General features: G+C 58.3%; 115 protein-coding genes and 2 pseudogenes (1 of these 117 only partly in view). 57 read left to right on the top strand and 60 right to left on the bottom strand.

What is annotated here, in order from left to right; genetic code table 11:
• Positions 1-252: 252 nt before the first annotated feature.
• The 3 genes from ccoM to BLQ41_RS11775 form a co-directional block, all read right to left on the bottom strand.
• The gene (ccoM, locus tag BLQ41_RS31205) at positions 253-366 is read right to left on the bottom strand and encodes a cytochrome c oxidase subunit CcoM (protein WP_010462558.1); all 114 of its coding nucleotides are present in this window, start codon (positions 364-366) and stop codon (positions 253-255) included.
• Between the two features lie 144 nt (positions 367-510).
• On the bottom strand, positions 511-672 hold the full coding sequence (locus BLQ41_RS30660) for a hypothetical protein (protein ID WP_007935839.1): 162 nt from the start codon (positions 670-672) through the stop codon (positions 511-513).
• A 72-nt stretch (positions 673-744) separates the two neighbouring features.
• On the bottom strand, positions 745-1,086 hold the full coding sequence (locus tag BLQ41_RS11775; RefSeq protein ID WP_090180963.1) for an aspartate-semialdehyde dehydrogenase: 342 nt from the start codon (positions 1,084-1,086) through the stop codon (positions 745-747).
• 218 nt (positions 1,087-1,304) lie between these two features.
• Between BLQ41_RS11775 and rapA the strand changes: the two genes are divergently transcribed.
• A complete protein-coding gene (gene rapA, locus BLQ41_RS11770) occupies positions 1,305-4,151 on the top strand; it encodes an RNA polymerase-associated protein RapA (protein ID WP_090180961.1) in 2,847 nt (948 codons plus the stop codon).
• 179 nt (positions 4,152-4,330) lie between these two features.
• On the opposite strand, the gene BLQ41_RS11765 is transcribed toward rapA, so the two are convergent.
• Positions 4,331-5,680: a spinster family MFS transporter gene (locus BLQ41_RS11765; protein ID WP_090180958.1), complete on the bottom strand. Its 1,350-nt coding sequence runs from the start codon at positions 5,678-5,680 to the stop codon at positions 4,331-4,333.
• Positions 5,681-5,961: 281 nt separating this feature from the next.
• On the opposite strand from BLQ41_RS11765, the gene BLQ41_RS11760 reads away from it, so the two are divergent.
• On the top strand, positions 5,962-6,327 hold the full coding sequence (locus BLQ41_RS11760) for a YkgJ family cysteine cluster protein (RefSeq protein ID WP_090180955.1): 366 nt from the start codon (positions 5,962-5,964) through the stop codon (positions 6,325-6,327).
• Positions 6,328-6,455: 128 nt separating this feature from the next.
• Positions 6,456-8,738, top strand: coding sequence for a putative bifunctional diguanylate cyclase/phosphodiesterase (locus BLQ41_RS11755; protein WP_090180952.1), 2,283 nt, complete (start codon positions 6,456-6,458; stop codon positions 8,736-8,738).
• On the opposite strand, the gene BLQ41_RS11750 is transcribed toward BLQ41_RS11755, so the two are convergent.
• Positions 8,629-9,525 carry an NAD(P)-dependent oxidoreductase gene (locus BLQ41_RS11750; protein ID WP_197678925.1) on the bottom strand — a complete coding sequence of 299 codons (897 nt, stop codon included), beginning with the start codon at positions 9,523-9,525 and terminating at the stop codon, positions 8,629-8,631. The genes BLQ41_RS11755 and BLQ41_RS11750 overlap by 110 nt on opposite strands.
• A gap of 198 nt (positions 9,526-9,723) precedes the next feature.
• On the opposite strand from BLQ41_RS11750, the gene BLQ41_RS11745 reads away from it, so the two are divergent.
• Entirely contained in the window at positions 9,724-11,925 is a 2,202-nt protein-coding gene (locus tag BLQ41_RS11745; RefSeq protein ID WP_090180949.1) for a hypothetical protein, read from the top strand.
• A gap of 307 nt (positions 11,926-12,232) precedes the next feature.
• On the opposite strand, the gene BLQ41_RS11740 is transcribed toward BLQ41_RS11745, so the two are convergent.
• Complete coding sequence (locus BLQ41_RS11740) at positions 12,233-12,538, bottom strand: DUF2288 domain-containing protein (protein WP_090180947.1); 306 nt, start codon at positions 12,536-12,538, stop codon at positions 12,233-12,235.
• 350 nt (positions 12,539-12,888) lie between these two features.
• On the opposite strand from BLQ41_RS11740, the gene BLQ41_RS11735 reads away from it, so the two are divergent.
• The 9 genes from BLQ41_RS11735 (at position 12,889) to BLQ41_RS11695 (ending at position 20,538) form a co-directional block, all read left to right on the top strand.
• A complete protein-coding gene (locus BLQ41_RS11735) occupies positions 12,889-14,016 on the top strand; it encodes a branched-chain amino acid ABC transporter substrate-binding protein (RefSeq protein ID WP_090180945.1) in 1,128 nt (375 codons plus the stop codon).
• Positions 14,017-14,248: 232 nt separating this feature from the next.
• Positions 14,249-15,172: a high-affinity branched-chain amino acid ABC transporter permease LivH gene (livH, locus tag BLQ41_RS11730; RefSeq protein ID WP_090180942.1), complete on the top strand. Its 924-nt coding sequence runs from the start codon at positions 14,249-14,251 to the stop codon at positions 15,170-15,172.
• Entirely contained in the window at positions 15,169-16,425 is a 1,257-nt protein-coding gene (locus BLQ41_RS11725) for a high-affinity branched-chain amino acid ABC transporter permease LivM (protein ID WP_090180939.1), read from the top strand. The genes livH and BLQ41_RS11725 overlap by 4 nt, the downstream gene beginning before the upstream one ends.
• A complete protein-coding gene (gene livG, locus BLQ41_RS11720) occupies positions 16,422-17,189 on the top strand; it encodes a high-affinity branched-chain amino acid ABC transporter ATP-binding protein LivG (RefSeq protein ID WP_090180937.1) in 768 nt (255 codons plus the stop codon). The genes BLQ41_RS11725 and livG overlap by 4 nt, the downstream gene beginning before the upstream one ends.
• Complete coding sequence (locus BLQ41_RS11715; protein WP_090180934.1) at positions 17,190-17,891, top strand: ABC transporter ATP-binding protein; 702 nt, start codon at positions 17,190-17,192, stop codon at positions 17,889-17,891. It begins immediately after the preceding gene.
• A 215-nt stretch (positions 17,892-18,106) separates the two neighbouring features.
• Positions 18,107-18,412: a BufA1 family periplasmic bufferin-type metallophore gene (locus tag BLQ41_RS11710; protein WP_090180932.1), complete on the top strand. Its 306-nt coding sequence runs from the start codon at positions 18,107-18,109 to the stop codon at positions 18,410-18,412.
• A 25-nt stretch (positions 18,413-18,437) separates the two neighbouring features.
• Entirely contained in the window at positions 18,438-19,292 is an 855-nt protein-coding gene (bufB, locus tag BLQ41_RS11705) for an MNIO family bufferin maturase (RefSeq protein WP_090180929.1), read from the top strand.
• Positions 19,289-20,050 (top strand): HvfC/BufC N-terminal domain-containing protein, encoded by a 762-nt coding sequence (locus tag BLQ41_RS11700; RefSeq protein ID WP_090180926.1) that lies wholly within the window; start codon positions 19,289-19,291, stop codon positions 20,048-20,050. The genes bufB and BLQ41_RS11700 overlap by 4 nt, the downstream gene beginning before the upstream one ends.
• Positions 20,047-20,538: a DoxX family protein gene (locus BLQ41_RS11695; protein ID WP_090180923.1), complete on the top strand. Its 492-nt coding sequence runs from the start codon at positions 20,047-20,049 to the stop codon at positions 20,536-20,538. The genes BLQ41_RS11700 and BLQ41_RS11695 overlap by 4 nt, the downstream gene beginning before the upstream one ends.
• On the opposite strand, the gene BLQ41_RS11690 is transcribed toward BLQ41_RS11695, so the two are convergent.
• Entirely contained in the window at positions 20,529-21,443 is a 915-nt protein-coding gene (locus BLQ41_RS11690) for a LysR family transcriptional regulator (protein WP_090180921.1), read from the bottom strand. The genes BLQ41_RS11695 and BLQ41_RS11690 overlap by 10 nt on opposite strands.
• A gap of 105 nt (positions 21,444-21,548) precedes the next feature.
• Here BLQ41_RS11690 and BLQ41_RS11685 point away from each other — a divergent pair, with 105 nt between their 5' ends.
• Positions 21,549-22,148 carry a short chain dehydrogenase gene (locus BLQ41_RS11685; protein WP_090180918.1) on the top strand — a complete coding sequence of 200 codons (600 nt, stop codon included), beginning with the start codon at positions 21,549-21,551 and terminating at the stop codon, positions 22,146-22,148.
• 17 nt (positions 22,149-22,165) lie between these two features.
• On the opposite strand, the gene BLQ41_RS11680 is transcribed toward BLQ41_RS11685, so the two are convergent.
• Positions 22,166-23,266: an acyltransferase family protein gene (locus BLQ41_RS11680; protein WP_090180916.1), complete on the bottom strand. Its 1,101-nt coding sequence runs from the start codon at positions 23,264-23,266 to the stop codon at positions 22,166-22,168.
• A gap of 134 nt (positions 23,267-23,400) precedes the next feature.
• On the opposite strand from BLQ41_RS11680, the gene BLQ41_RS11675 reads away from it, so the two are divergent.
• Positions 23,401-24,054 carry a COG3650 family protein gene (locus tag BLQ41_RS11675; RefSeq protein ID WP_090180913.1) on the top strand — a complete coding sequence of 218 codons (654 nt, stop codon included), beginning with the start codon at positions 23,401-23,403 and terminating at the stop codon, positions 24,052-24,054.
• A gap of 95 nt (positions 24,055-24,149) precedes the next feature.
• Positions 24,150-25,763 carry an NAD(P)/FAD-dependent oxidoreductase gene (locus BLQ41_RS11670; RefSeq protein WP_090180911.1) on the top strand — a complete coding sequence of 538 codons (1,614 nt, stop codon included), beginning with the start codon at positions 24,150-24,152 and terminating at the stop codon, positions 25,761-25,763.
• 122 nt (positions 25,764-25,885) lie between these two features.
• Here BLQ41_RS11670 and BLQ41_RS11660 read toward each other — a convergent pair whose 3' ends face one another.
• Positions 25,886-26,983, bottom strand: coding sequence for a PLP-dependent cysteine synthase family protein (locus BLQ41_RS11660; protein ID WP_197678945.1), 1,098 nt, complete (start codon positions 26,981-26,983; stop codon positions 25,886-25,888).
• Between the two features lie 235 nt (positions 26,984-27,218).
• On the opposite strand from BLQ41_RS11660, the gene nhaA reads away from it, so the two are divergent.
• The 3 genes and pseudogenes from nhaA (at position 27,219) to BLQ41_RS11645 (ending at position 30,008) form a co-directional block, all read left to right on the top strand.
• A complete protein-coding gene (nhaA, locus tag BLQ41_RS11655; protein ID WP_090180907.1) occupies positions 27,219-28,406 on the top strand; it encodes a Na+/H+ antiporter NhaA in 1,188 nt (395 codons plus the stop codon).
• A gap of 122 nt (positions 28,407-28,528) precedes the next feature.
• Positions 28,529-29,746 (top strand): annotated as a pseudogene (locus BLQ41_RS11650) (S-type pyocin domain-containing protein).
• A 7-nt stretch (positions 29,747-29,753) separates the two neighbouring features.
• Positions 29,754-30,008, top strand: coding sequence for a colicin E3-like toxin immunity protein (locus tag BLQ41_RS11645; RefSeq protein ID WP_090180905.1), 255 nt, complete (start codon positions 29,754-29,756; stop codon positions 30,006-30,008).
• A gap of 79 nt (positions 30,009-30,087) precedes the next feature.
• Here BLQ41_RS11645 and BLQ41_RS11640 read toward each other — a convergent pair whose 3' ends face one another.
• Positions 30,088-30,552 carry an outer membrane lipoprotein gene (locus BLQ41_RS11640; protein ID WP_090180903.1) on the bottom strand — a complete coding sequence of 155 codons (465 nt, stop codon included), beginning with the start codon at positions 30,550-30,552 and terminating at the stop codon, positions 30,088-30,090.
• 166 nt (positions 30,553-30,718) lie between these two features.
• Here BLQ41_RS11640 and BLQ41_RS11635 point away from each other — a divergent pair, with 166 nt between their 5' ends.
• Positions 30,719-30,955, top strand: coding sequence for a hypothetical protein (locus BLQ41_RS11635; RefSeq protein ID WP_090180901.1), 237 nt, complete (start codon positions 30,719-30,721; stop codon positions 30,953-30,955).
• A 5-nt stretch (positions 30,956-30,960) separates the two neighbouring features.
• On the opposite strand, the gene pdxH is transcribed toward BLQ41_RS11635, so the two are convergent.
• The 5 genes from pdxH to dinG all read right to left on the bottom strand — a co-directional run bounded on the left by pdxH (position 30,961) and on the right by dinG (position 38,939).
• Positions 30,961-31,608 (bottom strand): pyridoxamine 5'-phosphate oxidase, encoded by a 648-nt coding sequence (pdxH, locus tag BLQ41_RS11630; protein ID WP_090180899.1) that lies wholly within the window; start codon positions 31,606-31,608, stop codon positions 30,961-30,963.
• 24 nt (positions 31,609-31,632) lie between these two features.
• Positions 31,633-32,745: an OmpA family protein gene (locus tag BLQ41_RS11625; RefSeq protein ID WP_090180896.1), complete on the bottom strand. Its 1,113-nt coding sequence runs from the start codon at positions 32,743-32,745 to the stop codon at positions 31,633-31,635.
• A 114-nt stretch (positions 32,746-32,859) separates the two neighbouring features.
• The gene (locus BLQ41_RS11620) at positions 32,860-34,005 is read right to left on the bottom strand and encodes a serine hydrolase domain-containing protein (RefSeq protein WP_090180893.1); all 1,146 of its coding nucleotides are present in this window, start codon (positions 34,003-34,005) and stop codon (positions 32,860-32,862) included.
• A gap of 183 nt (positions 34,006-34,188) precedes the next feature.
• Positions 34,189-36,699 carry a beta-agarase gene (locus BLQ41_RS11615; RefSeq protein WP_090180890.1) on the bottom strand — a complete coding sequence of 837 codons (2,511 nt, stop codon included), beginning with the start codon at positions 36,697-36,699 and terminating at the stop codon, positions 34,189-34,191.
• Between the two features lie 95 nt (positions 36,700-36,794).
• Positions 36,795-38,939, bottom strand: coding sequence for an ATP-dependent DNA helicase DinG (gene dinG / locus BLQ41_RS11610; RefSeq protein ID WP_090180872.1), 2,145 nt, complete (start codon positions 38,937-38,939; stop codon positions 36,795-36,797).
• A gap of 99 nt (positions 38,940-39,038) precedes the next feature.
• Here dinG and BLQ41_RS11605 point away from each other — a divergent pair, with 99 nt between their 5' ends.
• Positions 39,039-39,503: a CopD family protein gene (locus BLQ41_RS11605; RefSeq protein ID WP_090180869.1), complete on the top strand. Its 465-nt coding sequence runs from the start codon at positions 39,039-39,041 to the stop codon at positions 39,501-39,503.
• A 43-nt stretch (positions 39,504-39,546) separates the two neighbouring features.
• Here the strand turns inward: BLQ41_RS11605 and BLQ41_RS11600 are convergent, their stop codons facing one another.
• The 4 genes from BLQ41_RS11600 to BLQ41_RS11585 form a co-directional block, all read right to left on the bottom strand.
• Positions 39,547-40,305, bottom strand: a complete 759-nt coding sequence (locus BLQ41_RS11600; protein ID WP_090180865.1) for a collagen-like triple helix repeat-containing protein — start codon at positions 40,303-40,305, stop codon at positions 39,547-39,549.
• Positions 40,298-40,576: a DUF1145 domain-containing protein gene (locus BLQ41_RS11595; RefSeq protein ID WP_090180862.1), complete on the bottom strand. Its 279-nt coding sequence runs from the start codon at positions 40,574-40,576 to the stop codon at positions 40,298-40,300. The genes BLQ41_RS11600 and BLQ41_RS11595 overlap by 8 nt, the downstream gene beginning before the upstream one ends.
• Positions 40,577-40,724: 148 nt before the next feature.
• Positions 40,725-41,438: an OmpA family protein gene (locus BLQ41_RS11590; RefSeq protein WP_090180860.1), complete on the bottom strand. Its 714-nt coding sequence runs from the start codon at positions 41,436-41,438 to the stop codon at positions 40,725-40,727.
• Between the two features lie 90 nt (positions 41,439-41,528).
• Positions 41,529-42,224 carry an OmpA family protein gene (locus tag BLQ41_RS11585; protein ID WP_090180857.1) on the bottom strand — a complete coding sequence of 232 codons (696 nt, stop codon included), beginning with the start codon at positions 42,222-42,224 and terminating at the stop codon, positions 41,529-41,531.
• A gap of 191 nt (positions 42,225-42,415) precedes the next feature.
• Between BLQ41_RS11585 and BLQ41_RS11580 the strand changes: the two genes are divergently transcribed.
• The 3 genes from BLQ41_RS11580 to BLQ41_RS11570 all read left to right on the top strand — a co-directional run bounded on the left by BLQ41_RS11580 (position 42,416) and on the right by BLQ41_RS11570 (position 43,988).
• Positions 42,416-42,913, top strand: a complete 498-nt coding sequence (locus BLQ41_RS11580; RefSeq protein ID WP_090180854.1) for a DUF6231 family protein — start codon at positions 42,416-42,418, stop codon at positions 42,911-42,913.
• 3 nt (positions 42,914-42,916) lie between these two features.
• Positions 42,917-43,393: a YchJ family protein gene (locus BLQ41_RS11575; protein ID WP_090180851.1), complete on the top strand. Its 477-nt coding sequence runs from the start codon at positions 42,917-42,919 to the stop codon at positions 43,391-43,393.
• 112 nt (positions 43,394-43,505) lie between these two features.
• A complete protein-coding gene (locus tag BLQ41_RS11570; protein WP_090180847.1) occupies positions 43,506-43,988 on the top strand; it encodes an LEA type 2 family protein in 483 nt (160 codons plus the stop codon).
• Positions 43,989-44,297: 309 nt separating this feature from the next.
• Here BLQ41_RS11570 and BLQ41_RS30845 read toward each other — a convergent pair whose 3' ends face one another.
• The 3 genes and pseudogenes from BLQ41_RS30845 to BLQ41_RS11555 form a co-directional block, all read right to left on the bottom strand.
• Positions 44,298-44,708 (bottom strand): hypothetical protein, encoded by a 411-nt coding sequence (locus BLQ41_RS30845; RefSeq protein WP_090180845.1) that lies wholly within the window; start codon positions 44,706-44,708, stop codon positions 44,298-44,300.
• Positions 44,689-45,854 (bottom strand): annotated as a pseudogene (locus BLQ41_RS11560) (polymorphic toxin type 44 domain-containing protein). Before BLQ41_RS11560 ends, BLQ41_RS30845 begins: the two are co-directional and overlap by 20 nt.
• A 189-nt stretch (positions 45,855-46,043) precedes the next feature.
• Complete coding sequence (locus tag BLQ41_RS11555) at positions 46,044-46,595, bottom strand: hypothetical protein (protein WP_090180842.1); 552 nt, start codon at positions 46,593-46,595, stop codon at positions 46,044-46,046.
• Positions 46,596-46,928: 333 nt separating this feature from the next.
• Between BLQ41_RS11555 and BLQ41_RS11550 the strand changes: the two genes are divergently transcribed.
• Positions 46,929-47,138: an SEC-C metal-binding domain-containing protein gene (locus BLQ41_RS11550; RefSeq protein ID WP_007906737.1), complete on the top strand. Its 210-nt coding sequence runs from the start codon at positions 46,929-46,931 to the stop codon at positions 47,136-47,138.
• 139 nt (positions 47,139-47,277) lie between these two features.
• Here BLQ41_RS11550 and BLQ41_RS11545 read toward each other — a convergent pair whose 3' ends face one another.
• On the bottom strand, positions 47,278-48,114 hold the full coding sequence (locus BLQ41_RS11545) for an IS3 family transposase (protein WP_231997078.1): 837 nt from the start codon (positions 48,112-48,114) through the stop codon (positions 47,278-47,280).
• Positions 48,111-48,413 carry a transposase gene (locus BLQ41_RS30840; protein ID WP_231997079.1) on the bottom strand — a complete coding sequence of 101 codons (303 nt, stop codon included), beginning with the start codon at positions 48,411-48,413 and terminating at the stop codon, positions 48,111-48,113. The genes BLQ41_RS11545 and BLQ41_RS30840 overlap by 4 nt, the downstream gene beginning before the upstream one ends.
• An 866-nt stretch (positions 48,414-49,279) precedes the next feature.
• On the opposite strand from BLQ41_RS30840, the gene BLQ41_RS11535 reads away from it, so the two are divergent.
• From BLQ41_RS11535 to BLQ41_RS11505, 7 genes are all read left to right on the top strand, one after another.
• Positions 49,280-51,331: a putative bifunctional diguanylate cyclase/phosphodiesterase gene (locus tag BLQ41_RS11535; RefSeq protein ID WP_090180839.1), complete on the top strand. Its 2,052-nt coding sequence runs from the start codon at positions 49,280-49,282 to the stop codon at positions 51,329-51,331.
• A 232-nt stretch (positions 51,332-51,563) separates the two neighbouring features.
• A complete protein-coding gene (locus BLQ41_RS11530; RefSeq protein WP_090180837.1) occupies positions 51,564-52,910 on the top strand; it encodes an imelysin family protein in 1,347 nt (448 codons plus the stop codon).
• A 291-nt stretch (positions 52,911-53,201) separates the two neighbouring features.
• Positions 53,202-54,629, top strand: a complete 1,428-nt coding sequence (locus BLQ41_RS11525) for a di-heme oxidoreductase family protein (protein WP_090180834.1) — start codon at positions 53,202-53,204, stop codon at positions 54,627-54,629.
• A 27-nt stretch (positions 54,630-54,656) separates the two neighbouring features.
• Positions 54,657-55,721: an imelysin family protein gene (locus BLQ41_RS11520; protein WP_090180830.1), complete on the top strand. Its 1,065-nt coding sequence runs from the start codon at positions 54,657-54,659 to the stop codon at positions 55,719-55,721.
• A 14-nt stretch (positions 55,722-55,735) separates the two neighbouring features.
• Positions 55,736-56,833, top strand: a complete 1,098-nt coding sequence (locus tag BLQ41_RS11515; RefSeq protein WP_090180827.1) for a DUF1513 domain-containing protein — start codon at positions 55,736-55,738, stop codon at positions 56,831-56,833.
• A 150-nt stretch (positions 56,834-56,983) separates the two neighbouring features.
• On the top strand, positions 56,984-58,132 hold the full coding sequence (locus BLQ41_RS11510) for an efflux RND transporter periplasmic adaptor subunit (protein ID WP_090180826.1): 1,149 nt from the start codon (positions 56,984-56,986) through the stop codon (positions 58,130-58,132).
• A gap of 13 nt (positions 58,133-58,145) precedes the next feature.
• Positions 58,146-61,181: a multidrug efflux RND transporter permease subunit gene (locus BLQ41_RS11505; RefSeq protein ID WP_090180823.1), complete on the top strand. Its 3,036-nt coding sequence runs from the start codon at positions 58,146-58,148 to the stop codon at positions 61,179-61,181.
• Positions 61,182-61,274: 93 nt separating this feature from the next.
• Here BLQ41_RS11505 and BLQ41_RS11500 read toward each other — a convergent pair whose 3' ends face one another.
• From BLQ41_RS11500 to colR, 5 genes are all read right to left on the bottom strand, one after another.
• Positions 61,275-61,502: a hypothetical protein gene (locus BLQ41_RS11500; RefSeq protein WP_090180820.1), complete on the bottom strand. Its 228-nt coding sequence runs from the start codon at positions 61,500-61,502 to the stop codon at positions 61,275-61,277.
• Between the two features lie 2 nt (positions 61,503-61,504).
• Entirely contained in the window at positions 61,505-62,218 is a 714-nt protein-coding gene (locus BLQ41_RS11495) for a lipopolysaccharide kinase InaA family protein (protein WP_090180818.1), read from the bottom strand.
• Between the two features lie 3 nt (positions 62,219-62,221).
• Entirely contained in the window at positions 62,222-62,890 is a 669-nt protein-coding gene (locus tag BLQ41_RS11490) for a class I SAM-dependent methyltransferase (protein ID WP_090180816.1), read from the bottom strand.
• A gap of 164 nt (positions 62,891-63,054) precedes the next feature.
• Entirely contained in the window at positions 63,055-64,329 is a 1,275-nt protein-coding gene (locus BLQ41_RS11485; protein WP_090180814.1) for a sensor histidine kinase, read from the bottom strand.
• Positions 64,319-65,002, bottom strand: coding sequence for a two-component system response regulator ColR (gene colR / locus BLQ41_RS11480; RefSeq protein WP_090180812.1), 684 nt, complete (start codon positions 65,000-65,002; stop codon positions 64,319-64,321). The genes BLQ41_RS11485 and colR overlap by 11 nt, the downstream gene beginning before the upstream one ends.
• 206 nt (positions 65,003-65,208) lie before the next feature.
• Here colR and BLQ41_RS11475 point away from each other — a divergent pair, with 206 nt between their 5' ends.
• Both BLQ41_RS11475 and BLQ41_RS11470 read left to right on the top strand, forming a co-directional pair.
• Positions 65,209-67,158 carry an LTA synthase family protein gene (locus tag BLQ41_RS11475; protein ID WP_090180810.1) on the top strand — a complete coding sequence of 650 codons (1,950 nt, stop codon included), beginning with the start codon at positions 65,209-65,211 and terminating at the stop codon, positions 67,156-67,158.
• Between the two features lie 52 nt (positions 67,159-67,210).
• Complete coding sequence (locus tag BLQ41_RS11470; protein WP_090180808.1) at positions 67,211-67,954, top strand: phosphatase PAP2 family protein; 744 nt, start codon at positions 67,211-67,213, stop codon at positions 67,952-67,954.
• 183 nt (positions 67,955-68,137) lie between these two features.
• Here BLQ41_RS11470 and groL read toward each other — a convergent pair whose 3' ends face one another.
• The 4 genes from groL to BLQ41_RS11450 form a co-directional block, all read right to left on the bottom strand.
• Positions 68,138-69,781: a chaperonin GroEL gene (gene groL, locus BLQ41_RS11465; RefSeq protein WP_090180805.1), complete on the bottom strand. Its 1,644-nt coding sequence runs from the start codon at positions 69,779-69,781 to the stop codon at positions 68,138-68,140.
• Between the two features lie 49 nt (positions 69,782-69,830).
• Positions 69,831-70,124: a co-chaperone GroES gene (locus BLQ41_RS11460; RefSeq protein WP_090180803.1), complete on the bottom strand. Its 294-nt coding sequence runs from the start codon at positions 70,122-70,124 to the stop codon at positions 69,831-69,833.
• Positions 70,125-70,372: 248 nt separating this feature from the next.
• Positions 70,373-70,849 (bottom strand): FxsA family protein, encoded by a 477-nt coding sequence (locus tag BLQ41_RS11455; protein ID WP_090180800.1) that lies wholly within the window; start codon positions 70,847-70,849, stop codon positions 70,373-70,375.
• A 66-nt stretch (positions 70,850-70,915) separates the two neighbouring features.
• The gene (locus BLQ41_RS11450) at positions 70,916-71,647 is read right to left on the bottom strand and encodes a HugZ family pyridoxamine 5'-phosphate oxidase (RefSeq protein ID WP_090180797.1); all 732 of its coding nucleotides are present in this window, start codon (positions 71,645-71,647) and stop codon (positions 70,916-70,918) included.
• A 165-nt stretch (positions 71,648-71,812) separates the two neighbouring features.
• On the opposite strand from BLQ41_RS11450, the gene BLQ41_RS11445 reads away from it, so the two are divergent.
• Positions 71,813-72,571 (top strand): SDR family oxidoreductase, encoded by a 759-nt coding sequence (locus BLQ41_RS11445; RefSeq protein WP_090180794.1) that lies wholly within the window; start codon positions 71,813-71,815, stop codon positions 72,569-72,571.
• A 99-nt stretch (positions 72,572-72,670) separates the two neighbouring features.
• On the opposite strand, the gene apbC is transcribed toward BLQ41_RS11445, so the two are convergent.
• Positions 72,671-73,765 carry an iron-sulfur cluster carrier protein ApbC gene (gene apbC, locus BLQ41_RS11440; protein WP_090180791.1) on the bottom strand — a complete coding sequence of 365 codons (1,095 nt, stop codon included), beginning with the start codon at positions 73,763-73,765 and terminating at the stop codon, positions 72,671-72,673.
• Between the two features lie 199 nt (positions 73,766-73,964).
• Between apbC and metG the strand changes: the two genes are divergently transcribed.
• From metG to BLQ41_RS11400, 8 genes are all read left to right on the top strand, one after another.
• The gene (gene metG / locus BLQ41_RS11435) at positions 73,965-76,016 is read left to right on the top strand and encodes a methionine--tRNA ligase (protein WP_090180789.1); all 2,052 of its coding nucleotides are present in this window, start codon (positions 73,965-73,967) and stop codon (positions 76,014-76,016) included.
• Between the two features lie 142 nt (positions 76,017-76,158).
• Positions 76,159-76,728 (top strand): Rnf-Nqr domain containing protein, encoded by a 570-nt coding sequence (locus BLQ41_RS11430; RefSeq protein ID WP_090180786.1) that lies wholly within the window; start codon positions 76,159-76,161, stop codon positions 76,726-76,728.
• On the top strand, positions 76,725-77,738 hold the full coding sequence (gene rsxB / locus BLQ41_RS11425; protein WP_090180782.1) for an electron transport complex subunit RsxB: 1,014 nt from the start codon (positions 76,725-76,727) through the stop codon (positions 77,736-77,738). The genes BLQ41_RS11430 and rsxB overlap by 4 nt, the downstream gene beginning before the upstream one ends.
• Positions 77,725-78,714, top strand: a complete 990-nt coding sequence (locus BLQ41_RS11420; protein WP_090180779.1) for an RnfABCDGE type electron transport complex subunit D — start codon at positions 77,725-77,727, stop codon at positions 78,712-78,714. The genes rsxB and BLQ41_RS11420 overlap by 14 nt, the downstream gene beginning before the upstream one ends.
• Complete coding sequence (locus tag BLQ41_RS11415; RefSeq protein WP_090180777.1) at positions 78,711-79,322, top strand: RnfABCDGE type electron transport complex subunit G; 612 nt, start codon at positions 78,711-78,713, stop codon at positions 79,320-79,322. The genes BLQ41_RS11420 and BLQ41_RS11415 overlap by 4 nt, the downstream gene beginning before the upstream one ends.
• Complete coding sequence (locus tag BLQ41_RS11410; protein WP_090180774.1) at positions 79,315-79,824, top strand: Rnf-Nqr domain containing protein; 510 nt, start codon at positions 79,315-79,317, stop codon at positions 79,822-79,824. Before BLQ41_RS11415 ends, BLQ41_RS11410 begins: the two co-directional genes overlap by 8 nt.
• A 25-nt stretch (positions 79,825-79,849) precedes the next feature.
• A complete protein-coding gene (gene nth, locus BLQ41_RS11405; RefSeq protein WP_090180771.1) occupies positions 79,850-80,488 on the top strand; it encodes an endonuclease III in 639 nt (212 codons plus the stop codon).
• A 106-nt stretch (positions 80,489-80,594) separates the two neighbouring features.
• Positions 80,595-80,774: a PA3496 family putative envelope integrity protein gene (locus BLQ41_RS11400; RefSeq protein ID WP_007898493.1), complete on the top strand. Its 180-nt coding sequence runs from the start codon at positions 80,595-80,597 to the stop codon at positions 80,772-80,774.
• A 90-nt stretch (positions 80,775-80,864) separates the two neighbouring features.
• Here BLQ41_RS11400 and BLQ41_RS11395 read toward each other — a convergent pair whose 3' ends face one another.
• Positions 80,865-81,491: a response regulator transcription factor gene (locus BLQ41_RS11395; protein ID WP_007943575.1), complete on the bottom strand. Its 627-nt coding sequence runs from the start codon at positions 81,489-81,491 to the stop codon at positions 80,865-80,867.
• A gap of 585 nt (positions 81,492-82,076) precedes the next feature.
• On the opposite strand from BLQ41_RS11395, the gene BLQ41_RS11390 reads away from it, so the two are divergent.
• Positions 82,077-82,658, top strand: a complete 582-nt coding sequence (locus BLQ41_RS11390; protein ID WP_090180768.1) for a hypothetical protein — start codon at positions 82,077-82,079, stop codon at positions 82,656-82,658.
• Between the two features lie 173 nt (positions 82,659-82,831).
• On the opposite strand, the gene BLQ41_RS11385 is transcribed toward BLQ41_RS11390, so the two are convergent.
• On the bottom strand, positions 82,832-84,049 hold the full coding sequence (locus BLQ41_RS11385) for an argininosuccinate synthase (protein WP_007898502.1): 1,218 nt from the start codon (positions 84,047-84,049) through the stop codon (positions 82,832-82,834).
• Positions 84,050-84,178: 129 nt separating this feature from the next.
• Positions 84,179-85,087 (bottom strand): flagellar protein MotY, encoded by a 909-nt coding sequence (locus BLQ41_RS11380; protein WP_090180765.1) that lies wholly within the window; start codon positions 85,085-85,087, stop codon positions 84,179-84,181.
• Between the two features lie 159 nt (positions 85,088-85,246).
• On the opposite strand from BLQ41_RS11380, the gene pyrC reads away from it, so the two are divergent.
• Together pyrC and rnt are read left to right on the top strand one after the other, a co-directional pair.
• Entirely contained in the window at positions 85,247-86,293 is a 1,047-nt protein-coding gene (pyrC, locus tag BLQ41_RS11375; RefSeq protein ID WP_090180762.1) for a dihydroorotase, read from the top strand.
• Positions 86,290-86,967 carry a ribonuclease T gene (gene rnt / locus BLQ41_RS11370; RefSeq protein WP_027922845.1) on the top strand — a complete coding sequence of 226 codons (678 nt, stop codon included), beginning with the start codon at positions 86,290-86,292 and terminating at the stop codon, positions 86,965-86,967. The genes pyrC and rnt overlap by 4 nt, the downstream gene beginning before the upstream one ends.
• 73 nt (positions 86,968-87,040) lie before the next feature.
• On the opposite strand, the gene BLQ41_RS11365 is transcribed toward rnt, so the two are convergent.
• On the bottom strand, positions 87,041-87,643 hold the full coding sequence (locus BLQ41_RS11365) for a peroxiredoxin (RefSeq protein ID WP_090180759.1): 603 nt from the start codon (positions 87,641-87,643) through the stop codon (positions 87,041-87,043).
• A gap of 313 nt (positions 87,644-87,956) precedes the next feature.
• Between BLQ41_RS11365 and BLQ41_RS11360 the strand changes: the two genes are divergently transcribed.
• Positions 87,957-88,175 carry a bacterioferritin-associated ferredoxin gene (locus BLQ41_RS11360; RefSeq protein WP_090180756.1) on the top strand — a complete coding sequence of 73 codons (219 nt, stop codon included), beginning with the start codon at positions 87,957-87,959 and terminating at the stop codon, positions 88,173-88,175.
• Positions 88,176-88,347: 172 nt separating this feature from the next.
• Here BLQ41_RS11360 and BLQ41_RS11355 read toward each other — a convergent pair whose 3' ends face one another.
• On the bottom strand, positions 88,348-88,674 hold the full coding sequence (locus tag BLQ41_RS11355) for a helix-turn-helix domain-containing protein (protein ID WP_090180754.1): 327 nt from the start codon (positions 88,672-88,674) through the stop codon (positions 88,348-88,350).
• Between the two features lie 8 nt (positions 88,675-88,682).
• Positions 88,683-89,024 carry a type II toxin-antitoxin system RelE/ParE family toxin gene (locus BLQ41_RS11350; protein ID WP_090180751.1) on the bottom strand — a complete coding sequence of 114 codons (342 nt, stop codon included), beginning with the start codon at positions 89,022-89,024 and terminating at the stop codon, positions 88,683-88,685.
• Between the two features lie 212 nt (positions 89,025-89,236).
• Between BLQ41_RS11350 and BLQ41_RS11345 the strand changes: the two genes are divergently transcribed.
• Positions 89,237-89,476: a hypothetical protein gene (locus BLQ41_RS11345; protein WP_090180748.1), complete on the top strand. Its 240-nt coding sequence runs from the start codon at positions 89,237-89,239 to the stop codon at positions 89,474-89,476.
• Positions 89,473-89,787, top strand: coding sequence for a hypothetical protein (locus tag BLQ41_RS11340; RefSeq protein WP_090180746.1), 315 nt, complete (start codon positions 89,473-89,475; stop codon positions 89,785-89,787). The genes BLQ41_RS11345 and BLQ41_RS11340 overlap by 4 nt, the downstream gene beginning before the upstream one ends.
• Positions 89,788-89,871: 84 nt before the next feature.
• On the opposite strand, the gene BLQ41_RS30465 is transcribed toward BLQ41_RS11340, so the two are convergent.
• The 10 genes from BLQ41_RS30465 to BLQ41_RS11295 form a co-directional block, all read right to left on the bottom strand.
• The gene (locus tag BLQ41_RS30465) at positions 89,872-90,216 is read right to left on the bottom strand and encodes a hypothetical protein (RefSeq protein ID WP_157695012.1); all 345 of its coding nucleotides are present in this window, start codon (positions 90,214-90,216) and stop codon (positions 89,872-89,874) included.
• 299 nt (positions 90,217-90,515) lie between these two features.
• Positions 90,516-90,704, bottom strand: a complete 189-nt coding sequence (locus BLQ41_RS11330; protein WP_197678924.1) for a hypothetical protein — start codon at positions 90,702-90,704, stop codon at positions 90,516-90,518.
• Entirely contained in the window at positions 90,701-91,153 is a 453-nt protein-coding gene (locus tag BLQ41_RS11325) for a hypothetical protein (RefSeq protein WP_157695011.1), read from the bottom strand. The genes BLQ41_RS11330 and BLQ41_RS11325 overlap by 4 nt, the downstream gene beginning before the upstream one ends.
• Complete coding sequence (locus BLQ41_RS11320) at positions 91,150-91,335, bottom strand: hypothetical protein (RefSeq protein WP_090180735.1); 186 nt, start codon at positions 91,333-91,335, stop codon at positions 91,150-91,152. The genes BLQ41_RS11325 and BLQ41_RS11320 overlap by 4 nt, the downstream gene beginning before the upstream one ends.
• Before the next feature lie 10 nt (positions 91,336-91,345).
• Positions 91,346-91,735, bottom strand: coding sequence for a hypothetical protein (locus tag BLQ41_RS30460; protein ID WP_157695010.1), 390 nt, complete (start codon positions 91,733-91,735; stop codon positions 91,346-91,348).
• A 105-nt stretch (positions 91,736-91,840) separates the two neighbouring features.
• Complete coding sequence (locus tag BLQ41_RS11315; RefSeq protein WP_090180733.1) at positions 91,841-92,797, bottom strand: hypothetical protein; 957 nt, start codon at positions 92,795-92,797, stop codon at positions 91,841-91,843.
• The gene (locus tag BLQ41_RS11310) at positions 92,790-93,062 is read right to left on the bottom strand and encodes a hypothetical protein (RefSeq protein ID WP_090180730.1); all 273 of its coding nucleotides are present in this window, start codon (positions 93,060-93,062) and stop codon (positions 92,790-92,792) included. The genes BLQ41_RS11315 and BLQ41_RS11310 overlap by 8 nt, the downstream gene beginning before the upstream one ends.
• Positions 93,059-93,535 (bottom strand): hypothetical protein, encoded by a 477-nt coding sequence (locus BLQ41_RS11305; RefSeq protein WP_090180727.1) that lies wholly within the window; start codon positions 93,533-93,535, stop codon positions 93,059-93,061. The genes BLQ41_RS11310 and BLQ41_RS11305 overlap by 4 nt, the downstream gene beginning before the upstream one ends.
• 1 nt (position 93,536) lies before the next feature.
• Positions 93,537-94,001: a hypothetical protein gene (locus tag BLQ41_RS30455; RefSeq protein WP_157695009.1), complete on the bottom strand. Its 465-nt coding sequence runs from the start codon at positions 93,999-94,001 to the stop codon at positions 93,537-93,539.
• Positions 94,002-94,087: 86 nt separating this feature from the next.
• Positions 94,088-94,459 carry a hypothetical protein gene (locus BLQ41_RS11295; RefSeq protein ID WP_090180722.1) on the bottom strand — a complete coding sequence of 124 codons (372 nt, stop codon included), beginning with the start codon at positions 94,457-94,459 and terminating at the stop codon, positions 94,088-94,090.
• 126 nt (positions 94,460-94,585) lie between these two features.
• Here BLQ41_RS11295 and BLQ41_RS11290 point away from each other — a divergent pair, with 126 nt between their 5' ends.
• The gene (locus BLQ41_RS11290; protein WP_157695008.1) at positions 94,586-94,867 is read left to right on the top strand and encodes a hypothetical protein; all 282 of its coding nucleotides are present in this window, start codon (positions 94,586-94,588) and stop codon (positions 94,865-94,867) included.
• Positions 94,868-95,088: 221 nt separating this feature from the next.
• Here the strand turns inward: BLQ41_RS11290 and BLQ41_RS11285 are convergent, their stop codons facing one another.
• The 5 genes from BLQ41_RS11285 to BLQ41_RS11265 form a co-directional block, all read right to left on the bottom strand.
• Positions 95,089-95,400: a hypothetical protein gene (locus tag BLQ41_RS11285; RefSeq protein ID WP_090180717.1), complete on the bottom strand. Its 312-nt coding sequence runs from the start codon at positions 95,398-95,400 to the stop codon at positions 95,089-95,091.
• A 48-nt stretch (positions 95,401-95,448) separates the two neighbouring features.
• Positions 95,449-95,739, bottom strand: a complete 291-nt coding sequence (locus BLQ41_RS11280) for a hypothetical protein (RefSeq protein ID WP_090180714.1) — start codon at positions 95,737-95,739, stop codon at positions 95,449-95,451.
• A 274-nt stretch (positions 95,740-96,013) separates the two neighbouring features.
• The gene (locus tag BLQ41_RS11275) at positions 96,014-97,648 is read right to left on the bottom strand and encodes a hypothetical protein (protein WP_090180712.1); all 1,635 of its coding nucleotides are present in this window, start codon (positions 97,646-97,648) and stop codon (positions 96,014-96,016) included.
• A gap of 214 nt (positions 97,649-97,862) precedes the next feature.
• Entirely contained in the window at positions 97,863-98,048 is a 186-nt protein-coding gene (locus BLQ41_RS11270; protein ID WP_090180709.1) for a helix-turn-helix domain-containing protein, read from the bottom strand.
• A 206-nt stretch (positions 98,049-98,254) separates the two neighbouring features.
• Positions 98,255-99,502 (bottom strand): tyrosine-type recombinase/integrase, encoded by a 1,248-nt coding sequence (locus tag BLQ41_RS11265; RefSeq protein WP_090180706.1) that lies wholly within the window; start codon positions 99,500-99,502, stop codon positions 98,255-98,257.
• A 317-nt stretch (positions 99,503-99,819) separates the two neighbouring features.
• Between BLQ41_RS11265 and bfr the strand changes: the two genes are divergently transcribed.
• A complete protein-coding gene (gene bfr, locus BLQ41_RS11260; protein ID WP_090180704.1) occupies positions 99,820-100,296 on the top strand; it encodes a bacterioferritin in 477 nt (158 codons plus the stop codon).
• 78 nt (positions 100,297-100,374) lie between these two features.
• On the opposite strand, the gene grxD is transcribed toward bfr, so the two are convergent.
• The 3 genes from grxD to BLQ41_RS11245 form a co-directional block, all read right to left on the bottom strand.
• Positions 100,375-100,716, bottom strand: a complete 342-nt coding sequence (gene grxD, locus BLQ41_RS11255) for a Grx4 family monothiol glutaredoxin (protein WP_090180701.1) — start codon at positions 100,714-100,716, stop codon at positions 100,375-100,377.
• A 97-nt stretch (positions 100,717-100,813) separates the two neighbouring features.
• Positions 100,814-102,922, bottom strand: coding sequence for a molybdopterin oxidoreductase family protein (locus tag BLQ41_RS11250; protein WP_090180697.1), 2,109 nt, complete (start codon positions 102,920-102,922; stop codon positions 100,814-100,816).
• A gap of 134 nt (positions 102,923-103,056) precedes the next feature.
• Positions 103,057-103,350: a hypothetical protein gene (locus BLQ41_RS11245; protein ID WP_090180695.1), complete on the bottom strand. Its 294-nt coding sequence runs from the start codon at positions 103,348-103,350 to the stop codon at positions 103,057-103,059.
• A gap of 404 nt (positions 103,351-103,754) precedes the next feature.
• On the opposite strand from BLQ41_RS11245, the gene argF reads away from it, so the two are divergent.
• Entirely contained in the window at positions 103,755-104,675 is a 921-nt protein-coding gene (argF, locus tag BLQ41_RS11240; RefSeq protein WP_090180693.1) for an ornithine carbamoyltransferase, read from the top strand.
• Entirely contained in the window at positions 104,672-105,781 is a 1,110-nt protein-coding gene (locus BLQ41_RS11235) for an ABC transporter ATP-binding protein (RefSeq protein ID WP_090180690.1), read from the top strand. The genes argF and BLQ41_RS11235 overlap by 4 nt, the downstream gene beginning before the upstream one ends.
• Before the next feature lie 57 nt (positions 105,782-105,838).
• Here the strand turns inward: BLQ41_RS11235 and BLQ41_RS11230 are convergent, their stop codons facing one another.
• Together BLQ41_RS11230 and ybaK are read right to left on the bottom strand one after the other, a co-directional pair.
• Positions 105,839-106,621: a PhzF family phenazine biosynthesis protein gene (locus BLQ41_RS11230; RefSeq protein ID WP_090180687.1), complete on the bottom strand. Its 783-nt coding sequence runs from the start codon at positions 106,619-106,621 to the stop codon at positions 105,839-105,841.
• Between the two features lie 90 nt (positions 106,622-106,711).
• Positions 106,712-107,182, bottom strand: a complete 471-nt coding sequence (ybaK, locus tag BLQ41_RS11225) for a Cys-tRNA(Pro) deacylase (protein ID WP_090180684.1) — start codon at positions 107,180-107,182, stop codon at positions 106,712-106,714.
• A gap of 371 nt (positions 107,183-107,553) precedes the next feature.
• Between ybaK and BLQ41_RS11220 the strand changes: the two genes are divergently transcribed.
• The 4 genes from BLQ41_RS11220 to glpD form a co-directional block, all read left to right on the top strand.
• Positions 107,554-108,405, top strand: a complete 852-nt coding sequence (locus BLQ41_RS11220; protein ID WP_090180680.1) for an MIP/aquaporin family protein — start codon at positions 107,554-107,556, stop codon at positions 108,403-108,405.
• A gap of 75 nt (positions 108,406-108,480) precedes the next feature.
• Complete coding sequence (gene glpK / locus BLQ41_RS11215; RefSeq protein WP_090180677.1) at positions 108,481-109,986, top strand: glycerol kinase GlpK; 1,506 nt, start codon at positions 108,481-108,483, stop codon at positions 109,984-109,986.
• A 95-nt stretch (positions 109,987-110,081) separates the two neighbouring features.
• Entirely contained in the window at positions 110,082-110,837 is a 756-nt protein-coding gene (locus BLQ41_RS11210; RefSeq protein ID WP_010457697.1) for a DeoR/GlpR family transcriptional regulator, read from the top strand.
• Positions 110,838-111,132: 295 nt separating this feature from the next.
• Positions 111,133-111,899 carry the 5' portion of a glycerol-3-phosphate dehydrogenase gene (gene glpD / locus BLQ41_RS11205; RefSeq protein ID WP_090180674.1) on the top strand. The gene runs 772 nt beyond the window's last position, so only the first 767 of its 1,539 coding nucleotides appear in the window; its start codon is at positions 111,133-111,135; its stop codon lies off the right edge, out of view.

The following is a 111,899-nucleotide window of genomic DNA, read 5'->3' as shown; positions in this document are numbered from 1 at the left end:
ACCGTGAGGTTCGCGCCTTTTTTATTGCCGAGCTTTCACGCCGAACCGGATTCCCTGCAGGAGCTGTCGAGTGAAACGAGGCTGCGATCTTTTGATCTTGGTCTTAAAAAATCAAAGTCAAAAGATCGCAGCCTCGTTTCACTCGACAGCTCCTACAAGTGGACTTTATTGCCTGTCAGATTTTCGTGGGCAAAAAAAAGGGCAACCGAAGTTGCCCAAAATGCCTTGCGTGCTCATTACACCCAGAAAGACCTACGGCTTACGCTTATGCGAATCCTTCCAGATAAAAAATCCAAACCCTGCGAAAAACAGAACCATGAGGCCAACTGTCAGCACTCCGGCGATCACCACGTTATCGAAAAACATGACGTCCCTCCTGCACTTGCCCTGTTGCGATGGGGCTAAGTTAACCAATCAGGCAGAAGAGAAAATTGACCAGGATCAATGTCACCCAAGACAGGGCGTAAAGGAGGGGAAATAACTGACCTGCATCAAACGATGCAGAGTACTTCAACGCTTTTTCGGTTTGTTCTTCGGCTTTTTCTTGGCTTTGCCTAATGGCATCGCCTGCTCAAACGCCTGACGCACTTCATTCAGACGCTTTTCATTGAGGTCATGAACCCGCTTGGCGCGTTCAGAATTAAGATCAATCAACTTGTCATCTTGGCTCATGGTGCTCAATACATCGTTCGGCAGGTTTGTCGCAATAATGCGGCCTGGCGCCAGCGCTGACCAGCCGCAACCTCAAATCTGGATATCGACCCACAACCCCTGACGCGGCTGATCCTCCATCAACGGCGCCACCGGCACAGTATTGTCGGCATTGAGTTCATCACCAGGAACCGCCAAATGCTCCTGCGGATCCTCATCAGCCTCACGACGTCGCCGATCGCGCTCAAGCTTGCGGCGCTGCTCCTCGCGCAGCTGAAAAGCTGCCTCTTCGGGATCGCGCTGTTGCAGGTCGATCGTGCTTTCGTTAGAGCTTTCCTGCACCGGCACGACAGGCGGAATATCCGGGCGCTGGCGGATCGGGTCGTGCTGTGAGGTGATCGGCACGGCACTCAAGGGGAGCATCGGTGGCAGCATAATTAGTAGTCTCCTGTCAGCAGGCTGTCGGCTGAGGGGATGGCGACTTGAGCCATCGGTCGCAAACTGTGACCGGTTTGGCACGGATTGGTGCCCGAACCGACACACGCCGCATCATTGGACTAACGTAAGTCTGCGAGTATTTATGAGAGTCCTTTGGCCCTGAAGCCCTCATTCCGTTAAGATAGCCCGCTTTTTCAAGGTGGGAGTCAGGCAGCATGGCGCAGCAGTATCAACCGGGGCAACGCTGGATCAGTGACAGCGAAGCCGAGCTGGGTTTAGGCACCGTTCTGGCACAGGACGGCCGCTTGTTGACCGTGCTCTATCCGGCCACTGGCGAGACTCGCCAGTACGCGCTACGGAATGCGCCCCTCACCCGCGTGCGATTTTCGCCGGGCGATTCGATCACTCACTTCGAAGGCTGGAAACTGACGGTCCAGGAAGTCGACGACGTCGACGGCCTGCTGGTCTACCACGGCCTCAACGCGCAAAACGAAGTGGTCACCCTGCCAGAAACCCAACTGTCGAACTTCATTCAGTTCCGCCTGGCCAGCGACCGTCTGTTCGCCGGGCAGATCGACCCGCTGCCCTGGTTCTCACTGCGCTACAACACCCTGGAACACACCAGTCGCCAATTGCAATCCTCGCTGTGGGGACTGGGTGGCGTGCGTGCGCAACCGATCGCGCATCAGCTGCACATCGCCCGTGAAGTCGCCGACCGCATTGCTCCACGGGTATTGCTGGCCGACGAAGTGGGCCTGGGTAAAACCATTGAAGCCGGTCTGGTGATCCATCGCCAACTGCTCTCGGGCCGCGCCAACCGCGTGCTGATCCTGGTTCCGGAGAACCTGCAGCACCAGTGGCTGGTCGAGATGCGCCGCCGTTTCAACCTGCAAGTCGCGCTGTTCGACGAAGAACGTTTCATCGAAAGCGATGCCGCCAACCCGTTCGAAGACACTCAGCTCGCGCTGGTGGCTCTGGAGTGGCTGGTAGAAGACGAGAAAGCCCAGGACGCACTGTTCGCCGCGGGTTGGGACCTGATGGTCGTCGACGAAGCGCACCACCTGGTGTGGCACGAAGAAAAGGCCAGCCCTGAATATTCGCTGGTCGAGCAACTGGCCGAAGTTATTCCCGGCGTCCTGCTGCTGACTGCGACCCCGGAACAACTGGGTCAGGACAGCCACTTCGCCCGTCTGCGTCTGCTCGATCCGAACCGTTTTCATGACCTGCACGCCTTCCGCGCCGAGAGCGAAAACTATCGCCCGGTGGCCGAGGCCGTTCAGGAGCTGCTGGACAAAGGGCGCCTGTCGCCTGAAGCGCACAAGACCATTCACGGTTTCCTCGGCAACGAAGGCGAAGCCTTGCTGACCGCGGTGAACGATGGCGACACCGAAGCCAGCGCCCGCCTTGTCCGCGAATTGCTGGACCGCCACGGCACCGGCCGCGTGCTGTTTCGCAACACCCGCGCCGCCGTGCAGGGTTTCCCGGAGCGCAAGCTGCATCCGTACCCGCTGCCGTGCCCGGACGAATACCTCGAACTGCCGTTGGGCGATCACGCTGAGTTGTACCCGGAAGTCAGCTTCCAGGCCCAGCCGGACGCCAACGAAGAAGAACGCTGGTGGAAATTCGACCCGCGTGTTGAGTGGCTGATCGACACACTGAAGATGCTCAAGCGCACCAAAGTGCTGGTCATCTGCGCCCACGCCGAAACCGCCATGGACCTGGAAGATGCCCTGCGCGTACGTTCCGGCATTCCGGCCACGGTGTTCCACGAGGGCATGAACATCCTCGAGCGTGACCGCGCCGCCGCCTATTTCGCCGATGAAGAATTTGGCGCGCAAGTGCTGATCTGCTCGGAAATCGGCAGTGAAGGTCGCAACTTCCAGTTCTCGCACCACCTGGTGCTGTTCGACCTGCCGTCCCACCCGGATCTGCTGGAGCAGCGTATCGGGCGTCTGGACCGGATCGGCCAGAAGCACATCATCGAACTGCACGTGCCGTACCTGGAAACCAGCCCGCAGGAGCGCCTGTTCCAGTGGTACCACGAAGCGCTGAACGCTTTCCTCAACACCTGCCCGACCGGCAACGCCTTGCAGCATCAGTTCGGCCCGCGTCTGCTGCCGCTGCTGGAAAACGCCGACGACGGCGAGTGGCAAGCGCTGATCGACGAAGCCCGCAGCGAGCGTGAGCGTCTGGAAGCTGAACTGCACACCGGCCGTGACCGCCTGCTGGAACTCAACTCCGGCGGCGCTGGCGAAGGTGACGCGCTGGTCGAGGACATCCTTGAGCAAGACGACCAGTTCACCCTGCCGATCTACATGGAAACCCTGTTCGATGCCTTCGGTATCGACAGCGAAGACCATTCGGAAAACGCGCTGATCCTCAAGCCGAGCGAAAAAATGCTCGACGCCAGCTTCCCGCTGGGCGACGACGAAGGCGTGACCATCACCTACGACCGCAACCAGGCGCTGTCTCGCGAAGACATGCAATTCATCACCTGGGAGCACCCGATGGTGCAGGGCGGCATGGACCTGGTGTTGTCCGGTTCCATGGGCAACACCGCCGTGGCACTGATCAAGAACAAGGCACTGAAACCCGGCACCGTGTTGCTGGAACTGCTCTACGTCAGTGAAGTGGTTGCCCCGCGCTCGCTGCAACTGGGCCGTTACCTGCCGCCGGCCGCCCTGCGCTGCTTGCTGGATGCCAACGGCAACGACCTGTCCGCCCGGGTGTCGTTCGAGACCTTGAACGATCAACTGGAAAGCGTGCCTCGTGCCAGCGCCAACAAGTTCATTCAGGCCCAGCGCGATCAGCTGACGCCGCGGATCAACGCTGGCGAAGAGAAAATCTTCCCGCGTCACGCCGAGCGCGTTGCCGAAGCGAAACGTCGCCTGGCAGCCGATACCGAGGAAGAACTGGCGCGCCTGACCGCGTTGCAAGCGGTCAACCCGACTGTACGCGACAGTGAACTGGTTGCCCTGCGCAAACAGCGCGAGCAAGGGCTGGCCATGCTCGACAAGGCGGCGCTGCGACTGGAAGCGATCCGGGTGTTGGTAGCGGGTTAAGCCCCCTGCTCCACCGTTAAACAAGAAGGCCCGCAGAGATGCGGGCCTTTTTTGTCTGCTTGATTATTGTGGTGTTCTTGAGGGCCTCATCGCGGGCAAGCCCGCTCCCACAGGTTATGCGAACGACATAAACCCCTGTGGGAGCGGGTTTGGTCTGGGCGGCATTCCGACGATGGCGATTAAGCGGTCACCGCAGAACCCACAGGCTCAACCACCGCCACCAACCCGTCCTTCATCCGCTTGGCATCCCTTACAAAACACCGCGAAGCCAAGAACAGAAACACCATGGTGAAAAACAGCGCCACCGGGATCAAGTACATCGCGTCGTGCAAGCCCACAGCCTTGAACGCCTCGGTCATCTGTTCGGCACCGGCGGCGAACATCGCGGTATGCGCAAAATGGTCGGACAGGCCACCCACCACCACCGGTCCCAAACCACCGCCCAGCAAGTACAAGCCAGCAAAGAACAGCGCCATCGCCGTGGCCCGCAACCGGGGTTCGACCACGTCCTGAATCGCCGTGTAGACGCAGGTGTAGAAGTTATAGGCAAACAGCCAGCCCAGGCTGAACACCGCCACAAACACCCCGATCTCGATCCGTCCGGCATGCAGCGCCCAAGCGGTGCACACGGTCGAAACGATCAGGCTGAATGCCGCAAACAGCAGTCGCCCATTGGCCACCCGCTGGTGAATCTTGTCGGCAACCCAGCCACCGAGCGTCAGGCCGAACAAGCCGGTCACGCCGACAATTACGCCGGTCGCCACCGCCGCTTCCTGAAGCGGCATCAGAAAATACCGTTGCAGCATCGGCACCAGGAACGAGTTGCAGGCATAGGTCGCAAAGTTGAAGCACAACCCCGCCAACACCAGCCACAGGAAGGTCGGGACCGCCAGCACTCGACGAATCGGCCGGTCGACCCGTTCCTGGGACACCTGCACGCTTTCCGCTGCACCGCGTTTAGGCTCTTTAATGAAGAACATGAAGATCGCCAGGATCAGCCCCGGCACCGCAGCGATGAAGAACGGCGCACGCCAACTGTCGAATGCCTTGACCATCGCGCCAATGGTAAAAAACGCCAGCAGCAAGCCCAATGGCAGGCCGAGCATGAAAATGCCCATCGCACGTGCCCGGCGGTGGGCCGGAAACAGGTCGCCGATCAGCGAGTTAGCGGCCGGTGCGTAACTGGCTTCACCGATGCCAATGCCCATGCGTACGATCAGGAATGACCAGAAACTGCCCACCAGACCGTTGATCGCCGTCAGGCCGCTCCAGGCCGCCAGACCCCAACCCATCAATTTGCTGCGCGAACCGGTATCGGCCATCCGCCCGAGCGGCAGGCCGGCAATCGCATAAACGATGGTGAATGCTGTTCCGATGATCCCCAGCTGAAAGTCGCTGAGGTGCCACTCCATGCGGATCGGTTCGATGATGATGGCGGGAATGGTTCGATCGAAGAAGTTGAACAGGTTCGCCAGGAACAGCAGGAACAGAATGCGCCAGGCATTCGCCGCTTGGGTCGAGTTCTGCATGGGGTCCGTCTCTTTTTATTGTTGTTGGGGCTTTCACTGTCCCCGGAGCCTCCAATCTAGTCAGGCCCGCCAGAGCTGTCTGTCATTATTCGCAAGACTGATATCAGCCCATGACAACCGAGCCCGCCAATCCCCAGAAGACTCTGTGGGAGCAGCGTTTTCCTTTACCCGACCGGCTGCTGAAAAATACCTCTGTGCCCCCCTTCCCAAGCCCATGGCGAAGCCTAGAATAGCGACCTTGCTGCCCCACCGTTCCCCCTATCCCTCTTTGACTATCGCCCATGTCCGAAGCCAGTCCGTGTCTGAATTGTGGTGCCTGCTGTTCCCATTTTCGCGTGTCCTTTTTCTGGGGTGAATGCGCCTCATCCGGGGGAACGGTGCCTGACGACCTTGTCGCGCCGATCAGCCCCAGCCGTGTGGCGATGCTCGGCACGGACTGCAAACCCACGCGCTGCATCGCCCTGTCAGGCGAAGTCGGCAGCACCGTGCAATGCACGATTTACGATCAGCGCTCCAGCACCTGCCGCGAGTTCGATGCCTCCTGGGCCAATGGCGAAGCGAACGTAGACTGCGACGCGGCGCGGGCCGCGTTCGGACTGCCGGCCCTGCAGCCTGAATTCCAAGTGCCATACGAGCAGATCGCCTAAGGCTTAGTACTGACAGTAATAAAGCTAATTCCAAAATCATCGGCGTCAATGTGCCACTACCGCTTGCACTCCTTGTACGGCCTCTATACTCCAACGCACCGGCAGGCTGACCAATACGGGGCGAACGGATGCAGTGGCCTGATGTGTATTTCACTACCCAGCTGCCAGAAAGCGGTCAGGTCATTCTCAATTGCACACATAACCCGTTCCTGGTGCTGCTGGCCTACGTGGTCGCGTGCGCGGCCGGATTCGCCACCCTGGGCATCACCGAGCGGATCGGTCATACCGAAAAGTCAACTTCCCAGCGCATCTGGCGCTGGGTCGGTGCCGGGTGCCTGGCGGGCGGCATCTGGGCCATGCATTTCATCAGCATGCTGGCGTTCCAGGCGCCAATCGAAATCCACTACCAGCTCCCCATCACCCTGATTTCGTTGTTGTTCGCACTGACTGCCTCGTGGCTGGCGATGCAGACGCTCAGCCATGCCCATCTGAGCGTCTGGCAGTACTTGCGCGCGGCGGTGTGGATCGGCCTTGGCATCGCAACCATGCACTACATAGGCATGGCCGCGATGCGCTCGACGGCGACGGCCTATTACGACCCGACGCTGTTGGCCCTCTCCATCGTGATCGCCATCGGCGCCAGCCTGGCCGCGCTGTTGATTTCCAGGCACCTGAGCGAGGGCAGCGGTGTGGTTCATCAGCTGCTCAAGTACACCGCCAGCCTTGTGCTCGGGGCCGGCATCGTCAGCATGCATTTCACCGGTATGGCAGCACTCAACCTGGTGCTTCCAGAAGGCAGCCTTCAGTCGCTTCCCAACGACAACAATCATCTGCAATTGGGCGTGACGGTGGCGGTCATGATGTTGCTGATCATCGGCAGCAGCATCAGCGCGGCAATGGCCGACAAGAAACTTCAACACAAGGAAGGCGACCTGCAACGGGTCAATGCCCTGCTCAGTCAGCTTGATCAGGCGCGCCTGTCGTTGCAACAGGTGGCGCACTACGACGCACTGACCAACCTGATCAATCGCCGTGGATTCAACCAACTCTTCGCCGAAAAGCTGAGCGAGAAAACCAACGAAGGCGGGATGCTGGCAGTGATGTTTCTCGACATCGATCACTTCAAGCGGATCAACGACAGCCTTGGCCATGACGCCGGGGACCTGATGCTCAAGGTTCTGGCCAGCCACATCAAGAGTTCGGTTCGCAGCCACGAAGATGTGGTCGCGCGCTTCGGCGGTGACGAATTTTGCATCCTCATCGGCTTGCATGACCCCGAAGAAGCGCGGCACATGGCCCAGCGCATCATGTTGAAAATGAAAGAGCCTATCGAGCTGGCCGGTCGCAGCATGGTCATGACCACCAGCATCGGCATCAGCCTGTTCCCGCAAGACGGCAAAACGTGCGAAGAACTGCTGAAAAACGCCGACCTGGCGCTGTATCAGTCCAAGGGCAATGGGCGCAACGGGCTGCATTTTTTCAGCCCGCACCTGAAGGCTCGTGCCACGCTGGAACTGCAAGTCGAAGAAGAACTGCGGCACGCCTTGCGCAACGACGACGGGCTGCTGCTGTTTTACCAACCCATCTATGACCTGAAAACCGGCCAGGTCACCAAGCTCGAAGCGCTGATTCGCTGGCAACACCCGGTTCACGGGCTGCTGGCGCCGGATCGATTCATCGCCATTGCCGAAGCCAACGGCCTGATCGCCGAACTGGACAACTGGGTACTGCGCCAGGCTTGCGAGGACCTTGGCGAACTGTCCCGTCAGGGCTGCGAAGAACTGAAAATCGCCGTGAACTGCTCACCGCTGAACCTTGCGCGCGAAGACCTGGCCAATGAAATCGAACAGGCCTTGCGCATCTGCGGAGTCGCGCCGCAACGGCTGGAACTGGAAGTCACCGAGAACGCGTTGATGGGCAACCTCACCGACACCCTGGCGCTGCTGCGCCAGAGCCGGGCGCTCGGGGTCTCCCTGTCGATCGACGATTTCGGCACCGGTTATTCATCACTGGCCTACCTCAAGCGCCTGCCGCTGAACACGCTCAAGATCGACCGCTCGTTCATCCAGGACATTCCCAGGGCGACCCAAGACATGGAAATCGTCCAGGCCATTATCGCCATGGCCCATACCCTGCATTTACAGGTGGTCACCGAAGGCGTCGAAACGTTCGAGCAATATGACTTTCTCGAACGCCAGGGCTGCGACTTCGTTCAGGGCTACCTGCTCAGCCGTCCGGTGCCGCTGGCTGAATTGCGTCCGGTGCTGAACGAAATCAATCAGCGCAAACACGCCTGTCCCGTCAGTCCTCTGCCCCTGGCGCGCGGTACATTTGCACTAGCGTCGACGGATCTTTTTCCAAAAACCCCTGCGCTCCATGCAGGCGCATCAGTTGTGCGGCCAATCCGCTGATCGGGGTGGATGAGCCCTGTTCGCGGGAAAACTTCACAGCGGTGTCGAGGTCCTTGAGCAACGTGCGGACATGCCACTTCACGGGTTCGAAACGGTTCTCGGCCATTTGCGGAGCAAGGATCTGCAAGGGTCTGGAATCGGCGAAACCACCGGCCAGGGCTTCTGCGATCAGACCTGCGTCGACCCCGGAACGCTCGGCCAATGCCACCACTTCGGCGATCACCAGCGCATTGCAGGCGACGATCATCTGGTTGCAGGCCTTGGTCACCTGGCCGGCGCCGACGCCGCCCATGTGCGTCACCCGTTGACCGAGGCTCAACAGCACCGGCCTGACCCGTTCAACATCCTCTGCCGCGCCGCCGACCATTATCGCCAGGCTGCCCGCCTCGGCACCGACCACCCCGCCGGACACCGGTGCGTCCAGCCAATTCATGCCGCACTGGTCGGCAAGCGCCGTGGCCATTTCCCGCGTCGCGGTGGGCTCCAGACTGGAAAAATCCACCAGCAACTGACCACTTTTCGCGCCGCTGGCAATGCCGGCGGGGCCAAAAACCACCTCGCGCACTACCGACGTGTCCGCCAGGCATAGCATCACCACATCGGCGTGTTGGCACAGCTCGGCCGCTGTCGCCACTTGCCGGGCGCCGGCCTCGACCAAGGGCGTGCACTTGGCCGGATTGCGATTCCACACCGTCAGCGGATACCCCGCAGCCAACAGACGCAGGCACATGGGCAATCCCATCAGGCCAATTCCGGCGAAACCCAACGAAGGTAGCGTTGACATCATTTAGCCTCCTTTTGATTAAAGATCGCTGAATACTGGCCGATTCATCATGACTTAGGAAAGGATTCCCCCCGAGCGATGCTCAGGCTTCGGCCATGACGCTTGGGCGAAATACGCGCTGAAAAAGTCGCGAGTTACTATTCCGTGAAGGTTCGGCGACAGCATGTTGCCGGGCCCATCAGCCCAGGTACATGGCGCCCAATGACTTCTAAAAATAATCCGGCCACTGCGGTTTCCGATCTGACACTGAGCCCCGCGGCAAACAGCCCCTCATCGTCGAAGCCATTGGTTGCATCACGCCCGCTGGCCAGTCAGCAATACCTGTATTTCACCGAAACCAACACCGACCGCATCCTCGACAACCTCGACGGGCTGCGCGACATGGTGTTCCCGCGCCCTGCACACCAGGATGGCGACAGCGAACAGCATAGCGATCAGGAATTCCCTTCGGTGTGCCTGATCGGTCTGGGCCGTTGCGGTTCAAACATTGCGCTGGACGTCGCGGAGCTGGTGTACAACGCCCGCAAGTTCTACCTCAACGAATTCAACAACGAAGACCGTCCCTCGGCGGACAAACGCTACGCTGAAAAGGGTTACAGCCCGGCGCAGTGGATCCGCAACAACCTGCGCCTGGGGCCGAACAAAGCCACCAAGCCGGTGTTCCTGGTCGAGCCTCTGGTAATGCTCGGCGACCTGGACAAAGACATCGCCGGTCGCATCCGTTTCTCGCGCAAGGGCGAAAAAAGCGGCTTCCTGCGCGACTACAGCAAAATGAAAATCATGGACTTGTCGGAAGTCCACGCCGGTGGCGCCGGTAACGCGCCGATCCTCGGTCAGTACCTGGCCAAGATTATCCTGAACAAGGACACCCAGCGTTTCTCCAGCCCCGACTGGAAAATGATTCACTCGTACCTGATCGACAGCTGCGGCATCAAGGCCAACCAGTCGCGCCTGTATTTCTCGATTTTCAGTGCCGGCGGTGGTACCGGTTCGGGCATGGCCTCGGAATTCGGCCTGGCCCAGCAGCACTCGTACATGAACAAGACGTTCGACACCAAGCCGATGGACGAGCATGACGGCAAGAGCGGTCATTCCTTTGTCTTCGAGCCGATCTTCACCAGCGGCATCTGTGTGCTGCCGAATATTTCCGATCACCGCAGCGAAATGTCCGAGGCGCTGCACATCAACGCCGGTCGCCTGCTGTGTAAATACCTGTCGGAAGAGTGGGACTTCTCCTACAACTTCGCCAATGAAGACAGCAGCGAAGCCAGTGTCATGGGCCGTATCCGCCCATGGAACGCGATGATGCTGATCTCCAACGACATCATGCGGTACGCCGAAGAAAGCGATGACGGCAACATTCAGAACATCGACGTCAACGCGATGGAAAAGCACGCCAACCAGTACATCTCGCAGCAGATCTTCAACATTCTGACGGCGCAGGCGGTCACGACTGACTACGACCAGAACTATTTCCGTCGTGCCGGCATCGACATCGGCGAGACCATTCGTCTCGACGCCAACGACCTGTTCATGAGCCTGGCCGGCCCGGTGGCGATTGCCTATGCCGAATCCGTGGTGCCGGAAACGCCGCCGCCAAGCAGCGACAAATTCAAGGTGTTCGAGAAAGAGCCGCAGCGCCTGAACATCGATGATCTGTTCTTCCGCTCCATCGACCTGCCGCACTTCAACAAAGTGACGCAAGCGATCGAAGGCATCAGCCTGCTGCCGATCGAGTCCAAGCGTTATCGCGCGTCCCTGGAGCAGTACAAGAATTCCGGTTACGACGCGGCCGCGTTGCACGACCTGCACTTCTTCAAGAACTGCTCGTCGGTGGTCTCGATCGTTTCACTACCGAAAGACTACAAGCTGTCCTACATGGACCTGAACCGGTTGAAGACGCATCTCAACAGCCTGTTCCCGAACACCACGCTCAAGCGCTACGCGCTGGTGATCGGCGCTTCGGCCAACCTGTCGTTGACCACGTTGATCGCAAAGAGCCCGTGCCTGTCGGACGACTTCCTGACCCTGATCGTGGCGTTCATCAAGCGTTGCTTCGCGAAAAATCCGTACCGCTTCGACGAAACGCTGGATAACTCGATCCTGGACTTCATCATCAATGAAGAATTCGATGAGGACCGGATCGACGAGTTGCTCAATGAATTCGAAAACCCGGCGAAGATCCTCGACACCAACTGGTACGCGATCAAACCAATGTACGAGAAGAAGTACCGCGAGCTGATCAATGACAAGGACAAGTTTGTCTCGATCAACGACATCCGCCTGTCGCGCGATTGCGTGAAGAAGGCGATCAAGTACCTGCGCGAGATCTACCGTCACCGGATTGGCAAGACCAAGGTTATTTCGCTGAATAACCATACGGGCAAGACGTTTTCGGTCTGATTGAAAACCGCGTCGCCCCCATCGCGGGCAAGCCCGCTCCCACAGGTTCCGTGTCGTTCACAAATGTTGAGTTCGACATGGATAGTGTGGGAGCGGGCTTGCCCGCGATGGCGCCCCGATTCACCGCAAATCCCAACATCCAGAAACAATTAAGCAGCCCGACGGCTGCTCAATAAACTGTTCCCGTTACGTTTACGTCACCCTCGCCAAGACCCTTCTGTGGCCTTTCTCTACGGCAACATGCCATCACGCTACTCACCTACACACTTTTGCGCGATCAAACGCCGCACCAACAAAGTGCACGACTTCAGTTCGTCGCCCTTTCCTGGATCATAATCCACGGCGAAACGACCACGGCCCACAGCTCGGGGTCACGTTCGAAAAGATCCAGCGCCCGCGTTTCAGACAGCTTGGCGACTTTGTCGGCGGCCAGCCAGGCAGCCACTTTCTCGCCTTCGTCCGTCGCCATTGCCTCAGCGGCGGCGATCAAATCCAGACCCGGGTCGACCCACAATAGGGCACCCTTGGCAAAGAACGGCTCCAACTCTTTCCAGGTAATAGATGCGGTTTCACCAAGCAGCTTGGCATAGAGGGTGCTAGGTTCTTGAGTCATGGGTCCTGTCCGGAAAAGAAATCGACGCGAATGATAACGTCGGTGGTCCGCCAGAAAAACCCGGATGCAATTGAGTCACCGATTGAAAAGAACAGGAGCGCCAGGGAATGCCGCTGAATCAAGCAATTAGCCAGCTAACATCCCGCCGCAATTCTGTCTTTTTCTTTCAATAAAGCGACACCCTCAGGTTTTGCCCCCTGGCGCCAGCTTCCCAGGCTAACAATTGGCGCTCTACACTGTACCGGTACAGTTGCCGGGGGCATTTTCCGGAGGATATCGAAGATATCTGACCCGGTTCTGCTGCTACGGCGCCAGGACTATAAAAACTACAACAGTAAGAGTGGAGCACTATGACTAAGGCTACTAAGCAGATTTCCAAACTGTTTGCCGCTATGGTTCTGGCCGGGGTTGCCAGCCATTCGTTCGCAGCTGACACCATCAAGATCGGCATCGCCGGCCCTAAAACCGGTCCTGTAGCCCAATACGGCGACATGCAGTTCAGTGGCGCCAAAATGGCCATCGAACAGATCAACGCCAAAGGCGGCGTAGACGGCAAGAAACTCGAAGCCGTTGAATACGATGACGCCTGTGATCCAAAACAAGCGGTAGCGGTCGCGAACAAAGTCGTCAACGACGGCGTCAAGTTCGTGGTCGGTCACCTGTGCTCCAGCTCCACCCAACCGGCTTCGGACATCTACGAAGACGAGGGCGTGATCATGATTACCCCGGCTGCCACCAGCCCGGACATCACCAACCGTGGTTACAAAATGGTGTTCCGCACCATCGGTCTGGACAGCGCCCAGGGCCCTGCCGCCGGTAACTACATTGCCGATCACGTAAAACCGAAAATCGTTGCTGTGCTGCACGACAAACAGCAATACGGCGAAGGCATCGCCACCGCCGTGAAGAAGACCCTGGAAGGCAAAGGCGTCAAGGTTGCCGTGTTCGAAGGCATCAACGCCGGCGACAAAGACTTCTCCTCGATGATCTCCAAGCTCAAGCAAGCCAACGTTGACTTCGTCTACTACGGCGGCTACCACCCAGAGCTGGGCCTGATCCTGCGTCAAGCACAGGAAAAAGGCCTGAAAGCCAAGTTCATGGGTCCGGAAGGCGTGGGTAACGACTCCATTTCGCAGATCGCCAAAGACGCTTCCGAAGGCCTGTTGGTAACCCTGCCGAAGTCTTTCGACCAGGATCCGGCCAACGTTGCACTGGCTGACGCGTTCAAAGCGAAGAAAGAAGACCCGAGCGGTCCGTTCGTGTTCCCGGCCTACTCGGCTGTTGAAGTCATCGCCGGTGGTATCACTGCCGCCAAGAGCGAAGACCCTGCGAAAGTGGCTGCTGCCATCCACGCAGGCACTTTCAAGACCCCGACTGGCGACCTGAGCTTCGACGCCAAGGGCGACCTGAAAGACTTCAAATTTGTGGTTTACGAGTGGCACTTCGGCAAACCAAAAACTGAAGCTTCGCCTCAGTAAGGCCTTGCCGAACTGACTGCCTACAAAGCCCACGGCGTGCCGTGGGCTTTGTTTTACGAACGTATTGGGCCGCGCTGGCGTGATCCGCCAGTCTCCCCACCTGAAAATCTCAAAACCGTCATCAGCGGTTCGCTGGCAAACCTCGCGTTCGAAGTGGATGCAGATCCACGGGGCTCGAGCGGGAAAATGACTCCACCAGTGAAATGCGTATCAGGTTTTTAGGAGCGCTGTAATGCCTGACATCTATCACTTCTTCCAACAGCTGGTTAATGGCCTGACCATTGGCAGCACGTATGCCCTGATCGCCATCGGCTATACGATGGTTTACGGCATCATTGGAATGATCAACTTCGCCCACGGCGAGGTGTACATGATCGGTTCCTACGTGGCGTTCATCGCCATCGCGGGCCTGTCCATGATGGGACTCGACAGTGTTCCGCTGTTGATGACCGCCGCTTTCCTCGCGACCATCGTCGTGACCAGTGCCTACGGCTACAGCATCGAACGAATTGCCTACCGCCCCCTGCGCGGCAGCAACCGTCTGATTCCGCTGATTTCCGCCATCGGTATGTCGATCTTCCTGCAGAACACGGTTCTGCTGGCGCAAGACTCCAAGGACAAATCCATCCCCAACCTGATCCCCGGCAACTTCGCCATCGGGCCAGGTGGCGCACATGAAGTGCTGATTTCCTACATGCAAATCGTGGTGTTCGTGGTGACCCTGGTCGCCATGCTCGGCCTGACGCTGTTCATCTCCCGCTCTCGCCTGGGTCGCGCCTGTCGCGCCTGTGCCGAAGACATCAAGATGGCCAACCTGCTGGGTATCAACACCAACAACATCATCGCCCTGACCTTCGTCATCGGTGCCGCACTGGCGGCCATCGCGGCCGTGCTGCTGAGCATGCAATACGGCGTGATCAACCCGAACGCCGGTTTCCTCGTCGGCCTCAAGGCCTTCACCGCCGCGGTACTGGGCGGCATCGGCAGCATCCCCGGCGCCATGCTCGGCGGGATCGTGCTGGGGGTGGCGGAAGCCTTTGGTGCCGATATCTTCGGCGACCAGTACAAGGACGTCGTGGCGTTCGGCCTATTGGTTCTGGTGTTGTTGTTCCGGCCAACCGGCCTGCTGGGCCGTCCGGAGGTTGAGAAAGTATGACTAGGAATCTTAAACAGGCGTTGTTCAGCGCCTTGCTGGTGTGGGCCGTGGCCTACCCGGTACTCGGTCTGAAACTGACCATTGTCGGTATCAACCTCGAAGTCCATGGCACCAGTACCGGTACGCTGATCACCATCGCCGTGTGCTCGGTGCTGATGTTCCTGCGCGTGCTGTTCGACCAGCAGATCAGCTCGGCCTGGAAGTCCTCGCCCAACATGCCGGTGATGCCGGCCAAGGCCAGTAACTTCCTGACCCTGCCGACCACTCAACGCTGGATCATCATTGCGTTGATCATCGGTGCACTGGTCTGGCCGTTCTTCGGCTCGCGCGGAGCGGTGGACATCGCAACGCTGGTGTTGATCTACGTGATGCTCGGCCTGGGCCTGAACATCGTGGTCGGCCTGGCCGGCCTGCTCGACCTCGGTTATGTCGGCTTCTACGCCGTCGGCGCCTACAGCTACGCGCTGCTGTCGCACTACTACGGTCTGAGTTTCTGGATCTGCTTGCCGATTGCCGGCCTGATGGCGGCCACCTTCGGCTTCCTGCTCGGTTTCCCGGTACTGCGCCTGCGCGGTGACTATCTGGCGATCGTGACGTTGGGCTTCGGTGAAATCATCCGACTGTTCCTGCGTAACCTGACCGACATCACGGGCGGTCCGAACGGCATCAGCAACATTCCAAAGCCAACACTCTTCGGACTGACCTTTGATAAAACCGCGGCAGAGGGGATGCAGACGTTCCACGAGTACTTCGGCCTGACCTACAACCCGGTGAACAAGGTCATTTTCCTTTACCTGATCGCGGTGTTGTTGTCGCTGTTCGCCCTGTTTGTCATCAACCGCTTGCTGCGCATGCCTCTGGGCCGTGCGTGGGAAGCGCTGCGTGAAGACGAAATCGCCTGCCGTGCTCTGGGTCTGAACCCGACGGCGATCAAGCTTTCAGCGTTCACCCTGGGTGCGTGCTTCGCCGGTTTCGCCGGCAGCTTCTTCGCCGCGCGTCAGGGCCTGGTGACACCGGAGTCCTTCACCTTCATCGAATCGGCGACCATCCTCGCCATCGTGGTACTCGGTGGCATGGGCTCGCAACTGGGTGTCGTACTTGCCGCCACGGTGATGATCCTGTTGCCGGAAATGATGCGTGAGTTCAGTGAATACCGCATGTTGATGTTCGGCGCCTTGATGGTGCTGATGATGATCTGGCGTCCTCAAGGTCTGCTGCCCATGCAACGTCCTCACATGGAGCTGCGCAAATGAGCCGCGAGATCCTGAAAGTCGAAAATCTGAGCATGCGCTTCGGCGGCTTGCTCGCGGTCAACGGCGTAGCCCTGAGCGTGAAGGAAAAACAGGTCGTGGCATTGATCGGCCCCAACGGCGCCGGCAAGACCACCGTGTTCAACTGCCTGACCGGTTTCTACAAACCGAGCGGCGGCAGCATCCTGCTGGACGGTGAGCCGATCGAAGGCCTGCCTGGCCACAAGATCGCCCTCAAAGGCGTGGTGCGCACCTTCCAGAACGTGCGACTGTTCAAGGACATGACAGCGGTCGAGAACCTCTTGATCGCCCAGCACCGTCACCTGAACACCAATTTCCTGGCGGGCCTGTTCAAGACCCCGGGCTTTCGCAAGAGCGAACGCGAAGCCATGGAGTTCGCCGAGTACTGGCTGGAGAAGGTCAACCTCAAGGGGTTCGCCAACCGTCCGGCCGGCACCCTGGCCTACGGTCAGCAGCGCCGTCTGGAAATCGCTCGCTGCATGATGACGCGCCCGCGCATCCTCATGCTCGACGAACCGGCTGCTGGTCTGAACCCGAAGGAAACCGAAGACCTCAAGGCGCTGATCAGCGTGCTGCGTGAAGAGCACAACGTCACCGTGCTGTTGATCGAACACGACATGAAACTGGTCATGAGCATTTCCGACCACATCGTCGTGATCAACCAGGGCACGCCTCTGGCCGACGGCACGCCGGAACAGATCCGCGACAATCCTGAAGTGATCAAAGCCTACCTGGGGGAAGCGTAAATGCTGCAATTCGAAAACGTTTCCACCTTCTACGGCAAGATCCAGGCGCTGCACAGCGTCAACGTCGAAGTCCGCCAGGGCGAGATCGTGACCCTGATCGGCGCCAACGGTGCCGGCAAGTCGACCCTGCTGATGACGCTCTGCGGTTCGCCGCAAGCCCACAGCGGCAGCATCCGCTACATGGGTGAGGAACTCGTCGGCCAGGACTCGTCGCAGATCATGCGTAAAAGCATCGCGGTCGTGCCGGAAGGTCGTCGGGTGTTTGCCCGTCTGACCGTGGAAGAGAACCTCGCCATGGGCGGATTCTTCACCGACAAGGGCGACTATGAGGAACAGATGGACAAGGTTCTCGGACTTTTTCCACGCCTGAAAGAGCGCTTCGCCCAACGCGGCGGCACCATGTCCGGTGGCGAACAGCAAATGCTCGCCATCGGCCGTGCGCTGATGAGCAAACCCAAACTGCTGCTGCTCGACGAGCCATCGTTGGGCCTGGCACCGATCATCATCCAGCAGATCTTCGACATCATCGAACAGCTGCGCAAGGATGGCGTGACCGTGTTCCTGGTGGAGCAAAACGCCAACCAGGCACTGAAAATCGCTGACCGCGCCTACGTTCTGGAGAACGGTCGGGTGGTGATGTCCGGCACTGGGGAAGCGCTGCTGACGGATCCGAAAGTGCGTGAAGCGTACTTGGGTGGTTGAACCTTTGCGGTAAACAGAAAACGGCCTTCGGGCCGTTTTTTTGTGCCTGTCAAAAGCCTCTGAGGCAACGAACATTCTCTGTGGGATCGGGGGGTTGTTTTGAGGTTCTCAAATAAAATTTCGCCCTGGGCTGTAACGCATCGCGATGCCCCTCCTCTAGTGAGGCAAGCAAGCACAAACGCTTGCCAACCCAAGCTCACTTTCGGAGAAACATCATGACTGCTACCACCCGCACCCTGTCCGCTACCGCCCTGGTTCTGGCCCTCGGTTCCGCGCTGAGCATGGCCGCCGTCTCCACAGCCCAAGCCGCAGCCGGCGATATGGAAAAATGCTTCGGTGTTTCCCTCAAAGGCAAAAACGATTGCGCCGCCGGTGCCGGCACCACGTGCGCTGGCACCTCGAAAACCGACTACCAGAGCAACGCCTGGAAACTGGTCCCTAAAGGCACCTGCACCACCACCGAAAGCATGACCTCGTCGACCGGTTTCGGTCAGACCGAAGCGTTCAAAGCCAAGGCCTGATCCGTTCCCAGCCTGAGTGTCGACCATGAACAATTTACCGTTCGAGCTTCCGCCTCGCGCCGGGCTGGGGCTCAAGACCGAGCACTTTCGTGAAGTGTTCGGCTCACAACCGAACATCGGTTTCTTCGAGGTACACGCCGAAAACTACATGGTGGCCGGCGGTCCTTTTCATCATTACCTGGGATTGATCCGCGAGCAGTATCCGCTGTCGTTGCATGGCGTTGGCTTGTCCATCGGTGCCGAAGGTCCGCTGGACACCCAGCACCTGCAACGCCTGGCCTGGCTGATTGAGCGTTATCAACCCCACGCCTTTTCCGAACACCTGGCCTGGTCCAGCCACGGCCCGGTGTTTCTCAATGACCTGTTGCCATTGGCCTATGACACGCCGACGCTGAACCGCGTCTGCGAACACATCGATCAGGTGCAAACCACGCTCAAACGCCGGATGTTGCTGGAGAATCCGGCGACGTATCTAGCGTTCGAGCGCTCGACGATCGATGAAGCCGACTTCATCCGCGAAGTCATCAACCGCACGGGCTGCGGACTGCTGCTGGACGTGAACAACGTCTACGTCTCGAGCATTAATCATCAACGCGATCCTCTGGCCTATATCGACGCCCTGCCCCTTCACGCCGTGGGCGAGCTTCATCTGGCTGGGTTTGCCGAAGACACCGACAACCTCGGTGACCGTCTGCTGATCGATGATCACGGTGCGCCCATCGATAACGCCGTGTGGGCGTTATACCGGCAGGTGCTGGAGCGAGTCGGCCCGATGGCGACGTTGATCGAGCGTGACAATCAACTACCGGCCTTCAACGTGCTGCACGCCGAAGCGCGTCAGGCCGACAGGCTGTTGCAGTGCGCCGAGGTCCGGTCATGAGCCACCAAGCCGATTTCGCTGCCGCCCTGCTCGATTCGCAACGCCCCTGCCCTGACGGATTGATCAGCGCCAATGGCGCCGATCCGGCCAGCCGTTTCGCGGTGTATCGCAACAATGTGCAGAGCTCGTTGATCAATGCGCTGGCCGACAGTTACCCCGTGGTCCAGCAGTTGGTGGGCGACGAGTTCTTCCGGGCCATGGCCGGGATTCATGTGCAAAACAGCCCGCCGACGAGCCCGTTGATGAGCGGCTATGGCCACGATCTGGCGACGTTCATCGAAGGCTTTGCGCCTGCCGCCAGCGTGCCGTATCTGGCCGACATCGCCCGATTGGAGCGCCTGCGCGTCATGGCTTATCACGCTGCCGATGCGCAACCCCTGAGCCCTGAACGGATCGCCGCCGCACTCGCCGACCCGCAAGGCCTGAGCGAGTTCACCGTCACACTTCATCCCTCATTGCACCTGTTGAATTCAGCCTTCGCCGTGGTCGCGATCTGGGCTGCGCATCAACAGCAAGCAACGCTGGCAGGGATTGATCTGAATCTCGGACAACACGCGCTGGTGTTGCGCAACGGCCTGGAAGTCGAAGTCTTCGCCATCGACCAAGGTGCGAGTGCGTTCATTCAGCACCTGCAAAACGGCCAGTCACTGATGCGGGCACTGCAAGCCGCCCCGACTTTCGACCTTGGCCAGACCCTGGCGCTGCTGATCAGCCGCAACGCCATCACCCACTTACACAAAAACAAGGTATCGCCATGAACATTCGGACTGAATCACTGAACCCCATCGACCGCGCCATCGCATTGCTGGAAAAGATTCCTCGCAGCCTGATCGCCTTTATCGCGCGCTTCTCTATTGCCGCGGTGTTTTGGAAATCCGGGCAAACCAAGGTCGAAGGCTTGGCCATCGACCTGTTCGACGGCTCCTTTCACCTGGGTGTTCCCCGTCTGGCGGACTCGACCATCCCGCTATTCCAGAGCGAATACCACGTGCCGTTGCTGACCCCGGAACTGGCGGCGCACCTGGCAGCCTTTGCCGAGCATTTCTTCCCGATCCTGATCCTGATCGGCTTCGCCACCCGGTTTTCAGCCTTGGCATTGCTGGGCATGACCCTGACCATTCAACTGTTCGTGTACCCCGATGCTTACCCGACTCATGGCACTTGGGCGGCGGTGTTGCTGTACCTGATGACAACCGGGCCGGGCAAACTGTCGATCGATCACCTGATCGCCAAGCGTTATCGCTGAAGCCGATCCAGTGCCTCGCCGCTGCGCTTGAACCAGTCGATCAAGTAATCCGCCAGCACTTGCGTACGTTTCGGCAGGCCACCCTGATAGGCGTGCACCAGGTACATCGGCATGCTCCGGGTCTGATAATCGCGCAGGAGCCAGCGCAATCGACCGTCCGCCAATTCCGCTTGCAACAGGTAAGACGGCAACCGCGCAATGCCGGCGCCCGCCAGCGCGGCTTTTTTCAACAGACTGTAGTGATTGCTGGCGAACGGGCCGGAAACCCGCACTCGCATCAACTCGTGTTGCTGGTGGTAAAGCCATTCTTCGCGACCGCTGTAATGGCTGTTGAGCAGGCAACGATGGTCGGCCAATGCCTGTGGCGTCTGCGGTTCGCCGAAATGTGCGAGGTAGGCCGGGCTGGCACAGGTCATCTCGTGCCAGGCCAATAACGGACGTGCCACCAGGCGGTCGTCGTTGTTCACATCGGAGCGGATCGCCAGGTCAAAACCGTCGCGGGATAAATCCCGGTAGCTGTTGCTCAGATCCAGCTCGATCTGCACCTCGGGGTATTGGCCGGAAAACTCCAGCAGCAGCCCATCGAAGAAGGTTTCGCCCAGTGAAACCGGAACAGTCATGCGCACCGGTCCCGCCATGTCGTCCTTCAACCGCGCCAGTGCCTGACGTGCCTTCTCGACCTGAACCACCAATGCCTGAGCCTGAGGCAACAACGCCGCACCCGCCGCGGTCAGGCTCAAGCGGCGCGTGGTGCGTTGCAGCAGAACCACGGAAAAGCGCGTTTCCAGCAAGCTGATGCGCTTGGACAGCTGCCCTTTGCTGCAACCCAATTGTTGCGCCGCCAGGGTAAAACTCCCAGCTTCGATCAACACTGCAAACGCCGCCAGATCATCCATCTCGCTCATGGATTGTTTCCATTTGAAAACCAAAGGTTGCCTATTAGTGCGCTTATCAATGGAAAAAACCACTCTAGACTTCAACCTCGTTCAACCACTTCGAGGAACAGCACGATGAAAATTCTTTTGATAGGCGCAGGCGGCACCATCGGTTCGGCTGTCGACAAGGAATTGTCCCAGCGTCACGAAGTCATCCGCATCGGCCGTAAGAGCGGTGATTTTCAGGTTGATATCAGCGACAGCGCATCGATCCGCAAGCTGTTCGAAAAAACCGGAAAATTCGATGCCCTGGTCTGCGCCGCCGGCAATGTCACCTTCGCGCCACTGGATGAAATGACCGAAGAAAGCTTCGCGCTGGGCCTGAAAGACAAGCTGATGGGCCAGGTCAACCTGCTGCTGATCGGCCGCGAATTCGCCAATGACGGCGCCTCGTTCACGTTCACCACCGGCGTGCTCAGCCACGACCCGATTCGCAGCGGCGCCTCGGCTGCACTGGTTAATGGCGCGCTGGACAGCTTCGTGCGAGCGGCGGCCATCGAACTGCCTCGGGGTCTGCGAGTGAACTCGATCAGCCCGACCGTGCTGGTCGAAGCAATGGGCAGTTATGCGCCGTACTTCCGGGGCTACAAGGCGGTTCCTGCGGTGGATGTGGCATTGGCCTACGCCAAAAGTGTGGAAGGCCTGCAAACAGGTCAGACCTTTCACGTGGGCTGAGCGTCCTTTCTGACGCGTTACTGACGAGCGATTACACCGCTCGTCAGGCGCCCACCTTCGAACTGCCGCAGCCATTGTTGCATCGGTCGTTCGAACCAGCGATGGCACATCAGGCTGACACTGATCAGCACCGCAAAGTACAACAGCAACGTCCACGGCTGATAGAACACTGCTCGCCCCGGGAAGAATTTATCCGCCAGCAGCGCGGCGATGATTTGCAGCGGGAAGTGCAGCAAATAGGAGGCGTAACTGATATCGCCCAGCCACGCCAGGCGTCTTGCGACCGGTTCAAGGAGTTGATGACACGCCGCGATGGCCATGATCGTCAGCGGAAACAGCAGCGCAAACTTGATCAACGGCTGAGTTGCATCAAACAGCCACCAACCCACCACACACCCCATCGTTAAACCTATCCCTACCCATCGTGCGGGCGCGCGTTGCAGCAGCGCTTCCACCCACATATAGCCAACGCCACCACAGAAAAAACTGAGTACTCCAAGGCTGATTTTGTACTGCGCAGGAAAGACGTAAGCGGCTATAGCGATCAACAAAACGCTGATCAGCGTCGGAAAAGGTGAATAACGCCACAGCAGGAAAAACGCCGCATAGAGCAGCACCTCAACAGAGATCGACCAGGCCGGACCGTTGAATGACCAACCGTGCTCCAAACCCCACGCAGGGGCGAGAAAAACGTTCAACACGCCGTGATAGAGATCGTTGTACGGATAAACAAAAGCGTTTCCCGCATACCGTGTGTAGACCATCTGCAACAGCGCAACAGCGGCAAAGGTTGCCAGGTGCAATGGATAAATACGGCTGAAACGCTCGATGAAAAATTGTTTTCCCGTCAGCTCCCGCCGCGCCACCGCTTGACCGAACAACCAGAAAAAGATGAACCCCGACAGGCTGAAAAACAGCGCGACCGCATCGCCACCGTGTTGATAAAACAATGAGAACACGCTGTAGAAAGGTTGCTGTGCGGTTTGCAGCAACCCCGGCAACGCCCCTTGAAAAAAGAAGTGCTGCCAGTGCCAGAACACCACCGCCAACGCCGCGATACCGCGCAGTGCATCCAATGCGTACAGCCGTTTGGGGAAAACAGAGAGGTGATGTTTCATGCCGTAGTGGGCCCGATCCTGGACAAATGCGCCACTATGCTGGGACGCACCTGGCAACTCAATCCCCTGTACACAAGCCTTGTGATCGCAAGCTCGCCTGCGTAACGTGGCGGCACTTGTCTGGAGAACCGAAGATGCGTGTCGCCCGTTCCTTAGTCCTTGTCGCCCTGCTGCCGTTGTTTGCCGCCTGCCAATTGTTTGATGGCTCGCGTGAAAGTGCCTCCCACGTGGGCCAGACCCGCCTGCAGGGGCAGCTGACGGCGGCGGATGGCAAGCTGCTGTTCCAGCCATGCAATGAACAACGCAGTCTGGTGGTCAACGACACTGGCGGCACTAGCATCCTGCAAGAGGCCGCAAGCCTGGCCGATGATCAAGGCAAGCTGTTCGCCGACGTGCGTGGCCGGATTGACGGTAGTCGCTTCGATCTGGAACAGCTGTACCGCGTCGAGCGCTCGGGCACCGCGTGCGACGACCCCAATTTCAAACTGCTGATCCTGCGCGCCTCCGGCCACACGCCCGAGTGGAACGTCAAGGTCAGCGGCAAGGGCATGGTCATCGACCGCGCAGGCCAACCTCCACTCGCCGTGCCTTATGTTGAAGAACAACTGGGCGATGGCCGTTTCAACCTCAGCACCGAAGCCAATAACCAGCACATCGAATTGTGGGTCGCGCCGCAACGCTGCGTCGACAGCACCACCGGCGCCATCGAGCACATGAGCGCCGAACTGCGCATCAATGGCCAGGTGCAGCGCGGCTGCGGGTATTTCGGCGGATCGCGTAACGACTGATCGTTTTAGCCTCACTGGAATCATCCTTTGAGGCTTATAATCGCGGGCTTCAAACGCCTTGGCGCAGTTGTGCGCCCCGCGAACCGGATCCTGTCATGTTACGAATCACCGAACTCAAGCTGCCGATCGACCATCCCGATGAAGACCTGCGCCCTGCCATCGTGCAGCGCCTGGGCATCGCCAATGATGACCTGCTCGATTTCACCTTGTTCAAGCGCAGCTACGATGCGCGTAAAAAATCCTCCGAACTGTGCTTCATCTACACCATCGACCTCACCGCCAAGGATGAGGCCGCGCTGCTGCACAAGTTCGCCGATGACCGTAACGTCAACGTAGCGCCGGATGTCAGCTACAAAGTCGTCGGCCAGGCGCCAGCCGATCTGCAACAACGCCCGGTCGTCGTCGGCTTCGGGCCCTGCGGGATTTTCGCCGGCCTGATCCTTGCGCAAATGGGCTTCAAGCCAATCATCCTCGAACGCGGCACCGAAGTGCGCCAGCGCACCAAGGACACCTGGGGCCTGTGGCGCAAAAGCGTGCTCAACCCGGAGTCCAACGTACAATTTGGTGAAGGCGGCGCGGGGACGTTCTCCGACGGCAAGCTCTACAGCCAGATCAAGGACCCGAAATTCATCGGTCGCAAGGTCCTGCACGAGTTCGTCAAGGCCGGTGCGCCGGAAGAAATCCTTTACGTCAGCAAGCCGCACATCGGTACATTCCGCCTGACCGGCGTTGTGGAAAACATGCGTGAGCAGATTCGCGCCCTGGGCGGCGAAGTGCGCTTCCAGCAGCGCGTCACCGACGTGTTGATCGAGGACGGCCAACTGGTCGGCGTCGAGCTTGATGGCGGCGAGCAGATTCACTCCAGGCACGTGATTCTGGCCCTCGGTCACAGCGCTCGGGACACGTTCCGCATGCTGCATGGCCGTGGCGTGTACATGGAAGCCAAGCCGTTCTCGGTGGGCTTCCGCATCGAACACCCGCAATCGCTGATCGACCGCGCCCGTCTGGGCAAGTACGCCGGTCACCCGAAACTCGGCGCTGCCGACTACAAACTGGTGCACCACGCCAAAAACGGTCGTTCGGTCTACAGCTTCTGCATGTGCCCGGGCGGCACCGTGGTCGCGGCGACTTCAGAGCCGGGTCGTGTAGTCACCAACGGCATGAGCCAGTACTCGCGCAACGAGCGCAACGCCAACTCCGGGATCGTCGTCGGGATCACCCCGGAAGTCGACTATCCGGGCGGCCCGCTGGCCGGCATCGAGTTGCAGGAACGCCTGGAATCCCACGCTTATGTGCTGGGCGGCAGCAATTACCAAGCGCCGGCGCAACTGGTCGGCGACTTTATTGCGGGCAAGCCTTCCACCGAGTTGGGCAGTGTCGAACCTTCCTACAAACCCGGGGTTGCCCTGGGTGATCTGGCGCTGGCCTTGCCGGCGTTTGCCATCGAAGCCATTCGCGAAGCGTTGCCGGCCTTCGAAAAGCAGATTCGCGGTTATTCGCTGCATGACGCGGTGTTGACCGGGATCGAGACGCGTACCTCGTCTCCGCTGCGCATCACCCGCAACGAATCGATGCAGAGCCTGAACGTGAAGGGCTTGTTCCCGGCGGGTGAAGGCGCAGGTTATGCAGGCGGGATTCTGTCGGCGGGTGTCGACGGGATTCGGATTGCTGAAGCGGTTGCCCGGGATATTCTCGGCCTGGAAGCCTGACCCCGAGATGATCGTTCCCACGCTCTGCGTGGGAATGCAGCCAGGGGCGCTCCGCGTCCCAAAAGCGGACGCAGAGCGTCCGGTGAGGCATTCCCACGCGGAGCGTGGGAACGATCATTGGGTCAGATATTGGCGCGCAGTACGGTGTCCGGCAGAGGCTCCCCGCGCTCGACCGTCGCCGCCACCGCATCCATCAACCCACTCAACTCATACCCCTGAGCCTTGAGCCAGTCCTGATCGTAGTAACTGGTTTCATAACGCTCGCCGCCGTCACACAGAATCGCCACGATCGACCCCGACTCCCCCGCCGCCACCATCTGTTGCGCCGCCATCAAGGCGCCGATCAGGTTGGTGCCGCTCGACCCGCCAACCCGACGACCCAAACGCTGCGCCAGGTAATGCATGGCCGCCAGTGACAACGCGTCCGGCACCTTGACCATCGCATCGATCACCTTGGGCAGGAACGACGCTTCGACCCGAGGCCGGCCAATGCCTTCGATCCGCGAGCCGTGATCCAGCCGCAGCGTGGCATCGCCGGTCTGGTAGTAATCGAAGAACACCGAACGCTCGGCATCGGCGCACAGCACGCGGGTGCAATGCTGGCGATAACGCACGTAGCGCCCCAGCGTGGCGGTGGTGCCGCCAGTGCCGGGGCTGGAAATCAGCCAGCTCGGCTCGGGGTGCTGCTCGAAGCGCATTTGCTGGAAGATCGACTCGGCGATGTTGTTGTTCGCGCGCCAGTCGGTGGCGCGTTCGGCGTAGGTGAACTGATCGACGAAATGGCCGTCATGTTCACGCGCCAGGCGCTCGGACTCGGCGTAGATCTGCGTCGGATCATCAACCAGGTGACTCTTGCCGCCATAGAAAGCGATCTGCGCGATTTTCTCCTTGGAGGTGGTCGCCGGCATCACGGCAATGAACGGCAAGCCCAGCAACCGGGCGAAGTACGCCTCGGAAATCGCCGTCGAACCACTGGACGCTTCGATTACCGGCGCGCCGGGTTTCAGCCAGCCGTTACACAACGCATAAAGAAACAACGAGCGAGCCAGGCGATGTTTGAGGCTACCGGTGGGATGGCTGGATTCATCCTTGAAATACAACTCGATGCCCGGCAAGCCCGGCAGAGGCAGGGGAATCAGGTGCGTGTCGGCGCTGCGCTGGAAATCGGCTTCAATGATCCGGATGGCTTCGCGGGCCCACTGGCGGTTGTCGTTCATGATGGTTTTCTCGTCAAGTCGGCCTTGTTGCAAGGCTCAGCCAATAAGCTTAGGAAAAATCCCACAGCACGCACAGATACAGCTGAGACCCAATACGTCCGGCAACTGCTAGGCTCAGGTCCATCACTCCCTTGACGTTGTAACGACATATAACAAAAAAGAATATAACTTTTGTTTTAACAACTAACGGTACGGGTTAGGGTGTGCCACCTTTTGAATTCATCGATGGAGAGCGACCTTGCCTCTGCGTAGCACTTTCACGCGTTTCTTTCAGTTGGAAGCTGCCAGCGGTCTGTTACTGATCGCCGCCGCAGCCCTGGCTTTGATCATCAACAATTCCCCGCTGTCGTGGCTTTACAGCAGCTTTCTGGACACGCCGGTCGTGGCTCAGGTCGGCGCGCTGCAAATCGCCAAACCAGCGCTGCTGTGGATCAACGACGGCCTGATGGCCTTGTTCTTCCTTCTAATCGGTCTGGAAGTGAAGCGCGAAGTCCTCGACGGTCAGTTGTCGAAACCTTCGCAAATCGTCCTGCCCGGCGCGGCAGCGATTGGCGGCATGGTGGTGCCAGCTTTGCTTTACTGGTTTCTCAACCGTGACAATCCTGCCGCCCTGAGTGGCTGGGCCATCCCGATGGCCACCGATATCGCCTTTGCCCTTGGCGTCCTCGCCCTGCTGGGCAAGCGCGTGCCGGTATCGCTGAAACTGTTCCTGATGACGCTGGCGATCATCGACGACCTCGGCGCGATCATCGTCATTGCGATCTTCTATTCCGGCGCGCTCTCGACCCTTTCACTGTCGTTGGCCGCGGCGTGCATCGTGGCATTGATCGCGATGAACCGGCTCGGGGTGGTCAAGCTCGGACCGTACATGATCATCGGTTTGATCCTCTGGGTCTGCGTGCTCAAGAGCGGTGTCCACGCGACACTGGCCGGCGTGACTCTTGCGTTCTGCATTCCATTGCGCACGAAAAACGCCGAGCCGTCGCCGCTGCTAACCCTCGAGCACGCCCTGCATCCATGGGTGGCCTACGGCATCCTGCCGTTGTTCGCCTTCGCCAACGCCGGCCTGTCCCTGAGCGGCTTGACCGCAGAGAGTTTCACCCACCATGTGCCGATGGGCATCGCAGTTGGCCTGCTATTGGGCAAGACGCTGGGTGTGTTCGGCCTGACCTGGCTGGCGGTGAAAATCGGCATCGCCGCCTTGCCCCAAGGCGCCAATTGGGGCCACGTGCTGGGTGTGGCGATCCTTTGCGGGATCGGTTTCACCATGAGCCTGTTTGTCGGCTCCCTGGCGTTTGAGCCGGGCGTCAGCGAGTACGCCGGGATGGACCGGATGGGAATTTTGACCGGTTCGATTCTGGCTGCCTTGATCGGTTATGCGGTAACGGCGGCGGCAAGTCGCAAGCGCACCGCACTGCAATCCTGAGCGTTAGAGAACACTCTTAACGACATTCAGGATTCGTCCTACAGCCACGATTAGCCTCGTTCGTTAACGTCGCACAGCCCCTTTTCCAGAGGGCTGTCGACGTACGAACGCAAGGAAGATCAGTGGCTGGCAACAAGGAAGTCCCCAGGGTTCAAAACCCACCGTCCGGCGACGGACATCACGTCACTCACCGCTTCATGACGGCCACCGAACTGGCCAAGCGGGAGGCCCGACAGAACGCTTACGACGCCATGCTCAAGAGGCAAGATGCCTTCGAGCGCAGTCGCGGGGGCTCCCAGAAAAAGGCTGAATCCGTTCGCGCGGGCTGCGTCTTCGCCAAGTCCTGCAATCTGCCGGACGCCATCATCGACTACTAGAATCCTTCGGGCATGGTGCCCACCGACAGCCTCAAGGATTACGGCGAAGTCGCCTGGCTCGGCGCTCGCGATGCAGACGATGCCGGGCTGCTGAACCTCGAAACCATCAGCGGCAGCACCCTCTCGCTCGGCATTGGCCGACTTGCACTAAGCGCCCCGGCTCTCTCTGTTCCGATCGCCGCAATTGGCGCCGCTGGAACTGCCGCATTGGCCACTGTGGTCGCGTTGTTCTGGACGCCTAGCCTGGGCGATAGCGCGCTCTACACCGAAGATCAATTGCGCGCCCTGAAACAGGCCAGAACCCGCGTTCGTCTGCAGGTCGAGCAACAGACTGACGGCCGTCTCAAGGGTTACGCGTTTTACACCGGCAAGAACCGCGATTGGGAAATGGTTGATGTTGTGCAGTTCACATTGCGCGGCAGTCAGCAGGTGGCGGATCTGGGGGACGGGGTTGAGCTGATCTGGACACCGGCTGTGGATGCTTCGGACATCCTCGGGATTCCAGCGTTGGAGGCTGCACCACAAGCGCCGCATATCTGGGTGTATCCGCCGACGAAACAGGCTGACAGCATCATCGTCGATCCGGTTTATCCGCCTGAGTACAAGGATTTCATCCTTGTGTTTCCGGCGAATTCGGGGGTGAAGCCGGTTTACATTGTGGTTAGCGTACGCCGCAACGGTACTGCCGAAGCAGGCCACACCTATCACCCGGCTCCCGAAACCGAGGACATAACCGCATTTCCCGGACTAAGGAGAGTAAAAAAGAAAACCCCATACAAGGGAGGCCTCCGGGATCGCTGGATAGACGCAAAAGGCAGAACAATCTACGAGTGGGATTTTCTGCATGGTGAGCTTGAGGCGTATCGCTCAAGTGATGGCAGCCACCTAGGTTCATTCGACCATAAAACGGGTGAGCGACTAGATCCCCCCAAGAAAAATCGCAGTATCAAAAAATACTTATGAGGACGTTATGGGCTTAAAAATAAGACTTGAATGGTATGACAAACAAACTGAGATGGGCCAAGGGGAGGAGTTATCCGCAGATTTTGGTGATGATGGATCCTTGATTGAAGCATTGGGTCTGCCGATAGAAAATAACATTAACAACGGTGGATTTAACGTTACCCCCGATTGGGTCAGTACACTTCAACCTCACTTCAGACATGTCATTCGATTGCCCCTCTACGACTACCAAATATCGTTCGTCTACCGTGACAATTGGTGACTGAAGATATTGGCGGCCATGACACAAAAAACCCCGACCAGTCACCTGATCGGGGTTTTCTTTTACCTTTCGTTCGCGCTTAGTGCGAAACGCGGCTAGTCCCATTAACAGTGGCGATCCGCACACGCTCACCCACACGGAACACTTCGTTTGGCTGAACTTCCTGGACGTAGGCGCGCATGCTGCCATCGTCTTCGCGAACGGTGATTTCGACGCCTTGAGTACGAGTCAGGCCTTCTTCAGCAGCCGAGCCCGCAAGGCCGCCAGCGACGGCGCCGATGACTGCAGCGACGATGCTGCCTTTGCCGCCGCCAATAGCACTGCCGCCAACACCACCCACCACAGCGCCCGCAGCGCCGCCGATTGGGGTCTTGGTGCCTTCGATTTTGACCGGACGCAGCGATTCGATGGTGCCCATGCGAACGGTCTGTACACGACGCGCTTCGTCACGGGAGTAGGAGTCACCGGTCAGGCTCGATTGGCAGCCGGTAAGCAACATCGCCATCGTGGAAAAGGAAGCAACCAGCAGAACAGACTTACGCATAGCATCAACTCCAAAGGACAGGTGTTCATTAAACTCCGCAGCTTGACGCGTGTCACGGCATCGCCCGGATAAAATTGTTTTCATTCAGGCCCGGTACAGGCGCTTCGAAACTCACCACACAGTAGCGGGATATTCAAAAACCTGCGCCACTGACCCTGGGATTCTCATGGATTATTTCATCATTTTCATCACCACGGCCGCCGGATTGTACTTTCACTGGTGGCTTTATGTGCGGATCAAACGCTGGATGGACCGCGATCTGGCGTTGGCCCTGGCGGGTAAAGACGAAAAGAAAAAAGCATTCATGCTCCAGCAACTGAAGAACGCGCATGCACAGAAAATAAAGCGACGGGACCTGCCACAGTGGCTTGAAGCCGCTGCGGCAGGCTATTGCGATCGGTAGACTGTTTAAGGCGCCAGACGTTCAAGCGTCCAGTGGGTGCCTTGCAAGCGATAGTTGAGGCGATCGTGCAGGCGGCTCGGACGACCCTGCCAGAACTCGATGCGCTCGGGTAGCAAGCGATAACCGCCCCAGTGTTCCGGGCAGTGTGGCTGAGTGTCACTGAAACGTTGTTCGGTGGTCTTGAGCAGCGCTTCAAGCTCGGCACGGTCGGCGATCACCCGGCTCTGAGGCGAAGCCCAGGCACCGAGGCGACTGCCCAGCGGCCGGACCTGGAAATAGGCGTCGGACTCTTCAGGGGTGACCTTCACGACCCGCCCTTCGATGCGCACCTGACGCTCCAGGGTTGGCCAGAAAAAAGTCATGGCGGCGAACGGGTTCGCCGCCAGATGCTGGCCCTTGGCGCTGTCGTAGTTGGTGAAGAAGGTAAAGCCCTCCTCGTCCAGCCCCTTGAGCAGCAGAATGCGGCAATGCGGTCGACCGTCCTGATCGACCGTGGCCAGCGTCATGGCGTTGGCCTCCACCGGCGGTTGCTCGGTTTTCACCGCGTCGCCAAACCACTGATGGAACAGCCCGAACGGCTCGGCCGGGGCTTGCGCCTCGGTCAGGCCATCACGGGTGTAGTCGCGACGCATATCAGCCAGGCCCTGTGTCATGGCGCATTCCTTTTAGTTAACGAATCACTTTTTGTCAGCATCGGCGGCAACGACTTTCTTGTCAGCTGCTGCGGCTTTGGCGGGAGCCGTTTTTTTCGCCGGTGTCGCGGTTTTAGCCGGTGCTTTCTTGGCGGTGGCTTTCTTGGCCGGCGCTTTTTTCGCCGCAGGCACAGCAGCCTTCTTCGCCGCTGGCGCAGGAGTGACCGGCGCAGCCACTGGCTGGATGGTCTTGGATGCGACCATTGTCACAGGCGCTGGCGCCGGCATGTTGTACTTGCTCAGCAGCGCGACCATGGTGTTTTGCGGCGTTACCAGCATTTCCACACGACGGTTCAGTGCACGACCTTCATTGCTGTCGTTGGCGGCACGCGGAGCTTCACCGCCCATACCACGCAACATCAGACGATCACGCTGCAGGCCGCTGAGGCGGAAGATCGCGGCCACGGCTTGTGCCCGTTCCTGGCTCAGTTTGACGTTGGCTGGCGCGGCACCCGAGGTATCGCTGTGACCGAGCACCAGCACGGCTGTTTTCGGATCGGCTTCAAGGATTTTCGCGACACGGGTGAACGGGCCGAGGGTCACCGGCAGCAGCATGGCCGGGCGATCCGGGTTGAACGAGCCTTCAACTGGCGCGGTGACGACCAACACATTTTCACGGCGCTCGAGTTGGAGGTTGCTGTCCTTGATGGCCTCGCGCAGGCGCGGCTCGTAATCGTCGAGCCAGGCCTGGGTGACTTTAGGGTCCGGCATCGGCACGACTTTGGCGGCAGGTTGGTCTTTGCCGCCGAACGGCCACCACCATTTGCCACCCGCATCGGCTTGAGCCTTGGCGACTTCGACAGGCTTGGCTTCAGGTTTTACTTCTGGCTTGGCAGGGGTTTTGGCCGCCGCGTCATCAGAGCCGAACGGCCAGTACCAAGGGCTTGCGCTCTCTGTTTTGGCAACAGGTGCCGTGGCGGCTGGTTTCAGGGGTACCGGCGCTGGAGCTGGAGCTGGGGCGGCAGGATCTTTTGCGGCGACTTTGTCGGACGAACCGAACGGCCACCAGCTGCTGCCATCCGAATCATTTTTTGGGGTCTGGGCACAACCAGTGATAGCGAAGCACAGGGCCAAGGCGAGGGTTTTATTGGATGACATTGGATATCCGCAAAATAAAGTAATGAAAAAATCTGACCGGATCGGCCCGCATAAACAGACGCTTTGAAACTGAAAAGGCTTTCAGGTTCCGATACTGGAACCCTTGAGCGGGATTTACAGACAAGTGGCCAGTACTCGCACAAGTTTCTGCGCTCGCGGATCCATCAAGACGTACGGCCCTAAGGTATTGGTCACAAAACCGAAGGCAACATCATGTTCCGGGTCAGCGAAACCGATGGAGCCGCCAGCGCCCGGATGGCCGAATGCCCGTGGGCCGAGGCCATAGGTTGCATTCGGGACATCCGGTTGATCGAGCATGCAACCCAGGCCGAAACGGGTCCGGGTCAATAAAGTCTTGTCTTCGCCAAGGCTGTGTTCGCGAGTCAGCTCATCGAGCATTTCGCTTTCCAGCAGGCTGCCGTCCAGCAGACCGGCGTAGAACCCGGCCAGGCTGCGGGCATTGCCGTGGCCATTAGCGGCGGGTTGTTGCATGCGCCGCCACTCGGGTTTGTTGGTGCTGGTCATGATCGACGGCGGATTGGTGAAGGCCCGGGTCGTCATGGCCGTCGGTTCGCGCATGGTCACTTGCAGCAGGCGCTGGGCCGCGGCATCGCCGACGTTGCCCTTGCCACGGGCGATGTGCGCCACGCGATGGAATTCTTCATCGGCCAGGCCGACATGAAAATCCAGCCCCAACGGCTTCGCGACCCGCGCCACGATCGACTCGCCCGGCCCGCGACCGTCGACACGGCGCAACAACTCGCCCACCAGCCAGCCGTAAGTGATGGCCGCATAGCCGTGGCCTTCGCCCGGCGTCCACCACGGTTCTTCGGCGGCCAGGGCGTCGACCATGGTGTGCCAGTCGTAAAGCGCTTCGGGTGCCAGCAACTCGCGCAACGCCGGCAGGCCGGCCTGATGGCAGAGCAATTGTCGCAGGGTCACGGCCCCTTTGCCGGCAGCGGCGAATTCGGGCCAGTAACGCGCAACCGGGGCGTCCAGTTGCAGCTTGCCTTCGGCCACCAATTGCAGCGCGGTGACGGCGGTGAAGGTTTTGGTGCAGGAGAACAGGTTGGCGATGGTGTCGCTGTGCCAAGCCTCCAGGCCATCCTTGTCGGCGGTCCCGGACCAGAGATCAAGGACGGTTTCGCCACCAACCTTGATGCACAGCGCCGCACCACGTTCCTGAGGATCGTCGAACAGCGCCGCAAAAGCTTCGCGCACCGCTTCGAACTGGAGTTCGTAATGACCCTGAATCTGCACCCGCAACGCTCCTGGATTTACGCTCTACAAAGTGGTCCGCATTGTTCCAGCCCTTGAGGGTTTTGGGAACAGGGTCGGGCTGGGCGGTCGGTTGCCCATGGATTGGATCAAACATTCATGTTGCCTGTCAGGCCGCCATCGCGGGCAAGCCCGCGAAGAAACGGTAACGCGATCTAACAGGACTCAGTGACCATTGGCCGAGTGCCCGCCCGTATGGCCGGCGCCCTGCCCCGCACCTTTGCCGGCATCAGCTTTTCTGCCGCCCGTGGCATCGTGACTGGCTTTATCCGCCTCGGCCTTGGCCTTCTCGGCTTCTTTGCCCAATTGATCGACGATCGCCAGGTTGCTCTTGCGCACGCTGTCGACGAAGCCCTGGAAAGGCAGATCGGTGATGCCGACAAGGCCAAAGTGACCGTTCTCACCATCCAGCAAACGACCGGTCACCGGTTGATCGAGGTACTGGAACCAGTGCACCCCGACAATCGACGGCTCGCTCATCGCCTGTTTGAGGAAGTTGGCGTACGCCGGGCCACGGTCTTCTTCCTTCGCCAGTTGCGTCACGCCGCCCCAGAATGGGCCGCGATCCGCCGAGCCGAAGTTGAATTCGGTGATCAATACCGGTTTGTCGAGGCTGCGCAACCGGGCGAAGTCGTAACCGTCCTGCGGTTGCAGGGTGTACATGTTGAAACTCAACACATCGCAATACTGCGCGCAGGACTCGACGGCTTCAGGGGTGCTGATGGCGAAGCGACCACCCAGCAACAGCTGGTTCGGCGCGTGCCACTTGAGCGAATCGGAGATGGTCTTGAAGTAAGTGTCGGCGAAGACCTTCTGGAAGTATTTGAAGTCGGCTTCGATTTCCGGGTGATCGGCACTTGGCAGCGGCGCCACGAAACCCGGATCTTCCATCAATTCCCAGGCCGGCAAGTCAATGCCCCAGGCTTTGGACAGGCCCGCCTGGTTGCGGTACTTGTCGCGCAATTGCTTGAGGAACGCGCGTTTGGCTGGCACGTCAGTGGTCATTTTCAAGGTGCCATAAGCCAACGCGTACCGAGCCTTGGGATCGTCGCCCGGACCGGCCCAGGCCAGTTCGTTGTCGGCGAAATAACCGATCAGCCACGGATCGTCGCGATGGTCCCGGGCAGCGATGGCCACTGCACGTTCGGTCGCCATGGCGAAACGCGGATCGAACGGGTCGGGCATGGCGCCCCACCAGTCGGTGCCGGTGCTGATGCTGGCGTAATCACCGACGATCGACAGCGGCAAGGTGTATGGCACGCGATCGGCGTTGGCCAGAACCGGGGCGCTCCAGTTACCGACGGTGTTGAAGCCCCAGGCTTGCAAACGGTCCAGCGTATGGCTGGCCCAGCGTTGCTCATCAACCACGGCTTTGCAGGGTTCGGCAGGTTTCTGCTCAACCGTGTTCGCGGCGCTCGCCTCAACCGCGCTGCTCTTGGCGGCTTCGGCGACACCCGATTCAGTGGTTGCTGGAACGACCAGTGGCTCAGCGGTATTCTCGGCCGTCGCCTCAACCGCTTCAGCCTTGGCGGCTTCAGCGACACCCGCCTTGGTGTCACGGCCCGGCTTGCACGGTTCGCCATACAGGCGCTGCAAGTTGGCGCCGTAGAAGTCATACCAGCGACCGGCATTGTAGCTTCGGCCCTGATCCACCCCATTGCCGCCACGGTTGTCGCCTTCGCCAAAGTGACTGGCCAGCGGTTCGCCGGGTTTTGGCAGGGACTCGAACATCCACTCCCGACCCTCGACGTAGGTCTGGTCGATGTCCGGGGTGACTGTATTGACCCCCAGCGAATAGAACGGATGACCTTCAGGCGTCACCAGATACCAGCGACCGTCACGCTTTTCCGTGCGGAAAAAACCGCTGGCCTTGAACGTCGGGCCTTTGTTCAAGCCGCCGAACTTGTCCAGCGACGACTTCTCGCGCTCGGCGAGCCAGGTCTTGGTTTGTTGCTGTTCCTTGGCGGTGGCACTTTTGAGCTGCTCGTCACTGCCGACCTTCTCCGGCCATTTGGCCCGGGTTGATTGACCGTAAGCGTCCACCAGACCGCCGTAAGCCGCCTTGGTCACGGCGTCACCGTCCTGCACGCCGAAGCGCTCAAGCAGGATGCTTTGGGCAACGTTGGGCTGATCCATCGACAGGGTCACAGAGACCACCTGACTGCGATCCAGCTCCCCGCTGCTGCTGGCCAGCAATACGCGCTGACCATCAAAGGTCATCGGCATCGGTGGGCCGGCTTTCATGCCCTGGTTCAATGGCGAAAACGGCTGCAGCGGCACCAGCAGGGTTTGCGCAGGCCCGGCCGGTAAGTCGACACGGCTGATCAGGGTCTTGCCATCGTTGCTCTGGATTTTCACGTACAGGGTCAAGGCCCAGCTCATTGCGCTCTGGACCCGCAAGGTCATGACGCCCGACTGCGACCAGTCCCAGGCGCCCGTTTGCGGGGTCAGACGCACACTCGGTTGCGCGACCGGGTTGAATGTCACCCGACGCAACACTTCGCCGTCGGCTGTTTGCTCAGCATTGGACTGCGGCAGACTGGCATCCTGAGTCGTCACCTGAACCACATCGGCAGGGCGCACAAAGTTGAACAACGTCTGTTGGCCGGCAGGAGCCGCCAGCAAAGGGGTTGCGAACATCAGGGCAAAAACAGCGGGCAACGAACGGCGGATCATAAGAACGAAGTTCTCCCTAACGGCCAACAATGGCCAGTGGAAAAGCGATGGTAGAGAGATAGACAACAGGTTGGGCAAAATTGCCCAGCCTTGTATCAGGAAATTTCACGACGGAATGGCGGCAACGCATTGAGGATCGCCTTGCCGTAACGCTGGGTGACCAGGCGTCTGTCGAGCAAGGTGATGGTGCCGCGGTCTTCTTCGGTACGCAGCAGGCGGCCGCAGGCCTGGACCAGTTTCAGCGAGGCATCCGGCACGGAGATCTCCATGAACGGATTGCCGCCACGGGCTTCGATCCATTCGGCCAGGGCCGCTTCAACCGGATCGTCCGGCACCGAGAACGGAATCTTGGCGATCACCACGTGCTCGCAGTAAGCACCGGGCAAGTCGACCCCTTCGGCAAAACTCGCCAGGCCGAACAGCACGCTGGAGTCCCCGCCATCGACGCGCGCCTTGTGCTTGTTCAGGGTTTCCTGTTTGGACAAGTTGCCTTGAATGAACACTTGCTTGCGCCAGTCGCGGTCGAGCCCGTCGAATACGTCCTGCATCTGTTTGCGCGAAGAGAACAGCACCAGGGTGCCGCGCGAACCTTCGACCAATTGGGGCAGATCACGGATGATCGCCGCCGTATGGGCCGGCGCATCACGCGGGTCGGCCTTGAGGTCCGGCACCCGCAACACGCCCGCATCGGCGTGATGGAACGGGCTTGGGACCACGGCAGTCACGGCTTTTTTCGGCAGCCCGGCGCGCATGCGGAAGCGGTCGAAGGTGCCCAGCGCCGTCAGGGTCGCGGACGTCACCAAGGCGCCGTAGGCCACGTTCCACAAATTGCGTCGGAGCATTTCCGCCGCAAGGATCGGGCTGGCGTTGACCTCGATGTCGAACAACGAACCGCTTTCGGCCAGGGTCAGCCAACGCGCCATGGGCGGGTTGTCTTCCGGGTCTTCGGCGGTGAACGCGACCCACAACTCCCAGTTGCCCGAAGAACGAGACAACAGGCTACCGAACAGCGGATACCACTCTTCGGCCTGGTTGCTGGCGATGCCGATGTTGACCTCGCCGTCCATGCCTTCCTTGAGCAGCTCGGTGAGCCGGGTGAACAGGTCGGTCAAACGGGCAAAGCCCTTCTTCAACTCGACGCCCATCTCACGCATGTGCTCGGGAATCACCCCGCCGACGAACCGGTGACGCGGCCGCTCGCGGCCCTCGACATCTTCGCCGGGCTTGAAATCAGCGACCTGTTCGCAGGCAGTGAACATGAATTGTTGCTGGGTCTTGATCTCACGGGCCAGTTCCGGCACCTGCTCGATCAACTTGCCCAGGTCGCCAGGCAGCGGGTGCTGGGCGAGCAGTTTGGTGAGGTTCTTGGCCGTGGTTTCCAGCCAGTCGGCAGTGGAACGCAGGCGCGTGTAGTGGGCGAAGTGGCCGATGGCCTTGTCCGGCAGGTGATGGCCTTCGTCGAATACGTAGATGGTGTCGCGCGGATCGGGCAGTACCGCGCCGCCGCCGAGGGCCAGGTCGGCCAGGACCATGTCGTGGTTGGTGACGATGACGTCGACCTTGCCCATGCCTTCGCGGGCCTTGTAGAAGGCGCACTGGCCGAAGTTCGGGCAATGACGGTTGGTGCACTGGCTGTGATCGGTGGTCAGGCGCGCCCAATCGGCGTCCTCGAGGGCCGTCGACCAACTATCGCGGTCACCGTCCCATTTATTGCCGGCGAGTTTCTCGATCATGCTGGTGAACAGCTTTTGACTGGCCTCGTCGACTTCGATCTTGAAGCCTTCTTCTTCGAACAACTGCGCCGTGGCGGTTTGTGCGTGGCCTTCCTGGAGCAACATATCGAGCTTGGACAGGCACATGTAGCGCCCGCGCCCCTTGGCCAGGGCGAAGGTGAAATTCAGCCCGCTGTTGCGCATCAGGTCGGGCAGATCCTTGTAGACGATCTGCTCTTGCAGGGCCACGGTGGCCGTGGCGATTACCAGGCGTTTGCCGGCAGCCTTGGCGGTGGGAATCGCCGCGAGGCTGTAGGCCACGGTTTTGCCTGTACCGGTGCCGGCTTCCACCGCGACAATCGCGGGGTCGCCACTGCGCCGGCCTTCATCGTCGGTGTCGATGTCACCGAGGACCTTGGCAATTTCGGCGATCATCAGGCGTTGGCCGTAGCGCGGCTTGAGGCTTTTGGCTTCAAGAAAACGCGAATAGGCGCCCTGGATCGTAGTTTTGAGTTCGGTGCTGATCATGGATTGTCGGGCGCAAAAAACGCTGGATAAATTTTCAGTGGTTCGGTTCGGCGGCTATCATACCGCGCTAATTAATCCCGCGCAGAACGGAGTACCCCAATGACACCTTTTGGCATCGTTTACACCCTGCATGTCCTGTCTGCCCTGGTCTGGGTGGGCGGCATGTTTTTCGCCTGGATGGTCTTGCGACCCGCGGCAATGAAGGCGTTGGAGGGCCCTGCCCGGTTGAAGCTGTGGGTAGAAGTGTTTCAAGGTTTTTTTCGCTGGGTCTGGGTCGCGGTGGTGCTTTTGCCCATCAGCGGAGTGGGCATGATTCATCTGCAGTTCGCCGGGTTCGAGACAGCGCCACGGTATGTGCAGGTAATGATGGGCCTGTACGTGGTGATGACGGCGCTGTTCATCCGGATTCAGGCGTTGCTGCTGCCGCAGTTGCGTACGGCAGTCGTGGCGCAGGATTGGCCGGCCGGCGCAGCGACGCTGGGGCAGATTCGCAAGCTGGTGGGGATCAATCTGATCGTCGGGCTGGTACTGGTGGCGATCGCGGCCGCGCGCCCCATGTTTTGAGACCGAAGTTCCCACGCTCCGCGTGGGAACTATCGGACAGTGCTTACAACCGCTGAACAGTCACCGAACCCGCTGCGCCGGCAGGCCCCGGTTGACCATCGACGCCAGGATGCCCGCTCTTGCCGCCATCGGCCTTGTAAACGAAACAGCCCTTGGCCTTGCCACCCGCGCCCGGCTTGCCGCCGGGACCGGCGAGGCCACCGGCACCGCCAGCCACCTGAACCTTGATCTGTTGCGCAGGGTAGTCACGCGGCACTTCCAGCCTGACCAACGCACCCGGCGCTCCGGGCTGGCCATCACTGCCATCGCTGCCATCGGCACCGCGACCTGCCTGGCCCCAAGTGCATCCCGGGGCCTCACCGTTGGCGCCGTCGAGGCCGACAAACCCTGGCGCACCCGCACCACCGCGAGCATCCACCGACAGTTGCAGCGCATTCAGTGCCTTGATCCGCAAATTCAGGTTACGTCCCGCGCGGGCAGCCTTGAGGTAGGTCCCCGGCGCGCCACGCGCGGTAATCTGGCTGCCCTCAGACAGCTCGGCACGACTGACTTTCAATTCCAGCGGCTGTTCACTGGGCACGATAGCGATCCGCGCTTCACGCCCCAGATGCAATTCGCCGACCGTCAATTCGGTCACGTTTGAAGGAATCAACAAGGTGCCGTAATCGGCGACTTCCAGACGCTCCAGCTGCAAGGTGCTGGCGGTGTTGGGCAAGCGCATCAGCGAGTTGGTCTGGACACTGACCACCTGAGCGCAGGCCAATGGACTGATGAGAGCGGCGAGCAGACAGAGTTTACGCATGGGAAGCCTTCGATGCGGTCGGAGCCGGGAGGGTTTGCAGGTGGAATACGCCGAAAAACAGGATCTGCAGGCGATCGCCCCAAGGATGAGCGCGCCCCCTGAGGCTGCGGTAACAGAACACCGCCTCAAGAAGATGAAGACCCGCCAACAGACCGCCGGCCAGATTGACCAACAGGTGCAGCGGATTGACAAACGGCGTCAGCAGATTGACCAGCACCACCAGCCAGAACAGCAGGGTCAATAACTTCCCCAGGCCCCAAAACACCTTCATACGCTCCCCCGTTGAGAATTATTCTTTGCGCGCACAGTAACGGCTTCCGCGAGGAATACGCCAGTGGGCAACGGAAAATTCTTCATGAAGGCCGCCCAATGGCCGTCGGATCAACTGTCATTGTTGCCCGACGGCTCTATTTCGCGGCTTAGCGATTAATGTGCAATTCCACGCGACGGTTTTTCGCGCGTCCTTCTTCGGTATCGTTGTCGGCCACCGGCTGGCTTTCGCCCTTGCCTTCGCTGGTGAGCTTGCTCGGCGCAATGCCCTGGCTCAACAGATAAGCCGCCACACTGCTGGCGCGACGCTCCGAAAGTGCCTGATTGTATTCATCTGAGCCGACGCTGTCGGTGTGACCGACTACCTTGATGCTCACCACATCGGCAAGTTGCAGTTTGAACATCACCGAATCCAGCTGACTTTTCGCAGAGGGACTCAGGTCAGACTTGTTGAAGGCAAACAGCACATCGCTGGGCAGGGTGATGACTTCGGGTTGCACAACTTCGACAGGTTTCACGCTGGCCGGGTACTGCGGCAGCGGACAGCCATGGTGTTCAACAGGTGTGTTGGCGGGCGTATCGGGGCAACGATCACGTCGATCGAAGACACCATCACCGTCCTCATCGCCATCCTGGGCGTAACAGATCAAACCACCGGTCAGTATCCCGAGCGCCGCACCACCGCCTGCCCAGCCGCCACTTTCAAGCGCGCCCAATCCTCCGCCGACCAGTCCACCAATGAGGCTGCAGATCGGCCAGGTACGTTGATTGAGGGGGGCGGTGCCATCGCTGTGAGTTGCGCAACCGGTCAATAGGCTGCCGAAAAGCAGAACCGGCAAGACGGTCCGTGTGAGAACGCTCATATTGAAAGCTCCTGTGTCACCGGCCCATACCGGTTACACAGGAGTAAAGACCCGCATCCGCGACTGCACAAGCCGCGGAGCGGATAGGGCCTATCGATCGATTTTGATTTCCGTGCGACGGTTCATGGCACGGCCGTCAGCCGTTTTGTTATCAGCCACCGGCTGGCTTTCACCGGCGCCGACCACAGACACGAAGCTGCTACGCGGTACGCCTTGCTGGATGAGGTATTCAACCACCGAGTGAGCACGCTTATCCGACAGTTTCTGGTTGTAGGCATCGCTGCCCACGCTGTCGGTATGGCCGGTCACGGTCAATCTGGCGGTAGGTGCCTCCTGTTTCAGGCGCGTGGCAATTTTGTCGAGGACTTGTTTATCGGAGGGCGTGAGCGTGGCCTTGTCGAACTGGAAGTGAACATCGCGGATGACAATGACTTCTTCCTTGACCACCACAGCCTCTTCGACCACAGGTGCAGGCGCCGGTGGAGGGCAGCCGTTGGCATCGACCTTCACGCCTCGAGGGGTGCCCGGGCACTTGTCGCGACTATCCGGCACACCATCGCCATCCTCGTCGCCATCACCGTGAACCCAGCAATAGGCCGCTGCCGTACCACCTACCAGCAGTGCGCCATACCCTGCCCATGCCGAGCTCTCGGTCGCGCCGAGACCTGCACCCACGACACCGCCGACCGCCGCACAGGTCGGCCAGTCGGTTTTCTGCAAACCTGCGCAACCAGTTAACACACTGGTTAGCAGAACCAAGGGTAATGCTGTCCGAACTATGCTCATCTAGTTTTCTCCTGAGGGATCGGCTAAGAACCGATTCAGGGAGTAAAGACCGGAGTTTTAATCTCCGCCAGCAATAGGCTATTGCTCTTTTCGCCCCGCGTTCACGCCAGATGGCGGCTTTTAGGGCAAACCCGCTCTAGGCCCGAACGTTTGGGCAGGCTAGTCTTGGCGACTCTGATTGAGGATCTTTGATGATTTCAGGTATTTCTTCGCGCACGCCCCAGCAGGCGTTGGCCGCTTTGCTTGATCGTTACGCCCCTGCGCGTCTGCTGTTGATTGGCGCCAGCGAGTTCCCCGCCCTGGAAGCCTTCAAGCTGGCGCACCCTGATAGTTGCGTCGCGCACGCCACCCCCGGACCGTTGCCGGCCGAGTTGGCGGCTCGACGGTTTGATCTGGCGCTGGTGGTCGATTGCCTCGAACACTTGCCCAAGCGCGACGGTCTGAACTTGTTGGGAGGGATCCGCAACCTCAACGCCAGCCGTATTGCAGTGCTGGCGGATTTGCCGGCCAGTGGCTGGCAAGAGACGGACTTTTTTTCCCTGGCCCTGCAAGCCAGCGAACGCTTCCAGCGCGACGATCAAGTGCTGACGCTGTTTACTTACGATCTGCTTGACTACAAACAGGTGCCCGACTGGCTCAATTCACGGTTCTGGGCCAATCCGGAAAACTTCGGGAAATACTGGTGGTAACGGGTGAGTACATCCATTTGCCCTTGCGGCAGCGGCACCCTGCTCGATGCCTGCTGCGGCCATTACCATGCCGGGCATCCGGCGCCGTGTGCCGAAGCCTTGATGCGCTCACGCTACAGCGCTTATGTGCTGGGGCTGATCGACTATCTGGTGGCGACCACCCTGCCCGCACAGCAGCCAGGCCTGGATCGTCAGTCCATCAGTGACTGGAGCGCGCAAAGCACCTGGCTGGGTCTTGAGGTGGAAAGCTCCGAAGTATTCGGCGGCCAGCCGGAACATGCGTTCGTGACCTTCACCGCGCGCTGGCACGACGGCACCGGCGAACACAGCCATCGCGAGCGCTCTTCGTTCGTACAGAACGCCGGCCACTGGTACTTCATCGACCCCACCGTGCCACTCAAGGCCGGGCGTAATGATGCGTGTCCGTGCGCCAGCGGGCAGAAATTCAAGAAGTGTTGCGCGGGGTATTTCGGCGCGTGAGGTGAGTTCAAAGGATCGCAGCAGATCGACAGAGCTGCGCCGCGCCATTGCGCAGCGATCGAAGGTTGCGATCTTTTCCGTCTAGACTGGGGTTCAAGGGAGAAATACCGCCATGATCACCCAGCGATTCGCACGCTATCTGTTCACCTTGTTCCTGCTGTCAGGACTCAGCGGCTGCGCGTCGTGGTTCGGCAACGATGAGCCCGACCCACAAGTGCATCTGGTCCAGGTCGAAGTTGTGCGGGCCAAGCTGATGGAGCAGAAATTCATCCTGCATTTTCGCGTCGACAACCCCAACGACAGCGACCTGACGGTACGCAGCCTCGAATACCGCATTCACTTGGGCGACATGCTGCTGACCGAAGGCGAACACGAACACTGGTTCACGGTCGGCCCCAAACGCAGCGCTTATTTCAAAGTGCCGATCCGCACCAACCTGTGGCCCAAGGTCCGGGATCTGGTGAAAATGCTGAAAAAACCCGATCAACCCATCCCCTATCGTCTGGAAGGTGAAATGGAAACCGGCTTATTCATCGCGCACTACGTGCACCTGGCGCGCAATGGCGTGATAATCCCCGCCGATTTAATTCCGTAAGGCCGGAACCCAATGAACTCAGGTGTTTCAGCGCATGACCAGTATCGAATGTGCCAAGCAAGGCACGAACCTGTTACAAACCATCCTCGCTAATCTGAGTGACCACCTCACTTCCATACATGCACTGATCCCTCCCGTAGGCTCTCGCGCCCGACCCCTTGTCACCTTGAACTGACCAACAAGAGCCCCTGCCAGATTAGTCCAATGAGATGGGACGGCAGGGCTGCTTGGTCGAAGGCCTTGTGGATGTCGTCTGCGTTGTACTTGGTGGCTCCGACGCGTGACCTTGCCGTGGTGCTGGCGGGGCGTTTAAGGCCGGAAAGGATCAGCATCACCCTCACACGCCTTCAAGCGGGCAATAACGTTAGGGGAGGTTTTAGCAGTGTCGATGCGAGCTGTTCCATTGAGGTAAATATCTAACGCGCTCCCCCATTTTGGCGTTATATCGATGCACCTCCTAAGCCCCTTGTCGGACCACCAATCGAACATCATGAAGAATTTCTCATTGGGGAAAATATGCCCAGTATCGAATGTGGCTTGCCCCGGAAGCATCCTTTCTTTATGAATATTGTGCTGCGTGTTCCAGATTAGCCGAAGCTCGTCTGTGCCCTCTTGGGAGTAGTGGACACGGACGACGGGGGTCGCCACGTACCAAAACAGCAATGGGACAATGACGAGTGCCCCAATTACATATCGGGCTTTAATATTTCGCGCATACATGAACACTGACTCCCTCTCCCCATTCTTCCGGTGTGACTGCAAGCACTGCGTCCATGATTGCTTGTGGCGGGACGCCCCCATGTGGATAGTCGTTGAAGAGTTTGATGCCGATACTAATTGAAATTCGATCAGGGACGTCATCCCAGGCTCGTAGCCCTTCTACATCTTCTGTGGCATGAGGCCCTTTGAGCCTTTGCTGATCTTTTGCGACAAATATCTTCTCTTCCCACTGTCGTAATTGATCTGAAACAATCTGCTCAGCCCCAGCGCCATCCAGCAGGACGCCTTCGGTGAGTCCTCCAGCCATACCAACATAGCCATAGTGAATGTTCGACCAAATATCGTAGTAGTAGTCGTACTTGCCTTGCCTGTGGCGATACCTACCAAACTTCGCGTGGATCTTTGGTTTGTGGTCCCAAACTCGGTCCTGACCTACTCGCTCAGTCCAAAGTGCCATCGCAGCCGCGCCATTGGCAGCACCAATAGTTTGAGGGCTGGTCGCACCAATTTGGGCATACCAAGGCTGCTCCATTTGCTTGCGGGTCTCTTCCGCCACGTCATAGCTGAGCAGTTCTTTCATCTTTAAGACCGAGGAGTCGTGAATATTGCGATTCATCTCGTCTGCGATGTAATCCGCAAGCTTCTCCATCATGTTCGGGTGGGTACAACCTTCCGGTCCATCGTTCACCTCAGGCTCCTTAGCGGCTGCTTTAGGGTCTACCAAAGCGTTCGCCGCTAAGGCTTTCTCCTTAAGCTTCGGGTCAGCCAACAATGTCGCCATCTTCTCATCGTCCACGGAACCGTCAGGCCGGAAGGCTCCCAGCGCCATGAAGTTAATAATGGTTGCACCACCAGCGTCACCCATGACGAAGCCACCACCGACATCGCCTGATCCCGTAATGATCGTCCCACCGTGACTGGTAGGGCTCCCTAAGTGGGCCATGGGACGGCCATTCACTTGAATAGAGGGAAAGCCCGTGGTGATGACAGCGCCACATCCACAGGTATCGCCAACACGGGCGGAGCCCATAAAGTTGATGTTGACGTTACTGCTGGCAGACGCAATTGGTGTTGTGCCGTGACCGGGCAATGGGCAATGGGCAATGGGCAGACGTGTTTGTCACCCAATCGAGCAGAAGAAATCATCCAGCATCATCCTTGCGTTTTTTATCCATAGATTTGAACCAGTCTTGCTACTGGGCGCGCGGAAGGCTACCGGAAAGGAAAGAACGGGTCTGTAGGATAAGTCCCATTCTTGAGGCGAAGGCCTTGTGGATGTCGTTTGCGTTATACATGGTGGCTGTGATGGGAGACCTTGCCGTGGTGCTTTCTGGTTCAAAGATCGCCGTTGTAGGTGATGGGGCTTTTATCAATACCAATATCTGCACGGATAGCATTGAACGCCACGAGCGCCTTCTCCCTGACTCTGGCCCATTCGTATTGGTCGGTGTTATTACAAATTTTGAGCAGGTAATCCATAAGGACATCTTGGGCATCCATTACAGCTTGAGGTGCGAGCATGGCGAGATACCCATAGACCCTAATCCGGTGTTCATTAAATTCATCAAAGCGAGCAGCCGCATCGGTGGCGGATAATCTGTTGCTTTCGTAAGAGTCGAACGTAGCAAGAATCCGCGCAATGATTTCTACGACTGCCCGGTATGCAAGGATTTTGTCATTCTGGAAGCGGAGAGTATTTTCCTTGATGAGGTCGAGGCTTCGTTTGGCAGCCTCTACCTCCAAGTTCAGTCGATGCGTTTCTTTCCCCAATATCCGGCCTGCCCAGACCTTCCCTAACCAAGAGGAGAGGCCGAACACAAGAGCCCCGCCGCCTCCGAGTGAGAATATTGCGGCACCTAACAGCTTGAATACGTCTTCCCAGCTCATGGTCAGCACCCCAGCCCCAAAATCCGAGTATGGTCTAAATCACGCTGGGGCCGAGCAAGCCCCTTTGAGAATCTGACAGAAAAATCTGAATGACCACCTCACTACGCATACGTGCGCAGGTTCCCCCGTAGGCCCTCCCGCGTGAACCTTATCGCGTGTCCGCATGGGTCCTTACCGTTCCCGCGCAGGCCTCTGGATGAGGCTTTTGGGTCGGTGCCAAGAATGAGACAATGGTGTAACAAACCGAGTAGACAAAGGGCTGAGTAGGTCCATATCATGCGATCCCCGGCCTACTCGGCTAATCCCCGCCGATTTAATTCCGGAGAAAACCCGATGACCCAGCAACCCCATGTCCATGGCCCTGACTGCAACCACGATCATGACCATCACGACCACCATGATCACGACCATGGCCATGTCCACGGCCCGAACTGCGGCCACGCCCACCAGGAACCGGTGCGCAACGCCCTGAAAGACGTCGGCCGCAACGACCCTTGCCCTTGCGGCAACGGCAAGAAATTCAAGAAGTGCCACGGCGCTTGATGCTTGGGGCGAAGAAACTCTTCGCCTGTTGAATCGCTATCGCGGGCAAGCCCGCTCCCACAGGGATCTACGTCGTTCATAGAACCAATGTGGGAGCGAGCCTGAACTGGTCAAGTAATCTTGGACACCGATTAAGGTTTCACGCCGCCAACTTCTCCCTGGCGACTGGTGACCGATAGTCGTTGTAGCTATGCGGCCTGGTGATGTTGTAGCGCGATACATAGCGCTGCACATCCGCTCGGGCCTCATGTTCCGATCCGTAGCCTGCTTCTGGCACCCACTCTGATTTCAAACTTCCAAAGAAACGCTCCATCGGAGCGTTGTCCCAGCATTCGCCTTTACGGCTCATGCTCTGCCGGAGTCCATGTTCCAGCAGTTCATTTCTGAATTTATGGCTGGTGTACTGGCAACCTTGGTCGGAGTGAAACAGTACGTCTTTTGGGCGACCACGCAGTTCAATCGCCATCCGCAGGGCTTCGCAGGTCAGCGTGGCATCGGAGATCATCGAAAACGACCAGCCCACGATCCGGCGAGCGAACAAGTCCAGAACCGCCGCGAAATACAGCCAACGCTTGCCGACTTTGATGTACGTCACGTCCCCACACCACACCTGATTGACCGCCGTAACATCAAACTTGCGTTTGAGCACATGCGGTGCCACCAAAGCTTCCACGCCGGGTGACTTGTACTTATGGCGCCGGCGTTGACGACTGACAATGCCTGCTTCTCGCATCAAGCTGCGAGCCATGAACCGCCCGACATCATGCCCGCCGGCTTGCAGCTGTTTAGCCAAGGTACGAGCGCCCGCAGACTCTCTCGACGCCCTGTGGTGCTTGACCAGTATGGCCTTGAGCTTCTCTCGCTTAGGGCTCACTTTGCCTTGGCGCTGACGCCATGCGTAAAAGCTACTGCGGTTTATTCCGAACACACGACAGCAATCGTTAACGCCGTACTGCTCGCCCAGCTCACAGATCAACGAGAGTGATCTTTGGCGTCCAAAAGCAGGAGAGCACTGGCCTTTTTTAGGATTTCGATATCCCGGTCTCTTTGCCTGAGCAAGGCTTTAAGTTCCTGAATCTCTCGCTGATCCGCGGTAATCGCCTTGGCTCCCACCGGAGTCGAGCCCAAGCGTTCCTTGCGAACTTGATCGACCCAGCGGCGCAAGGCCGTAGGGCCAATATCCAAACTGGCACAGACCTCGGGAACCGACTGCCCCTCGTCCAGCACCATGCTGGCAGCCTTGAGTTTGAACTCACTTGAATAAGATTTACGCATATCCAAACACCTCAGATTTGGGCGCCATCATAGCGCCCGATTGAGGTGTCCAAAATCATTAGGCCAGTTCAGGCCAGCTCCCACAGGGGATGAGTAAATCTGAAAGAGAGATTGATCGGCTGGCGGGCCGCCAAGGTCAAGATCAAAAGATCGCAGCCTCGTTGCACTCGACAGCTCCTACAGGGGGAAGGTGTACACCCGAGGCTCCTAACCACTCAACAGGCCGAGCGGTAGCTCGCCTGCAGCTCTTGATCTTGATCCACCCGCCCCTTCGGAAGGCTGAGTGGAGGCGTTCATCTGGGGGGCAGGCGCGTAGCGCCGTTCGACGAAGTCGAACACATCGAGAGGAGGTCGAAGCGAAGCCGACCGGAGGCGATGCCCCCAGATGAATGCCGGAACGAAGGAACACCGAGCCCCAGCGAGGGGCCGGACGCCGGGGCAAAGACCTTTGCTTCCTTTGGGGCGTCTGCCAAAGGGAGTCGCCGTAAGGGCGAAACCGCCAGTCGCCGTTACCGCAGCAACGGATATACACCCGGTCAACCCAAAACATGGTCGGCCCAAAGGCCGCCACGACAAACAGCCAAAACCCAGAGACAATTTCCGACAATGAAACCAGCGTTCAGCCCCTTGCCCCAACGCCATACCCGGCTACCATCAACCAGTAAGGAAAAATATCCCAATCCCGCTCAAGTTGAAGGCCCCAACAACCGACACAGTACAAATAGGGCAAAGACTCAAAAACAACAGCAAATCGTCCAAGCCCACAGACACCCCCCTTGTGATTGAATGTCCCTTTGACTGCCATCACAGGATTGCCAATACTCATGGCAACTTGATGCTACCCGCACGGAACAAGGAATAACCCTTTGAAGCTGGAACTCAAGAACAGCTTGTCGGTGAAGTTGCTTCGGGTCGTGCTCCTGTCGGCATTGATCGTCGGCGTAGTCTTGAGCTGCGCCCAGATCGTTTTCGATGCCTATAAAACACGCCAGGCCGTAGCCAACGATGCCCAACGCATCCTCGACATGTTCCGCGACCCCTCCACCCAAGCCGTCTACAGCCTGGACCGGGAAATGGGCATGCAGGTCATCGAAGGCCTGTTCCAGGACGACGCCGTGCGCCAGGCCTCCATCGGCCATCCCAACGAAGCCATGCTCGCGCAAAAGTCTCGCGAACTGCAGCATTCGCATAGTCGCTGGCTGACCGACCTGATCCTCGGCAAGGAACGCACCTTCACCACCCAACTCGTCGGCCGAGGCCCCTACAGCGAATATTACGGCGACCTGAGCATCACCCTCGACACCGCCACCTACGGCCAAGGATTTATCGTCAGCTCGGTGATCATCTTCATTTCCGGCGTCCTGCGCGCTCTGGCCATGGGCCTGGTGCTGTACCTGGTCTACCACTGGCTGCTGACCAAACCGCTGTCGCGCATCATCGAACACCTGACCGAAATCAACCCGGACCGCCCCAGCGAACACAAGATTCCGCAGCTTAAAGGCCACGAAAAGAACGAACTGGGGATCTGGATCAACACCGCCAACCAGTTGCTCGAATCCATCGAACGCAACACCCACCTGCGTCACGAGGCGGAAAACAGCCTGTTGCGCATGGCCCAGTACGACTTCCTCACCGGCTTGCCGAACCGCCAGCAATTGCAGCAGCAACTGGACAAGATCCTGGTCGACGCCGGCAAATTGCAACGTCGGGTCGCGGTGCTGGTGGTAGGTCTGGACGATTTCAAAGGCATCAACGAACAGTTCAGTTATCAGACCGGCGACCAATTGCTGCTGGCCCTGGCCGATCGCCTGCGGGCTCACAGCGGTCGTCTTGGTGCCCTCGCCCGTCTGGGTGGCGACCAGTTCGCCCTGGTCCAGGCCGATATCGAGCAACCTTACGAAGCCGCCGAACTGGCACAAAGCATTCTCGATGACCTGGAAGCGGCGTTCGCCCTCGATCATCAGGAAATCCGCCTGCGCGCCACCATCGGCATCACCCTGTTCCCCGAGGACGGTGACAGCACCGAGAAGCTGCTGCAAAAGGCCGAGCAGACCATGACCCTGGCCAAAACCCGCTCGCGCAACCGTTATCAGTTCTACATCGCCAGCGTCGATACCGAAATGCGAAGGCGTCGCGAGCTGGAAAAAGACCTGCGCGACGCCCTCGCGCGCGAGCAGTTCTACCTCGTCTACCAACCGCAGATCAGCTACCGCGATCACCGGGTGGTGGGCGTCGAAGCGCTGATACGCTGGCAGCATCCCGAGCATGGCCTGGTACCGCCGGACCTGTTCATCCCGCTGGCCGAGCAGAACGGCACCATCATTGCCATTGGCGAATGGGTGCTGGATCAAGCGTGCAAACAACTGCGCGATTGGCACGATCAGGGCTTCCCCGATTTGCGCATGGCAGTGAACCTGTCCACCGTGCAGTTGCACCACGCCGAGCTGCCACGGGTGGTCAACAATCTATTGCAAATGTACCGTCTGCCGCCGCGCAGCCTGGAACTGGAAGTGACCGAAACCGGCCTGATGGAAGACATCAGCACCGCCGCCCAACACTTGCTGAGCCTGCGTCGCTCCGGTGCACTGATCGCCATTGACGACTTCGGAACCGGTTATTCATCACTGAGTTATCTGAAAAGCCTGCCGCTGGACAAGATCAAGATCGACAAGAGCTTCGTACAGGACCTGCTCGATGACGACGACGATGCAACCATCGTTCGGGCGATCATCCAGCTGGGCAAGAGCCTGGGCATGCAGGTGATTGCCGAAGGCGTGGAAACCGCCGAGCAAGAGGCCTACATCATTTCCGAAGGCTGCCATGAAGGTCAGGGCTATCACTACAGCAAGCCCCTGCCGGCACGGGAATTGAGCGCCTACCTCAGACAGGCGCAACGCAGCAATGCGGCCATTTTGTAGAAGATAAAGGATCGCAGCCTCGTTTCACTCGACAGCTCCTACAGGGGTTCATGATTCCTGTAGGAGCTGTCGAGTGAAACGAGGCTGCGATCTTTTTGTCCATGAACAACACCTGTCTGAATAAGAAATATTTCCAACCGCGCCCTTTACACATAATGCGAAAGATTTGCATTATGTCGCAGCTTTGCGCGCTAGCTGCGCCATTCCACCCTCTCGAAGCAGGATGTTCGCCATGATTCGTATGCCTCTGGCTACCGCCAGTCTGTTGGCCATCGCTATTTCCCTCGCCGGTTGTGGCGAAGGCAAAGACAAGACCGCTGCGGCGCCTGCGCCAACGTCGTCTGCCAGCACTGCGGCACCCGCTGCCGCTCCGGCAGCTGCCAGTAAAGTCGACGAAGCCGCCGCCAAGGCCGTTGTCGCGCATTACGCCGACATGGTCTTCGCCGTTTACAGCGATGCCGAATCCACCGCGAAAACCCTGCAAACCGCCGTAGACGCCTTCCTCGCCAAGCCGAACGCCGACACCCTCAAAGCCGCCAGGGCTGCCTGGGTCGCTGCCCGCGTTCCGTACCTGCAGAGCGAAGTATTCCGCTTCGGTAACACCATCATCGACGACTGGGAAGGTCAGGTGAACGCCTGGCCACTGGACGAAGGCCTGATCGACTATGTCGACAAGACCTACGAACACGCACTGGGTAACCCGGGCGCCACGGCCAACATTATCGCCAACACTGAAGTTCAGGTCGGCGAAGACAAGGTCGATGTCAAAGACATCACCCCGGAAAAACTCGCCAGCCTCAACGAGCTGGGCGGCTCGGAAGCCAACGTTGCCACCGGCTACCACGCCATCGAATTCCTGCTGTGGGGCCAGGACCTGAACGGTACCGGCCCTGGCGCCGGCAACCGCCCGGCCTCCGACTACCTGGAAGGCAATGGTGCCACCGGCGGCCACAACGATCGTCGCCGCGCTTACCTGAAGGCCGTGACCCAACTGCTGGTCACCGACCTGGAAGAAATGGTCGGCAACTGGAAGCCGAACGTGGCCGACAACTACCGCGCCACCCTGGAAGCGGAACCGGTTGATACAGGCCTGCGCAAAATGCTGTTCGGCATGGGCAGCCTGTCCTTGGGCGAACTGGCCGGCGAGCGCATGAAGGTTTCCCTGGAAGCCAACTCCCCGGAAGACGAACAGGATTGCTTCAGCGACAACACCCACAACTCGCACTTCTACGATGCCAAAGGCATTCGTAACGTGTACCTGGGCGAATACACCCGTGTCGACGGCACCAAAATGACCGGCGCAAGCCTGTCGTCCCTGGTGGCCAAGGCCGACCCGGCCGCCGACGCCACGTTGAAAGCCGACCTGGCCGCGACCGAAGCCAAGATCCAGGTCATGGTCGATCACGCCAACAAGGGTGAGCACTACGACCAACTGATCGCTGCCGGCAACACCGCCGGTAACCAGATCGTGCGCGACGCGATTGCTTCGCTGGTCAAGCAGACCGGTTCGATCGAAGCCGCCGCTGGCAAACTGGGCATCAGCGACCTGAACCCGGACAACGCTGATCACGAGTTCTGATCAACGCGTGCGACTGAAAAAGGCGACCTCCGGGTCGCCTTTTTCATGCCTGCCTTTTGCGGTGATGCTGATGGCCCTATCGCTGGCAAGCCAGCTCCCACAGGTACCGCGGCGTTCGCAGCATCTGTGTACACAACCAATCCCTGTGGGAGCTGGCTTGCCAGCGATAGCGGCGCCTCGGTCTCAGGGAAAATCCTATACCACATCAAGTAAACGATAATTCCTCTTATTCAAACTCCCGTGCCCTGTTAGACTTTGCGCCCTTGTTTTGCTCGTCTTGCAGGATGTCTGATGCCCTCGCTGCTTCTTCGCTTGTCCGCACTGTTTCTGGCCCTGGGCCTGAGTGCCTGCGATGACGCCCCGCGTTTTACCAAGGCCGAACCCGGTGAATCCCGATCCGGTGGCGCAGCGACCGTGCGCAAGACCGATCAGAACGCCTTTTCCCTGCCCTCTGCCAACCTGCCGCCGTCACGGCGCGTGGACTTCAGTGTCGGCAACAGTTTCTTCCGCAGCCCCTGGGTGATCGCTCCGTCGACCACCACCGCTCGCGATGGCCTCGGCCCGTTGTTCAACACCAACGCCTGCCAGAACTGCCATATCAAGGATGGCCGCGGTCATCCGCCCACGCCTGATGCGCCGAATGCAGTGTCGATGCTGGTGCGTTTGTCGATCCCCGACGCGCCGGCCTATGCCAAGCTCATCGAGCAGCTGGGTGTGGTTCCGGAGCCGGTCTACGGAGGTCAACTCCAGGACATGGCCGTGCCGGGCGTGGCCCCGGAAGGCAAAGTGCGTGTTGACTACACATCGGTCCCGGTGCGTTTCAAGGACGGCACCGAAGTCGAATTGCGCAAGCCGAGCCTGAACATTTCCCAGTTGGGCTATGGCCCGATGCACCCCGACACCCGATTCTCGGCCAGGGTCGCGCCACCAATGATTGGCCTGGGCTTGCTCGAAGCCATTCCCGACGAGGCGATCCTGGCTAACGCCGAAGCCCAGGCCAAGGACAAAAGCGGCATCGCCGGACGCCCGAACCGGGTCTGGGATGACGTGCAACAAAAAACCGTCCTAGGCCGATTCGGGTGGAAGGCCGGGCAACCGAATCTCAACCAACAAAACGTCCACGCGTTTTCCGGCGATATGGGCCTGACCACAAGCCTGAGGCCCATCGACGACTGCACCGATGCGCAAACCGCGTGCAAACAGGCGCCCAATGGCAATGGCCCGAATGGCGAGCCGGAAGTCAGCGACAACATCCTGCGTCTGGTGCTGTTCTACAGCCGCAACCTTGCCGTTCCGGCCCGTCGCGATGTCAACGCGCCCGAAGTGCTGGCCGGCAAGAGCCTGTTTTTCCAGGCCGGATGCCAGTCCTGTCACACCCCCAAATACACCACCGCCGCCAACGCCGCCGAACCTGAACTGGCCAATCAAGTGATCCGCCCGTATAGCGATCTGCTGCTTCACGACATGGGCGACGGTCTGGCCGACAACCGCAGCGAATTCCGGGCCAGTGGCCGCGACTGGCGCACCCCGCCGTTGTGGGGCGTCGGCCTGACGCAGGCGGTCAGTGGCCATACCCAGTTCCTGCATGACGGCCGCGCCCGCAACCTGCTCGAAGCCGTGCTCTGGCATGGCGGCGAAGCCAAAGCGGCGCAGCAACAGGTTTTGTCTTTCAATGCCGAGCAGCGCGCTGCGTTGCTGGCGTTTTTGAATTCTCTTTGAACACTGATAAAGAATCGGGAGCCCGACATGTTCCGTCCCAAGTTGTTATTCACCAGCCTTGCAGCGCTAGCCTTGGGCGCCTGTTCGCCACAGGACCCACAAGCCGTCACCTCCGCGGCGATTGCCAAGTCCGTGATCCTGCCGACCTACACGCGCTGGGTTGAAGCCGACCGTCAATTGGCCGTCAGCGCCCTCGCCTACTGCGAAGGCAAGGAAAACCTCGACACCGCCCGCGCCGACTTCCTGCACGCGCAGAAAGCCTGGGCCGAACTGCAACCGCTGCTGATCGGGCCGCTGGCCGAAGGCAATCGCGCCTGGCAGGTGCAGTTCTGGCCGGACAAGAAAAACCTCGTGGGCCGTCAGGTCGAACAACTGGTCACCGCGCAGCCGCAGATCGATGCCGCCGAACTGGCCAAGTCCAGCGTCGTGGTGCAGGGCCTTTCCGCCTACGAATATATTCTGTTCGACAGCAAGCCGGACGTGGCTAACGATGCTCAGAAAGCCAAGTACTGCCCGCTGCTGAAAGCGATTGGCGAGCGGCAGAAACAACTGGCCGAAGAGATCCTGAAAACCTGGAACAACACCGACGGCATGCTCGCGCAGATGAGCAAGTTTCCGAACCAGCGCTACGCCGATTCCCACGAGGCGATCGCCGATTTGCTACGTGTGCAGGTCACGGCCCTCGACACCCTGAAGAAAAAACTCGGTACGCCAATGGGCCGCCAGACCAAGGGCGTGCCACAACCGTTCCAGGCCGATGCATGGCGCAGCCAGTCGTCCCTGACCGGCCTCGAAGCCAGCCTCGCCGCTGCCAAAACGGTGTGGGAAGGCGTCGACAACAAAGGCCTTCGCGGTCTGTTGCCGAGCGAGCAAAAGCCGTTGGCCGACAAGATCGATGCCGCTTACGCCGCGTCCCTGAAACTGTTTGCCAGCAACCAGCGTTCGCTGAGCGAAATGCTCAACGATGACGCCGGACGCCAGCAACTCAACGACCTCTACGACAGCCTCAACGTCGTCCATCGCCTGCATGAAGGCGAACTGGCCAAGGCGCTGGGCATTCAACTGGGCTTCAACGCCAACGACGGTGACTGATGAGGGCGAGTGCCATGCTGCGACGTCAGGCTCTGACTTTAGGTAGTTTGCTGCTGGGAGCAGTGACACTGGGCGGCTGGACGCTGTTCAAGCAAAAGGATAAAAGCCCGCTGCTGCTCTCGGCACGGGACGATACAGACGGCCAGCACTACGCCGTCGGTTATCGGCTGGACGGCAACCGGGTGTTCGCCACCCGAGTTGGCCAGCGTTGCCACGACATCATCAACCACCCGACACTGCCGATCGCGCTGTTTGTCGCCCGGCGTCCGGGCACCGAGAGTTACCTGATCGACCTGCGCGACGGCGCGCTGCTGCAAACCGTGGTATCGCGGCCGAACCGGCATTTCTATGGTCATGCGGTGATTCACAAGAGCGGTGACTGGCTGTATGCCACCGAGAACGACACCTCCGATCCGGGTCGCGGATTGCTGGGTGTGTACAAGTTCGAGGGTGAACGATTGGTGCACAGTGGCGAGATTTCGACCCATGGCATCGGTCCGCATCAGGTGTCGTGGATGCCCGATGGCGAGACGTTGGTGGTGGCCAACGGCGGCATTCGCACCGAGGCTGAAAGCCGGGTCGAGATGAACCTCAATGCCATGGAACCGAGCCTGGTGCTGATGCAACGCGACGGCACGCTGCTGAGCAAGGAGACCCTCGCCCAGCAAATGAACAGCGTGCGTCACCTGGGGGTCGCCAGCGACGGCACCATCGTCGCCGGCCAGCAATTCATGGGGCCGTCCCACGAGTCTTCTGAGTTGCTAGCGATCAAACGTCCCGGCCAACCGTTCGTGGCGTTCCCGGTGCCTGAGCATCAGTTGCAGGCGATGGGGCATTACACCGCCAGCGTCGCGGTACACAGTGAGTTGCGGCTGGTCGCCTTGACCGCGCCACGCGGCAACCGCTTTTTCATCTGGGACATGGATAGCGGCGAAGTGCGCCTGGACGCGCCGCTTCCTGATTGCGCCGGAGTGGGTGCCGTGGCGGACGGGTTTGTCGTGACCTCGGGTCAGGGCCGCTGCCGGTTCTACGATTGCCGTCAGACAGATTTGGTGGCAAAACCACTTGAGCTTCCCGCCGGGCTCTGGGACAACCACCTTCATCTCATCTAAACACGAACCCTTGTAGCGGCTGGCGCAGCCTTCGGCAGCGGCTACAGGGCGTGACGCTATTTGCCTGTAACTTCTACCAGTTGGAAACCCCTGGCGACTCGGGGTAATGTGCCGGACTGTCTCACCTGATTTCTCCAAGGAACTGGAACTATGCTGCGTCGCCGCATGCTGATCATGTTGGGTGTTGTTCTGCTGATCGTGCCGGTACTGGCCGCTTACAAAGCCTTCTCCATCTACACGATGATTCAAGGCTTTTCCGCGCCGAGACCGCCGATCAGTGTCGCCGTGGCCACCGCGACCGAGCAGCCGTGGCAGGCGCGCCTGCCCACCGTCGGCACGCTGAAGGCACTGCAAGGTGTAGACCTTAGCCTGGAGATTGCCGGTACCGTCACGGATGTGCAGTTCCAGTCAGGGCAGAAGGTCAAGGCCGGTCAACCGATCGTGCAGCTCGACAGCGATGTGGAAAAGGCGTTGCTGGAAACCGCAATGGCGGACCTCGGATTGTCGACGGTCAATTACAACCGCGGCAGCCAACTGGTAGGCAGCCAGGCCATCTCCAAAGGCGAGTTCGACCGACTCTTGGCGATCATGAAAAAGGATCAGGCCACGGTCAACCAGCTCAAGGCTTCGCTGGCGAAGAAGCGCATCCTCGCCCCGTTCAGCGGCACCATCGGTATTCGCCAGGTCGATGTCGGCGACTATGTCGCCAGCGGCACGATGATCGCCACGCTGCAGGACCTCAGCAGCCTCTATGTCGACTTCTTCGTGCCGGAGCAGTCAATCCCGAAGATCGGCATCGGCCAGTCGGTGCAGGTCATCGTCGCGGCGTATCCGAAGGAAACCTTCCCCGGCACCATCAGTGCGATCAACCCGAAAGTCGAAAACACCACGCGCAACGTGCAGGTCCGCGCGACCCTGGCCAACCCCGACGGCAAACTGCTGCCGGGCATGTTCGCCAGCCTGCAGGTGTTGTTACCGGACCCGCAGCCGCGCATCGTCGTACCGGAAAGCGCAATCACCTACACGCTCTACGGCAACTCGCTGTACGTGGTGGCGCAGAAAAAAGCCGAAGACGGCAGCGTCGTAAAAGATGACAAGGGCCAACCCGTCCTGATAGCCGAGCGGCGTTTCATCGAAACCGGCGAGCGTCGCGACGGGCGGGTGATGGTTACCAAGGGTGTGCAGAACGGCGAAAAAGTGGTCACGGCCGGTCAGATCAAACTGGACAACGGCGCCCACATTGCCATCAGCGACGACAAGACTCTAGCCGAGAAGAACAGCCCGCCGCGCGCGGACTGATCAAGGAATCCCCATGGCTTTTACTGACCCGTTCATCCGCCGCCCGGTGCTCGCCACCGTGGTCAGCCTGTTGATTGTGCTGCTCGGCTTTCAGGCCTGGAGCAAGCTGCCGCTGCGCCAATACCCACAAATGGAAAACGCCTTGATCACGGTGACCACCGCGTATCCGGGGGCCAACGCCGAGACCATTCAGGGCTACATCACCCAACCGATGCAACAGAGCCTGGCGAGCGCCGAAGGCATCGACTACATGACCTCGGTCAGTCGCCAGAACTTCTCGGTGATCTCGGTCTATGCGCGCATCGGCTCCAACAGCGACCGCTTGTTCACCGAGCTGCTGGCCAAGGCCAACGAGGTCAAGAATCAGCTGCCCCAGGACGCTGAAGATCCGGTGCTGAGCAAGGAAGCTGCCGACGCCTCGGCGCTCATGTACATCAGTTTCTTCAGCAAGGAGCTGAGCAACCCGCAGATCACCGACTACTTGTCGCGGGTCATTCAACCCAAACTCGCCACCCTGCCAGGCATGGCCGAGGCGGAGATTCTCGGCAACCAGGTGTTTGCCATGCGCCTGTGGCTGGACCCGGTGAAACTGGCCGGATTCGGCCTGAGCGCCAGCGACGTGACCAACGCGGTGCGCCAGTACAACTTTCTCTCCGCCGCCGGTGAAGTGAAAGGCGAGTACGTGGTCACCAGCATCAACGCCAACACCGAGCTCAAGTCCGCCGAAGCCTTTGCCGCGATTCCCCTGAAAGTCGCCGGCGACAGTCGGGTCCTGCTCAGCGATGTCGCGCGGGTTGAAATGGGCGCGGAGAACTACAACTCCATCAGTTCCTTCGGCGGCACGCCGTCGGTATACATCGGCATCAAGGCGACGCCGGGTGCCAACCCGCTGGACGTGATCAAGGAAGTGCGCAAGATCATGCCGGAGCTGGAAGCCCAGCTGCCGCCAAACCTCAAGAGTGAAATCGCCTACGACGCCACGTTGTTCATTCAGGCTTCGATCGACGAGGTGGTGAAAACCCTGTTCGAAGCGGTGTTGATCGTGATCGTGGTGGTATTCCTGTTCCTGGGCGCACTGCGATCGGTGGTGATTCCGGTGGTGACCATTCCGCTGTCGATGATCGGCGTGATGTTCTTCATGCAGATGATGGGCTACTCGATCAACCTGCTGACCCTGCTGGCGATGGTTCTGGCCATCGGGTTGGTGGTGGACGATGCCATCGTGGTGGTGGAAAACATTCACCGTCACATCGAAGAAGGCAAGACGCCTATCGACGCGGCCATTGAGGGCGCACGGGAAATCGCGATGCCGGTGGTTTCGATGACCATCACCCTGGCGGCGGTTTATGCGCCAATCGGCTTCCTGACGGGGCTGACGGGGGCGCTGTTCAAGGAGTTCGCCTTGACACTGGCTGGGGCAGTGGTGATTTCCGGCGTGGTGGCGCTGACCCTGTCGCCAATGATGTGCGCCTTGTTGCTGCGTCACGACGAAAATCCCAGCGGCCTGGCGCACCGGCTGGACATGATTTTCGAAGGCCTCAAGCGCCGCTACCAGAGCCTGCTGCACGGAACATTGAACACCCGGCCGGTGGTGCTGGTGTTTGCAGTGATCGTGCTGTGCCTGATTCCGGTGCTGCTCAAGTTCACCAAGTCGGAACTGGCACCCGACGAAGACCAGGGCATCATTTTCATGATGGCCAAAGCCCCGCAACCGGCCAACCTCGACTATCTGAGCGCCTACACCGACGAATTCATCTCGATCTTCAAAGCGTTCCCCGAGTACTACTCCTCGTTCCAGATCAATGGTTTCAACGGCGTGCAATCGGGGATTGGCGGCTTTCTGCTCAAGCCGTGGAACGAGCGCCACCGTACGCAGATGCAAATCCTGCCCGAGGTTCAGCGCAAACTGGAGAGCATCGCCGGACTGCAGATCTTCGGTTTCAACCTGCCCTCCTTGCCCGGCACAGGCGAAGGGTTGCCGTTTCAGTTCGTGATCAACTCGGCCAACGATTACGAGTCGTTGCTGCAGGTGATGGACCGGGTGAAAAAACGCGCGATGGAGTCCGGCAAGTTCGCTTTCGTCGACGTCGACCTGGCCTTCGACAAACCTGAAATCGTGGTCGACATCGATCGGGCGAAAGCGGCACAGATGGGCGTGTCCATGCAGGACCTGGGCGGAACACTGGCGACGATGCTGGGTGAGGCGGAAATCAACCGTTTCACCATTGAAGGCCGCAGTTACAAAGTCATTGCGCAGGTCGAACGACCGTTCCGGGATAACCCCGAGTGGCTGAATAGCTACTACGTCAGAAACACCAAGGGGGAGTTGCTGCCGCTGTCGACCCTGATCACGGTCAGCGACCGGGCGCGTCCGCGGCAATTGAACCAGTTCCAGCAACTCAACTCGGCCATTCTGTCCGGGGTCCCGCTGGTGAGCATGGGTGAAGCGATCGACACCGTGCGTCAGATCACGAGAGAAGAGGCACCGGCCGGATATGCCGTGGATTATGCCGGTGCGTCACGCCAATACGTTCAGGAAGGCAGCGCACTGTGGGTGACTTTCGCCCTGGCACTGGCGATCATTTTCCTGGTGCTCGCGGCCCAGTTCGAAAGCTTCCGTGATCCGCTGGTGATTCTGGTTACCGTTCCGTTGTCGATCTGTGGCGCACTGATCCCGCTGTTCCTGGGTTGGTCGAGCATGAACATCTATACCCAGGTCGGACTGGTGACCTTGATCGGACTGATCAGCAAGCACGGGATTCTGATCGTCGAGTTCGCCAATCAGTTGCGCAAGGACAAAGGGCTGACGCCGCGCGAGGCGGTCGAGGAAGCGGCGGCGATTCGACTTCGCCCGGTATTGATGACCACGGCGGCGATGGTGTTCGGCATGGTGCCGTTGATCATCGCCACGGGGGCAGGCGCCGTGAGCCGGTTTGATATCGGTATGGTGATCGCTACCGGCATGTCGATCGGAACGTTGTTTACGTTGTTCGTGCTGCCTTGTATCTACACGCTGCTGGCCAAGCCCGACGTCAAAGAAAGCCTCTGATTCCTTTGGGAGCGACAGGCGATTTTTGATAAAAAAAGGACGCAAAAAAAAGGCCTCGAATGATCGAGGCCTTTTATGTTGGCTTGAGTCTGTTCAACTTTGTGGCCTCATTCCTTGAGAAAGTCCGAACATGAACAGCAATAAATCATGATCGGGATGGGTCGCCACGGATGCCTTGGCAACGCGTGGCAACGGACAGTGAGCATCAGCGCTCACTGAACTGATGACCTGCGTGCGGGGCTGCTCCCAGGCAGCCACCGCCAACGAAGCAACTGCCAAGGCTCCTGCTAAAAACAAACCTCGTGCAATTTCGAGTTTCATCGCTATAAACCTTTGATAGCGCTGCCGAACGCCGTCTCATAAAAGTAGACGAGATTTGTCCAGTCCGTATCACTGAACGACGAATGGCGACGCAGTTGTTTCATGTCATGGGCTGCCGCGTGTTGAGCGGTCAGACGCTGGCGGCATTTCTCCAGATCGATCAATGCGACTTCAGCCTTGGCTGAATCACCTTCGCCAGTGACACGCACGAAGACGTGCTTGATATAGATGCAGCTGTGCTGCCAACGGCCCTTGTGCATACGGGCAAGGTTCTCGGCCAGATCCTTCAACACGCGTTCATGGACCGCTTCACCATGACGCTCACGCCCACCGCCCGCGTACCAATGTTCGATTTCCTCGAAACCGTCCAGCGACTTGGTCACCAGCAAGGCGCGCCATTTGTGCACAGGGTCGCGTTGTGCGCCGCAGAACACCATTTCAGGCACGCGCACGCCCAACTCGCGCAAACCGGTCAGGGCGTCACGCTCGCGCAACACCGTCGGTCGGCCAAAGGGGTGAAACAAACTGCGATAAATATGCCCGGTCTGGCGCTTGGTGTAGAGCAGCTGGCCATCGCTGCCATTGACTCGCTGTACGCCACTTTCTCCACCGCGACGGACGTTGGGTTCTTCTACCCACTCACCGCGCTTATTCCAGAAATAGTCGAAGCGGTCCTGGGGAGCGACTTCCGTTTCTGCTGCACATTGCACTGCCATCTGTTACCTCTTGCGTAATACATAAACCCGCCACATGGCATAGAGCGGTAAAAAGTCCAATTGTTCCTGAATACGGAAACCTGCCTGTTCAAACTCCTTTTCTACCGTGGCAGCCGGTAAGACAAATCGGTTTTGGTAACCTTTCTGTCCACGCTGCTTCTCTGCACGCTTGCGTTTCCAGGCCTTGAAATTGCCGTCGACCCACAACGAAATAATGACGCTGTCCCGTGAGACACGTTCGAATTCGCGCAGAATGGTCATTCGGTGTTCGGCGTCGCCGATGTGATGGAGCAAGCGCATGCAGAAAATGCAGTCGACGGCATTGTCGGGCAACTCAATATCGAATGCAGAAGTCTGCAAACGTTTTACCCGCTTTACCACGTCGGCCGGTTGCGACTTGGCGGCGACCTTCAACATTGACTCGGAATTATCGGCCCCGATGATGGCTCGATTGGCCTTTTCCGCCAGTACTGGCCAGAAGCGCCCGGCGCCGCATGGCAGGTCGAGGATCAGCCCAGGTTCGCCAGCCAGTGCCAGCGCCTTACGCACCAACTGCTCGTCACGCCAGTGGGACAAGCGACGCCCCACTCCGTCCTGATGCTTGCGCAAGTACCGTTGCGCATGCTGATCGTCGTATTTTTCAGAGAAATCAAGTTTGATCGGGCCATCCATTTTAGCGGTCTCCTGAGCTTCAGATGACTACCACCATAGGTAGATTGGTGTGAGTCTCAGGTCATCCCTTTGTGAAAAAAGTGTGCCGTAGACACCCAATCATTTCAGGATCTTTCAGGAGAACAACGATGGCTTGGAGTCCCGATCTTTGGCGCCGCCCCAGACTACTTCTGGCTTAACTCCACCTCAAAACGACAGCCATTGGGTTCCATGTTGGTCAGGCTGACACTCCAGCCCTGGTTCTCACAGATCCGCTGTACCAGCGACAGTCCAAGCCCCAGGCCCTCGCCGCGTTTCTCGCTGCCACGTACGAACGGTTCGAACATCGCCTCGCGCTTATCCTCGGGAATGCCCACGCCACTGTCCTCGACAATGAATCCCGTGGCGGTCAGCGTCAGGCGGATGAAACCGTCTTCCGTGTAATGCAGTGCATTACGCAGCAGATTACCCATTACCGCGTGCAAGAGGGTCGCGTTGTAGCCCGTGTCCTGCGGATCGCCCGGCTCGAAGATCAGTTTCAGTCCTTTGGCTTCGATCGGTTCGCGCCACAGATTGAGCAGGCCGTCGGCTATCTGACGGACCGATTGCTGCGGCGACATGCTGGCGTCTTCTCGTTGGGCCCGAGCCAGCATCAGGAACGTTTGCACCAGCTCGCGCATCTCTTCGCACGCGCGGGCGATACGCTCGACCTGGGCGTGACCGCGCTGATCAAGGTGGGGGTTTTCCAGCAGTAGCTCACAGGAACTGGCCAGCACCATCAACGGTGTGCGCAGTTCGTGGCTGACGTCACTGGTAAACAACCGCTCGCGGGTCAATGCCTGGCGCAAACGCCCAAGGGTGGCGTCGAAGGCAACGGCCAGCTCGCCCACTTCGTCGGCGGCATAATCCGGAGCCAGAGGCGGGGCCAGCCCCAACAGTTGATCGCGATGGCGCACCTGGCGGGCCAGTCGTACCACCGGCGCCATCACTTTGCGCGCCAGGATCCAGCCGAGAAAGACCGCCAACGCCAGGCTCAGCACGAAGCCGACCAACACCACGGCAAACAGCACCCGCTCACGCTCTTCGAAATCGCTTTGGTCTTGAAGCAGGACGTAACGCCGGCCATCAACGATTTCGACTATCGCGTGATACGAAAGATTCTCACGAAAAACCTCGTGAAATCCGGCATCAAGGTGCCGCAGATCCTTGGGTAGCGCAAAGTCTCCCGGCCCGCCGCTGAAGTAGAACAATTGGTCTGGCTCGGGGCGATGGCTCCAGTCCGAGACGCTGTCCATCAGCAACAGGCGCTGCAAGTCGCCACCGAGCCCCGCCGAAATCAGCTTTTCTTCCACCAGGTGCACGGTCGCCACAATGCCCATGGCAAAGGCCCCCGCCACCAGCGCGCTCATTAATGCAAAGGCAATGATGATCCGTTGAGCAAGGCTCTGCTTAAACTCCATCACGGCCCTCGGCCAAGCGATAACCGACACCGTGAACGGTTTGCAGCAATGGCTTGGCGAATGGTTTGTCGATCACCTGACGCAGCTGATGCACGTGGCTGCGCAGGCTGTCGCTGTCCGGGCAGTCATCGCCCCACAGGGCTTCTTCGAGAATTTCGCGACGCAGCACATGGGGACTTTTCTGCATCAGCACGGCGAGCAGCTTCAGGCCGACCGGGTTGAGTTTGAGCAGACGGCCTTCACGGGTCACTTCCAGAGTGTCGAGGTCGTAGCTCAAATCCCCCACTTGCAAGGATCGTCGACCGCCACCCTGGGTGCGACGCATGACAGCTTCGATGCGGGCGGCCAGTTCGGACAGGGCAAACGGTTTGATCAGGTAGTCGTCGGCACCGGACTTGAAGCCTTGCAGCCGGTCATCGAGCTGGTCACGCGCAGTGAGCATGATCACCGGCGTGTCACGGCGGGCGTCTTCGCGCAGGCGTTTGCAAAGGGTGTAACCGTCGATGCCAGGCAACATGATATCGAGTACGATCAAATCGTAATGCTCGGTAGCCGCCAGATGCAGACCTGACAAACCGTCCTGCGCACAGTCCACGGTGTAGCCTTTGAGCCCCAGGTAATCGGCTAGATTGGCCAGGATATCGCGGTTGTCTTCAACCAATAGAATTCGCATGAGCACCTCCTCCGTACACAGCAACGGCCGTCATGGCCCGCGCAGCTTAAGGCCAAGAGTGATTCAGGGCTAGGGCCGAACTGTGCGAGAATCCATCCGCTCAACCAAATGAAGGGCTGAACAAGCTTTTCACTATCGATTCACAGAGCGTCTCTCTGCGGTTGAGCGAGACTCTCGCGCGATTGTAATTAAGGGATATTCGCATAATGGACTTCTTCAAGACTGCGCCAATACGATTTCTGCTGCTCGTAACCGGCGCCTGGCTGGCCATTTTCACACTGACCCGAACGGTCCTGCTGCTCACGCACCTGAATGAGGCCGGCAGCGGCTTTCTCTCGGTATTTGGCGTTGGCTTGCTGTACGACCTGGGCTTCATTGCCTACGCGGCGCTGCCGATGGGTCTCTATCTGCTGCTCTGTCCACCCGCCTTGTGGCGCCGCCGTGGTCATCGCTGGTTCCTTCAGGGGCTACTGACCGTCAGTCTGTTCGCCATGTTGTTCGTTTCGGTTGCCGAATGGCTGTTCTGGGATGAGTTCGGTGTGCGCTTCAATTTCATCGCCGTCGATTACCTGGTGTATTCCGACGAAGTGTTGAACAACCTGCTCGAATCCTATCCGATCGGTACGCTGCTGAGCATCCTCGCGGTACTGGCGGTAGCGATGAGCTTTGCCTTGCGCAAACCGTTCAATAGCGCGCTGGATTCGCCACTGCCTGCTTTGCGCAATCGGCTGGTGAATGCCATGGCTCTATTGCTCGTTGCCGGCCTGAGCCTGCAGTTGCTCAGCCAGGACGCGCCGCGCGCTCAAGGCGGGAACGCCTATCAGAACGAATTGGCAAGCAATGGCCCCTACCAGTTCTTCGCCGCCTTCCGTAACAATGAACTGGATTACCCGCAGTTCTACAGTAGCCTGCCGCCCGCCGTCGTTGCCCAGCAGATTCGTACTGAACTGAGCGAACCCAATGCCCGTTTCGTTGGCGAAGATCCGCAGGACATTCGTCGCATGATCGACAACCCGGGCGTGTTGCGAAAACCCAACATCGTGCTGGTGACCATCGAAAGTTTCAGCGCCAAGTACATGGGCAGCAATGGGGACAACCGTAACCTGACCCCTAATCTCGACGCCTTGCGCAAGCAGAGCCTGTACTTCAACAATTTCTACGCCACCGGCACCCGTACCGATCGTGGCCTGGAAGCCATCACGCTGGCTATTCCGCCGACGCCGGGACGCTCGATCGTCAAGCGTGTGGGGCGTGAAAGCGGTTTCGCCAGCCTCGGGCAGCAACTGGCCGCGGTGGGATACGACAGCGTGTTCGTCTATGGCGGTCGTGGTTACTTCGACAACATGAATGCGTTCTTCAGCGGTAACGGTTACCGCGTGGTCGACCAGAGCAGCGTCGATGAAGCCGAGATCCAATTCAAGAATGCCTGGGGCATGGCGGATGAAGACCTCTATGCCCAGACGCTGAAACTGGCCGATGCCAACCACGCCAAACAACAGCCGTTCTTGCTGCAACTGATGACCACCTCCAACCATCGTCCTTATACCTATCCTGACAACCGGATCGACATCAAATCGGGCAGCGGTCGTGACGGTGCAGTGAAATACACGGACTATGCCATCGGTCAGTTTCTGGATCAGGCACGCAAGAAGCCGTGGTTTGATAATACGATCTTTGTCTTTGTCGCCGACCACACAGCCGGCAGCGCGGGCAAAGAGGATCTGCCGATCAGCAACTATCAGATTCCACTGTTCGTCTATGCGCCGAAATTGATTGAAGCTCGTGAAACGGCGCAACTGGCCAGTCAGATCGACCTCGCCCCGACCTTGCTGGGCCTGCTGAATCTGGATTATCAGTCGACGTTCTTCGGCCGTAACCTGCTGCAGGATAATCCGCTGCCGCCACGCGTGGTGGTTGGCAATTATCAGCATCTGGGCTTGTTCGATGGCAAAAATCTGGCGATCCTGAGCCCCCGGCAAGGATTGCGCCGCCACGATGATGCGCTGACCGAAAGTAGCGAGTCACGTGCCACCAACAGCGATCCCTTGATCACACGCGCCATCACGTATTACCAAACCGCCAGTTATGGCTTCAAGCAACAGCTACTTGGCTGGAGAGCGCCCATGGAGGGTGCCGGTCAAGTCAGCGAACGTTAATCGAATGGCCCCGGGCTGATGCCCCGGGGTTTATTCAATTGCAGGATCTGTCATGTCATCATCCGCTGTCCGTCCCACCCCTCGCCCGCTCAATTTCTGGGTATGCCTGGGTGTCCCCGCCGTTGCGGCGATCATTTTGATGTTGCTCGAACTGACATCGCTGGACATGGACCTGGCCAAACTGTTCTACGACCCGGTCGCCGGGAATTTCATCGGGCGCCACAGTTACTTCCTGGAAACCATCGTGCATGACCGCGCCAAGCAAGTGGTCATCGCGTTTTCGGTGTTTGCCATCCTCGCCTTCATCGGCTCCTTTTTCATGGACAGGCTCAAGCCGTTCAAACGTGAACTGGGTTGCCTGGTGCTGTCGCTGGCGTTGGCGACATCGTTCGTGACGCCGATGAAAGCGGTGACAGCGGTGCAATGTCCCTGGAGCCTGGAGCAATTCGGTGGGCATGAGACCTACAGCGAACTGCTCAGCCCTCGCCCGCACACAGAAAAACCAGGCCGTTGCTGGCCGGGGGGTCACGCCGCCACCGGCTTCACGCTGTTTGCGCTGTTCTTTGTCCTGCGTGACCGTCGTCCGCGTCTGGCGCGCCAGGCGTTTGTGTTCGCTTTCGCTCTGGGCTCAGTGTTTTCCATCAGCCGGATGATGCAGGGCGCGCACTTCTTCTCCCACAACGTGTGGACGGCGATTTTCTGCTGGCTGATCTGTCTGGGGTCTTACTACTACATCCTGTATCGACCGGCTTCCAAGGCTGAGCGAGTGGCCCAAGCAGAACGCGTTAGCGCCTGATTTGACGCCATCGCGGGCAAGCCCGCTCCCACAGGGTTTGCGCTGAACCTGTGGGAGCGTGGCTTGGTCCGGGTGGCGATCCGACGATGGCCGCGCCTCGGTCTCTGACATATCAATATGAAGGCAATAAAAAACCCCGCTGGCTCACGCCAGCGGGGTTTTTTCGTACAGGGTAAGGCTGGCTTACATCATGCCGCCCATGCCGCCCATACCGCCCATGTCTGGCATGCCGCCGCCAGCTGGGCCGTCTTCCTTGATCTCGGCGATCATGGCTTCGGTGGTGATCATCAGGCTGGCAATCGACGAAGCCGCTTGCAGAGCCGAACGAGTCACTTTAGCCGGGTCCAGGATACCCATTTCGATCATGTCGCCGTATTCGCCGGTCGCAGCGTTGTAACCGTAGTTACCCGAACCCTGCTTGACCTTGTCGACCACAACGCTTGGCTCGTCACCGGAGTTGGCAACGATCTGGCGCAGTGGCGCTTCAACAGCGCGACGCAGCAACTGGATGCCAACGTTCTGGTCATCGTTGTCGCCTTTGAGCTCGGAGATAGCCTGCAGAGCGCGAACCAGTGCCACGCCGCCGCCAGGTACCACGCCTTCTTCAACGGCTGCACGGGTAGCGTGCAGGGCGTCTTCAACGCGGGCTTTCTTCTCTTTCATTTCTACTTCGGAACCAGCGCCAACCTTGATCACTGCAACGCCGCCGGACAGCTTGGCCAGACGTTCTTGCAGTTTTTCACGGTCGTAGTCGGACGAAGTGTCGGCCACTTGCTGACGGATCTGCAGAACGCGAGCCTGGATGTCAGTCTCAACGCCTGCACCGTCGATCACGGTGGTGTTTTCTTTGGACAGGATCACGCGCTTGGCATTACCCAGGTGTTCCAGGGTAGTGCTTTCCAGGCTCAGACCGATCTCTTCGGAGATAACGGTACCGCCAGTCAGAACAGCGATGTCCTGAAGCATGGCCTTGCGACGGTCGCCGAAGCCTGGAGCCTTGACGGCTGCGACTTTAACGATGCCACGCATGTTGTTCACAACCAGAGTCGCCAGGGCTTCGCCTTCAACGTCTTCGGCCACGATCAGCAGTGGACGGCCGGCTTTGGCAACGGCTTCCAGTACTGGCAACATTTCGCGGATGTTGGAGATCTTTTTGTCGACCAGCAGGATCAGCGGACCGTCGAGCTCGGCAGTCATGGTCTCTGGCTTGTTGACGAAGTACGGGGACAGGTAGCCACGGTCGAACTGCATGCCTTCAACAACCGACAGTTCGTTTTCCAGGCCCGAGCCTTCTTCAACGGTGATCACGCCTTCTTTACCGACTTTTTCCATGGCTTCGGCAATGATGTCGCCGATGGAGCTGTCGGAGTTGGCCGAGATGGTGCCGACCTGAGCGATTGCACGGGTGTCAGCGCAAGGCTTGGACAGTGCTTTGAGCTCTTTGACGATAGCGATGGTCGCTTTGTCGATACCGCGTTTCAGGTCCATCGGGTTCATGCCGGCAGCGACGGCTTTCAGGCCTTCGTTGACGATCGACTGAGCCAGAACGGTAGCGGTGGTGGTGCCGTCGCCTGCGTCATCGTTGGCACGGGAGGCAACGTCTTTGACCAGCTGCGCGCCCATGTTTTCGAAGCGATCTTTCAGCTCGATTTCTTTGGCTACGGAAACGCCGTCCTTGGTGATGGTCGGAGCGCCGAAGCTCTTCTCGATGATCACGTTACGGCCTTTAGGGCCCAGGGTCGCTTTTACTGCGTCAGCCAGGACGTTGACACCGGCGAGCATTTTCTTGCGGGCGGAATCGCCGAATTTAACTTCTTTAGCAGCCATGATCGATATTCCTTAAATACTTTGTAGTAGCGGGAAAATGAGCGGGGAATCAGCCTTCGATAACAGCGAGGATTTCGTTCTCGCTCATTACCAGCAGGTCTTCGCCGTCGACTTTCACGGTGTTGCTGCCGGAGTAAGGACCGAACACAACCTTGTCACCCACTTTAACGGCCAGTGCACGCACTTCACCGCTATCCAGCACTTTGCCGGTACCGACAGCGAGGATCTCGCCGCTGTTGGCTTTTTCAGCAGCCGAACCTGGCAGGACGATACCGCCAGCGGTTTTCTTTTCTTCTTCGCTGCGACGGATGACGACGCGGTCATGCAGAGGACGAAGCTTCATTGTCGATCTCTCCTAATTGTGGTTTTCATCGGCCGGTGTATTCCCGGCGGGTTTAACAAATCCGGCGGTGCCGGGTGCGGCTCGACAAGCGAGACGCGGAAGTCTGTCTGGCGTGATCGCCAGAAACCTTGCGGTGACCGTTACATAAGGGCGTACAAGCTGATTACAAGGGCGAGGAGCAAAAAATTTTCACCTTGACGCCCCAAAAACGAACACGGCACCCGAAGGTGCCGTGTCTTTGAAAGGTGTTACTTGGAATCGCGGTGTTCGAACTCGCCTTCGATCACATCGGGCTCGCGGCCCAGCGGCGCTCGCGGAGCAGGACCGCCTCGGGGTTGAAGATCATCGGCGAACGCTCGCTGACGGATCGCTTGCTCCTCGGCGCGCTGGCGCATTTTATTGGCCAGCAGTCGACGGGAGATCGGCAGCAACATGATTAAGCCCAGCACGTCGGTGACGAAACCCGGCAGGATCAACAGACCGCCCGCCAAGGCCAGCATCAGGCCTTCGAGCATGGTCTGCGCTGGCAGTTCGCCGCGGTTCAGGCTTTCACGAGCCCGCAATGCGGTGGCCAGACCGGCGATGCGCAGCACGAACACGCCGAGCATCGAGCCGAGAATAATCAGCAGCAAGGCCGGGAAAAACCCGATCGCCCCGCTGACCTTGACGAATACGAACAGCTCCAACACCGGAAACAGTACAAAGAGCAATAAAAAAGGGCGCATCAAATGGTTCCTCAACGCAAGAATGCCTTGCCAGTCTTCCCTAGATGACGTCGCCGATTCGTGAATTCAAGCATCGGCCACTTCATTTTTCGGCCAATGTTCGGCGTGAGCCAGGAAAACCAAGGCTTCGCGCACTTGTGTCGGCGTATTACAAGGCGCTTGAAACGGCAGCCAGTACAGGGCCTGACCAATGCGCAGGTGCATGCCTTCAGTATCGATGCCCGCCAATTGTGCCGGCTCGGTTTTCGGCAGGCCTGCCAGATCGACGTAATGGGCGATGGCCTTGGCGTGATCGGCATTCATGTGCTCGACCATACTCGCTTCGGCTTTGCCGGCAAACGGGTTGGCCAAGGTCAGGTGATCGACCCAGTGAATCGCGCCAAAACCACCGATGTAGCGGTGACGCACAGGCTTGAGCACCCAGAAATCGAAATCGTGAGCCTTGTGGTAGCTCTGCGAATCCGGGAAATAGCGGTAGTAACGTTCCGCCGCCGCTTCGATGGCCGCCTCGTCCTCGAGCTTTTCTGCTTCAGCGAGGTAAGTCAGGCGACCAACGGCTTGCACATCATCGGCCTCGCGCTCGCCCACGAACAACGAACATTTCGGGTCTTTTTCCAGGTTATGGGTGTGCTGTGCGATGCGGCTGATAAGGATCAGCGGCCGCCCTTGCTCGTCCAGGCAGTAAGGAACGACGGAGCCGAACGGGAAACCCGGCATCGACTTGGAGTGTGTCGACAGCACTCCACGGTATTCCTTGAGAAGCAATTCTCGGGCATTCTTGGCCGCTTCTACGCTCAATTTATGACTCCTTAAATAGAATCCGTCGAAAAAACGGACAGGCGCCTGGGGATAGTTTCCAGTACGCCATCGGGGCAGTTCTCATGTGCAACCAGGCCACATCCGGTGCAGATCGAGAGGCTCTCTAGAAGGAAGACCACTCCAACCTGCTACTGGGGCATGCGAATGCAACTCACCGACAAAGTAATCATTATCACTGGCGGTTGCCAGGGTTTAGGCCGTTCCATGGCCGAGTATTTCGCCGCTAAAGGCGCCAAGCTTGCGCTGGTCGATTTGAACCAGGAAAAGCTCGACGACACGGTCGCCGCCTGCAAGGCCAAGGGTGTCGAAGCCCGCGCCTACCTGTGCAACGTCGCCAATGAAGAGCAAGTCACGCACATGGTCGCCCAGGTGGCTGAAGATTTCGGCGCGATTCATGGCCTGATCAACAACGCCGGGATCCTGCGCGACGGCCTGCTGCTGAAGGTCAAGGACGGCGAAATGACCAAGATGAGCCTGGCCCAGTGGCAGGCGGTGATCGACGTCAACCTGACCGGTGTGTTCCTGTGCACCCGTGAAGTCGCGGCAAAAATGGTCGAGCTGAACAACAGCGGCGCGATCATCAATATCTCCTCGATTTCCCGTGCCGGCAACGTTGGCCAGACCAACTACTCTGCCGCCAAGGCGGGTGTGGCGGCGGCGACCGTGACCTGGGCCAAGGAATTGGCGCGCTACGGTATTCGTGTGGCGGGCATTGCGCCGGGCTTCATCGAAACCGAAATGACCCTGGGCATGAAGCCCGAAGCGCTGGAGAAAATGACGGCCGGTATTCCGCTCAAGCGCATGGGCAAGCCGGACGAGATCGCCCATTCGGCGGCGTACATTTTCGAGAACGATTACTACACCGGCCGGATCCTGGAAATGGATGGCGGGTTGCGGATCTAAAGCAAGATCAAGAGATCGCAGCCTCGTTTCACTCGACAGCTCCTACAGGGTTTTGCATTGCCCTGTAGGAGCTTGCGATCTTTTAACAGTCGATGCAGATCAATCGTCGCTGATGGTGATGTTCGGCATCGCCGGTGTCGCCGCTTCCTGCAACACAATCCGCGCGCCAACGTGGCGGGCGAGTTCCTGATACACCATCGCAATCGGGCTGTCCGGCTCGGCGATCACGGTTGGCTTGCCGCCATCGGCCTGTTCGCGGATGGTCATCGCCAGCGGCAACGAAGCCAGGAGCTCAACGCCGTACTGGCTGGCCAGCTTCACGCCACCACCCTCACCGAACAGATGCTCGGCATGTCCGCAGTTGGAGCAGATGTGCACGGCCATGTTTTCCACCACGCCCAACACCGGGATGTTGACCTTGCGGAACATCTCGACGCCTTTACGTGCGTCCAACAACGCCAGATCCTGCGGGGTGGTGACGATAACCGCACCGGCCACCGGGACTTTCTGCGCCAGGGTCAGCTGGATGTCACCGGTGCCTGGCGGCATGTCGATGACCAGGTAATCCAGATCGCCCCAGGCGGTTTGGGTCACCAGTTGCAGCAGCGCGCCCGACACCATCGGCCCACGCCAGACCATCGGCGTGTTGTCGTCGGTCAGGAACGCCATCGACATCACTTCGACGCCATGGGACTCGATGGGCACGAACCATTTCTGATCCTTGACCTTCGGTCGGGTGCCTTCGGGGATGCCGAACATGATGCCCTGGCTCGGACCGTAGATGTCCGCGTCGAGAATCCCGACCTTGGCGCCTTCACGGGCCAGGGCCAGCGCAAGGTTGGCGGCGGTGGTGGATTTGCCCACGCCGCCCTTGCCGGACGCCACGGCCACTACATTCTTGACGTTGGCCAGGCCTGGAATTTGCGCCTGGGCCTTGTGCGGGGCAATCACGCTGGTGATGTCGACGCGAGCGGTCGTCACGCCGTCGAGGCCTTCGATCGCCATTTGCAGCATCTGCGACCAGCCACTCTTGAACAAACCGGCGGCGTAACCCAATTCCAGCTGGACGCTGACGCGATCACCCTGGATGTCGATGCTGCGCACACACCCGGCGCTGACCGGGTCCTGGTTCAGGTAAGGGTCGGTGTATTGGCGAAGGACGGCTTCCACCGCTGCGCGATTGACGGCGCTCATGGGCAACTCCGATAGCAGGACTGAAAATCAGGCGGCTATCCTACCTGTTCTAAAGGCCGGACGGCATGCTTTCAGAATGTGACAATAATCCGATGGCCACACGCAATTTGCCGGACCGGGCATAAGGTTCTCGGGGGTGAAAAATATGCGCCGGCGCTTTATAGTGGCCGACCTCCGTTTCATCAAGTAGCCGAGCCCCATGTCCGAGCCACGCAAGATCCTCGTCACCAGCGCCCTGCCCTATGCCAATGGTTCGATCCATCTTGGCCACATGCTGGAATACATCCAGACTGATATGTGGGTGCGTTTCCAGAAGCACCGCGGCAATCAATGCATTTATGTCTGCGCCGACGACGCCCACGGTTCGGCCATCATGCTGCGCGCGGAAAAGGAAGGCATCACCCCGGAACAACTGATCGCCAACGTCCAGGCTGAACACAGCGCCGACTTTGCCGAGTTCCTGGTGGACTTCGACAACTTCCACTCCACTCACGCCGAAGAAAACCGTGAGCTGTCGAGCCAGATCTACCTGAAGCTGCGCGACGCCGGGCACATCGCCCAGCGTTCGATCACTCAGTACTTCGACCCGGAAAAGAAAATGTTCCTGGCCGACCGCTTCATCAAGGGCACCTGCCCGAAATGCGGCACCGAAGACCAGTACGGCGACAACTGCGAAAAATGCGGTGCGACCTACGCACCGACCGACCTGAAGGATCCGAAGTCGGCGATCTCTGGCGCCACCCCGGTGCTCAAGGATTCCCAGCACTTCTTCTTCAAGCTGCCGGACTTCCAGTACATGCTGCAAACCTGGACCCGCAGCGGCACCCTGCAAGAAGCCGTGGCGAACAAAATCGCCGAATGGCTGGATGCAGGCCTGCAACAGTGGGACATCTCCCGCGATGCGCCGTACTTCGGTTTCGAAATCCCGGGCGAACCTGGCAAGTACTTCTACGTCTGGCTGGATGCGCCGATCGGCTACATGGCCAGCTTCAAGAACCTGTGCAACCGCACGCCGGAGCTGGACTTCGACGCGTTCTGGGGCAAGGACTCCACCGCTGAGCTGTACCACTTCATCGGCAAGGACATCGTCAACTTCCACGCCCTGTTCTGGCCAGCGATGCTCGAAGGCGCCGGTTTCCGTAAACCGACCGGCATCAACGTGCACGGCTACCTGACCGTCAACGGTCAGAAAATGTCCAAATCGCGCGGCACCTTCATCAAGGCGCGGACCTATCTGGATCACCTGTCGCCGGAATACCTGCGCTACTACTACGCGGCCAAGCTGAGCCGTGGCGTCGACGACCTCGACCTGAACCTTGAAGACTTCGTGCAGAAGGTCAACTCCGATCTGGTCGGCAAAGTCGTCAACATCGCCAGCCGTTGCGCCGGTTTTATCCAAAAGGGCAACGGTGGTTTGCTGGTGGCCGGCAACGCCGCACCGGAACTGACCGAAGCGTTCCTGGCGGCTGCGCCGAGCATCGCCGAAGCCTACGAGGCGCGCGACTTCGCCCGGGCCATGCGTGAAATCATGGGCCTGGCTGACCGTGCCAACGCCTGGATTGCCGACAAGGCGCCGTGGTCGCTGAACAAACAGGAAGGCAAGCAGGATGAAGTCCAGGCCATCTGCGCCCTGGGCGTCAACCTGTTCCGCCAGTTGGTGATCTTCCTCAAGCCGGTCTTGCCGTTGCTGGCCGCCGACGCCGAGGCGTTCCTGAACGTCGCGCCGTTGACCTGGAACGACCACGCCACCTTGCTCAGCAACCACCAGCTAAACGAATTCAAACCGTTGATGACCCGTATTGACCCGGTAAAAGTGCAAGCCATGAGCGATGCCTCCAAGGAAGACCTGACCGCCAGCGCTACCGACACCGGCGATGCTGCACCTGCCGGCAACGGCGAACTGACCAAGGACCCACTGTCGCCGGAAGTCGAGTTCGATACCTTCGCCGCTGTCGACCTGCGCGTTGCCTTGATCCTCAAGGCTGAACATGTTGAGGGCGCCGACAAGCTGCTGCGCCTGACCCTGGACATCGGTGACGAGCAACGCAACGTGTTCTCCGGGATCAAGAGCGCTTATCCGGATCCGTCCAAGCTCAATGGTCGCCTGACCATGATGGTCGCCAACCTCAAGCCACGGAAAATGAAGTTCGGCATCTCCGAAGGCATGGTGATGGCTGCCGGCCCTGGCGGCGAAGAAATCTACCTGCTCAGCCCTGACAGCGGCGCCAAGCCGGGTCAGCGCATCAAGTAAGATTCGCGGCTAAACCGATCCCACAGTCGTGCGTGACACGACTGTGGGATTTTCATATCTGGCCCACCCTCCATCCTTGCCGGATAATGCCTAAGCTTTTTAGACCGCCGCGTTTAAAAGCCCCGTTCTTGCCGGCACGATCATGACTGAATTTGTTTTTACGCTTATCAGCGCTGCCCTGATCAACAACCTCGTGTTGCACTGGCCGCTGGGCGTCGATCCGCTATTGGGCAGCGAGCGTGAAAGAGTTCATGCCCTGGGCATTGCGACGACGTGCCTGATGCTGATAGTCGGCGTCCTGGGCTACTCGGCCTATCACTGGCTGCTGGTCCCGCTGGAACTGACGTCGCTGCATCTGTTCGTGTTCCTGCCGTTGAGCGTGTTGCTGGCCGGTCCGCTGCTGAAGCTGCTTTCACGATTACTTCCCAAGCGTTCGTTCGATGGCCTCTGGCTTCTGCTGCTGGGTAATGCCGGCGTGCTTGGCCTGACCTTGCTCAACGCCCAGGCCGACCACGGTTTTTTCCACGCCACAGCTCTGAGCCTCGGTGCCGGGCTGGGCTTCTGGCTGGTGCTGAGTCTGTTCAGCGACTTGCGCCAACGCACACTCGATAACGATGTTCCCCTGCCCTTTCGCGGCCTGCCGATCGAGTTGATCGGCGCCGGACTGATGGCAGTGGCTTTTCTCGGATTCAGCGGACTGATCAAAACATGAGTCTGATTCAACGCATCGACGCCCTCTTGCCCCAGACCCAGTGCGGCAAGTGCGGCCACCCCGGATGCAAGCCCTACGCCGAAGGCATTGCCAGCGGCGAACCGATCAACAAGTGCCCGCCGGGCGGCAGCGAAACCATTGCGGCCCTGGCCGACCTGCTGAAAGTGCCGGTGCTGGAGCTGGACGTCAGCCGCGGCTCGGCCCCGGCGCAGATCGCCTATATTCGCGAAGCCGAGTGCATCGGTTGCACCAAGTGCATCCAGGCCTGCCCGGTGGACGCCATCGTCGGCGCGGCCAAGTTGATGCACACGGTGATCGTCGACGAGTGCACCGGTTGCGACCTCTGCGTCGCGCCCTGCCCAGTGGATTGCATCGAGATGCACCCGCTGCCGATTGCCACGGTGCTGCCGATTGTCGGCGGCCTGGCGGTCAGCCTCGATGAACAGCGAGCTCGCGCCGCCAAGCGCAATCACGCACGCCACCGTTTCGAACAGCGAAATGCTCGCCTGCGTCGTGAAGAAGAACACAAACTCGCTGAACGTCAGGCCCGTGCTCAACGCGCTGCGCCGCAAACTGAAGTGGCAGCGCTTGATCCGGTGCAGGCGGCGCTTGAGCGAGTGCGTGCACAGAAAGCGGCGAACATCGATGCGGCAGTGAAAAAAGCCAAGATCGATGTGGCGATGAGTCGTGCGCAACTGAACAAGTCACTCAAGGCGTTCGGGCATCCACCGACCTTCGAGCAGCAGTCGCAGTTGATCGTCTTGCAACAACAGTTCGAGGCAGCCGAACAGGCGTTGGCGACACTGGAAAGCACTGCACCGCCAGCGCCAATCACGCCGGCCGTTCCAGCGAAAAATGCAGAGTTAAATCGGGCAAAGATCCAGTTGGCCATGCGCCGCGCCGAACTCAAGAAAGCGCAAACCGGCGAAGCAGCGGCAGAACAGATCCAGACACTGGAACTGGCGGTGAAGGAAGCCGAGCGTCAGCTGGAGGCCTATGTCACCCCTTGAATCGGTGGACGAACGCCTTCAGCAGGCCATGAAGCTGGTATTGCTGGCCACCGTGCCGGGCCTGCTGGCGTTGTTCTGGCTGTATGGCTGGGGCGTGTTGATCAACCTGATCCTGGCGAGCGTGGCAGCGCTGACCGTAGAAGCTGCGGTGTTGCAGCTGCGCAAGCGCCCCCTGCAACCGACCTTGATCGACGGCAGCGCCCTGGTCAGCGCGACGTTGCTGACGGTGGCCTTACCGCCTTACTGCCCGTGGTGGCTGACGGTCAGTGCTGCAGCGTTCGCGCTGTCGGGTAAACATGTGTATGGCGGCGTCGGCAAGAACCCGTTCAACCCGGCAATGCTCGGTTTTGCCTTTGTCCTGGTGGCCTTTCCCCAGCAGATGACCCTTTGGCCATCGTCACACGGCATGGACCTGCTCGGTGGTTTGCAACAGGTCTTCGGTTTCAGCTTCAGCCAGACGCCGGATGCCTGGGTCCAGGCCACCGCACTGGACAGTCTGCGGATCAATAAAAGCCTGACCATGGACGAACTATTCGCCGGCAACCCGGCCTTCGGCCATTTTGGCGGCCGTGGCGTGGAATGGGTCAACCTGGCTTTTCTGGCCGGCGGCGCGTTTCTGCTGCAACGGCGGGTATTCAGCTGGCATGCGCCTGTCGGCATGCTCGCCAGCCTGTTCATCATCAGCCTGCTGTGCTGGAACGGTTCGGGCTCCGACTCCCATGGCTCGCCACTGTTTCACCTGCTCACTGGCGCGACCATGCTCGGTGCATTCTTCATTGTCACAGAGCCGGTGTCCGGCGCGAAAAGCCCCGGTGCGCGCCTGCTGTTCGGCGCCGGCGCGGGACTGCTGACCTACCTGATTCGTACCTGGGGCGGTTATCCGGACGGCGTGGCCTTTGCGGTGTTGTTGATGAACCTCTGCGTACCGGCGCTGGAGCGGTTTGTCGCGTCCAGGCAGGAGCGCGTTGCACCATGAACCGAGCGACAAGCGTTGTGATGCTGGTGCTGCTGGCAGGCCTGGGGATTGGCGCGACGTACCTCGTGCAACACGCCAGCGCACCTCGCATAACCGCTGCACAACGATTGATCGACAGCCGGAACGTGCTGGACCTGCTGCCACCGGGAAGCTACGACAATCAACCGCTGGAACAGCCGCTGCCCCTCGACAACATCGAGCTGAGCAACAGCAAGCTCTTGGGCGGCTACCTGGCGACCAAGGCCGGACAACCGAGCGCGGTGTTGCTGCGCAGCCAGACAGTGGGCTACGAAGGCTCCATCGAGTTGCTGATCGCGATCGGCACCAACGGCAAGTTACTGGGGGTCAAAACCCTCAAGCAATCGGAAACCCCGGGGCTGGGCGGCAAGATTGCCGAGCGGCCCAATGCCTGGCTTGAGGGATTTACCGGCAAGTCTCGAACCGAACCTGGCGATACGGGCTGGGCCTTGAAAAAAGACCAGGGACAATTCGATCAGATCGCGGGCGCAACCATCACTTCAAGGGCCGTGATCAGCGCCATCCATGAGGCCCTGCGCTACTTTGATGAACACGCACAACAGCTGATCGGGAGTAGCGCTCATGAATAAGTCATCGACGCTGCAAAACTCACTGATGCTGGCGCCACTGATCGGCGCCACCGATGCCTGGGCAAACGCTCTGAGCCTGTGGCTGATGTTTGTCGTGGTAACCACCGTCTACGGCCTCGTGATGGTCGTGCTGCGACCACGACTGGTGCCGTCCACCCGTTTGCTGGCCAGCGTCGTGTTGGCGGCCACGTTGACCGCTTGCGCGGAACTTGGCGCACAGGTCTGGTCGCTTCAATGGCATCAGCACGCAGGCGTCTATCCCGGGTTGATTGCCTTGCAATGCGTCGTGTTGGAACACAATGGTTTTTTCCAGGAGTCCCGGCGGGATCGCCTGCGCTTGTGCGGGTGGTTTGGCGCGCTGATGCTGGGCCTTGGCCTGCTGCGCGGATTCATCGGCGACAGTGGACTGCACCTGGCAACGCTGGCCCCCGGCGGCTTCATTCTGCTGGGACTGTTGATCGCCGCACGCCAGGCCTGTCTCCGCTCGACCTCTTCACTTTGATTGCCTTCGAGGAAACGCACCGCCCATGAATGCCGCAAAACGTCTGGAAATTTTCCGCAGGTTTCACGAAGACAACCCGGAACCGAAGACCGAACTGGCGTATTCCTCGCCGTTCGAATTGCTGATTGCGGTGATTCTGTCGGCCCAGTCGACCGATGTCGGCGTCAACAAGGCCACCGCCAAACTCTACCCGGTGGCCAATACACCGGCGGCGATTTATGCCTTGGGGGTCGAGGGACTTTCGGAATACATCAAGACCATCGGCCTGTACAACAGCAAAGCGAAAAACGTGATCGAAACCTGTCGTTTGCTGGTAGAGCGCCACGGCGGTGAAGTGCCGCAAACCCGCGAGGAACTGGAAGCGCTGCCCGGTGTGGGTCGCAAGACCGCCAACGTCGTACTCAATACCGCTTTTCGTCAGTTGACCATGGCGGTCGATACCCACATTTTCCGCGTCAGCAATCGCACAGGTATTGCACCCGGCAAGAACGTTGTCGAGGTGGAGCAGAAACTGATGAAGTTCGTGCCCAAGCAATACCTGCTCGACGCCCATCACTGGTTGATCCTGCACGGACGCTACGTCTGCCTGGCCCGCAAGCCTCGCTGCGGCAGTTGCCGGATCGAGGATTTATGCGAATACAAGGCAAAGACCTCGGACGATTGAGGCACTATTAGATTTATTGATATACCGATTGAAAAAATCTTTTTTACCCGCAGGTCGATTGTCGATATAAGGAGCGCCAAAGGCAGTCTTAGCCTGGAGTTAACCTATGAGCACTGGCAAAGAGCAATTGGACGTAGAAGACGACTTCACACCCGTTGAGGCCGATGACGCTGAACCGGTGGTTGAAGTGGCAAAGACCAACCTGAGCAAACGCCGTACCATCGACAATCTGCTGGAGGAGCGCCGACTGCAAAAGCAATTGGCCGATTACGATTTTGATCTATGACACCTAAAAGCCTCCCGAAACGGAGGCTTTTTACTAGGTGCCGATCCTGCAGGCAGTCCTTTCATCGTGGTTCGTCAAACGCTGGCGCACTCATACCAGACCATTGCGTTGAGCCAATTCGATCAGATCGACCAGGGAGCGAGCATTGAGTTTCAACAACAGGCGGGTCTTGTAAGTACTGACGGTTTTATTGCTGAGAAACATGCCATCGGCAATCTCCTTGTTGGTCTTTCCTCGGGCCAGCTGTTGCAACACCATCATCTCGCGCCCCGACAGACGATCCACCATGTCCGCCTCACTGGCATTGCCAAGACTTGAGCGCACGGTATGCAACGCCTGATTGGGAAAGTAACTGTAGCCTGACAGTACTGCCTTTATTGCACTGAGCAACTCAGTGAGATCCTGCTGTTTGCAAACATACCCGGCGGCCCCTGACTGCATGCAACGCATTGAGAAATGCCCAGGCGCCTGAGAAGTCAGTATCAGCACTTTAAGGGGCATCGCCGTTGAGGTAAGGCGCGCAATGACTTCCAATCCATCCAGTTTCGGTATTCCAATATCCAGAATGACAATATCCGGCATAAGTTCGCGGGCAAGTTGTAATGCATCCACGCCATTATCTGTTTCTGCAATGACCTCGTAGCCATGTCGCTCCATTAGCATACGTACCGCGAGACGAATGACGGGGTGATCATCCACGATCAGCACTTTATTCATGGGCAGTCCAATTTTCGCTGTTCGAATTTTTAGAGCCCGCACAATAGCCTAGTCGTTTCAGACATGGCATGCCGCCCCCCTCGGCCACCCACACCGAGAGACATTCCCTACAAAAAAGCAGGAGAAGTCTTACAAGAATCTTGAGATTACTGTGTGTCTTAAATTTTATTGACCCGCGTACGTGCTACGTTTCAATTTTTTTTGTATCGATACACATCTGAAAACAAGCGACCCGATACGGTCCATTTGGTCATACGAGGGCCAGCGATTGAGCTACGCTTGAAATCAACCAGCCCGCGAGGCGTCTGGGTTCAACGCAGCACCCAATGCCTGCACCTGCGTTACTTTCAGTAAAAAAGCTCATACCCAGCACCACGCCGGAAACAAAAACAAACTCAACACTGATTAAAACAACAACCCCACCCATACCTTATTCAAGTTCAACACAGCTACTATAACTACTTACTGAAAACCCTTATAACGAGGAACTTCCACACCCATTACCCAACAACACCACACTAAATAAAAGCTCTTTAAAAACCCTCTAAACAATCGAGAAAAAGACATCATTCATGAGCGCTCAACATGATAAAACCCAAGAGAAAAATTACCAACCCCATGACAATTATCGCGATATTTGCAGCACTGTCTGAAACGTCAGCGGCTGTATCCCTTCCCTTTCTCGCCAATAAGGAGCGAGAGATTTATATCTGGTTCCTTATCAGCTTCCCCTTTTATTTGCTCTTTCTTTTCTTTGCCACACTCAACTTCAATTATCGATCGCTTTATGCGCCGTCTGATTTCGAGAAAGGAAAGCACTTCATAAAAGTCATGGGCAACGCTGATCAACCGCAGAACAGCACTGTAGAACACCCTCCCGAACATTGGGTGAACCACTACCTGCGCTTGCCTATGCGGGCACAGGATCTACACATCATTGATACACGAGTCATGTGCAGAAAAACGGAATTCAACAACCTGATGGAGAAGGTCCAGCAACAGCAGGAAAAACCTGAGCAACTGATCGTGTTTATCACCAATGCCGACTCGGAGGATTTTCTGAAGGAAAGCGCGCTCAAGCACCCAAAGCAATCCAGAAAGCGTCACGGTACAACGTTCTGTGTTGCTTACAATTTGAGTTCACGTGAGGTGACGACGGTGGGCTGAGGATTTATTCCCACAGCAGCAGGCGATGCTCTGGAAGAGCAATTGGGAGAAACGCAAGGAGGTATGAGCAACAAATAGAACGTCAAATCGCATGTCAGGCAGGAACATCCCCCCTTTCAGCAATGTGGCCTTGTCATCGACAAGGCCACATTCCTATTACGACTTCAAAGGCCTCAGAACAGCTTGCGGCCTTTGTTGGCAGCAATGCGCATACGCAAGGCGTTGAGCTTGATGAAGCCCGCCGCGTCGGCCTGGTTGTAGGCGCCGCCGTCTTCTTCGAAGGTCGCGATGTTGGCATCGAACAACGATTCGTCGGACTTGCGGCCGGTGACGATCACGTTGCCCTTGTACAGCTTCAGGCGCACAACGCCGTTCACGTGTGCCTGGGACGCATCGATCATCTGTTGCAGCATCAGACGCTCAGGGCTCCACCAGTAACCGGTGTAGATCAGGCTGGCGTATTTAGGCATCAGCTCGTCTTTGAGGTGAGCCACTTCACGGTCCAGGGTGATCGATTCGATCGCACGGTGAGCGCGCAGCATGATGGTGCCGCCAGGGGTTTCGTAGCAGCCGCGGGACTTCATGCCCACGTAACGGTTCTCGACGATGTCGAGACGGCCGATACCGTGTTCGCCACCGATACGGTTCAGGGTCGCCAGCACGGTGGCCGGGGTCATTTCGACGCCGTCCAGTGCCACGATGTCGCCGTTGCGGTAGGTCAGTTCCAGGTACTGCGCCTTGTCTGGAGCCTTCTCCGGAGAGACGGTCCATTTCCACATGTCTTCTTCGTGCTCGGTCCAGGTGTCTTCCAGCACGCCGCCTTCATAGGAGATGTGCAGCAGGTTGGCATCCATCGAGTACGGGGATTTTTTCTTGCCGTGACGCTCGATCGGGATGTTGTGCTTCTCAGCGTAATCCATCAGCTTTTCACGGGACAGCAAGTCCCATTCGCGCCACGGAGCAATCACTTTTACGCCTGGTTTCAAGGCGTAGGCACCGAGTTCGAAACGAACCTGATCGTTACCTTTGCCGGTAGCGCCGTGGGAAATGGCGTCAGCACCGGTTTCGTTGGCGATTTCGATCAGGCGTTTGGCGATCAACGGACGAGCGATGGAAGTACCCAGCAGGTACTCGCCTTCGTAAACGGTGTTGGCGCGGAACATCGGGAAAACGAAATCGCGCACGAACTCTTCGCGCAAGTCGTCGATGTAGATCTCTTTGACGCCCATGGCTTGTGCCTTGGCGCGTGCAGGTTCGACCTCTTCGCCCTGACCCAGGTCAGCGGTGAAGGTCACGACTTCACAGTTATAAGTATCCTGCAGCCACTTGAGGATCACCGAAGTGTCCAGGCCGCCGGAATACGCCAGAACGACCTTGTTTACGTCCGCCATGCCATCACTCCACGGGGTTCTACGGAAAGCCGTCAAGTCTACCGGTCATACGAAATAATTTACAGAGGCGCGACAGCTTATGACGACGAAGCGACAGATTATGTCGAGCGAGCGACGATTTCAGCAGGTTCAGGAGGTCGTTGCAGCGCTGCCCGGTGTCGCGACTTGAGGCGCCACTTTATCGGTTGGGGCCACCCGCTCCAGGCGCACCGCGACCCGGCGATTCTTCGCGCGGTTGGCGGGGCTGGTGTTCGGTGCCACAGGGTAACGCTCACCGTGGAAACGCAGGGTGATCTGCGATTCCTGAATGCCATTGGCCTTGAAAAAGTCCATCACCGCCAACGCCCGACGGCGTGACAATTCGCGGTTGGTCAGGCGATTGCCGCTGTTGTCGGAGTGCCCGTCGAGTTCGATGTGATTGACCGTCGGATCGGCCTTCATGAACTCCAGCATCACCTGCAACTGGGCCTTGCCCTGTGCGTCGAGATCAACCCCTTCACCCGGGAACCCGATTTCGGACTGTTTGACCTGTTCGAAATTCTTCGGCAGCAATTTTGCGACGCAACCCTGGTAGTCGTTGAAAGCCTTGCTGAACTTCACAGGCAACAGGCGCACCTCAGACACACGACCGTCACCGGAGGAATGCCGGATGACCGGGCTGCGGCCGTCCATCAATCCGCTGATCAGGCGCCCGGCCTGAACTTGCGAACTGTTGAATAGCACATTGCCACTGCCGATTCGCACCGACCCCAGGTTGATGTCGCCACGTCCCGGTTGCCAAGGCGCAGCCGCTGCCAGCAGCGTCGCGGAACCGCCGCCGATCATCGCGTTGTAGGATTTGAGGCGAAACGTCGCCTGCTCGCCAGCACGGCGCACGAACTCACCCGACCCGAAATCGGTGATCGGCTGACTCAGGCGGCATTCGAACTTGTCACCTTCGACCGTCCACTCGATGCTCTCCAGACGCGTCTGGAAAGTGAGCGCCATTGCGGGAAGGCTGGCAAACACACTGAGCAAGGCTAAATAACGCTGGCGCACGGGAGGCTCCACTGGCTTCTACAACAAAAAAGACCGACACACGCATGTTTACGGCGTACTACTGGATATCGGAAGCTTCCTTCAAAACTTGATAGCGAGTGCCTGGAAGAGTCTTTTCCGGTAGCATTCCCCCTAGTTTGACCCGCCTGGAATCCCCTCATGTCCGACCGCCTGACCCTGCTGCGTCCCGACGACTGGCATATCCATCTTCGCGATGGTGCTGTGTTGACCAATACCGTTGCCGATGTTGCGCGCACCTTTGGCCGCGCCATCATCATGCCCAACCTGGTACCTCCGGTGCGTAACGCCGCTGAAGCCGATGGCTATCGACAGCGGATTCTCGCTGCACGCCCGGCTGGCAGTCGCTTCGAACCGTTGATGGTGCTGTACCTGACCGACCGTACCCAGCCCGAAGAAATTCGCGAGGCCAAGGCCAGCGGTTTCGTCTACGCCGCCAAGCTGTACCCGGCCGGCGCGACCACCAATTCGGACTCTGGCGTCACCAGTATCGACAAGATCTTCCCTGCACTCGAGGCCATGGCCGAGGTCGGGATGCCCTTGCTGATTCACGGCGAAGTCACCCGTAGCGATGTCGACGTGTTCGATCGCGAAAAACTGTTCATCGATGAGCACATGCGTCGTGTGGTCGAGCGTTTCCCGACGCTCAAAGTGGTGTTCGAACACATCACCACCGCCGACGCCGTGCAGTTCGTCAACGAGGCTTCGGCCAATGTTGGCGCAACCATCACCGCCCATCACCTGCTGTACAACCGCAACCACATGCTGGTGGGCGGGATTCGGCCGCACTTCTATTGCCTGCCGATCCTCAAGCGCAACACCCACCAGGAAGCGCTGCTCGATGCCGCCACCAGCGGCAGCGACAAGTTCTTCCTCGGCACCGACTCGGCGCCTCATGCCCAGCACGCCAAGGAAGCCGCCTGCGGCTGTGCCGGTTGCTACACGGCATACGCCGCCATCGAGATGTATGCCGAAGCCTTCGAACAGCGCAACGCGCTGGACAAGCTCGAAGCGTTCGCCAGCCTCAACGGCCCGCGTTTCTACGGCCTGCCGGTGAACACCGATCGCATTACCCTGGTCCGCGATGAGTGGACCGCCCCAACCAGCCTGCCTTTCGGCGAGCTGACTGTCATCCCGCTGCGCGCCGGTGAAAAACTGCGCTGGCGCCTGCTGGAGGAACACGCGTGAGTGAAGACCATTTCGACGACGAACAGGACGGTCAAGGCGGTGGAGGCGGTCCTCGTCATCCAATGGCTGCCAGATTCCGTGGCTACCTGCCGGTCGTCGTCGACGTAGAAACCGGTGGTTTCAACTCGGCCACCGACGCCCTGCTGGAAATTGCTGCAACCACCATCGCCATGGACGAAAAAGGTTTTGTGTACCCCGATCACACCTATTTCTTTCGTGTAGAGCCTTTTGAAGGCGCGAACATCGAAGCGGCCGCGCTGGAATTCACCGGGATCAAACTCGATCACCCGCTGCGCATGGCGGTGAGCGAAGAAGCCGCCTTGACCGATATCTTTCGAGGCATCCGCAAGGCCCTGAAAGCCAACGGCTGCAAACGGGCGATTCTGGTCGGGCACAACAGCAGCTTCGATCTGGGTTTCCTCAATGCCGCTGTCGCGCGCCTGGACATGAAACGCAACCCGTTCCATCCGTTCTCCAGTTTCGATACCGCGACCCTTGCCGGTCTGGCTTACGGTCAAACCGTACTGGCCAAGGCCTGTCAGGCAGCCGACATCGACTTCGACGGTCGCGAGGCTCACTCGGCTCGCTACGACACCGAAAAGACCGCCGAGCTGTTCTGCGGCATCGTCAATCGCTGGAAACAAATGGGCGGCTGGGAAGACTTCAACGACTGATCCTTGTCGCCGGTTTATCCCGCCCATAAAAAAACCGGCCTCAACGGCCGGTTTTTTTATGCCTCAAACGTGCTTACAGCGCAGCAGCGTTCTCGGTCAGGTAAGCAGCAACGCCTTCTGGCGAAGCGTTCATGCCTTTGTCGCCTTTTTTCCAGTTGGCAGGGCAAACTTCGCCGTGCTCTTCGTGGAATTGCAGTGCGTCAACCAGACGGATCAGCTCTTCCATGTTACGGCCCAGTGGCAGGTCGTTGATGATCTGCGAGCGAACAACACCTTTGTCGTCGATCAGGAACGCGCCACGGAATGCCACGCCGCCTTCGGACTCAACGTCGTAGGCCTTGGCGATTTCGTGCTTCATGTCGGCAGCCATGGTGTAACGAACCTGGCCGATACCGCCATTGTTCACCGGGGTGTTGCGCCAGGCGTTGTGAGTGAAGTGCGAATCGATCGACACTGCGACCACTTCAACGTTACGTGCCTTGAAGTCCGCCATGCGGTTGTCCAGAGCGATCAGCTCGGACGGGCAAACGAAGGTGAAGTCCAGTGGGTAGAAGAACACCAGGCCGTATTTGCCTTTGATGGCCGAGGACAGAGTGAAGCTGTCTACGATTTCGCCATTGCCCAGTACAGCCGGCACGGTGAAGTCAGGGGCTTGTTTGCCTACGAGTACGCTCATTGAATATCTCCTGGTCTATTAACGTGAAGAACTGGGTTCGCGTCAGCCTGCCACCCTCAGGCGACAGCCCTGTGACACGACCCCCTTCGCAAGGACCGACCATCATACACGGCGTATTTGAGCTGTCCTTAACGGTTTTTCAACGCGACTGAAAATTTGCCGATGCATGGATACTGGCCGATGGCCTTACTGGAAACCGTTCGTCAGTGATGCGGATTTATAACGCGAAGCTTTCAGAAAGCACTTTGACAATCATTCTCGTTAACATTAAGATCCATCGCAATTGAGTCTCAACCAGCGACGGTTTTCACTTATGTATGTTTGCCTCTGCACTGGCGTCACCGACGGTCAAATCCGCGATGCAATCTATGAAGGTTGCTGCAGCTACAAGGAAGTCCGTAACGCCACAGGCGTCGCCAGCCAATGCGGAAAATGCGCATGCCTCGCCAAGGAAGTCGTTCGCGAAACGCTGGGCAAACTGCAATCGGCCCAGGCCGCGATTCCTTATCCCGTAGAATTTACCGCCGCCTGATGCTCTCATTTTCAATGAACCGGACTTGATGTCCGGTCATAAACGACTAGATATTCTAAAGAATTTATTAAAAAACAAGGGCTTGCAGCGATGCAGGCCCTTGTCGTTTTTGGTCGGGGTTACTTCGGGGATACGCTGCCGGTGGTCGGGGCGCCCCCATAACAGGGAGGGATCAGGCACAGACAACTTCTTCCTTCGCCGCAGGCTTTTGCGCCTTGTCCGGCACTAGTCGGACCTCAACACTTTGCCCAAGAGCGCGAGCGGCTTTCGCTAAAGTGGCGATGGTCATGCCAGCATCTTCGGCGTCCAGAACGCGAGTCACCAGCGTTCTGCTGGTATGCATACGCTTAGCCAGCGCAAATATGCTGATGCCCTGCGCCTTCATTGATTCTTGGATCTGCCAAGTGATAACCCTTTTCAGCGCGGCAGCAGAGGTCTCTTCCAAGAGACCCTGCTCAGTCAGAAAGTCGTCGAAATCGGAGCCAATATGTTTGTTCATGGGTTTTCTCACAGTGCAGCTTTGCGTTTCTTTGCCGTGACCAAATCAACACCGGGTGTCTTCTGTGACTTCTTGATGAAGGCATGCAGAAGCACCATGTCGCTTCCGACCACAGTGAAAAGGGTTCTGGCTATACCATTCGGTATGTGGGTGCGCACTTCCCACAGACCCTCATCCAGCTTACGAACGACCGGCATGCCCATGGGCCAGCCCATTTGCACCGTTTTGATGTCAGTGCCTACGAGGCGACGGACCTCTCTGTCTTGTTCGCTTAGCCACTCCCTCACAGGTTCGTTCCCTGAGGTAGTGCAGAAGAAGCGAACATTCAGCTTCGGCGGCAGCTTTTCCATTCGGCGCAGTGTACTTATTTAGGGGCATCGTTCAACCAATGGTTGCACAAGCTGCGGCATATGCATGCCCAGTGTTGATTTGGCCGACGAGTGGTCTGTCGCGTTATCATCCCTACCACTGGCAATGACGGACTACACTCAACAAAGCGCCGATTTAATTCCCCCAAATTGCAGGGCGCTTAATAAATGCTGCTAAAGCGGAGCACACCGCCATGAAACTCGATATCGCCAGTCGCCAGCAACTCACCCAAGCGCTGCAAGACACCCAAGGCCGCGAGGTCGTCTCTATCATCACTTTGCCGAATGACGTTCGGCTGCGCCTGAGCAGCCATTTCGGGCACGTCGCCATCGAACTAATCTGCGATGACCTCTTCGATCAAGTGATCGACGTCAGTGCGCTGGTGATCGCGGACTTGGAAAGCAATCGCGAGTTGATGCGGGAGGAATCGTGAAAGACTCTACAAAAAAGAAAATTCGGCACTTCGTGGTGATCGTCGTGGGCTGCATCGCGGCCTACATCGTGTTCAACGTTAAGGGAGGGGGCATCGAGGAATCACTGGCAGGAGCTGCGCTGGGGGTTGTCTTAGTCGCGCTAAGTTTTTGGTGGTCTTGGCCTACCGATGATGAAATGGAAGAGAAGAATCCTGGTTACAAGCAGAGGAAAAAGGACGAACTGGTGTCGCGATGGGAAGAGCCCAAGCCGGAACCACTTTCTCCCGAGCTGACTGAGCTGGCTGAGAAAATAAGGAAAAAACTCAAGTAGGTTCCAAAGGCAGCGGCGGACTGTCCCCAACCCCCGGTTCGCCGCTGTAACCCCTATAGCATTGTCTCACAGCGGGCCTTTCCTCTATAGCAATTCATCGCGTCGACGCGCCAACATCTTGTCCCGCGCTGATGCCCGTGGATCGCGTTGTCGGCTGGCGCTGGGGGTAGAGCCACCTTGTTCACCAGGGGTACCGGCGTAAGTCGCGATACTGGATTCGCGCGTCTCGCGGGTCAGGGCTTGGTCGGCGCGCTGTTCGGGTGTCAGTGGCAGCTCTTCAACCCAGCGCTGGCGGTCGAGGTCTTCGGTCGGCTCAGGCTGCACCAGCGGTGCCACTTCGCCCACGGGGGCGCGCCAGTCACAGGCCTGCTGTGGTGTCACCTCGGCCTCAATCGCCAGATCGCGCTGCGCTGCGAGTCCAGCATTCATAGCGAAAGCAATCCGGCGAGCCGCTTCAAACGTATCCTGGCTGTTAAAATTGATTTGTTGATTAAAGGTGTTGCCGGTTTCGTCATCCTTTTGAGGCGCTGGGAAAAGTCGGCTGAGCCCTTGTTGCAAAAATTCCTTTGGGCAGTCCTTGGCGAATTGCAGTAGCCATTTTTGCCCGCCCAGTTTCCGATAAACCGCGAGCAAATCCGATGCCATTTCACCGGTGATAAGCGCACGCTCGTTTTTATCGAGGCTGCCTTTACGACGCCCGCCAGTTTTGGGTGCACCGATCCGGGCTGTCATTTCACCGACCTCAACAGCGGACCGAGGATGACACTATCCAAGCTGTTATCAGCCCTGTAGACGAACTCCACCCTTGCAGGGCGCGGTGCCTGGGCAGGTTGTTCGGCCAGCCAGGTCGTGAGAGCGTCAACCAGCACCCGCGCCTGGCTGGCCGAGTCTTCGTCGGCGTCAAAATCAATTTTCATCTCGATTCACCGTCGTGGTAAGCGCGTGCCGCGTCCATGTAAGGGATTGGCGGCGCTGGCAGGATTGGACTCTCGGTCACTTCCTGCATGCCGATCACAACCCCGGCACCGTCGCGTTGTACCTGGAGTTTTACGTCGCCGATTTGGGCCCACTGGACTTGGCCCGCGCCATCGCGAAAAAACTTAATGTCGCGGTTTTTAGCCGGCGCCACGGGCTTCGGCACCGGGTCAAGCTGCCGGTAGTCGCTGACAGGCTTGGGTTTATTGAGACCCTGCATCAAGCGATCAACCTTAGGTGAGCGTTCTACAGCTTCGCCAACACGGCGCTCGACCTCATCCGCGATCAGTTTTTCAATCGCTGCGCCGAGGCCGTGACCTTCGGGTGCCTGGGGCTGCTCAGGGTTTTGGCGTTCCATCCTGCGTTGAAGTAATTGCAGCCGGGGATTCATGACTGTTCTGCCCGAATAATTAGATTTCTCAACTTCGCCGCCTCGGCGGAATGAAGACACGACTTGCTCAATAAATCGTCAAACTTCGCGACAAGTTGTTCATTGCCACCTTTGAGCGCGAGTTTATCGCGTGCCGCATGGGCTTCAAGGATTAATGGATTGCTACCTGTGATGTTGTCCATCTTAAATCCCTCAAATAATGTAAGCCGGTGCCAGCGAAAGAACCAAACTACGCAAGGCACCTTGGTTAACGGCAACACCTGCTGTGGTCATGCTACAGACTTGCAGCTTTTGCAGACCAATTAGCGGCGCGGGATCTATAGCTACGATTGAACTGGCCGTGGTGTTGTATGTGAGGGCGTCACCGTTGGAATTTCGCACCAGATACATCGTACCGGTACTCCCATCGATAGACGCCTTGAAGCCTAAAACGGCTGTTGACCAACCGGAGGAAGTTTGGATGGCGGAAATAACATGGCCCGTAATATTAATCAGGTCGCTATCTGAGGCACCGTTGGCAATTTCAACGGAACAATCCGCGCGGTTAGAGGGTCTTGCGCGGTTTACTTGTCTGGCTGTCATTTTTCATTACCTCTTTTAATCTGGCGGGCTTTTTCCCGCTTTAAAAACTTCGCTCTTTCCTTGGCTGATTGCCGATCCACCTTTCGTAATTTTTTCGGTTGCATGTCAGCTACCTCGACGCGAATAAAGTTCGCGCAGCCTCGCTTGCATCTGGGGGTCACGCATATATTTTTGTCGCTCGGCTGGGATCTTTAGCATGGCCTCGAAAGCTGCTATTTCCTGCCCGATACTTGCGCCGTCCGTTCCGATACTACCTGCGCCCACCGCCATATTGTATAGGCCTTCGATAATTTCCGGCGTGTTCATGGCGTGTACCCAGTTTCCGGTAAATTGGTCGAAGTGCTGGCGTTCCGCTGGTGTCATCTTGTCCAAGTGTGCCTGGGCTAAAGCGACCATATTTTGTGCCGTATAGGGCCCATACTTGGCCTCAAGGGTGCTCATTGTTTGCACCCGCGCCTGTTCATTGATCTTAATGACCTTGGCGTAGTCCGCGTCACTCAGTTGGGCCAATAGCGCTTCTGTTGAAGAGTTAGGTGCCGTCCTTGGCGCTGTCACCCGACCCCCGTCAGGTTTATTCAGTTGCGCTGTAGCCTTTGTTAACCATTGCAAACATGTATCGACGAATTGCTGTTTAGCCTTTAGCGATCCCGATAGGGTTTGCACCATGTTGCCAAACGCATTTCCGAGGTAATCATTATTTCCGTGAAGTTCAAAATTGTGATTCCGCGTTACTTGATACGGCGGTTTAAGCGCGTGGTCGTTTACAAAGGCGAGTGCGGCTTGCACCATGTGCGCCGGATACCCAAGGGAACTCATGTCATGCAGGAAAACGCCGCCCAACTGGCCCAACATGGATTGAACTTGGCTTGGTGATGCCCCAGCCGGCAAGGCGCTACCGAACAACGTTTGGCCTTGGCTTTGCGGTGGCCGGGTGTATTCATCCAGGTCGGTGCGCCCCCAGGTGTCGGGCGCGGGCGCCAGCGGCTGGAGATCCTGTAGCGGCTGGCCAGGGTTATACGGTTGCAGTTCACCGGCGCTTAATGTGTCGAGGTCGTTAGACATTAGTCAAACTCCCGTAATCTCGCAAAATGACCCCGAGGTTATCGCTGAGGTATTCTTCAACATCTTTAAAACTGTCTTCGCACATAAGTAAACCCGCCGCGTACATCACAAGCTGGATCAAATGCTTCTCACTGTGAAATCTAATGTTGGGCTCTGCTGTCAGGCTTTTAATGGCCTCCTCGATTTTTTTTGCGAACATGCTGACGGCCTCGGCGATTGAGTAAAAATTGGGGAAGTGGTGGTACGTGGGTAATGGCAGTTTCATAATAGTGACGCCTTCACCGGTGCTGTTTGCGCGATCAACTTGAGCCGTTGCCATGTCAATTGGCAACGCGGATGCACACGCTCTGTCGGAATCGGTATCCCCACCGGAGTCTTGGCGACGACAAGTTCAGTTGTCGCATAGCTACCTTCGACCAAGTTGCAGAAACTGCACGCTTCACGGCTGTTGTTTAAACGCCGCATCGTCAGCGCCTGGGCATCTTTTGCGTTATCTGGTAGTGCCGTGCAGATCAGGATGAACTGGCCAGTGATATGCCTGTATAAAATGCTCTCCCAGTTCAGTGAGAGTTCTCGTTGGGCAGCTTCGGTACGCAGTAAACCTGCGATTGCGGGTTTATCCGGTTTGGTTTCTGCACCACGCCATGCCAACTCAATCAAACGATCCAACGGCATCCTGATGGCTTGGACATTGCGCGCCAAGTTTTGCAGTCGACGATAAATTTCGGTGTTGTCCATCTTACTCAGCCTTGAAACTTGGATGCGACTTAAGTTCTTCAATCGCTTTTTCCTTCGATGTAGCGCCTTTCACAATCAAAACCGAATCGGAAAGCCTGCGGGCACAATAACCATCCATTTGCGAATAAAAAATCTCAAAGTTAATCAGCGCTTCCGAACCGTCAGAGATAATACCCGGCAACTTGGTATAGCTCAGCATCACCAGACTGGTGAAACTTTGACTGGCTTCCAACACCATCAGCTCGGCCATAGCAGAGCGGTCTTCATAAACGACGCAGATCCTGTCGAGAGGGTGTAGGCGGTGCGCCACAGAAAGCCACAAGCCCGACTCGGTAAGCATCTGAGGATCGGTATCACGCGGAACTATCGCGCAGTGCCGGACGTAGCGATAATCCTCGAAAGACAGGCAGATGGGATCAAGTGGCCGGAATTTCTTTTTCGTTTCGGTGGCAAGTTCGGCAGACATGTTGGTTCTCCGATTGGTTGTAATCGAAGTGTGCGCCGATGTTCTTGTGGTGCAATAGGGTTGGGTGTTATTAAATTAACTTGTGGTCACAAGTAACCATATTTCTGCAATATTGCTTTGACTGTCTTGTGGCAGGGCGCCCTCTCAATCTCGTAACGATCAGTGTGTTTGCGTAGGTGCTTTATCACCAAGCCGATACGGTGGCAAGGTATTGCCTCGACAACAGCCGCACGCAATGTCGCGTTTTCGAGTGCAAGTAGAATCAAGTCCTCGATGGCTTGAGTGCGGCATTGGCGGGCGTGGGCGTCGTTGGGCACCACGGCCCGGAGCCTTTGGACTTCGGCCCGCAACGCGTCACGTTCATCGAGCAGGGGTTTCGTCCTGGCCCACAGTTCGGAGCCGAGGCGCCGTTCTCGGGTCTGGTCGTCGAGCTCTGTTGATCCTGCTGTGGTTTGCATCTGTCATCACCTTTCGCGGGCACCAGATGGTGCGGACGTCAGTTGTATGAGTACCATCCGCTCAGCCAGCTCGACGGCGGCATCTAGTGCGTCGAGGTCGCCATCGACTGCCAAGGCTAGCAGCCTATGAAGTTCATTCTCTTCAGCGGTATCAGGAGTGAGCTTTTTCATTCGTTCTCTGTCTCAATAATGGCCCGGCAAGGCCCCGCAAATCGTTTGTGGGGCGTTTTAGCGTCGTGGCAATATCAACACAAAAGGGCCTCGCAGGCGTTTCTGACGCTTGAGGGCCTGACAAGCCCGCTCAAGCCGCTCGACGAACTCAGTGAAAGATCCAGGGCGTTCGGCGTGGTCGACGCACCACAAGCGCCAGTTCGCGAAGCTATGGTCGCTCTGTTCACTCAAGAATGAAGCCATAAGTTCATCAGCCATGCCTTTTAACCTCTCGAAACAGTAGAAAAACACCGAAAAAGACCCATTTTTCATGTGTTTGTAGCCTGTATTCCGCCTAGGTTCACCATAGCGCTTCTGGCCCTTTCGTGACCCGGCTGTAACCCCACAAATGGTTCGAGGCTCTAAGTCGGACCTTTCACTAGCTTAAATAGCGGATCAAGGATCCGTTTCCGTGGTTTTTACCAGGGGCCGTAGTGGCCTTTTGTGTGCAACAGCACTGCCGCTTCATCCTTCGCGTAAACTTTGCATAACTCTGCAGCGAAACAGTGAATGTAGTCATCCATAGTAAAAAACCGATCCGACACCACGTCATAATAAAAATTTTCTCCCACAAGCCAAGCGTGCGGTATCCGCGTGTTATCGGGTCCGTTAACAATGCCGTGCACCATCACCATACGTTCTGTTGATTTCATCAGCCCGAGCCACGCCAGCCGAAAGCAACAACCCTTACGGTGACGTTGCTTGATCTGAAAAGGTTTACGGGATGCCATTGCCGTTTCCCCGGAATTCTATTTGTAAGTTACAACGCACGCGATTAGTTATAGCAAACTTTGTTTGCGCACTAAGCGAATTAACAACTCGGCGTAGCTTTCATTGGAGCGTAGCGCAGCCTTCACAGCAGCAACATCTCCCGGCGACAACCAAAAGCTTAAGGGCACCCAGCCTTCAACAGTGCGACGATTTCGCAACAACCGCATTCTGGCTGCCATCTTGGTTTTCGGCTTCGGCTTTGCCAGCAACCAGCCTTGACCAAGCAGCCGTTCGACCTCACAGGGGTTGTCGATGGTCCGGGCCTGACTTGCGTGTACTAACAGCTTTGGTTTCAACATGATGCACCTCCACGCCCTAGACAGCACACCCCCCTAGACAGCCCCATAGACAGGGGGATGTCTAGGGCTGCGGCCCATACGGGCCGGTTTTTTTGGGGGGGCTTTAGACATAGACACCAGCCCCTATACTCACCCACACAAAAACCAGAAAAACAAAGTAATTAGTCTGTATACATATATATATATTGTCTATATGTCTAACAGCTATCTATAACCCATATGGGCTGTGGCTTTCAGCCCTAGACACCCCCCTGTCTAATGCCTGTCTAACTGTCTAGAGCAGGCGATAACCCTTCCCGTCGTTATCTAAAGGTATTTCCTGAATCAACCCATCTTCCACCAGCGCCTTGACTACGACGGCGCGCTCCCTGGGATGGTCCTTCCACGGGCGGCAATTCTGCGCAATGAAACCAGAAGGTAAATACCCCTTCTGCTTTAGGATATAGGCCGCTTTATCCTTTTTGAAAAAAGCTAATAATGCATTACGTACTTTCCCGGTAACGTCAGCCGCGCCGCCACCTTCGCACTCAAATTTCCGGGCGAATGTGGTGACGGACCAACGCACCAGACGTACAGCCCATGCAAAACCCTCAGGTGTAATATTCATCGAATCGGTGAGTGCGTAGAGCATGGCGACTTGCAGGACTTTTTCTGCGTACCGTCCCCATATCCCCGGCAAATCCTGCGCCTGCTCCGCGCCATATTGGTTTTCCCGTTTCCAGTCGTTTTCGAACTGAGGGTAGACTTCCAGTACATGCGGCTCCCCTGTCGACGGGGGCGCGTCGGGATTAAAGAATTCGACAAACTTCTTCGCCTGAATCGCCGCCCCCCATTTCGTCACTTTGTCCGGTAGTGCTGTAACTGGCTGGCAACGCCCAATAGGCGGCAACCCCTCTACCACGAACATCAAAAACCGGTTAAGCAAGCCATCCACCGTTGACGCTGCATTGAGATTGCCGATGTTACCAATGACACCTTGCCCTATGGCCGCAAAGAACGGATGAACCAGCGGCGGCATTTCCTTGGATCTTTTATCGTGGCCTGAATACTGAATCGGGGCCATATACGCTTTCGTCGCGGCATCATGCAGTTCCATCAGTAAGGTCGCCATGTTGTATTGCGCCGTACCCGGCTGGGCTGACGTGAGACTTATCAACACCTTGACCATTTCTTCATTGGTCCAGACCACTTGCTGAACTTTGGAGAGCTGCCACAGCATGCCTTCCGGCGAACCAAAACGATTGGTAAAATTCGGCACGGCGGCGAATATCTTTTTATCCCCCAGTTGTTTCAGTGCTGCTTCTGCCAAATTGATCGCAGCGCCTTTACCGGATTCAGAGGGCGCAAACAATAGCATCCACAAGTTGATACGAAGGTCACGCGGCAACCTGACATTGCGCCCGATAAATGCTTGGATAAAAAGCAGCACACTAAATAGCGCGAAGGTCGGATGCACCCGAAAAGCATTCATCTTTTGCCAATCCATGTAAGAATTCATGACAGGTGGCGCGTCAGCCAAGATCCCTTCAAGTTCGTCGTCGGCACGCTGTTCTGGATCATCCAGCAGAACTCTATCAACGTCGATGACTCGACCGTTCAGGTAATCGAAGTTCCTGCCCGGCTCAGGCTGCACGTAGTCAATGCTGTAGGCTGCTTCATTGAACGCAACATCAGCGTCCAGCTCGCGCTCTATCGCCTCTTGGATGAGGCATCCGAGCGTTTGACGCTCTTCTGATTCGGGGGCGCGGTTCAATACGAGCTGTGCGTGGAAGTGCTGCGCTTCTTGCGTGTGATCGACGGCAGGCCATGCGATACCGGTGTAACTGTCACCGATGACCGCCAGCGCCTTATAGGCGCCTGGACCTTTGAAGTCGAGAGGCAGGAAGTGGTGTATGGAAGTGCTGGTCATGTGTAACTCCCCGTGTTGCCTTAATACTGCCACCGGGGTTAAACTGACCTCGGTTGCTTTCGGTGCATCCAACTTGAAGATCCTCTCGATAATGGCTTCGTCGAGAGGATTTTTATTTAGTATCCATAATGGTTTTCAATTTTGCAGCGCACTCCTTTGTTTACGCGCCTAAGAAAACCAGTCCGCCACAGCAGACTTTAATGAAGTTAGCCACTTACACCGACTCCACACGCTGACTTTCAATATAGGCGTCCAAATCTTTTTTAAGGTAATAAATCCGGTTGCCCATTTTGATATAGGCAGGCGCCGGTGCACGCTTCAAGCAGCGCCAGATTTGCAGCGTTCCCGGCTTTAAACCGAGGTACAAGGCCGCATCAGCAGTGGCATATTTCTCGTTCATTTCAAACCCCATAATCGCCGGTGATGAGTGACAATCTCAGACTATGCCGAGTAAGGCTTGGCAACAAGGTAGCGACTGAGCAATTATTGTATTGTGGTAATACAACATCGCTACAAGTGCAAGGTTAAGATATTGAAAGTTTAGGTTTTATTTGACCTTACCGTTTATCTGGCACTAATAAAAAGGCCCTTTACGGGCCTTTAATTTTAATTAAGTTTAAACAGTGGCACCACGTTATCGGCAGAAGTCGCCTCGATATAGTCAGCGACTTTTTGCCAGCCGTCGCGCAACTGGCTTTCCATTTTCTTAATATAATTTTTATCGTCAACGCTGCCTTTGCCGCGATTCATGATGCGCCGGTAAGTGCTAACGGTCACCAAATCGCTGGCGATTGACGCAAACACGGCGCGCAAGGTTTTAGGCGTAAACGCCAAGCCAGTCGCGGCCACCAGTTCGTGCGCCAGTGCGTGGGCATCCGTGTTGCTGATAGCGAACAAACTTTCCTCGGGTGACTTGCCTTCGACATTGCGTTTGACGATTTCCAGCACCTGGGTGCTGAGCCACAATGTGTGATCGGTGCGGGTCTTGGTATCGCGCAGTAGCACCTTGCCTTTAACCAAGTCACAGTCAGCCACCGGCACTATCAGCGGTTCACCGGGGCGGCAGCCGGTCAGCAGCAGGAACCTCAAGTAGTCGCCCACGGGTGACTCCACCGCGCTCAGCGCCCGCCAGAAGTGCCCGAGGTGTTCCATCAGTTTCGTCACCGGGGCGTCGTCGGCGGCTCGCGTCTTGGGAATCGTCACGCGCCCGGCCTTGGGTGTATCCAGACTAAATGGGCTGTCCTTGATCTTGACCCCGTAAAAATTCAAAACCGCTTTCAGCACTTGCAGCGCGTAAGCGCTTTGGCGCTCACCGCGATGCATTTTATTGTCCGCGTTCACAGTTTTTATTTCGGCGGCAGTGATGGCGTGGATTGATTTACCCGCCAGTTTGCGCAGCAGACCGCCCTTGGTGGATTTGCCCGCCGCCGTCACCCGGCTGGGTTTCACCATCGCCAGATAGTCAGCCTTGGTGCGCGGCTTTAATGGCAGCCCATCATCATCGCGGGTTTGCGTCTCGACGTACTCAGTCAGCGCCACCGCAAGGGTCAAGGTTGGTGCCTTGCCTTCCCGCGCTATCGCGTTCGGGCTGGTGCCAACGGCCAGTTGAGCAATGATCGCCTTGGCTTTCTTCCTGGCGACTTCCGGGGTGATCGCTGGATATCGGCCAATGGACACCCTTTCCGGTTTGCCACCGGATACGCGGCCAAACACGGAAAAGGTTTTAACGCCTTTGGCCGTGACGCGGAGCTGCAACCCGGGTTGCCGTTCGTCGTAATAAACGGAACGCTTGCCAGCCTCTGGCAGCGGCAAAGCGTCCAAAGTGACCTTGGTGAAGCCGAATGTGGTGTCCATCTCATGCTCTCCGGGGTTACACCGGGGTGATAACTTCAGTGTAACCCCGGTAATTTCAGTGTAACCCCATAAAGCGTAAGCGCTTATCAAATATAGCTTTATTAAGGCCCAGCAATGTGGGCGAAACAGTCATCACCCGGACTTGATGTCCGGTTTTTTTATGGCTGCAAATCAATCGCTTACGCGCAAGACGCGGAACACAAACATTCTTATTCCGATTAATTTTCATATAAGTTTCAATAACTTAGGTTTGACACCCTAAGTTGCACCACTCAAACTCCGCCATATAGACAGCTAATAAAGGGCAGGACCCCATCATGAAAGGCGACATTACAGTCATCCAGCATCTCAACAAGATCCTTGCCAATGAACTGGTCGCGATCAATCAATACTTCCTGCATGCACGCATGTATGAAGATTGGGGTCTGAATAAACTCGGCAAGCACGAGTACCACGAATCCATCGACGAGATGAAGCACGCGGACAAGCTGATCAAGCGCATCCTGTTCCTCGAAGGCCTGCCGAACGTTCAGGACCTTGGCAAGCTGCAGATCGGTGAACACACCCAGGAAATGCTCGAGTGCGACCTGCGCATCGAACGCACTGGCCATGCCGACCTTAAAGTCGCTATCGCTCATTGCGAAACTGTTGGCGACTACGGTAGCCGCGAACTGCTCGAAGACATTCTGGAATCCGAAGAAGAACATATCGACTGGCTGGAAACCCAACTGGGCCTGATCGATAAAGTCGGTCTTGAGAACTACCTGCAATCGCAGATGGGCGAAGACGAGTAAGTTAGCGCCCGCTAAACTCGAGACAATAAAAAGCCCCGCGCTCTTTTAAAGAGGCGGGGCTTTTTTAATGACCGGGGTTCAGGCTTCGGTCTTGCCAGCAGCTGCTTTTTCAACAGCGGCCTTGATCGTGCTCTGCAACGAACCGTCAGCAGCCATCTCAGTCATGATGTCGCTACCGCCAACCAGCTCGCCACCGACCCACAATTGCGGGAAGGTTGGCCAGTTGGCGTATTTTGGCAGGTTCGCGCGGATTTCCGGGTTCTGCAGGATGTCCACGTACGCAAACTTTTCACCACATGCCATCACGGCCTGCGCGGCTTTCGCGGAGAAGCCACACTGCGGGGCATTCGGCGAACCTTTCATGTAAAGCAGAATGGTGTTGTTAGCAATCTGCTCTTTAATCGTTTCGATGATATCCATGGAGCACCTCGGCTGAACTTTCCGACTCAGAGGTCGGCACGGTGGCGCATTGTAACGGAAACCCGAGCGCCATGCTCGGTCTCCCCGACAGACTCAATCAAGCCGCCACCACGGTCACCGGAACGCCGTTCAACGCCGCATTGCCGGACAACTCGTCAAGCTGGCACTCGTCAGTCAGGTCGTTGGCGCTGGAACCCGGCTGGCTGCTGGCGATGGTCATTTGCACGCCCGGGCGCGCATGGCCCCAACCGTGAGGAAGACTGACCACGCCTTTCATCATATCCAGGCTGGCGAGCACTTCAACTTCGATCACGCCGACCCGCGAACTGACCCTTACGCGCTGTCCGTCGTCGAGCCCACGGCTGGCCAGGTCATCCGGGTGCATCAACAATTGATGGCGCGGCTTGCCCTTCACCAAGCGGTGATAGTTGTGCATCCAGGAATTGTTGCTGCGCACATGGCGGCGACCAATCATCAGCAATTCGTCGGCGACCGGTGCTTGCAGCGCGGCAAAGCGGGCCAGGTCGGCGAGAATAACGGCAGGCGCTGCCTGGACTCGCTGGTTGGCGGTTTTCAGACGCGGCGTCAGGTTGGATTTGAGTGCGCCCAGATCGATGCCATGCGGGTGATCGAACAGCGTCGCCAACGAAAGTTTGTGTGGCGAGGCATCGCCGTAAAGCCCCATCCGCAAACCATGATCAATCATCTGCGCGGGAGCAATGGTCGGTTTCAACTCCTTGCCGGTCTTCGCCGCGAACGCCTTGGCCAGGCCGACGAAAATCTCCCAGTCATGCAACGCGCCTTCGGGTTTGGCCAGGATCGCCCGGTTGAAGCGCGTCACGTTGCGCACCGCGAACACGTTGAACGTGGTGTCGTAGTGATCGTTTTCCAGCGCCGAAGTCGATGGCAGGATCAGGTCGGCATAACGCGTGGTTTCATTGATGTAGAGGTCAACGCTGACCATGAACTCCAGCCCGTCCAGCGCCTGTTCCAATTGCCGGCCATTGGGTGTGGACAGGACCGGATTGCCGGCAACGGTGATCAGCGCACGAACCTGCCCTTCCCCGCCGGTAAGCATCTCTTCGGCCAAGGCCGACACCGGTAACTCGCCGCTGTATTCCGGACGCCCGGACACCCGGCTCTGCCATCGATTGAAATGCCCGCCCGAAGTCGAAGCCACCAGATCCACCGCCGGTTCGGTGCACAGCGCACCACCCACGCGGTCGAGGTTGCCGGTGACGAGGTTGATCAATTGCACCAGCCAATGGCACAGCGTGCCGAAGGCCTGGGTCGATACACCCATGCGGCCATAACAGACCGCTGTCGGTGCCGCCGCGAAATCCCGGGCCAGTTGGCGGATCTGCTCCGCTGGCACCGCGCACAGCGGGCTCATGGTTTCGGCCGTGAACGTTGCAATCGCCTCACGCACTTCGTCCAGACCGTCCACCGGCAGATGACTGTCGCGGGTCAGGCCTTCGGTGAACAAGGTATTGAGCAAGCCGAACAACAGCGCCGCATCACCACCGGGGCGCACGAACAGATGCTGGTCAGCTATCGCCGCCGTTTCGCTGCGGCGTGGATCGACCACCACCACTTTGCCGCCCCGGGCCTGAATCGCCTTCAGGCGCTTCTCCACATCCGGCACGGTCATGATGCTGCCGTTGGACGCGAGCGGGTTGCCGCCCAGAATCAGCATGAAATCGGTGTGATCGATGTCCGGAATCGGCAACAGCAAACCGTGGCCGTACATCAAATGGCTGGTCAGGTGATGAGGCAACTGATCAACCGAAGTCGCGGAAAACCGGTTGCGGGTTTTCAGCAGTCCCAGGAAGTAGTTGCTGTGAGTCATCAACCCATAGTTGTGCACGCTGGGGTTGCCTTGATAGACCGCCACCGCGTTCTGCCCGTGACGCTCCTGAATCGCTGAGAGGCGTTCAGCAACCAGGCTGAACGCGTCTTCCCACTCGATGGGCTGCCATTCGCTGCCGACCCGCAGCATCGGCTGACGCAAACGATCCGGATCATTCTGAATGTCTTGCAGGGCAACCGCTTTGGGGCAGATGTGCCCGCGGCTGAACGTGTCCAGCGAATCGCCTTTGATCGAGGTGATCTGCACGCCGTTGCCGTCGATTTCGGACGTCTCGATGGTCAGGCCGCAAATGGCTTCACACAGGTGGCAAGCACGGTGATGGAGAGTCTTGGTCATGGCCAGTCTCTGTTTTGTTCTGGGCGGGCAATGTCGGCCGCGGGAACAAAACTATGGCGCCTGCCCCGCGCCTGCGCCAGCGACGTTCGTCTCGTGAATTGCTGACTATCAGGCCAGCCGATGGCCGCGCACGATCAGTTCGGCGGTAACCCGGGGGGCGGCGTCTGCAACTGGATCTCTTGAATGGTTTCGATCTGCTCCTGGGCGATGTGCACGCCCGTGAGCTCGCCGATCAGTCGCCAATGCTCATCAAGGCCGGTGCTGATGGTTGCCATGCGGTCGATCATCCGTCGACCGGCAGCCTTGGTAACGTCGTCGTCACTGCGCATCAATTCGAAGGACATCGACGTCATGGAGGCGGTGAGGTGAGTCAGTGAGCGGGCCGTGAGGCTCAGTAAATCCATTAATAGCTGTTCTTTCGATTCCATTCCGATGCTTCCTGCGTCGCTCGAGACTTAGTTATAACCCAGCACCTTGCATTAGCAAATGTTTCAGACCGGACACATGTCTCGGCGGCGAGCGAATGCCAGGTCAAAAACCGACCGAGAGAGCGTCATCCCCGCCCTGCTTGATTGCCAAGCCCGTCGAGCCCGGTGTACAAATGACGGGCTGCTGTCAGGAAACCGGCTTCAAATGCGCTACTGCGGTCACCCCGTAGCCCCTCTGAAATCCCCGAACACCGTAGCCTATTGGAAAAACGCGACATTTAATGTCAAGATCGCGCCTTCCCCTATTTCGTCGCCCCGTGCGGCTTACGCCGCAGGTCTCGCCCGTTTTTTTAATTAAACAAGGCTTTGAGTATCTGCGGTCTGTTGCAAAAAGGTAGTCAATGATGAGCGCAAGGCACTTTCTCTCCCTGATGGATTGCACGCCCGAAGAGCTGGTCAGCGTGATCCGTCGAGGCGTTGAGCTCAAGGACCTGCGTAACCGCGGCGTACTGTTCGAGCCTCTGAAAAACCGCGTCCTGGGGATGATTTTCGAGAAATCCTCGACCCGCACCCGTATTTCCTTCGAAGCGGGCATGATCCAGCTCGGCGGCCAGGCCATTTTCCTGTCGCCGCGCGACACCCAGCTGGGCCGTGGCGAACCGATCGGTGACGCCGCCATTGTCATGTCGAGCATGCTCGATGCGGTGATGATCCGCACGTTTTCCCACAGCACGCTGACCGAATTCGCCGCCAATTCGCGCGTCCCGCTGATCAACGGCCTGTCCGATGACCTGCACCCGTGCCAGTTGCTGGCCGACATGCAGACGTTCCTCGAACACCGCGGTTCGATCCAGGGCAAGACTGTGGCCTGGATCGGCGATGGCAACAACATGTGCAACAGCTATATAGAAGCGGCGATCCAGTTCGACTTCCAGTTGCGCGTTGCTTGCCCTGAAGGGTTTGAACCCAATGCGGAATTCGTGGCCAAGGCCGGCGATCGCGTGACCATCGTCCGCGATCCGCAGGATGCCGTGCGCGGCGCCCACCTGGTGAGCACTGACGTCTGGACCTCCATGGGCCAGGAAGAAGAAACCGCCAAACGCCTGAAGCTGTTCGCGCCGTACCAGGTCACCCGCGCCCTGCTCGACCTGGCCGCCGAAGACGTGCTGTTCATGCACTGCCTGCCGGCTCACCGTGGCGAGGAAATCAGCCTCGACCTGCTCGACGACAAGCGCTCGGTCGCCTGGGATCAAGCAGAAAACCGTCTTCACGCACAAAAGGCCCTGCTCGAGTTTCTCGTCCCGCCTTCGTACCATCACGCATGAGTCATCCATTACTGCTTAACCTGCGCAACCTCGCCTGCGGCTATCAAGAGCAGCGGGTTGTGCAGAACCTCAACCTGCATTTGAATGCCGGCGATATCGGTTGCCTGCTCGGCTCCTCGGGCTGCGGCAAGACCACCACGCTGCGGGCGATTGCCGGTTTCGAACCGGTGCACGAAGGTGAAATCACCTTGGCGGGCGAGACCCTGTCCAAACCCGGTTTCACCCTTGCCCCGGAGAAACGCCAAATTGGCATGGTGTTCCAGGACTACGCGCTGTTTCCGCATTTGAGTGTGGCCGAGAACATCGCCTTCGGGATCCGCAAGCATCCGCAAAAGGAACGGGTCACCGAAGAATTGCTGGAACTGGTCAACCTGAAAAACCTTGGCAAGCGCTTCCCGCACGAGCTGTCCGGCGGTCAGCAACAGCGTGTCGCATTGGCCCGCGCACTGGCACCAGAACCGCAATTGCTGCTGCTCGACGAACCCTTCTCCAATCTCGATGGCGAACTGCGACGCAAGCTCAGCCATGAGGTGCGTGACATTCTCAAGGCCCGTGGCACCAGTGCGATTCTGGTGACCCACGACCAGGAAGAAGCCTTCGCGGTCAGCGATCATGTCGGGGTGTTCAAGGAAGGTCGCCTGGAGCAATGGGACACGCCCTACAACCTGTATCACGAACCGCTGACACCCTATGTGGCGAGTTTCATCGGCCAGGGATATTTCATCCGCGGCCAGCTGAGCAGCCCGGAGTCAGTGCAGACCGAGTTGGGTGAGTTGCGCGGCAACCGTGCCTACACCTGGCCGGTGGGCGGTGCGGTGGACGTATTGCTGCGCCCGGACGACATCGTTTATGCGCCGGACAGCGCATTGAAGGCGCGGATTGTCGGCAAGTCGTTCCAGGGTGCATCGACGCTCTATCGTTTGCAGCTGCCGACCGGCGCGCAACTGGAGTCGATTTTCCCCAGCCACGCCGATCATCTGGTCGGGGCTGAAGTGGGCATTCGTGTCGCGGCTGAACATCTGGTGTTGTTCCAGGCGTCCGGCAGCACGGCCGCGCAGATTCCAGCGACCGAATCCGGCGTGCGCCGCTACAGCACCGTCAACTGATACACACGGACAAAAAATGTGGGAGCGAGCTTACTCACTCCCACATTGGTTCTGTGGTTAACCGAGAATCAGCGTTCCGCTCGCAACCAGCGTCGCCTGCCCGCCAATCTGCACCCGATCCCCTTCCAGCCGACAGAACAGCTCCCCGCCTCGCTTCGAGCACTGGTAGGCGGTGAGACTCGTCTTGCCCAACCGCTTCGACCAGTACGGAATCAGACTGCAATGGGTCGAGCCGGTCACCGGGTCTTCGTTGATGCCGATCGCCGGAGCGAAGTAACGGGACACGAAATCATGCCGACTGCCCTTGGCCGTGACGATGGCGCCCGGCCACGGCAGTTTGGCCAGGGCGACCATGTCAGGCTGACAATCAAGCACAGCTTGTTCGGACTCCAGCACCACGAACAATTCATTGGAACCCAACACATCGACCACTTCGACGCCCAAGGCGCGCTCGACATCCAGGGTCACACCCACTTCTGACGGCACGATGGCCGGGAAATCCAGCCACAAGCGCTCGCCCTCACGACTCACACTCAACGGACCGGACTTGCACATGAAGTCCAGGCGTTCGACCGGCTCCTTGTAGATCTCAAACAACACATAGGCACTCGCCAGGGTCGCATGACCGCACAGCGGAACTTCGGTGGACGGCGTGAACCAGCGGATGTGCCAGCCCTGCCCTTCGCGCACCACGAAGGCAGTCTCGGCGAGATTGTGCTCAGCGGCGATCTTCTGCATCAACTCATCGGCGAGCCAGGTTTCGAGCCGATAGACCATCGCCGGGTTGCCACTGAATGGCCGATCGCTGAACGCGTCGACCTGATGAAACGCTAGCTGCATGAACTTCTCCTTATGTCCGGCCACCGAGCATGTCGTTGCCAGATAATCCATACCAGTGACAGAGCAGGCAATTTTTCACCATACAGCGGTTCAGGCTCGACCAATGTCGGCGAATTTCGCTTGGGTATGTTCAGCCAGCACGGCCGGTGCCAATTCAACTTCCAGCCCGCGTCGACCGGCGCTGACAAAAATGCTGGCGAAGGGCTGCGCCGAGTTGTCGATGAAGGTGCGCAGGCGCTTCTTTTGCCCCAGCGGACTGATGCCGCCCAACAGATAACCCGTCGCGCGTTGTGCCGCGGCAGGATCAGCCATTTCCGCTTTTTTCACGCCGGCCGCATGAGCCAGGTGCTTGAGATCCAGACTTCCGACGACCGGCACCACGGCGACCAGCAATTCACCTTTTTCACTGGAGGCCAACAAGGTCTTGAATACCTGCGCGGGGTCCAGCCCCAGTTTTTCCGCGGCCTCCAGTCCATAGGACGCAGCCTTCGGGTCATGTTCGTAACTGTGCACGCGATGTTCGGCTCGAACTTTTTTCAACAAATCCAATGCGGGGGTCATGACAACTCCAGACGAGGTGGCAGTAGAAAAATACTGCGTTGAATTCTAGGCCATCGTTCAGCAAAAGGCTCTATTGCGGCACTCATTCACAGGCCTGGCCGCTTGTTTTGCCGTTCGTCCACGATCAGTCCACTGCGTGAACGTTGCGATCATTCACGTGACTAATAGTTGAAATATGACTGATGGTTCACTTTCGACCTTTGACAGCAGCGTTTCTTGTCTATATTTTTTCGAATCTGAATACCGCACCAAATGTCTCACAGCAGTACCCGTAGCAGGCCGAGAACAGGATGGGGATTCTGCCTCGGTGGAAAACGCGCTTCGGCCATGACGAAAGAAGCGCCAGACAACAACAAAAAACGAGGTTTTCAATGACTACTGCTTTACAACAACCGTCGCTCTCCAGCCAATGCATGGCCGAGTTTCTGGGCACTGCGCTGCTGATTTTTTTTGGCACCGGTTGTGTTGCCGCGCTCAAGGTCGCGGGCGCCAGCTTCGGCTTATGGGAAATCAGCATCATCTGGGGCGTCGGCGTGAGCATGGCGATTTACTTGACTGCCGGCGTTTCCGGCGCTCACCTCAATCCAGCCGTCAGCATCGCGTTGAGCATTTTTGCCGATTTCGAAAAGCGCAAACTGCCGTTCTACATCCTCTCCCAGATCGCAGGCGCGTTCTGCGGCGCCTTTCTGGTCTATACGCTGTACAGCAACCTTTTCTTCGATTTCGAACAAACTCACCACATGGTTCGTGGCACCCAGGCCAGTCTTGAATTAGCGTCAGTGTTCTCCACCTTCCCTAACCCGGCCCTGTCCACTGCGCAGGCGTTCCTGGTCGAGGTGATCATCACGGCGATCCTGATGGGCGTGATCATGTCCCTGACCGACGACAACAACGGTCTGCCAAAGGGCCCTCTGGCACCACTGCTGATCGGCCTGCTGATTGCCGTGATCGGCAGCTCGATGGGCCCGCTGACCGGTTTCGCCATGAACCCGGCACGGGATTTTGGTCCCAAGCTGATGACTTTCTTTACTGGCTGGGGTGAAATTTCCCTCACCGGCGGTCGCGATATTCCGTACTTCCTGATTCCGATTTTTGCACCGATTGTCGGTGCCTGCCTCGGCGCTGCCGCCTATCGCGGGCTGATTGCCCGTCATCTGCCCGGCGCCATCCCTGCTACAACGGACGCAACACCGGCCATTGACGGCAAACCAAGAACTTCTTGATACCGTAGGCGCGTGATCCTGCCCAATTGATTGCGCGCCTGATCCCTCTCCCTTTTTTCGTCCAAGGCAATCGACATGACCGACACTCAGAATAAGAACTACATCATTGCCCTCGATCAGGGTACGACCAGCTCCCGCGCGATCATTTTCGACCGCGACGCGAACGTGGTCTGCACCGCCCAACGCGAATTCGTACAGCACTATCCGCAAGCCGGCTGGGTTGAACACGACCCGATGGAAATCTTCGCCACCCAAAGCGCCGTGATGGTCGAGGCCCTGGCTCAAGCCGGCCTGCATCACGATCAGGTCGCCGCCATCGGCATCACCAACCAGCGCGAAACCACCGTGGTCTGGGACAAGACCACTGGCCGCCCGATCTATAACGCGATCGTCTGGCAGTGCCGCCGCAGCACCGAGATCTGCCAGCAACTCAAGCGCGACGGCCATGAGCAATACATCAGCGACACCACAGGCCTGGTCACCGACCCGTACTTCTCCGGCACCAAGCTCAAGTGGATCCTCGACAACGTCGAAGGCAGCCGCGAGCGTGCGCGCAATGGCGAACTGCTGTTCGGCACCATCGACAGCTGGCTGATCTGGAAATTCACCGGCGGCAAGGTGCACGTCACCGACTACACCAACGCCTCGCGCACCATGCTCTTCAACATCCACACCCTGGAGTGGGACGCGAAGATGCTGGAGGTGCTGGATATTCCGCGCGAAATGCTGCCGGAAGTTAAATCCTCCTCCGAAATCTATGGCCACACCAAAAGCGGCATCGCCATCGGTGGTATCGCCGGCGACCAGCAAGCCGCCCTGTTCGGCCAGATGTGCGTCGAGCCAGGCCAGGCGAAGAACACCTACGGCACCGGCTGCTTCCTGCTGATGAACACTGGCGACAAGGCCGTAAAATCCAAGCACGGCATGCTGACCACCATCGCTTGCGGTCCACGTGGCGAAGTGGCTTACGCGCTCGAAGGCGCCGTGTTCAATGGCGGTTCGACCGTGCAATGGCTGCGAGATGAACTGAAGATCATCAATGACGCCCACGACACCGAATACTTCGCCAACAAGGTCAAGGACAGCAACGGCGTGTACTTGGTGCCGGCCTTTACCGGTCTGGGCGCGCCGTACTGGGACCCGTATGCCCGCGGCGCATTGTTCGGCCTGACCCGCGGCGTACGCGTGGATCACATCATCCGCGCAGCGCTGGAATCGATCGCCTACCAGACCCGCGACGTGCTGGACGCCATGCAACAGGATTCCGGCGAACGCCTGAAATCCCTGCGCGTGGACGGCGGCGCGGTGGCGAATAACTTCCTGATGCAGTTCCAGGCCGACATCCTCGGCACGCAAGTCGAGCGCCCGCAAATGCGCGAAACCACTGCACTGGGCGCCGCTTACCTGGCCGGCCTGGCGTGTGGCTTCTGGGGTAGCCTGGACGAGTTGCGCGGCAAGGCGGTCATCGAGCGCGAGTTCGAACCGAATCTGGACGAAACCGCCAAGGAAAAACTCTATGCCGGCTGGAAAAAAGCCGTCAGCCGCACCCGTGACTGGGAACCGCATGAGGGTGCTGAATAAGCCAAGCTGAGGACCCGTATCAGTATGTAACTGGCAGGGAGCGGATTCGTGCGGCATCATGGGCAAATTTTGCACGGCAGCCCAAAGGAAGCCCCATGAATCTGCCTCCCCGTCAGCAACAAATCCTCGAGCTTGTCCGTGAACGCGGCTATGTCAGCATCGAGGAAATGGCTACGCTGTTCGTCGTTACACCGCAGACCATCCGCCGCGACATCAATCAGCTCGCGGAAGCCAATTTGTTGCGTCGCTATCATGGCGGCGCAGCCTACGATTCCAGTGTCGAAAACACCGCCTACGCCATGCGCGCCGATCAAATGCGCGATGAAAAGCAGCGTATCGGTGAAGCCATTGCGGCCCAGATCCCTGATCACGCCTCGCTGTTCATCAACATCGGCACCACCACCGAATCGATTGCCCGGGCGCTGCTCAATCACAATCATTTGAAAATCATCACCAACAACCTGCACGTCGCCTCGATGCTCAGCGCCAAGGACGACTTCGACGTCCTGCTCACTGGCGGCAATGTGCGGCGCGACGGTGGTGTCGTCGGTCAGGCGAGTGTCGATTTCATCAATCAGTTCAAGGTCGACTTTGCGCTGGTCGGTATCAGCGGCATCGATGAGGACGGCAGCCTGCTGGACTTCGATTATCAGGAAGTGCGGGTGTCGCAGGCGATCATCGCCAATGCACGCAAGGTCATTCTGGCCGCGGACTCCAGCAAATTCGGGCGCAACGCCATGATTCGCCTGGGGCCGATCAGCCTGATCGATTGCCTGGTGACCGATCAGCAGCCATCGCCAGCGTTGGCGCAGTTGCTGAGTCAGCACAAGATTCGACTGGAAGTCGTTTAACCCCTTCAGATCTTCGTCATTCATACCGACGCCATCGCGGGCAAGCCCGCTCCCACAAGGACCGTTTAAAACCTTGTGGGAGCGGGCTTGCCCGCGATGGCGATCGCCTGTGCAACACACTTCTTGCGCCTTATCGCGCGTTTAAATGTTCGGAAATTTTCCTTTAGCCGCCCTTCGATCAGTATTTTCAATCGAAGTTGACTGGCTGTGGGCGGCTTTATGGGCTACCATTTTCGCAAATGAACATTAATGTTCGAATTCCAATACAGAAAATCAAAAAGCCCGAGGCCTGCCGATGCCCACTTCTACCTTGCCTACGCCCCCTCTCGCTGAGGTCTACGACGTTGCCGTCATCGGTGGCGGGATCAATGGCGTGGGGATCGCAGCAGATGCCGCCGGTCGCGGTCTGTCGGTCTTCCTTTGTGAAAAGGACGATCTGGCCAGCCACACCTCGTCGGCCAGCAGCAAGCTGATCCACGGCGGCTTGCGCTATCTGGAACATTACGAATTCCGTCTGGTGCGTGAAGCACTGGCCGAGCGCGAAGTGCTGCTGGCCAAGGCTCCGCACATCGTCAAGCAAATGCGTTTCGTGCTGCCGCACCAGCCGCACTTGCGCCCGGCATGGATGATCCGCGCAGGCCTGTTCCTGTATGACCACCTCGGCAAGCGGGAAAAACTGGAAGGTTCGAAAAGCCTGAAGTTCGGTCCCGACAGCCCGCTCAAAAGCGAAATCACCAAGGGCTTCGAATACTCCGACTGCTGGGTCGACGATGCGCGCCTGGTGGTGTTGAACGCCATGGCCGCCCGCGAGAAAGGCGCCCACGTCCACACCCAGACCCGTTGCGTCAGCGCGCGTCGCACCAAGGGTTTGTGGCACCTGCACCTGGAACGCGCCGATGGCAGCCTGTTTTCGATTCGCGCCAAGGCGCTGGTGAACGCGGCCGGCCCTTGGGTCGCCAAGTTCATTCGTGACGACCTGAAGATGGAATCGCCGTACGGCATCCGCCTGATCCAGGGCAGCCACCTGATCGTGCCGAAGCTGTACGAAGGCGAACACGCGCA

Origin of the sequence: Pseudomonas arsenicoxydans, from assembly GCF_900103875.1 — a bacterium.
Taxonomy (GTDB): Bacteria; Pseudomonadota; Gammaproteobacteria; order Pseudomonadales; family Pseudomonadaceae; genus Aquipseudomonas; species Aquipseudomonas arsenicoxydans.
This window is presented reverse-complemented; position numbering and strand designations above follow the sequence as displayed.

Excerpts from the sequence above, each read along its gene's own strand:
- BLQ41_RS11750 (WP_197678925.1), bottom strand. The coding sequence starts at position 9,525 with ATGATGTCAACGCTACCTTCGTTGGGTTTCGCCGGAATTGGCCTGATG.
- BLQ41_RS11505 (WP_090180823.1), top strand. The coding sequence starts at position 58,146 with ATGGCTTTTACTGACCCGTTCATCCGCCGCCCGGTGCTCGCCACCGTG.
- BLQ41_RS30455 (WP_157695009.1), bottom strand. The coding sequence starts at position 94,001 with ATGTCTGCCGAACTTGCCACCGAAACGAAAAAGAAATTCCGGCCACTT.
- BLQ41_RS11670 (WP_090180911.1), top strand. The coding sequence starts at position 24,150 with ATGTTACGAATCACCGAACTCAAGCTGCCGATCGACCATCCCGATGAA.
- BLQ41_RS30845 (WP_090180845.1), bottom strand. The coding sequence starts at position 44,708 with ATGTATGCGCGAAATATTAAAGCCCGATATGTAATTGGGGCACTCGTC.
- bfr (WP_090180704.1), top strand. The coding sequence starts at position 99,820 with ATGAAAGGCGACATTACAGTCATCCAGCATCTCAACAAGATCCTTGCC.
- nth (WP_090180771.1), top strand. The coding sequence starts at position 79,850 with ATGAATGCCGCAAAACGTCTGGAAATTTTCCGCAGGTTTCACGAAGAC.
- metG (WP_090180789.1), top strand. The coding sequence starts at position 73,965 with ATGTCCGAGCCACGCAAGATCCTCGTCACCAGCGCCCTGCCCTATGCC.
- ybaK (WP_090180684.1), bottom strand. The coding sequence starts at position 107,182 with ATGACCCCCGCATTGGATTTGTTGAAAAAAGTTCGAGCCGAACATCGC.
- BLQ41_RS11415 (WP_090180777.1), top strand. The coding sequence starts at position 78,711 with ATGAACCGAGCGACAAGCGTTGTGATGCTGGTGCTGCTGGCAGGCCTG.
- BLQ41_RS11765 (WP_090180958.1), bottom strand. The coding sequence starts at position 5,680 with ATGCAGAACTCGACCCAAGCGGCGAATGCCTGGCGCATTCTGTTCCTG.
- BLQ41_RS11625 (WP_090180896.1), bottom strand. The coding sequence starts at position 32,745 with ATGTCATCCAATAAAACCCTCGCCTTGGCCCTGTGCTTCGCTATCACT.
- BLQ41_RS11585 (WP_090180857.1), bottom strand. The coding sequence starts at position 42,224 with ATGAGCATAGTTCGGACAGCATTACCCTTGGTTCTGCTAACCAGTGTG.
- BLQ41_RS11725 (WP_090180939.1), top strand. The coding sequence starts at position 15,169 with ATGACTAGGAATCTTAAACAGGCGTTGTTCAGCGCCTTGCTGGTGTGG.
- BLQ41_RS11475 (WP_090180810.1), top strand. The coding sequence starts at position 65,209 with ATGGACTTCTTCAAGACTGCGCCAATACGATTTCTGCTGCTCGTAACC.
- BLQ41_RS11495 (WP_090180818.1), bottom strand. The coding sequence starts at position 62,218 with ATGGCAGTGCAATGTGCAGCAGAAACGGAAGTCGCTCCCCAGGACCGC.
- BLQ41_RS11350 (WP_090180751.1), bottom strand. The coding sequence starts at position 89,024 with ATGGAAAAGCTGCCGCCGAAGCTGAATGTTCGCTTCTTCTGCACTACC.
- BLQ41_RS11675 (WP_090180913.1), top strand. The coding sequence starts at position 23,401 with ATGCGTGTCGCCCGTTCCTTAGTCCTTGTCGCCCTGCTGCCGTTGTTT.
- BLQ41_RS11420 (WP_090180779.1), top strand. The coding sequence starts at position 77,725 with ATGTCACCCCTTGAATCGGTGGACGAACGCCTTCAGCAGGCCATGAAG.
- BLQ41_RS30840 (WP_231997079.1), bottom strand. The coding sequence starts at position 48,413 with ATGCGTAAATCTTATTCAAGTGAGTTCAAACTCAAGGCTGCCAGCATG.
- BLQ41_RS11385 (WP_007898502.1), bottom strand. The coding sequence starts at position 84,049 with ATGGCGGACGTAAACAAGGTCGTTCTGGCGTATTCCGGCGGCCTGGAC.
- BLQ41_RS11295 (WP_090180722.1), bottom strand. The coding sequence starts at position 94,459 with ATGCAAACCACAGCAGGATCAACAGAGCTCGACGACCAGACCCGAGAA.
- BLQ41_RS11250 (WP_090180697.1), bottom strand. The coding sequence starts at position 102,922 with ATGACCAAGACTCTCCATCACCGTGCTTGCCACCTGTGTGAAGCCATT.
- BLQ41_RS11635 (WP_090180901.1), top strand. The coding sequence starts at position 30,719 with ATGGATTATTTCATCATTTTCATCACCACGGCCGCCGGATTGTACTTT.
- BLQ41_RS11615 (WP_090180890.1), bottom strand. The coding sequence starts at position 36,699 with ATGATCCGCCGTTCGTTGCCCGCTGTTTTTGCCCTGATGTTCGCAACC.
- BLQ41_RS11710 (WP_090180932.1), top strand. The coding sequence starts at position 18,107 with ATGACTGCTACCACCCGCACCCTGTCCGCTACCGCCCTGGTTCTGGCC.
- BLQ41_RS11485 (WP_090180814.1), bottom strand. The coding sequence starts at position 64,329 with ATGGAGTTTAAGCAGAGCCTTGCTCAACGGATCATCATTGCCTTTGCA.
- BLQ41_RS11775 (WP_090180963.1), bottom strand. The coding sequence starts at position 1,086 with ATGCTGCCACCGATGCTCCCCTTGAGTGCCGTGCCGATCACCTCACAG.
- BLQ41_RS11245 (WP_090180695.1), bottom strand. The coding sequence starts at position 103,350 with ATGGAATCGAAAGAACAGCTATTAATGGATTTACTGAGCCTCACGGCC.
- BLQ41_RS30660 (WP_007935839.1), bottom strand. The coding sequence starts at position 672 with ATGAGCCAAGATGACAAGTTGATTGATCTTAATTCTGAACGCGCCAAG.
- BLQ41_RS11455 (WP_090180800.1), bottom strand. The coding sequence starts at position 70,849 with ATGCGCCCTTTTTTATTGCTCTTTGTACTGTTTCCGGTGTTGGAGCTG.
- apbC (WP_090180791.1), bottom strand. The coding sequence starts at position 73,765 with ATGAGCGCCGTCAATCGCGCAGCGGTGGAAGCCGTCCTTCGCCAATAC.
- BLQ41_RS11310 (WP_090180730.1), bottom strand. The coding sequence starts at position 93,062 with ATGAAACTGCCATTACCCACGTACCACCACTTCCCCAATTTTTACTCA.
- BLQ41_RS11285 (WP_090180717.1), bottom strand. The coding sequence starts at position 95,400 with ATGGCATCCCGTAAACCTTTTCAGATCAAGCAACGTCACCGTAAGGGT.
- BLQ41_RS11550 (WP_007906737.1), top strand. The coding sequence starts at position 46,929 with ATGACCCAGCAACCCCATGTCCATGGCCCTGACTGCAACCACGATCAT.
- pyrC (WP_090180762.1), top strand. The coding sequence starts at position 85,247 with ATGTCCGACCGCCTGACCCTGCTGCGTCCCGACGACTGGCATATCCAT.
- BLQ41_RS11290 (WP_157695008.1), top strand. The coding sequence starts at position 94,586 with ATGAAGTTCATTCTCTTCAGCGGTATCAGGAGTGAGCTTTTTCATTCG.
- BLQ41_RS11760 (WP_090180955.1), top strand. The coding sequence starts at position 5,962 with ATGTCCGAAGCCAGTCCGTGTCTGAATTGTGGTGCCTGCTGTTCCCAT.
- BLQ41_RS11220 (WP_090180680.1), top strand. The coding sequence starts at position 107,554 with ATGACTACTGCTTTACAACAACCGTCGCTCTCCAGCCAATGCATGGCC.
- BLQ41_RS11230 (WP_090180687.1), bottom strand. The coding sequence starts at position 106,621 with ATGCAGCTAGCGTTTCATCAGGTCGACGCGTTCAGCGATCGGCCATTC.
- BLQ41_RS11515 (WP_090180827.1), top strand. The coding sequence starts at position 55,736 with ATGCTGCGACGTCAGGCTCTGACTTTAGGTAGTTTGCTGCTGGGAGCA.
- BLQ41_RS11235 (WP_090180690.1), top strand. The coding sequence starts at position 104,672 with ATGAGTCATCCATTACTGCTTAACCTGCGCAACCTCGCCTGCGGCTAT.
- pdxH (WP_090180899.1), bottom strand. The coding sequence starts at position 31,608 with ATGACACAGGGCCTGGCTGATATGCGTCGCGACTACACCCGTGATGGC.
- BLQ41_RS11500 (WP_090180820.1), bottom strand. The coding sequence starts at position 61,502 with ATGAAACTCGAAATTGCACGAGGTTTGTTTTTAGCAGGAGCCTTGGCA.
- glpK (WP_090180677.1), top strand. The coding sequence starts at position 108,481 with ATGACCGACACTCAGAATAAGAACTACATCATTGCCCTCGATCAGGGT.
- BLQ41_RS11345 (WP_090180748.1), top strand. The coding sequence starts at position 89,237 with ATGAAACTCGATATCGCCAGTCGCCAGCAACTCACCCAAGCGCTGCAA.
- BLQ41_RS11365 (WP_090180759.1), bottom strand. The coding sequence starts at position 87,643 with ATGAGCGTACTCGTAGGCAAACAAGCCCCTGACTTCACCGTGCCGGCT.
- BLQ41_RS11735 (WP_090180945.1), top strand. The coding sequence starts at position 12,889 with ATGACTAAGGCTACTAAGCAGATTTCCAAACTGTTTGCCGCTATGGTT.
- BLQ41_RS11520 (WP_090180830.1), top strand. The coding sequence starts at position 54,657 with ATGTTCCGTCCCAAGTTGTTATTCACCAGCCTTGCAGCGCTAGCCTTG.
- ccoM (WP_010462558.1), bottom strand. The coding sequence starts at position 366 with ATGTTTTTCGATAACGTGGTGATCGCCGGAGTGCTGACAGTTGGCCTC.
- BLQ41_RS11745 (WP_090180949.1), top strand. The coding sequence starts at position 9,724 with ATGACTTCTAAAAATAATCCGGCCACTGCGGTTTCCGATCTGACACTG.
- BLQ41_RS11510 (WP_090180826.1), top strand. The coding sequence starts at position 56,984 with ATGCTGCGTCGCCGCATGCTGATCATGTTGGGTGTTGTTCTGCTGATC.
- BLQ41_RS11265 (WP_090180706.1), bottom strand. The coding sequence starts at position 99,502 with ATGGACACCACATTCGGCTTCACCAAGGTCACTTTGGACGCTTTGCCG.
- BLQ41_RS11755 (WP_090180952.1), top strand. The coding sequence starts at position 6,456 with ATGCAGTGGCCTGATGTGTATTTCACTACCCAGCTGCCAGAAAGCGGT.
- BLQ41_RS11470 (WP_090180808.1), top strand. The coding sequence starts at position 67,211 with ATGTCATCATCCGCTGTCCGTCCCACCCCTCGCCCGCTCAATTTCTGG.
- BLQ41_RS11210 (WP_010457697.1), top strand. The coding sequence starts at position 110,082 with ATGAATCTGCCTCCCCGTCAGCAACAAATCCTCGAGCTTGTCCGTGAA.
- BLQ41_RS11445 (WP_090180794.1), top strand. The coding sequence starts at position 71,813 with ATGCAACTCACCGACAAAGTAATCATTATCACTGGCGGTTGCCAGGGT.
- rsxB (WP_090180782.1), top strand. The coding sequence starts at position 76,725 with ATGAGTCTGATTCAACGCATCGACGCCCTCTTGCCCCAGACCCAGTGC.
- BLQ41_RS11430 (WP_090180786.1), top strand. The coding sequence starts at position 76,159 with ATGACTGAATTTGTTTTTACGCTTATCAGCGCTGCCCTGATCAACAAC.
- BLQ41_RS11360 (WP_090180756.1), top strand. The coding sequence starts at position 87,957 with ATGTATGTTTGCCTCTGCACTGGCGTCACCGACGGTCAAATCCGCGAT.
- BLQ41_RS11395 (WP_007943575.1), bottom strand. The coding sequence starts at position 81,491 with ATGAATAAAGTGCTGATCGTGGATGATCACCCCGTCATTCGTCTCGCG.
- BLQ41_RS11525 (WP_090180834.1), top strand. The coding sequence starts at position 53,202 with ATGCCCTCGCTGCTTCTTCGCTTGTCCGCACTGTTTCTGGCCCTGGGC.
- BLQ41_RS11315 (WP_090180733.1), bottom strand. The coding sequence starts at position 92,797 with ATGTCTAACGACCTCGACACATTAAGCGCCGGTGAACTGCAACCGTAT.
- livG (WP_090180937.1), top strand. The coding sequence starts at position 16,422 with ATGAGCCGCGAGATCCTGAAAGTCGAAAATCTGAGCATGCGCTTCGGC.
- colR (WP_090180812.1), bottom strand. The coding sequence starts at position 65,002 with ATGCGAATTCTATTGGTTGAAGACAACCGCGATATCCTGGCCAATCTA.
- BLQ41_RS11690 (WP_090180921.1), bottom strand. The coding sequence starts at position 21,443 with ATGAGCGAGATGGATGATCTGGCGGCGTTTGCAGTGTTGATCGAAGCT.
- bufB (WP_090180929.1), top strand. The coding sequence starts at position 18,438 with ATGAACAATTTACCGTTCGAGCTTCCGCCTCGCGCCGGGCTGGGGCTC.
- BLQ41_RS11685 (WP_090180918.1), top strand. The coding sequence starts at position 21,549 with ATGAAAATTCTTTTGATAGGCGCAGGCGGCACCATCGGTTCGGCTGTC.
- BLQ41_RS11530 (WP_090180837.1), top strand. The coding sequence starts at position 51,564 with ATGATTCGTATGCCTCTGGCTACCGCCAGTCTGTTGGCCATCGCTATT.
- BLQ41_RS11645 (WP_090180905.1), top strand. The coding sequence starts at position 29,754 with ATGGGCTTAAAAATAAGACTTGAATGGTATGACAAACAAACTGAGATG.
- BLQ41_RS30465 (WP_157695012.1), bottom strand. The coding sequence starts at position 90,216 with ATGAATGCTGGACTCGCAGCGCAGCGCGATCTGGCGATTGAGGCCGAG.
- BLQ41_RS11280 (WP_090180714.1), bottom strand. The coding sequence starts at position 95,739 with ATGTTGAAACCAAAGCTGTTAGTACACGCAAGTCAGGCCCGGACCATC.
- grxD (WP_090180701.1), bottom strand. The coding sequence starts at position 100,716 with ATGGATATCATCGAAACGATTAAAGAGCAGATTGCTAACAACACCATT.
- argF (WP_090180693.1), top strand. The coding sequence starts at position 103,755 with ATGAGCGCAAGGCACTTTCTCTCCCTGATGGATTGCACGCCCGAAGAG.
- livH (WP_090180942.1), top strand. The coding sequence starts at position 14,249 with ATGCCTGACATCTATCACTTCTTCCAACAGCTGGTTAATGGCCTGACC.
- BLQ41_RS11320 (WP_090180735.1), bottom strand. The coding sequence starts at position 91,335 with ATGGACAACATCACAGGTAGCAATCCATTAATCCTTGAAGCCCATGCG.
- BLQ41_RS11600 (WP_090180865.1), bottom strand. The coding sequence starts at position 40,305 with ATGCGTAAACTCTGTCTGCTCGCCGCTCTCATCAGTCCATTGGCCTGC.
- BLQ41_RS11580 (WP_090180854.1), top strand. The coding sequence starts at position 42,416 with ATGATTTCAGGTATTTCTTCGCGCACGCCCCAGCAGGCGTTGGCCGCT.
- BLQ41_RS11325 (WP_157695011.1), bottom strand. The coding sequence starts at position 91,153 with ATGAATCCCCGGCTGCAATTACTTCAACGCAGGATGGAACGCCAAAAC.
- BLQ41_RS11695 (WP_090180923.1), top strand. The coding sequence starts at position 20,047 with ATGAACATTCGGACTGAATCACTGAACCCCATCGACCGCGCCATCGCA.
- BLQ41_RS11460 (WP_090180803.1), bottom strand. The coding sequence starts at position 70,124 with ATGAAGCTTCGTCCTCTGCATGACCGCGTCGTCATCCGTCGCAGCGAA.
- BLQ41_RS11410 (WP_090180774.1), top strand. The coding sequence starts at position 79,315 with ATGAATAAGTCATCGACGCTGCAAAACTCACTGATGCTGGCGCCACTG.
- BLQ41_RS11680 (WP_090180916.1), bottom strand. The coding sequence starts at position 23,266 with ATGAAACATCACCTCTCTGTTTTCCCCAAACGGCTGTACGCATTGGAT.
- BLQ41_RS11570 (WP_090180847.1), top strand. The coding sequence starts at position 43,506 with ATGATCACCCAGCGATTCGCACGCTATCTGTTCACCTTGTTCCTGCTG.
- groL (WP_090180805.1), bottom strand. The coding sequence starts at position 69,781 with ATGGCTGCTAAAGAAGTTAAATTCGGCGATTCCGCCCGCAAGAAAATG.
- BLQ41_RS11275 (WP_090180712.1), bottom strand. The coding sequence starts at position 97,648 with ATGACCAGCACTTCCATACACCACTTCCTGCCTCTCGACTTCAAAGGT.
- BLQ41_RS11330 (WP_197678924.1), bottom strand. The coding sequence starts at position 90,704 with ATGAAAATTGATTTTGACGCCGACGAAGACTCGGCCAGCCAGGCGCGG.
- BLQ41_RS30460 (WP_157695010.1), bottom strand. The coding sequence starts at position 91,735 with ATGACAGCCAGACAAGTAAACCGCGCAAGACCCTCTAACCGCGCGGAT.
- BLQ41_RS11740 (WP_090180947.1), bottom strand. The coding sequence starts at position 12,538 with ATGACTCAAGAACCTAGCACCCTCTATGCCAAGCTGCTTGGTGAAACC.
- dinG (WP_090180872.1), bottom strand. The coding sequence starts at position 38,939 with ATGATCAGCACCGAACTCAAAACTACGATCCAGGGCGCCTATTCGCGT.
- BLQ41_RS11605 (WP_090180869.1), top strand. The coding sequence starts at position 39,039 with ATGACACCTTTTGGCATCGTTTACACCCTGCATGTCCTGTCTGCCCTG.
- BLQ41_RS11270 (WP_090180709.1), bottom strand. The coding sequence starts at position 98,048 with ATGAACGAGAAATATGCCACTGCTGATGCGGCCTTGTACCTCGGTTTA.
- BLQ41_RS11555 (WP_090180842.1), bottom strand. The coding sequence starts at position 46,595 with ATGAGCTGGGAAGACGTATTCAAGCTGTTAGGTGCCGCAATATTCTCA.
- BLQ41_RS11355 (WP_090180754.1), bottom strand. The coding sequence starts at position 88,674 with ATGAACAAACATATTGGCTCCGATTTCGACGACTTTCTGACTGAGCAG.
- BLQ41_RS11400 (WP_007898493.1), top strand. The coding sequence starts at position 80,595 with ATGAGCACTGGCAAAGAGCAATTGGACGTAGAAGACGACTTCACACCC.
- BLQ41_RS11715 (WP_090180934.1), top strand. The coding sequence starts at position 17,190 with ATGCTGCAATTCGAAAACGTTTCCACCTTCTACGGCAAGATCCAGGCG.
- BLQ41_RS11640 (WP_090180903.1), bottom strand. The coding sequence starts at position 30,552 with ATGCGTAAGTCTGTTCTGCTGGTTGCTTCCTTTTCCACGATGGCGATG.
- BLQ41_RS11700 (WP_090180926.1), top strand. The coding sequence starts at position 19,289 with ATGAGCCACCAAGCCGATTTCGCTGCCGCCCTGCTCGATTCGCAACGC.
- BLQ41_RS11390 (WP_090180768.1), top strand. The coding sequence starts at position 82,077 with ATGATAAAACCCAAGAGAAAAATTACCAACCCCATGACAATTATCGCG.
- BLQ41_RS11590 (WP_090180860.1), bottom strand. The coding sequence starts at position 41,438 with ATGAGCGTTCTCACACGGACCGTCTTGCCGGTTCTGCTTTTCGGCAGC.
- rapA (WP_090180961.1), top strand. The coding sequence starts at position 1,305 with ATGGCGCAGCAGTATCAACCGGGGCAACGCTGGATCAGTGACAGCGAA.
- BLQ41_RS11305 (WP_090180727.1), bottom strand. The coding sequence starts at position 93,535 with ATGGACAACACCGAAATTTATCGTCGACTGCAAAACTTGGCGCGCAAT.
- BLQ41_RS11595 (WP_090180862.1), bottom strand. The coding sequence starts at position 40,576 with ATGAAGGTGTTTTGGGGCCTGGGGAAGTTATTGACCCTGCTGTTCTGG.
- BLQ41_RS11490 (WP_090180816.1), bottom strand. The coding sequence starts at position 62,890 with ATGGATGGCCCGATCAAACTTGATTTCTCTGAAAAATACGACGATCAG.